Below are 115,343 nucleotides of genomic sequence, written 5' to 3'. Positions count from 1 at the left end.
GTCGCCACAGGTATCCCCGGAGGCATCTGTACAATAGCCAGCAAGGCATCCATACCTTCCATTGAAGCTTTAATCGGCACACCAATAACCGGTACCGGAGTCATCGCAGCAATAACCCCGGGCAGATGTGCTGCCATTCCGGCTCCGGCGATAATGACCTCGATACCTCTGCCTGCCGCATTCGTAGCAAAAGATTCCACTTCTGCCGGAGTCCGATGTGCAGATAAGGCATTTATTTCAAACGGAATACAAAAATCATCCAATACCTTCGCTGCCTTCTCCATGACAGGCAAATCCGAAGTACTTCCCATAATAATACTTACTTTCGGTGTCATTTTATCATATATTAAATTCAAAATTGTACTTTTGTGCAAAGTAAATAAAAATGTAACGTAAACAAAAAAGAGATCGTTAGATTCTCCGGGTCATAAACAGTAATATACAATGAAAAAAATAAAATTACACGACAAAGAATTCAGATTGCTTCTTGAAGCTTCTGTTATAGATTCGGCCATACAAGAACTTGCACAAAAATTAAATCGGGATCTGGAAGGAGAAAAACCGTTATTTCTAAGTGTACTCAACGGCTCATTTATGTTTACTTCTGACCTGATCAAACAGATTACTATTCCCGGAACTGAAATCTGTTTTATCAAAATAGCTTCTTATGCCGGCACTTGCTCTACAGGAAAAGTCCGGGAATTAATCGGCTTCAATAAAAACATCGAAGGCAGAACAATCGTTATCCTGGAAGACATGATCGATTCGGGAAATTCGATGGCTTATTTGCTGGATCTGCTGGCTGCCCGCCATCCGAAAAAAATTGTCGTAGCGACCATGTTCTATAAACCCAAAGCCCTGGTTTGCAAAATTCCGGTGGATTATTACGCATTATCTCTGGAAAATGACTTTGTTGTAGGACGGGGCCTCGACTATGACGATTTGGGACGCAATTTACCGGATTTATACATTCTGGACGACCAACCGGCAAATCACGCTTAATCTCATTTCCGTGACCGATTTCATTTTAAATTAATCACAATACCTATATGGCTTCAACGAATTTCATCGACTATGTAAAAATATTCTGCCGCGGCGGAGCGGGAGGAAAAGGTTCTGCACATTTACACCGGGATAAACTCACCGCAAAAGGCGGTCCCGACGGTGGAGACGGAGGACGCGGAGGCCATGTAATACTTCGGGGCAACCGGAACTACTGGACCCTTATCCACCTGAAATACCAACGTCACGTATTTGCCGGCGACGGAGAAAGCGGTAGTGAATCCCGCTGTACAGGAGCCGACGGAGAGGACAAGATTATCGATGTACCTCTGGGTACCGTTGCCAAAGATGCCGACACCGGAGAAGTCATATGTGAAGTCACTCAGGACCAGGAACAGGTCATCCTCGTAAAAGGAGGACGCGGCGGACTCGGTAACTGGAACTTCAAATCCGCCACCAACCAGACTCCCCGTTACGCACAACCCGGAGATCCCCGGGTAGAACGTACCGTCATCCTGGAATTAAAAGTACTGGCCGATGTCGGTTTGGTAGGACTCCCCAATGCCGGAAAATCGACCTTGTTATCTGTTGTTTCTGCCGCAAAACCGGAAATAGCCAATTACCCCTTTACCACTCTGGTTCCCAATCTGGGTATCGTATCCTACAGGGATGGTAAATCTTTTGTCATGGCCGATATTCCCGGTATCATTGAAGGGGCTCATCTCGGCAAAGGATTAGGAATCAGATTCCTTCGTCACATCGAGCGTAATTCCGTGCTTTTGTTCATGGTCGCCGTCGACTCAAATGACATTCATGCCGAATACAAAATCCTGCTGAACGAATTACGGGAATACAACCCGGAATTACTGGATAAAAAAAGAATCCTCGCAATCACCAAATGTGATTACGCAGACCAGGAACTGATCGAAGAGATTGAAAAAGACCTTCCGAAAATTCCTTATGTTTTCATATCCTCCGTTGCCGGAACCGGTATCACCGAGCTAAAAGATACATTGTGGAAAGCCCTCAATAGCTGATAAAAAATCCCCGCACCATACCATGCGGGGATTTTTCATCCGACACATCTACTTTTCTGTTTTATGCCTGCCTTTCAATACATCTATGACTTGCTCCAGACCGTATCCTTTTGCAATTAATAAAACCAAATAATGATACATCAAATCGGCGGCTTCATTCAAAAACAGATCTTCCCGGTCATCCTTCGCTTCTATCACTAACTCCACAGCCTCCTCTCCTACTTTTTGAGCGACCTTATTTATTCCTTTGGAAATTAAACGTGCCGTATAGGATTCTTCCGGAGATTCTTCTTTTCGTATCTTCAGATATTCCTGCAAATAAAAAAGGAAACCGGAGTGCCGGTTGGTTTCCCCCCAACAGGTATCCTTTCCGGTATGACATACCGGTCCTGCCGGAGCTACTTTTACCAACAACGCATCTTTGTCACAATCGGACCTTATCTCTTTTAAATACAGATAATGCCCGCTTTTTTCTCCCTTTACCCACAATCGCTGCCGGGAACGGCTGAAAAAACAAACTTTACCGGATTCTATCGTTTTTAGCAGCGAATCCCGGTTCATATAAGCCTGCATCAATACAACCTGTGTATTTATATCCTGTATGATAGCAGGAATCAATCCTTTTTCATCAAATTTCAAACTGTCTATATCCATTTTCATTCATTTAAAATACGCACTGACTCGTGAAATGACACACGGGGACGGACTCATTGTGTCATTTTTCCACGAGCTTATCTTTTAATTTAAAATCCAAAAACTACCATTAAATCACATCCTCACCGGTATTCCTTTCCCCTCCAGATACTCCTTAACTTCACCAACAGTCAATTCTCCATAATGGAATACACCTGCAGCTAAAGCGGCATCCGCTTTTCCGGTATCGAAAACCTCGTAAAAATCGGCCAGTTTTCCCGCTCCCCCCGAAGCAATAACCGGAATGCCGAGTTTTCCGGTAAGCCGGGCCAAAGTTTTACAGGCAAATCCGCGCCGGGTTCCGTCCTGACTCATTGCAGTAAACAAGATCTCACCTGCCCCCCGTTCTTCCGCTTCCTGTGCCCAACTGAAAAGTTCTTTTCCGTTTTTTTCCCGTCCTCCTTTGCCATACACCTGCCAAACCCCATCCTCTTCCCGGGCATCTATTGCCACAACGACACATTGCTTCCCAAAATTGTAAGACAACCGTCCGATTAATTCCGGACATCGCAAAGCAGCCGAATTCACCGATATTTTGTCCGCTCCCTTTTTCAATAAAAATTCGACATCTTTTTCTGTTGTAATACCTCCGCCCACCGTAAAAGGGATATTGACGGCGGCAGCAACACACCCGACCCAGACAGACTGTGTTTTCCGGACCTCACTACTTGCCGTGATATCCAAAAACACCAATTCGTCTGCACCCGCTTCCGAATAACGGGATGCCAGATCGCTAATGTCTCCGGCATCTTTCAAATCCAAAAAATTTATCCCTTTCACTGTCCTTCCGTTCAAAACATCCAGACACGGAATGATACGTTTCGCCAACATATGCTGATCTTTTAGTAATCCTCAAATAATCATTCTCAAAAATTTCACACCGACTTACAATCTGTAAAACCCGGTTGTCCGCCAACCTCCGGACATCAGACATCAATTACCGAACAATTCTTCCAATTTGATCCGGTTTTCATAGATTGCCTTTCCTACAATTGCCCCATACATCCCCAGCTCCTCCAACCCGGCCAAATCAGCCATCCGCGATACTCCACCGGAAGCGATCAGCTTCAATACCGGATATTTCTTTCTCAACTCGCGGTACAAGTCAAGCGAGGCACCTTCCAGCGTTCCGTCTTTGGTGATATCTGTGCACATCAGATACTTCAGTTGCCCTTCATAAAAATCGACCAACTGATATACTGTCGTATCCGTCACTTTTTTCCAACCGTTGATGCACACCTTTTGATTCCAGACATCCGCCCCTATTATCAGGCGCTCTCCGCCATAACGGGCCAGCCATTGACACACCTGCTCCCGTGCGGATTGTGCCAGACTGCCGATACAGACAAAAGCTGCCCCGGCATCGAAAACCTTTCTGATATCCGTATCAGACTTAACACCCCCTCCGAAATCGACAATCAATCCGGTTTGTCTACAAATTTTAGCCAAAACAGCCTCATGTATAACCCCCGACGATTTCGCCCCGTCCAGATCGACCAGATGCAAACGCTTACAGCCGGCAGCTTCAAAACGCAAAGCAACTTCCAACGGATCTTCGGCATATATCTTACACTGACTGTAGTTGCCCTTTGTCAGGCGAACACATTTTCCATTTATAATATCTATCGCAGGTATAATATCCATTTTCTATCTTTTATAAATTCAAACATTCAATATCCACAAATAAAATTCCGTAACACCATTTCACCCGTTCGTGAAGATTTTTCCGGATGAAACTGACAGCCATAAAAATTCTCTTTTCGAATGGCAGCCGCAAAACGGCATTGATAATTACAGACCGCTATCCGGTACCCATTATCCGGGACATAATAGGAATGCACGAAATACATCCATTCTTCGGATTGGCAACCGGTAAACAAACCGGACTTCAATTCATCTATAGTATTCCATCCTATATGAGGAATCTTTTGCATTCCCCTGATCTGCAAAACATCCAATGGAAAAATGTTCAATCCGGCTGTATCTCCTTCTTCCGTATATCTGCACATCAATTGCATACCTAAACAGATGCCCAGAACAGGTACTTTCAACTCCGGTATAACCTGATCCAAACTACAATCCCTCAATCGCTTCATGGCAACAGAAGCCTGTCCTACTCCCGGAAAAATCACCCGGTCAGCAGACTGTACAACCATAGGGTCCCGCGACAGAAGCACCTCGTATCCCAGGCGTTCTACAGCCCTTTGTACCGAAAATACATTCCCGGCACCATAATCGATAATCACTATTTTCATATCATACCTTTTGAGGAAGGCACCGTTATCCCCGTCTGCCGCACAGCGGCACGCACACTCCGGGCAAATGCCTTAAATATACTTTCAATCAAATGATGTGTATTCTCACCATCAGCTTTCACATGTAAATTACACATACACCCCTGACAAAATGAGGCAAAAAAATGCCGGATCATTTCCGTCGGACAATCCCCCACATATTCCCGGCTGAATTCCACCTCCCATTTCAAATACATTCGGCCTCCAAAATCCAGTAACACTTCCGTCTTCGAATCATCCATCGGCAAAGCAAAGCCATAACGCTCGATTCCTTTCTTGCTTCCTAAAGCCGTCCTAAAACATTCGCCCAAAACCAACCCCGTATCTTCTATCGTATGGTGCTCATCTACTTCCAGATCACCCCTGACCTCTATCTCCAAATCCACACCACCGTGCCGGGCAACCTGTAACAACATATGATCGAAAAAAGCGATTCCGGTATGTACCTTACCTCTCCCGCTCCCCTCCAGATTCAAACTGATCCGGACGTCTGTTTCCTCCGTTTTACGCACTCGTTCAACCCGACGGCTCCGTTGCTTCAAAAAAGCATAAATCATATTCCAATCCCGGGATACATATACGACGGGCAAATCCTTCCAATCCTGCATGCCTAAATATATTCCTTTCAACCCCATATTGGCAGCCAATTGCATATCGGTTAAACGATCCCCTATTACATAAGAATTCTCATAGTCCAGGTTCTCATTGAGATATTTTTCAACCAGTCCGATACCCGGCTTACGGCCAAAAGAATATTCTTCGGGTAAACTCGAATCGATTAATATCTCATCGAAGACAATGCCTTCTCCCTCCAGGGTTCTTTCCATCAATTGTTGTAAAGGCCAGAAAGTTTCTACGGGAAAGCGACCTGTTCCCAAACCGTCCTGATTCGTCACCAATACCAAACGATAATCGGTTTTCTCTGCTATCTTCCGCAAAGCTCCGATAACACCCGGGAAAAAACAGAATTTACTCAACTCATCTACCTGAAAATCAGTTTCCGGTTCACGGATAATCGTACCGTCCCGGTCGATAAACAAAATCTTTTTTCTCATTCCGACGGATATAATTTATTTGTCCAGCAAGCCAGCAAACCCAATAACCGGTCATTTTCCTTACGGTTTCCCACTGTAATCCGTATCCCTCCGGTCAGTAAAGGAGGTATATCCCGCAAACGGGTAACGATCCCATTCCGGAGAAGAAACCGGTATAGCTCATCTGCCTGCGGGGAAGTTACGAGTATAAAATTTGCCTCGGAAGGGTATACTTTTTCAAAAATACCCGATTGCAAAAATGCCTGTAACAGACGCTCCCTCTCCCTCCGGATACAAGCAACGTTGTTCCGGAAACCGTCCCGGTCCTTTAATGTCCGTACAGCAGTCTGCTGGGCTAAAACGCCGATATTATAAGGTGGCTTCACCCGATTCAGAACAGCGATCAGCTTTTCGTTCGCAAATCCCATTCCCAAACGTAGCCCGGCCATTCCCCAGGCTTTCGACAACGTCTGTAAAACAAACAGATTCTCATACCGTTCCAGTAAACCGATAGCCGACGGCATATCTGTAAAATCGATATAAGCCTCATCTACGACAACCATGCAGTCCGACACCTTACATAAATTTTCAATATCGGATAAAGGAATGATATTCCCGACCGGGTTATGCGGCGTACATATAAAAATAATCTTTGTGCAACAATCTCTCTGTTGCTCTACCTTCCGCCAATCCGGTAAAAAGTTCACTGTTAAATTTATTTTCCGGACCTCGACATCGTTGATTGCCGCACACACTTCATACATGGTGTAGCCCGGAGAAAAAACAATAATATTGTCTATCCCCGGCCGGCAAAGCGAACGGATCAATAAATCGATCAGCTCATCGCTTCCGTTTCCCAGAATCACATTTTCCGCCGCAACCTGCTTAAAATCGGCCAGAATAAATTTCAAACAACGCTGATAAGGGTCCGGATAACGATTGAATCCGTTTTCAAACGGACTCTCGTTCGCATCCAGAAAGACAGCATCCATATCCTCATATTCATCCCGGGCACAGCGATAAGGCTTCAGTTCCCGGATATTTTTCCGTATTAAAGACTCTATTTCCATACGATTTTCTGTTATTTATCCTCCATTCTCACTTTCACGGCATTTTTATGAGCGAGCAATTGTTCATTTTCAGCCATTGTCATAATGACAGGAGCCAGATACTTCAACCCGGCAGCCGTGATTTCCTGAAAAGTGATCTTTTTTATAAAGGCATCCAGATTTATCCCGCTATATGCCTTCGCATAAGCTGCTGTCGGTAAAGTATGATTGGTGCCGGAGGCATAGTCCCCGGCACTTTCCGGAGAATAATTACCCAAAAATACAGAACCGGCATTCTGTATATCCGGGATGTATTTTTTGTAATCGGCTACACACAAAATCAAATGCTCCGGGGCATATTCATTTACGACCCGTATACAACCGGCTATATCCGGCATAACGACAAACTTAGCGTATTGCAAAGCAGCAACAGCGACTTCCCTCCGGGGCAAAACGGCAAGTTGCCTTTCCAGTTCCCGCTCTACATCCGGAAGTATTTCCGGACAGCAAGTGACCAAAATGACCTGGCTATCCTTCCCGTGCTCTGCCTGCGAAAGCAAATCGGCAGCCACAAATCCGGGCCGGGACGACTCGTCTGCAACCACCATTACTTCGGAAGGGCCCGCCGGCATATCGATAGCCACACCATATTGCAAAGCCAGCTGTTTTGCCGCCGTCACATACTGATTACCGGGTCCGAAAATTTTATACACCTTAGGTACGGTTTGCGTTCCGAATACCATAGCGGCAATAGCCTGCATCCCTCCGATCTTATATATTTCAGTCACACCACAATAACGAGCTGCCCATAAAATCGCCGGATTAACGTTTCCTTCCCTGTCGGGGGGCGTACACATGACGATCCTACGACAACCGGCAATGCGGGCCGGAATAGCCTGCATCAATACCGACGAAAACAAAGGAGCGCTTCCTCCCGGAATATATAAACCGACACTCTCGATGCCTCTCACTTCCATCCAGCACCGGAATCCGGCTTCGTTCAAGTATTCGCATTTTTTCATCTTCTGTCCGTTATGAAAAGCTTCTATATGTCCCGCTGCCTGCCGGATAGCCTCTTTCAGTTCCTCCCGGATCATGCTCTCTGCCTTGTCCAATTCTTCCGGTGATACTCGTAAGTTTTCCAGATGCACCCGGTCGAAATACCAGGTATATTTTTTCACAGCCGCATCACCGGTCTTACCGACCTCAGTAAAGATATCCCGGCCGATTTTTTCCAGATCATCCGTTTTTATCCCCGGACGAACCAACAGATCCGCCAATTGCTCTTCAGATGGATTAATCAATGTTTTCATTTTATATGTCCGATTAAAATTAAAAAATCATTTTTTCGATAGGAATTATCAATATCCCTTCGGCACCTACCGCTTTCAACTTCCCGATCACTTCCCAAAATTCATTTTCCTGAACGACGGAATGTACCGAAACCCAACCTTTCTGACGGAGAGGCATAATTGTCGGACTCTTCATTCCCGGCAACAAAGCACACACTTCGTCCAATACTTTTTCCGGAGTATTCAATAAAATGTATTTACTATTTTTAGAAGCTAACACAGCCTTGATCCGAAACACCAACTGATCCAGTATATCCTTTTTCTCTGTTTCCAGGTTTGGATTCGCCGCTAATATGGCCTGAGATTCGAATATCTTATACACTTCTTTCAAACCGTTCTTTACCAGTGTACTGCCGGTACTGACAACATCACAAATCGCATCCGACAACCCGATATTCGGTGCAATTTCGACAGAACCGGAAATCTCGTGTATTTCGGCTTCAATAGCATGCTCCGTCAGAAAGTCTTTTAACGTATTCGGATAGGAAGTTGCTATTTTCTTGCCTTGCAAATAAGACAAATCTTTGAACTCAACAGCCCTGGGCACTGCTATCGACAATCGGCAACGGGAAAAACCCAAATCCAAAACAGGAACAATACCGGTTTTCTTTTCTTTTTCGGTATTATCTCCGATAATGGCTATATCGGCAATCCCATCCCGTACATACTGAGGTATGTCTGAATTTCTCAGATACAATACTTCCAGTTGAAAATTAGAAGCCTGAGCTATCAACTGATCCTTACCCACATTGAGAGAAATACCACACTCTTTTAATAAAGTCAGGGAGTCTTCACTTAACCGACCCGATTTCTGAACAGCGATTTTTAAATTGGTCATAACGTTAGGATGATTTTAACGCTATACCTGAACCAGAAAGGAATATAAAAAAAGCCCGCCTGATTCAGGCGAGCTTACTATACTATTTAAGATTACAGCACAGGAGCATCATCTCACCTGAAAACAGCGATGGCAATGATGATGGTTATGATGTAATACAGATTTTCTCATTTTTTCAATTTTACAGGGACAAATGTAGAAGGAAATATGGATTATCCAAAATATACAGAACAAAATGTTACATTTTTAACAATCGAACGTATAAAAGCAGCCGGAAATGAAACAAGATACCCGTAAGATTTATCAAACCTTACGGGTATCCTGAATTCCGGACATTCCTTGCACACTATAGCCGTAACAAACGGTCTACTGAATATAAAGGTTACCGCTTCTGATATCAACCAACACTTTTCCGTTGTATTTCTTATCTCCGACAAACCCGGTTTTCACAATTACATTCTTCTCTGATGTCGGCTGCTCTGTCAGCTTCAGACTGCGGGGTAAATCCATTCTCTTCAAAGCTTTATTATATCTAAGCTCCAGGTTATATCCGGCACCGTCCATAAAAGTCAGACCTACTTTTGTATAAGAACCTTTCACCTCTACGGCAGAAAAATTAAAATGGATATTCCGCACGTTAATTTCCCCATATTTCATATCCATCTTCAACTCGTCACCAATATCCTGTATCTCAAATTTCGTCGAACCGGCATTACCGTTCATACTCTCGATCTGTCCCAACTTCCACTCTCCGCCACGGGATGAAATGTTCAATCTGGTTACAGACTCCAGTGTCCCCGTACAATTATCCGGACTTATTTTTATCTCATTGGCATTATCGATCTTAATATCGCATCCCTTAAACTGCCCGTTCAGTTTATCCACATCGGTTATCCTCAAGCTCCCGTCAGATTGATTGATCTGCAATTCTCCTTCTTTCAAACTGCCTCCCTGAAAATTACCGGATTTGATATCCACAATCAAATCTCCGGAAAAATTATCGACAAATACGTTTCCTTCTTTATTAATCAAACGTAATTTTATTCCTTTCGGAATAATCACCTTATAATTTATTGCGATCTCGACTCCCGACAGCAATTGCTTAAAAGTCATGTCTTTTCCGATTGTCGTCTCCAGATTCAAAAAAGCACCGTTCACGACGTCCTTCACATCAATATACTCCATCAGCTCATCGGCTTTACTACCGGATTTTGCCGTCACAGCAATACTGGCTGAAACGGTAATCTGATCCGCCTCTTTTTGCTCGACTTCAATCTGTCCGTATTGATTGGAAATCACAACCTCTTTAATATCGCCTTTATCGAATGACTTCTGATATTCTTTTTTACTGGTTACAGCTTGTAAATTCAAGCTGATCACCATAATCCCTAAAATAATTAATATAGCCTTCATGGGTTTATTCTATTAAATACAATAATAAGCTTATTTGTTTTCTTCTTCCATTTTTTTATACCGGGCAGCCAGATAACCGATCATTTTACCAAAGGCTTCCATGGCCTGCAACGTTTGAGCCGACACCTCTTTCTTTTGCAACCGCAGCATCAAATGTCCATATAAAGCATTCAATGCCAATTCAACATCCGACACCTCATTCCCGACCCCTGCTTTTGTCCGGAATTCCACCAGATTCATGGCAGCCCCGGAGACAATCTGCTGATAACGCATATCGTGAACCTCATGCAGCAAGAAAAAATGTAATTCCGTCAACTCATTCACATCATTTCTCAAAACCTGGATATGTCCGGCTTGCTCCACTTTTTCCATCCGCATCATTTCGATCAGATTGTCATACCAGTCGTACATTTCCTGTGCCGTTTTTTCATCCACCTGAAAACGAGCGATCAATTCGTTCTTTACCCGGTTGATATCCAAGCCCAATCCCCTCAACATATCCTCCACCTGCCACATATACAATATATATTCGGCAATATTACTCTTTTTTTTCTCTCTGGCTATTAACATGATACTTGTATTTAATCCTCCTCATCACAATTTTTCATCCGGTCGATCATCCGGCGGTCACGCTTCGTAGGACGACCGCTTCCTCTTTCCCGGTATTCAAAACCCCATACCTTTGCCGCATTCAGCAAGTCCAACTGCTCCTGCGGTGTAATGTCCTCCACAAAATCTGCTGCCAGTTGGGCCGACATACGTTTATCAGCAAGCTTTTTCACCAAAAAATGACGCTCGATAGGAGACATCCTCACCCGGACAATCTCACCGGCTCTCACTTCCCTCGACGCCTTCACATGCACATCTCCTATCCTTACATGTCCTTTGGCACATTCCTCAGCAGCCAACGTCCTTGTTTTGAAAATCCGGACAGCCCACAGCCATTTGTCTATCCTTACTCGATCTCCCTCTAACATACCTCTTAAATTATAGATTCGTGTCTTTCTATCGTTACAAAAATACAACCTCTCCGGTTAAAAAAGAATTTACTCCCCTCAACAAAACTCCTGCTCCGATAAATCTAAAATTACACAATGAGTCCGTCCCAGTGTGTAATTTCCAGGCCGGCTCTGTTTCAGTTTAAAATCTGAAATTCCAGCCGGAACCGGTCGCACCCCCGGTCGTAAATCGTAAATCAAAAATCTTTAGGGTGCTACGATTCCGTTGTTATTCCGTAATTACCTTGCCGTTAAACATCGTCATCGTCTTCCCTAATCCTTGCAATACAAAGCTAACGATAATCTCTTCACACCGGTGCAACATAGCCGGTAAATGTTTTTGTTCGTCTTCATGCCAGGTCCCCAGCACATAGTCGATCTGGTGTCCTTTTGAAAATACATTCCCGATACCAAAACGCAAACGGGCATAATTATCCGTACCGAGAATCAGATTGATATTTTTCAAGCCATTATGCCCTCCGTCACTACCTTGTCCCCGCAACCGAAGGGTTCCAAACGGCAATGCCAAATCATCGACAATTACCAACACGTTTTCCAACGCTATTTTTTCCCGCTGCATCCAATAACTCACGGCTTTTCCACTCAAATTCATATAGGTGTTCGGTTTCAGTAACACCAAAGAACGTCCTTTCAATTTGACTTCGGCAACAGCTCCGTAACGCATATCTTCAAAAACAGCATTGGACGCCTCAGCAAAGGCGTCCAACACACTAAATCCGATATTATGTCGCGTATCCTGATATTCGGGGCCGATATTACCCAACCCGACAATAAGATACTTCATAATTTCACTTCAAACTATTTTTTATCTTCTGCGGCTTTTGCAGCTCTTGTCATCTTAACCTGAGCAACAACCACCTCTTTTGCATTTACAATCTCGAATTTGTCGAAAGACAATTCTTTTACCTTGATTGATTTACCCAATCCCAAAGAAGTTACGTCAACATCCAACTCTCCCGGAAGATCAGCCGGAAGTGCTTTTACCTTCAATTTACGGATAACCTGCACCAATTTACCACCGGCTTGAACACCCTCTGCAAAACCTCTCAATTTCACAGGAATTTCCATTATAACCGGTTTATCAGCAGAAATCTGGAAAAAATCAATGTGTAATACACGATCTGTCACCGGATGAAATTGGATATCTCTCATTACAGCATTATAAGAAGTTCCGTTGATATCCAATTTTATCGTATATACCACCGGAGTATACAACAATTTAGAAAGATCTTTCTCTACAACAGAAAAATGTACATTTTCTCCACCACCATAAAGCACACAGGGAACTTTTGCATCTACTCTTACAGCTTTTGTTGCTTTCTTGCCTAAATCGTTTCTCTTTTCTCCTTTTAATTCAAATACTTGCATAATAACTCATATTACGTGCTACTCAAAAACAGGCCTAAACTCCGGGGGTATAAGCCAGCCTGTTTTCCCATCACACTATTTTCCATTATTCCCCGTTTAAAATCAGGTGGCAAAATTACAAAAATTATTGGAAAACAGAAATAAGCCGATATAAAAAATGAGGCCTCCCGGACTAGCATTAGCGTGTGTGTATTGGGAAAGATACTGCGTCATCCGAAAAGCCTCAAAATTTGTCATTTATTTACGCAAAAAAAACAGAGATGTTCTACTCTTTAATAACAATTAAATACCCCTAAAGTTTTTTGCAGGAACAAATAAAACCCCGAAAACCTTTTTTCTTTCAAATAATGATTTTATTTTTGCCCATTATTAATCAATAAAACCTAAAAGAAATGGCTTACGTTATATCTGATGATTGTATCTCTTGTGGTACATGCGAAGGAGAATGCCCGGTAGGAGCAATCTCTATGGGTGCTGATCATTATCAAATTGATCCGGATGCATGTACCGATTGTGGAACTTGTGCCGGAGTTTGTCCGGTGGAAGCCATCAAACAAGCTTAAGAAAAAATAAAAAAAGCGACTTTTTCAAGTCGCTTTTTTAATGGATGACAATATCCATCCGGACATCATTCCCGTCTATCGGGACCTCATCTACAAACTGGAAATCAAAACACAATCCGGCTTTATAAGCACGGCAATATTTTAAAATCCGATCGTAATAGCCTTTGCCCCGCCCCAAACGATTTCCCCGGGCATCAAAAGCCACTCCCGGGACAATTACAAAATCTATCAGGCTCAAATCCGTAAACAAAGTCCCGACCGGCTCCGGGATAGCAAATGCTTCCCCGGGACACAAGGCTTCTTCACTATCAAAATAACGCAATTCCAATTCGTCTCCCCGGACGCAAGGCAATAAAAACGTTTTCTCTTTTGCCCATTCGATAATAAAATCATGGGTATACACTTCATCCTCCATCGACCAATATCCCAACACCACCTCAGCCTGCTGGAAACACTCGTTTTGCTCCAGTTTTTTCCACAAAGGATAAGACATTTCTCTTTTTTCTTCCGGAGTATGCCGCCTCTTCAGTTCCCGGATGTATTTTCTCAATTCTTTCTTTTCCATCTTTCAGATCAATTAAAGTTTATAGCCGGATATCCGCAATATTTTATGGTAATCCTGTTCTTTCATCAGTGCTTCCATAGAAATGTCCTGCTTCTTCATATAGGACCGGATTATCCGGTATCCGTTCCATACGACAGCCTTACCGGGAGATTCTGCCGGCATTCCCGATGTAAAAGGAGCATCAAACAAAAATTTACGCAACAGCATCTGTCCTGTTCCAAATAAATATTCATTCTCGACCAGAAAACCCCACATCTGCTTCTCATTATCCTTACACCATTGCAACTGTTCCGCCGTATAATCGAACAACCTTTCCGGAGCATAGTCCGGCAATAATTTCTCCAACAAATAAATAACCTTCCCCTGATACAACATCCCGCTTACCAAATCATTGTGCCGGGGAATAAAAGGGAGCTCGGTACACAACCAGCCGAATAAGGCATCCTTCACAATATTTTCTCTCCCCATACGTCTCTGCATATACGCCGGTATAGGAGTCGCCAACATCCGGTAAAAAACACAATTTTCTCCCAAATAATTATCCAGACTGATTCCTATAAAGCTACTGTCTACAATGACCGATTGATTAAAACCGGAAATATGAGTATACAACTGCGGAATCCGACTGTCGGGGAAATAATAGGCGTAATAAGCAAAAGCCCGGGAAAATTCCTGTTCCTGCTCATACATATCTTTATATTTTACCTGTACAGAATCATATACCTCGTTAATGACCGAATCTTTCAAAAACAATGAAAACAATCCGGGAAGTTCCGGGTCATCTGCATTTCCCAATTGCAATACACCGGCAACATACACCTCAAAAAAAGCACCGTATTTCTCCCGCATTTTCTTCACATCCGGCTGCTCCTTATCCAATGCAAATACATCCCGGTCAAAACGAAGGATTTTTCTGTCTTTTAAGAGCTTACTGACATCCGGACGCTTATCCGAATGACATCCCATAAACAAAAGAAAAAAAATTAAAAGAATATATTTAAACTTCATCTTATTTTTTATTCATTTTTAAAGGTAGAAATTGTAATTTTACGACAAAGATAAAACTTAAAATCAAAGGTAAAGACTTAAAGACAAAAGATATACCAAATATAAATTTATGCGTATAGCCATACCTCAACTCAACTATCATACTGGAGATATTCAAAAAAACCAGGAAATCATGCTGCAAGCTATCCGAAAAGCACGCAGTGAAAAAGCAGATCTGATTGTTTTTCCGGAACTTGCCGTATGCGGACCGATGGCCGGCGATTGGCTCGAACGGGAAGATTTTATTGATGCATGCAGGATGGCCGTAGACCGGCTGGCAGAAGCCTGCGGACCGATGGCCGCTATTATCGGAGCCCCGAATCTGGATATATCCAATGGGATCATGTATAATTCAGCCTACTTTATTCAAAACGGCGAAGTTTGTGACGGTGTTCATAAAACGATTTTAAGCGATTACGATATCTTCAATGAAAGCCGTTATTTTGTCGCAGGGGAAGACAACTCATCCATTCGTTTCCGCAACCAAAACATCCGCATCTTATTCGACGAATACGAAACGGAATTTATCGAAAAACAGGACAGTCTGGTTATCTTTGTCGGTACCGCCCCATTTACGACGGACAGCCTTAATTATCGCAAAACAATACTGGAGAGTATATCCCGGAAATACGGTAAACCCATTGTATCTTTAAATTATACGGGCGGGGCAACCTCTGTTTTATTCGACGGCAATTCGATGGTATACACTCCCAAAGGCACATCGGTCTGTCAAATGCGCTCTTTTACCGAAGATTTCCAAACCATCGACCTGACTAAACTGAATAGTTTACCTCCGATAAAAAACAAACCGGATACACCGATCGCATTGATCCACAATGCCCTGGTAAACGGCATACGGGATTACTTCTACAAACACGGTTTTACCCGGGCTGTGCTCGGTTTGTCGGGAGGTATCGACTCGGCCGTTGTCGCAGCATTGGCAGCGGAAGCCCTTGGAAAAGACAAGGTGATGGGACTACTGATGCCTTCCGTTTATTCTACGGATCATTCCGTAACCGATGCCATCGAACTGGCCGAGAACATAGGTATGCCCTATGAAACCCTGCCGATTAAGGAAATATACAACGGTTATCTGCAAAGTCTTAAACCCCTTTTTAAAGACCTGCCTTTCAATGTAGCGGAAGAGAATTTACAGGCGCGTATCCGGGGGACCTTGGTTATGGCTGCCTCCAATAAATTCGGCTCTATTCTGTTGAATACCTCGAATAAAAGTGAGGCCGCAGTAGGATACGGAACTCTATACGGAGATATGTGCGGTTCCCTGTCTGTTATCGGCGACCTATACAAAACCGAAGTATATAAACTGGCCGTTTACCTGAATCGTGAAAAAACGATTATCCCGGAAAATACGATCCGGAAAGCACCTTCGGCCGAGTTACGGCCGGATCAGAAAGACCAGGACAGCCTTCCGCCCTATGATATTTTAGACACGATACTGAAACTATACGTGGAAGAAAACCGGTCGGCAAGAGAAATCAAAGCCCAAGGATACAATCCGGAAACCGTGGATCACATCATTCAATTGGTTACCCGTAACGAATACAAAAGGGCTCAATGTCCGCCTATTCTCAAAATCAGTAAAAAAGCATTCGGATCCGGCCGGAGAATGCCTTTCTAAAAACAAGTGCCATGCAAATCATTACTGACAATAACCTTCACAATCAGCTATGCCGGGTATGCATTGAAAACCCTCACTCGCTGTTGTCAGAACTCGACGAAAAAGCAAAACGGCAAATCGTCGAAGCCACTGTATGCATCTCCTACAAAAAAGGAGATATCATTTATGAGGAGGGAAATATGCCGATGGGGTTATTATGCCTTCTTACCGGCAAAGTCAAGATATTCAAAGCAGGTATCGGAGGCCGGCAACAAATCGTCCGTATGGCAAAACCGGTAGGCTTTATCGGCTACCGGGCTTTCTTTGCCGAAGAAATACATATCGCTTCAGCAGAAGCGATCGAAGATTCTATCGTTTGCCGCATAAAAACAGAGTTGATTTTCAATTTGGTCCGTACCACTCCCGACTTAGCGATGGACATTATCCGGGCTTTTGCTACCGACCTCGGCTTTTCCAATCGCCGGACTGTGACTCTTACCCAAAAGCACATCCGGGGACGCCTTGCCGAAGCATTGCTGGTACTGAAAGACACCTATGGCTATGAAGAAGACAACGCAACCCTCAAAGTATGCCTTACCCGGGAAGATTTAGCCAATCTGTCCAATATGACAACGGCAAACGCAATCCGAACCCTTTCCAACTTTGCCACAGAAGGCGTTGTAGAACTTGTCGGCAAAAAAATAAAAATTATACAAAAAGAAAAACTGGAACAAATCAACGAGCAAGGATAAAATAATCTTCGAATTTACAGCTTTTAATTTACGATTTTAGAGTAAATGAATCTGATACAAAGTAAATCACCAGACCATTTTAAATTTACAAGGAGAAGCCGGATTTCAAAATTACAAACTCCCTTTCAAAGCAAATCACTTTTCGGATAACACACTCAGGTCCGAACGTTCATAGCGGTGCGTTCCGGGTAATGATTTTTTATAATTCCAGCAACAAATCGCTTCCCGGAAAGATTTCCCGGGATTATCAAGGAAAAAATCACGGATATAAGTATTGTATTCAAACTGCCTGTCAATTTCTGCCGTTTTTTGTTGTCCGCACATTTCAAACCACACGTTCACCGCTTCTGCATAAGTACTCCCGGCATGAGACTTCAGCCACTTTTGAAAAGCAACCCGGAAAGTAAAGGAAGGACCGACAATCTGCCGAAAAAAACGCCTGTGCCTTTCGGAACAAACCAGATTTTCTTCAATCCGGCTTTCAAGGGTAATCTCCCGCTGCCGGTGTCTTGCTCTATGCTGCACCACAGGCTGCAATTTCTCCCCTGTATCCAGAAAACACCGAATCCGCTCTGTCAGTTCTTCCTTGTTTCCGCAACTTGACAATCCGGATGCACGGCAAAAAGCGACCAACTCTTTCCGCAAATAATAATACTGTTTAAAAGTCGTGCTGTCTAAATCTGCACATAATAAAGGTCTCCCGGTCATTTTTTCAATTTTAAATGCAATATCGGAAAAGGATTTCCCTGTCCGTCCAATTCCGAACGACGAAAACGACGAAATCCCAAATGCTCGTAAAAACCGACAGCCTGTGGATTCTGCTCATTGACATCCACATAACGGACGCCCAATGACAAGGCCTGATTTATCATTTTTTTCCCCACCCCTCTTGCCCGGCACTGAGGATGTACAAACAACATCTCTAATTTATTCCCCTCTATTCCCATAAAAGCAACAGCCTTATCCCATTCGTCACAAATACAATAGACATTTTCCAACTGTTTTATCCCCTCTTTTACCAAAGGCCGCAAGGCTACAATATCAGATTCCGATAAAAAAAAATGTGTAGCCCGGACCGACAATTCCCACAATTTCACCAATTCATCCACTTTTTCCGGTTTAACCGGAATAATATCCTTATCCAAAACCATAAATTTTATACCTAATTATTTGCCTTCAAAAATAATTAAAAATTTAACACCCGATTCCTTGACTCGTACCTTAGGGCATAGTATATCTTTGCATCCGAAACATTTGCGCAAAAGTTTATGAGTGAGTATAAAATTAAATTTAAAATCGGTGAATTTTCCAGGCTCAACCGTGTAACAGTCAAAACCCTCCGCTATTATGAAGAAATCGGATTGCTGGTTCCTTACGAAACCGACGAATGGACAGGTTACCGTTACTATTCGGTAGAACAGTTCCAACAGGTGAATACCATCATCTATTTGAAACAGCTCGGTTTTTCTCTCGAAGAAATCCGGGACCTGTTTGCGACCGGTCGACATACACCCTCATTAGCTGCGATCGAAGCTAAAATCAGGCAATGTGAAGGCGAGCAAAAACAACTTCAACGGCGTTACAATGAACTCAACAGCTTGGCAAAATCCCTGCAAAAAGAAAAAAAAATGGAAAAAGTATTTATCAAATCGCTTCCGGCCATTATCGTAGCCAGTCATCGTCGTATCATCAACGGATACCGGGAATTATTCGATCTTTGCCCGAAAATTATCGGTCCGGAAATGGAACGACTGGGATGCACCTGTCCGGAGCCGGGTTATTGCTATACCATCGAACACAATAAAGAATACAACGAAAGCAACATCGACATCGAATACTGTGAATCTGTTAATGAAAAAAGGGAAGACTCAGAATTAATCCGCTTTAAAGAAATACCAGCCGTCCCTATAGCCGTCTGCATAAAACATCGCGGAGGGTACGAAACCTTTCCCCAAACATTTGCACAACTCTTTGAGTTTGTTGAACAAAACGGCTACAAAATCATAGATAGTCCCCGTTTCAGTTATATCGACGGCATCTGGAATAAAGAATCCGAAGAGGAATGGCTCTCCGAAATCGAAATTCCCGTAAGCATAGATTAACCCCCGAAAAACACAGAGGATCGTTCCTCTGTGTTTTACAACCCGATGCGTTCCAGATCGTCGGGAACAAACACATGGCCTGAAAAGACAGAGCAAGCCTCTCCGGTATACTTTTCTTTACGGAATACCAGGTTTTTATCTTCCGTATGGTATAAAACCAGATTTCGCACCTGCAAAGCTTCAGCCAGCTTTCCCGCATCCAATGCCGTACTGTGATGTTTTTCGTAAGGCGAAAAAATTTCCCGGTCGGCATACAGACAAAAAGCCTCTGACAACAGCCAATCAGCTCCTTCCACATATTTTCGGCAAACTTCATTGTAAGGTTCATCCCCCAAGCAAACCAATCTCTTCCCATCAGGCAATACAGCCCGGAAACCGAACTGCTTCATCTTTGTCGATGCAATATCAAAAAACTGTAACTCCATCCCCAGGGCTTCCGCCTTTTCCCCGTTCGTAACCTCATGTAAACGAATCCGGTCGCCCAAATAGCGCACAATCTTCCGAGGCAAAGTCAATTGGCAAAAAACGGTCAATGCCTTCACGACTTCATCGTGTCCGTAAATTACAAAATCACCCGTATACTTTTCTTGCGACATCAAGGTAGCGATCTTTCGGATTACCCAAATTACCCCCAATACATGGTCCGTATGTGCATGTGTCACAAACATCCGGTGTATCCCGGTAAAGGGAATACCCGCTTTTTCAAGCTGATTGAAAATTCCGTTTCCTCCGCCGGCATCCACCAAAAAATATTCGTCCTCGTTCCGGAGGGCGAAACAGGTATTGTAGCACTTCGTTACCATGGCATTCCCTGTGCCTAACATAATTAATTCCATATCCGATTGACTTTATTACACGATAAAAATAATCCGTTTTTTTCAAATTCTATTTTTCTTCCCTAAACTTCCGGTATCTGTTTTCGGCTGCTTTCAACGGTCCATTCTCCACTTTGTCCGCCGGTTCAAAAAAGGACACATCAATATTGATTTTTCCTTTTTTAGTCTCCCTGCTCCAATTACCGATAATCCGTCCTTTATAAAGCAGTACCGGATAAAAAATCCCCCATCTGTTGAACGCTTTCGGATAATGCTGAGGATCCAAAACAGCACTCCGATCTTTATAACTGATCAAATATTCGTCGTAAGAAGGCAAAAAATGTATGTGGTCCCCGATAGCTTCCCGGCAAGATTCATGAATAAAAAATTCCTGTAATTCAAACTGCATGGTAATCAATTGATTTCCAATCGCCCCTATTGCCGATTTTGCTTCTGCAACCGTCAATCCGGACCACCATACGAAATCTTTCAGCGTCGCCGGAGAATGACTCCTGAAATAATTCAATGCCAATTTAGCCAATGCCTCGTCCTTGCTCAATTCCCGTACCGGAGCAACACGCTCCTCGATAAGGGCATAAGTCGGTTTTCCATCCCGGTCGGCACCGCTACAAATAATGCCTTCCACCTCTGCCCGAAGCATATAGCGTCTTACCCGTTCATCCTCCGTCAAAATTCCGGCTCTATTGAATTCAATCGTCATTTCTTCTTTCGTCAGGCTTTTGTTCCCCGACAATATTTTTCCCAGCAAATCATTACACCGGGTATATACATCCTCCGGAATATCAATCCCACTTGCTTTTGTCCACAAGTCTACACACTTCTTTATGCGTGCTCCCGACAATTTCAACATCCACCGGATGTCCTCTCCCGCCACCCAATGCCAGGTAGGACGCATTATATGAGTACGTACAATTTCCCCCTTCTCCAAAGCTTCATTGACCATCCGAAGCGTTCCCCCTTCTATCCGCATCCCCACGGCCCATTTCGACATATCATAATCCTGTGCCTGTACAGCCCCCATCCACGCGACCAAATCACGCGGACATTTAAAAGCCGGAGTCGCCAGTTGCTGGCTTCTGAAACGCATTTGAGCAATTTTCTCCATAATCCTGGTTTTCGTTATTAAATTTTCTCTCGGCCAAAATCTGCGGCATATTGGCCATTGCCCATCCGACCAAGCCATCCAGATAAGGCATAAGACTATCCCCCCTCGGCGTCAGCCGATACTCCACACGAGGAGGCACTTCCGGATACACTTTACGACTGACCAAACCATCTGCTTCCAGAGTCCGGAGAGTAACGGCAAGCATCCGCTGTGAAATATCACCGATACTTTTCTGTATGTCACAGAAACGCATCACCTCATTCGCATGCAGCGTTGACAACACCAGCATTCCCCACTTACTACTCAAGCGACTGATTATATCCCGAACCGGGCAATCCGTTGTATGATGGAAATTTTGCATATTTTAACTTTACTTTATCCGCCTGTGCACCAACATTAGTAACACCCGTGTAAGTATCTTATCTACAGGTTTGTTCTTGTTTATCCGCCACAGACCCATTAACTTTACGATACAAAAATAATAAACTTACTAAAAATAACTATCATGACAAAGAAAATTGCTGTACTAGCTGTAAATCCTGTAAACGGCTTCGGTTTGTTTCAGTATCTCGAAACTTTCTTCGAAAAAGGTATTTCCTACAAAGTATTTGCTGTAGCCGACTCGACCTCCATCTCTACGAACTCCGGCATAAAACTGGAAGTCCATGACACAATTGCCCATCTCAAAGGACATGCTGACGAATACGATGCCTTAGTATTTGCCTGCGGAGATGCCATTCCGGTTTTTCAGAACAATGCAGACAAACCGTTCAACATCGATATGCTGGCCGTTATCAAAGAATTTGCAGAGCATAAAAAACTGATGATCGGCCATTGTGCAGCCGCATTACTGTTTGAAATAGCAGGCATCACCGAAGGCCGGAAACTGGCTGTACATCCGCTGGCTAAACCGGCAATACAGAAAGGTATTCCTACCGATGAAGCTTTCACTATCGACGGAAATTTCTATACCGCCCAATGCGAGCACAGTATTTCCTCTTTCCTACCCGAATTGCTGAAAGCTTTACAATAAGATAACGGCAGTCAACGGACATTCCTGTTTTTGATTTACGATTAAAGAAAAATACGCCTGAGAATCAGGAAGATTTACAGGCTCAATCTAAAATCGTAAATCAAAAATCATAAACCTGAAATCCATAAAGACAGTCAGTCCTCTCCCCAATATTCATAATGAATATTCCCGGGTTTCCATTTGTCTTTGATGGCAGGTGTTTCTGCGGGATAGCCAATAGGAATGACATTTAACGGAACGATATACTGAGGCAGACGGAGTATTTGTTGTACACTTTCAACCCTGTCCGGTATAGGATAAAGTCCTGTCCATACGGCTCCCAAACCTAAACCATGGGCGGCCAATAACAGATTTTCCGTAGCAGCAGAAGCATCTTGTATCCAGTAATCGGCGGCTTCACCCTCCAGAGCTTTGGTTAAATCACCGCAAACGACAATCGCCAGTGGTGCTTCAGCCGTCATTTTTGCATAAGGAAGAGTAGCGGCTAATTTTTCCAATGTTTCTTTCTCTCTCACAACAATAAAAGCCCAGGGTTGTTTGTTGACTGCGGAAGGAGCGGCCATGGCTGCCCGAAGCAATTGTTCGACTTTTTCTTCCTCGACGGCTTGTTGTTGATAAGCCCGGACACTTGTCCTGGTAGCGATGACATCCAGAATGGACGGTGAATCGCTTGGGGAAGGTGACTCATTTGTATCAAAAGCTATTTTTATGCACAGTATAACAAGTACAATAGCCAGCAATAGGTTCAGAACTTTAGACGTATTCATAATCAGAAGACTTTATTTGGTTTGTTGCGACAGTTTCAATAAGGTCCCGGTCGGACAGACGAAACGACAATACGGTCTTTGGATCACACAGGATAACAACAGAAAAACACAGGCCGCAATAATAATCGGCCAGGCAGCCTGATCAAACAGGAAAGCCGTAAAAAGCTCGTAGTCCATCAGCTGGAAACCGACCCCCAACCACATGAAAAACAAAAGTAAAAACCACAAACTTTCCCTGAAATAGGTCAGGTATATATTGATTTTTGCACTTATCGGCAATTTGTAAGGGACAGCTTTTCCGATTAATTCCTGTAAAGATCCCATAGGGCACAACCAGGAACAATAGTGGCTTTTTTTTCCCAATAACGGAAAGACAAAAGCAGCAATTAAAAGTAACAACGGAATAAGGGCGGTTCCGATACGGATACCATTGGAAAAATAGTTGGTCAGTAAAGGCAGTGATATAAAACTTCCACTCCAGAATCCCAAAATGACAACATTCAGTATCAATTGAAACAATCTGATTTTAGGAGATTTTGTCATCCAGGGAACGATCAGCCCCAACAGGACGACCAAGAGAACACAAAAAAATTTAAAATCCAGACTCGGAAGTATACTTTGACCGGATGCCGAAGGGACACTTTTCAAGTATTGCATGGCCCTTTGCACCGATAGAATAATGGCATCCGATGAAAATGTCGCCCCGGAAACGGCATCGACTTTTTTCTCCAGTGCTTCATCCGGAGACAGGTTATCCCACTGCGTAAAAAGTCCGTTATCAACGACATCTGCCAAAAATCCAGGCGTTTCGGAATTTTCCAGTACTACAATTTTAATAATACGCCCTTCTTTCAGATAAATATCAAGTGGTATATTTCCCCCATACCCGAAAATATCCTTAGCAATTTGACCGGTTGTCAGAATCTGGATTCCGTCAGCTGCCTGGCGGAGGGTAGCAATCGTATCCGATTGCCCGACAGAAATATTTTTTTTCGTCAACGGAATACCGAAAACTTTGTGTTCTTTATTTATGGCGACAGCCAGAAGTAGTAAAAGGCAAGTAAGTAACGAAACGATTTGCCGGATTTTTAAATATTTCATAAGTTGCACATACAGACCTTGGTTAATCCAATGCGAAGTTATATTTTTAATTGACAAATATTTGCAAATTCACTATTTTTTGCAATCCGATAACACTTGTTATGATTTCAATCGCATAATAAAAGTACTTCCTTTACCCAATTCACTCTGCACAGTAAGGGAGCCATTATGCGCCTCCACGAAATCCCGGGAAATGGAAAGGCCTAAACCGCTACCTTGTACCTTGGTACCCGGAACCCGGAAATAATGGTCGAAAATACTTTTATGATAGCGCGGATCGATGCCTTTGCCAAAATCCTGCACATACATTTCAATGTAACCGTCACCGACACTACGGGCTCCGATGATAACCCGGCTGTTCTCATGAGAATAACGAATTGCATTACTCAACAAATTCGTCAGTACCCAGGCGATTTTTTCACTATCGACAAACAGTTTGTTTATCTTATCTTCGGGATATTCTACTTCTATCTGAATATTGAATTTCTCCGCCTGTACCTGATTGGCTTTAATGGCATATTCTATCAATTCTATCGGTTTTGTAATCTTAGGTTTCAATTGCAACTTACCGGATTCTACCTGGGTCATATTCAGCAATTCTCCGGTAATATCAAGCAATCGGTCCGCATTTTCTTTGATACTGCCGGACAATTCTTCCTGTTCAGGATTCAAAGCTCCGACCCGTTTGTCTTCCAACAATCTTAAACTCATCAATATAGCCGAAATCGGAGTCTTCAATTCATGCGAAATTGTCGAAATAAAAGTCGTTTTAGCCGAATCGAGCTCCTTAAATTCGGTAATATTTTTCAATAAAATAACATATCCCTTCTTTTCCGGAGTCCGGTTGTCCGTCTTTGTTTGGGTAATCGTCATGTATTTGGCCTGAAAATAGCTTTCTTTATTATCAGCATAAATTTTCAACGGTTCTTTTTTTCCCTGAGGAATATCTCCGATTAATTCCCGGATCAACTTTCTCAATAAATCGTTCCGCAAAGCAATTTCCTGGGCCGAATGCCGGAGCACATCGTTCCGCTTCAAACCAAACACATTCAACGCCTCATCATTGACAAACAAAATCTCCATCTCATTATTCAAACCGATAATCGGTTCGTTAATGCTATTGATAATCGTCTCCATATACTTTTTGGCAGCCATCATTTCAGCTAATGTACTGGCATGATAATCGGCAAGACGCTGAGCCATTCTGTTAAAATTCCGGGACACTTCGGCAAATTCCGCATTATCCCGGATATCCAAACGCTTTTCATAATTGTGATTCGCAATCTCCAGAATTGCATCTGTCAGTTCCTTAATCGGTTTATTAATAGCAGAAGGCAAGCGTAATAGCATGGTAAACCCGATAGCGATACAAGCGACGCCGACCACTGAAATCCAAATCAATGCACGGTATAACCCCGGACCGGCAGCCGGACTGTCCGGATCGGTTGCCGTCAATATCTGCAAATTTACCACCGCCAGTACAACCAGCAATACAATCATGGCAACCAAAACACCAATACCGATCGTTAATTTAGCTTTTATATTCATAATCAATTTGTTTATAAACACTATCCGCAAGCTTTCATTATGCAAGTATAATCAAATCAATACTCATTTCTTTTAAAGCTCTCAAAAACTTTCGGTATTTTGAAATCTTCAACAATGAGGACGGCATCTGAAAAGCCGGTTGTCCCATACACACGGTTGTAATCTGGCGGCTACGACAGATTTCAATAATCGTGTCTATCACATGAGGCGATACTATTTGTACCACCTCCCCGCCCAGTTCCGTTGCCAGTTTAAAATGATTCAGCAAATGCCGTTGAGAGGCTAAATCAATACGGTCGGAACGCTCTCCGGGTGTCTGCACATAAAGTGTAATGAAAGTCGTGTTGTAATGCGTTGCCAGCCGGGCAGCTTTACGGATAATATGACGGGGCGTTTTTTCATTTGTACTGATACAAGCTAAAAATTTCTCGTGACGAACCCCAACATCTCCCGATACGACCTCATTTTCCACCTTTTTTTCCACCCGGAAAGCCACTTCTTTCAAAGCCAGCTCCCGCAATTGAAGAATATTTTCGGTTTTAAAAAAATTATTTAACGCCACCTGTATTTTTTCCGGTCGGTAAATTTTTCCGGCCTTTAACCGATTTATCAACTCTTCCGCTGTCAAATCGATATTCACCACCTCATCGGCATCCTGCAAAACCTTATCGGGAATACGTTCTTTCACTTCAATTCCCGCAATACTTCTCACCTCTTCATTGAGACTTTCAATATGCTGGATATTGACTGCTGAAATCACATTGATTCCTGCATCCAATAATTCCAGTACATCCTGCCAGCGCTTTTCATTACGGCTTCCTTCGACATTGGTATGGGCGAGCTCATCTACAATCACCAATTCGGGATGTAAAAGAAGAATACGATCCAGGTCCATCTCTTCCAGCTCCTTGCCTTTGTAAAATATTCCTTTACGGGGAATCAGGGGCAAACCGTCCAGTAATATTTCGGTGCCTGCCCGTCCGTGTGTTTCGATATAACCGATCTGTACATCAATGCCGTTTTCCAGTAATTCATGCGCCTCCTGCAGCATACGATACGTCTTTCCGACTCCGGCTATCATACCGATGTATATCTTAAACTTTCCCCGCCGGGAACGCCTTATCAGGTCCAGAAAGTGTTGTACGTTTTCTTCTCTGCTCATAGAACGGTTTATAAATTCAACATTCGTAAAGTTTACAAAGCAGTCCTTCAGGTAAAGCCACCCGAAGAATGTATTCAGCCCGAAAGCTCCGGTATTTAAAATCCGAGACCGACACCTCCGATCAAATAAGCCTTATCATAAACCGGCGACGCAATCGCCTGAATAAATACAGGAAATGAAAAACGATCCGTCACCTGCAGATATTTACTTGCCTTAAATGAAATATCGGTTATATTAGCTCCATCGGCATCATACATTCCTTGCCAGGGAGTAAAGCCGACAAGCGGGGTCAGTTGAATATCTGCCGGGCCATGAAAGCTGTACGATACAGAAATATAAGTGGAAAAAGCACGGTCCCCTTCATCGTTATCGTCTCCCCCGGCAAACATGGTCGCCCATCCCAGTGTCAAGGGGAACGTCTCACTGACAGAACAGCTCAAAGCTGCCTCAAAATGATGATCATGCTTATAATCACCATAGAGACTACTGATCCCGTTCCACCAATAATCGGTCACCGCAATTCCGAAACGTCCCAGGGTATAACTTAAAGTCAGATCGACCTCCTGTGCTCCGTCCGTTTTTGTCAAACTTTGACTTCCCCAGGCTGTTAAGGCAAGATCTCCATAAGATACGCCCAGAGCCGGTTGTAACGAAAAACCGGAATTCTGGTAAGCTCCGCGCCAGATATAATCACTGACAAAATCAATCTTTCCGGTTACACCGAAGGCTGATTGTGCTTTCATTTCTGTCTTTATGACAATACCCAACACACAAAACAATATTATCTTTTTCATATCGATCACAAAAATTACAATTCTCTCATTTGTTTTTCCGAGCCTCTTCCAAGGCAATATTCAACCTCAATACATTTACTTTTTCCGTTCCCAATATACCCAGCAACGGCTTCTCTACAAGCTCGTCAACAATCGCTTTTACAGAGATAACATCCATCCCGCAGGCTTTAGCCACACGTTCCATCTGTACATAAGCACTTTCGGGCGTAATGTGAGGGTCCAGGCCGGAACCGCTTGCCGTAACCATCTCGGCAGGCACATCTTTACGACTCAGATAGGGATGATAAACAAGAAAACTGTCGATACGGACATTCACCTCTGCCAGATACGCTTCATTCGCCGGGCCTTTATTACTCCCGCAAGAATTAGCAGCATCATAACCGTTGCCGGCACAGGAAGGACGTCCCCAGAAATAGCTGTCCCGGGTAAACATCTGTCCGACATTCGCAGCTCCGACAACCTTACTGTTCAACATAGCCACATCGGCATTTCCCGAATTCGGTCCGGCTACTTTGGCAAACAACCACAATATCAAAATATAAAATACCGAAAAGAAAAGACAAAAAACAACCGTAAGCCGCAATGATTTTATAAAGTTATTCATACTAAATTTCTATTAAATACGCTATAATAAACGATAACACACAAACACTTCAATACACGCTGTATTCAGCGGATTTTGAAAATAAAACCGAAATGCAACCATCGTTAAAAGAACAAACCGATCAACAAATCGATCAACTTAATCCCTATAAACGGAACAATTACACCACCCAAGCCATATATCAACAGATTACGGCGAAGTAAAGCCGAAGCCCCGACCGGTTTATACTGCACTCCCCGCAATGCCAGCGGAATCAAAATCGGGATAATGATTGCGTTGAAAATGATTGCCGATAAAATGGCACTTTCCGGACTATGCAATCCCATGATATTCAATGCTGCCAACTCAGGAATCGATAACATAAACAAAGCGGGCACGATGGCAAAATACTTCGCCACATCATTGGCAATGGAAAAAGTAGTCAACGTACCACGGGTCATCAGCAACTGTTTACCGATCTCGACAATCTCGATCAACTTCGTCGGATCATTATCCAGATCCACCATATTACCGGCTTCCTTTGCCGCCTGAGTCCCACTGTTCATTGCAACCCCCACATTTGCCTGTGCCAATGCAGGTGCATCGTTTGTGCCATCTCCCATCATGGCGACCAACTTCCCGGCAGCCTGTTCCTTTTTGATGTATTCCATCTTATCTTCCGGTTTAGCCTCCGCAATAAAATCATCGACCCCGGCTTTTTCTGCAATATATTTAGCTGTCAAGGGATTATCACCGGTTACCATAACGGTTTTGACCCCCATCTTCCGCAAGCGTTCAAAACGAGCCTGAATGCCCGGCTTTATAACATCTTGTAATTCAATCACGCCGGCCACTTTTTTATCGACACACACAACCAGTGGCGTACCTCCGTTTGCTGTGATATTCTGTATCAGATCTGCCACTTCCGCAGGGAATACATATCCGGCAGATTCGGTCAGTTTACGAATGGTATCGAAAGCCCCTTTACGAATCTCGGTTCCGTCCTTCAAATTAATACCGGAGCAACGCGTTTCAGCCGAAAATTTAATCATCCGGGCCACTTCCGTATGTAAATCACGCATACGGATTCCGGATTCATGGGCCAATTCGAGAATCGATTTCCCTTCCGGAGTCTCATCAGACACGGAAGAAAGTACACAAACCCTGACAAACGCCTGATGCTCCGCTTCGTTTACAGGATAAAACCGGGTCGCCTTACGATTACCGATTGTAATCGTTCCTGTCTTATCCAACAACAATGTATCTATGTCGCCGGCCGTTTCCACTGCTTTACCGGATTTAGTAATCACATTGGCACGCAATGCACGGTCCATTCCGGCAATACCGATAGCAGAAAGCAAACCGCCGATTGTCGTCGGAATCAGACAAACAAATAAAGACAGAAAAGAAGCGATCGTAATTACCGTTCCAGTATAATCGGCAAAAGGTTTCAGCGTCACACACACAATCACAAACACCAGCGTAAAAGCTGCCAGCAAAATGGTCAAAGCGATTTCATTCGGAGTTTTCTGCCGGGACGCTCCTTCTACAAGAGCAATCATCTTATCCAGAAAACTCTCTCCCGGTTGAGTCGTAACCAATACTTCAATACGGTCGGACAAAACTTTCGTCCCCCCGGTCACTGAACTTTTATCTCCGCCGGCTTCCCGAATGACAGGTGCCGATTCTCCCGTTATTGCGCTCTCATCTATAGAAGCCAGCCCTTCTATAATTTCGCCGTCGGCAGGTACGATATCCCCCGCTTCGCAGATGAAAATATCCCCCTTCTTCAATTCAGAGCTGGTAACCGTTACAATTCTACCGTTTACCTGCAATTTTGCCGGAGTCTCTTCACGGGTTTTACGCAAACTATCGGCCTGGGCTTTACCGCGGGCCTCTGCAATCGCCTCTGCAAAATCAGCGAACAACAAGGTAACAAACAGGATTATAAAAACCCAGGTATTATAGGCAAACGAACCTTGCGAATCGTTAACGGCAGAATACAGCATCACAAAAAACATGACGACCGTACAAACCTCCACCGTAAACATAATCGGATTCTTAATCATCAATCGCGGATTTAATTTCACGAATGATTGTTTCAAACTTTCCATCACCTGATCTTTTTGAAACAGGGAGGATGTATTATTATTTCTCATATTTTAAATTTATTATTCCAATAAATCAAACCCCTTAAACCATATCCGGAAACACTTGAAATTCCCCGGTATCACAAACTGAGATGCTCGGCTATTGTGCTCAACGCCTGTACCGGGAAGAACGACAATGCAGCTACAATAAATATGACCGCAAAAGTCATCACACTGAAAGTCACCGTATCCGTCTTGAGTGTACCGGCACTTTCAGGTATAAACTTTTTCTGGGCCAACAACCCGGCGATGGCAACTTGCCCGACGATAGGCAGAAAACGTCCCAATATCAGTACCAAACCACAGGAAAAATTCCAGAACCAGGTGTTGTCACCCAAGCCTTCAAAACCGGATCCATTATTGGCAGCCGAGGAAGTATACTCATACAGCATCTCCCCCAATCCACGATATCCGGGATTATTCAACCATCCGCCTTCACCCGTCACAAATCCGGGAGCATGGACAAAAAGCCAGGCGGCCAATCCGGTTCCGACCAATATGATAAAAGGATGGAGCAAAGCAACGATAGAGGCTATCTTCATCTCCCGCGCTTCTACTTTTTTCCCCAGAAATTCAGGCGTACGTCCCACCATCAATCCGCTGATAAATACGGCTATGATTATAAACGTAAAATAATTCATCCATCCGACACCGACACCTCCGAACCAGGTATTAATCTGCATATTCAGCATTTGAATCATACCGGAAAGCGGCATCGTAGAATCATGCATCCCGTTAACCGAACCATTAGACGTAACCGTAGTCGTTACACTCCACAAAGCCGTCGCCCCTGCTCCCAAACGCACCTCTTTCCCCTCCATCGCTCCGTTTCCCTGTGCGATACCCATCTCATCTATCCGCGGATTTCCGCCCATTTCCTGGCTAACATTAATACCGACACCGATTAAATAGGCCACCAACATCACCCCATAAATACAATATCCCAACTTTCTACGGCGTAAATAAAATCCGAATGCAAGAACCATGGCCATCGGAATAATCAATATCGCTATACATTCCACCATATTCGTCAGGTAAGTCGGATTTTCCAAAGGATGAGAAGAATTGACCCCGAAATAGCCACCGCCGTTGGTCCCCAACTGCTTGATCGGCACAATCGCCGCCGTCGGTCCCTGTGAAACCAGTTGAGTCGTTCCTTCCAGCGTAGTAACTTCCATCTTACCGTCAAATCCCATCGGCGTTCCCTGAAGTATCAAAATAAAACCGACGATTAACGAAAGCGGCAACAGAATACGGGTGCAACTCAGTACCAAATAATTCCAGAAATTCCCGATTGTTTGGGTGGTCTTTGCCGCCAGAGCTTTCATAATTCCGGCCATCGCAGCCATACCGCAGGCAGCGGTAATGAATTGAAACAACATAATTACAAACAACTGGGTAAAATAAGTCAATCCGCTTTCACCGCTATAATGCTGCAGGTTACAGTTCACCATAAAGCTGATACAGGTATTGAATGCCTGATGAGCCGTCTGTCCGGGATTACCATCCGGATTCAGCGGCAAGACACCTTGCAGGACTAACAACAGCATTCCCCAAAGAAACCAACATAAATTCACCGTCAGTAAAGCTTTCAGAAACTGTTTCCAGTTCATCTCTTTTTCCGGATGAATACCACTCAATTTAAAAATCCAGCACTCGATGGGTTTCATGAAATCCATCCACGTCTTTTCACCTTTAAAAACTTTAGCAATATATTTTCCCAACGGATAACTGATCGCTACCATCAGAACAATTTGCACAATTACCCCTAAAATTTCCGCATTCATACTACATCATTTTAAAATTCTTCGGGCTTTATCAGCACATACAACAGATACCCGAACATCACAATACTGAGAATAAATAAAACCGTATACATCCTACAATTCCTCCTTTTTATTAAATCTTTTCAAACCAATCTATGCATTTGAAGAAAAACCAAAAGCAAGCAATCCCGCTCAGTACACACACTAAAAATCCAATCGAAATGAAGTCCATAATCATTTTATTAAATAAATATTATCATTAACCGATTGACGAATATGCCAAGCTCGTGCCACAACGACGACAGCATTCAAAACATTTTGATAGATAAAGAGATACAGAGAGAAGGGTAATAATAAAAACAAAAAGACCTTTCCAAAATGAAAAGGTCCCTTACCAAAATGATACAGTTTTTAATTTATAAATCACGATTCGTGATTGTAGATTGACGATTGCAGATTCGAAAAATCCGATAACGAATCAGGCTGTCAAACAATTTACACACTGAAATACAGCGACAGCATCATGAAAGTCCGTATTCTTCAATTTTACGATATAAGGTCGTCAAACCGATTTTCAATAAACGGGACGCCTCTGTTTTATTACCGCGTGTATATTGAAGCACCCGGGCAATATGACGTTTCTCTACCGCTGCCAATTCAAATTCCGGATAATTCAGACTACCGGCATTGGCTACATGGGTATTTTGCAACTCAAAAGGTAAGTCCTCCACTGTGAGCTGACCGTCACAAACGATCATACTACGTTCGATCACATTACGCAATTCCCGGATATTCCCTTTCCATTCGTTAGTTTGCAAGACATTCAAATAACCGGGAGTGATACTCCCGATCTCTTTATTCAGTTTTTGGGAGAAAAGACGCACAAAAGAACGGGCCAATAATTCGATATCTTCCCGACGCTCACGCAACGGAGGCAAATGAATTTGAAAAACGGACAAACGATAATACAGATCCTCTCTGAAATGTCCCTCTACAACCTCTTTTTTCAAATCGCGGTTGGTAGCAGAAATAATCCGCAGATCTACCTTAGTCGGTTTCGTATCCCCGATTTTAATATACTCTCCTGTTTCAAGTACCCGCAACAGTTTGGCTTGCAAATCGTAAGCCATTTCTCCGATTTCATCGAGAAAAATTGTTCCGTTATCTGCCACTTCAAAAAGTCCTTTTTTATCTTTTACAGCCCCGGTAAAGGCACCCGCTTTATGCCCGAATAATTCACTTTCCAGTAAATCTTTGCTAAATGCAGAGCAATTGACGACCATAAACGCACGTTCACGGCGACGACTGTTATAATGAATCGCCTGTGCAAATACTTCTTTCCCCGTCCCGGTTTCGCCTGTCAGTAATACAGTGACATCCGTTGCAGCAACTTTCTGTGCCAGTTTCACCGCTTCCTGCAAACAAGCCGATTTTCCCAGAATCATATCGAACGTCCCTATAACAGACACATCCTTACTTACATTTTCTCCTATATTTTTTTTGGCCTGTTCCATAGCCCGGCTGATCAGCGGGATGATCTTATTATTATCGTCACCTTTCGTAATATAATCAAAAGCCCCGTTTTTAATAGCCTGTACCCCATCCGGAATATTTCCGTGAGCCGTTAGTAAAATCACCTCAATTTCCGGATAAAGTCGTTTTATTGTGCTCACCAACTCCACCCCGTTCCCATCCGGCAAAAATACATCACACAAGGCCACCTGCGGCCGGTGCAGCTTCAACTGTTTCAATGTCGACTGACAATCGGCAGCCTGCCACACCTCATACCCCTCCAGCTCCATAATACGCGAAAGCAGCTTGCGTATCTGCGGCTCATCATCTATAATCAATATGCTGTCCATAAAGCAAAATTTAGTATGCAAAATTATAGATTCCCCAAGACCCCTGAAATCTTAATCCTATAAAATTAATACAAGTATGAACCGACTACCGTCAATACCATTCTAAAAACACGGCCGGCAACGGTCTCCGTTCATTAAAACCGGCAATATCAATGACAGGCGAAATATACGATTTCCGAATTTTATCCGTAACTGATTCCGAGAGAGAAATCCGGACGGTAAATTTAATAAATTCCGCCATTCTTTATCACCTCATCCCCTGTAACTTCATCCGTTTGAAAAACTTACATTTAAAAATTTCATCTGTTCTGCCTGGAAATCACTTCTTTCCGCCGCAAATAAGATTTTCCTTTCTCTAAGGCTTACTTTTTAGTTTATTTTTTACCCTAACGATAACTTTTTCCGAAAAAAGGATACCTACTTTTGCACCCTGAAATTAAGCATAAAGAGGAGATGATGCAGGACAATATTGACTTCGGGACAATGAATATCCCCAGATTATTTCGTAAAATGTTCATTCCGACCCTGTTGGGGATGGTTCTTGCAGCAACAATCACCATTGCCGACGGTATCTTTGTAGGCCGGGGGATAGGAAGTGATGCCCTCGCTGCCGTAAACATCGTCGCTCCTTTTTTCATGCTATCCACCGGCATAGGCCTGATGTTCGGTGTCGGAGCTTCAATCGTCGCCTCCATCCACCTGTCACAGCACAAAATAAAAGTTGCCTGCATCAATATTACCCAGGCACTTTCCGTTTCTCTCTGCCTCACGCTACTGTTATCCGCTGTCGTTATGGCATTCAGAACCGATGTCGCCTATCTGTTGGGAAGTTCGGAGGCCCTGTTGCCTTTGGTATTGGAATACATGAACTGGATCGTCCCCTTTCTGGCATTCAACATGCTGTTAAGTATAGGATTATTTGTTATCCGACTGGACGGCTCACCGACGTTCGCCATGCTATGCAGCGCTATTCCGGCCTTAATTAACCTTGTATTAGACTATGTTTTCGTATATCCGCTGGATTACGGCCTGGCAGGAGCTGCTTTGGCATCCGTAATCTCAGTTGTTATCGGTAGCATCATGATTCTGGTTTATTTACTGAAATATGCAAATGTATTACACCTCTACCGGCCGAAATTCACCCGTAAAAGCATACGCCTGACTGTAAGAAATATCGGCTATATGGTAAAATTAGGCTTTTCCGCATTCCTTAGTGAAGCTGCCATTGCCTGTATGTTATTGGTAGGGAATTACGTTTTCATTCACTATTTAGGCGAAAACGGTGTTGCTGCATACAGTGTCGCCTGCTACTGCTTTCCCATTGTTTTTATGATAAACAATGCTATAGCCCAGTCCACACAGCCCATCATCAGTTACAATTACGGAATAAAGCAATGGAAACGGGTAAAACAGGCATTCCGCCTCTCCGTAACCTATGCCGTGATATGCGGTTCGATTGCCACATTACTTACGATTGCCTTATGCACTGCTGTCGTAGCCTTATTTTTAGGAGATACCGGGCCGGCATATACAATTGCCGTACACGGGATTCCATGGTTCTCACTCGGATTTATTTTCTTTGCACTTAATATCGTCTGCATCGGATATTATCAAAGCATCGAATCATTCCGGCCGGCAACGATTTTTACCGTATTGCGGGGCATTGTTATTTTATCCCTGAACTTTACTTGTCTTCCGCTTATTTTAGGGATTAAAGGCATCTGGTTAGCTGTCCCATTCACAGAATTATTTACCTTTGTAATCATTGTCCTCTATTATTTAAAACAAGGTAAAAAACAATGAAAGACAATACCTTCGAGAAAATAGCCGAACATTTTGCCGTCTCCGGGCAGGAAATCCGGCTGTTACTGAAAGACGCGGAAAAAATATCCTTTACCCCGAAAGATATTGTCGTCCATGAACGGGAAATAAACAGTAACCTGTATTTTATCACCCAAGGCGTATGGCGGGCATATACATTTAAAGACGGAGTCGAAGTGACGTTATGGTTTGTCTCCGAAGGAGAAATGGCTCTCTCTGTATGGGGATATACTTCGAATCTTCCTTCACACCTGACCCTGGAAGTCGTAACGGACAGCGAAGCCTATTGCCTGTCCAGATCCAAACTGGAACAACTGTTTCAGTCTTCTATTTCCCTGGCCAATTTAGGCCGGAAAATACTCGAAAATTTCATGCTTGAAATCGAGGTGGCCTGGCTGGACTCATACAATCGTACGGCCTTAGAACGCTACGTCACCCTCCTGGAAAAACAACCCGAAATCATCCGGGCTGTTCCTTTGAAATACATCGCGTCCTATCTGGGAATCACCGCTCAATCGCTCAGTCGTATCAGAAATCGTTTGGCGGGATTATCGAGGCATATTTAAGAAAGCCAGGTTTCTTCTACAATCTCCCCTTGTACACCAACAACCACTTTTTTAAGGGGTACTTTACGGCTTGCCTGTTCTGCTGCCATCCGGGCAATGCGTACCAGTCCTCCACAACAGGGAACCTCCATAATAACAACAGTCAATGTATTGATCCCGGCCGAATCGATCATACCGACGAGTTTGGCCACGTAAGATTCTTTATTACAGTCTAATTTGGGACAAGCAATTGCAAGCGTACGGTTCCGAAGGAAACGACGATGAAAATCCCCGTAGGCATAAGCCGTACAATCGGCTGCCAATACAACATCCGCACCTTGGAAATGACCGGCTTGGGGATTCAGCAGATGTAATTGCACCGGCCATTGACTAAGCTGTGACGGTAATTGAACTTCCCCATGAGTCGTCCCGGAAACTTTAGCCGGAGCGACAAAAGAACGGGACATACTACCGGGACATCCGCAAGGCAAAGATTTTTCCATGCCGGATGAGGTTTCTCTATCCTCCGGGCCAGAAGGTAAAAAATTCATCATTATCCCGGACTCTTTCAAATAGTCAAGGGCCTGACGGACATAAGCCGTCTCTCCGTGTTTTTGTAAGTGTTCCAAATGGGCTTTAACGGTTTCTTCTCCCTGGGGCACAATCCGGGCCATTACAGCCCGCTCGTCATAAGGCATCGCTTCCCGTTCTTCTATCGTTATTGCTCCGGCAGGACATTCTCCGATACAAGCCCCCAAGCCGTCACAATAAAGTTCACTCACAATCCGGGCTTTTCCATCTATCAATTGTAAAGCTCCTTCATGACATCCGGCAACACAAGCACCACATCCATTACACAACGACTCGTCTATGCTGATAATTTTTCTCTTTCCTTTCATCAATTTACTATCTTTTTTGTACAAAGATAATAGCTCCGGCCTTCAATGAACGTCACATTTGTTACACCGTCCTTTAATAATACCTAACAAACCGACATCTCTCCACCCAAATCGGCTAAGGAAACAACGATCTTTCCTCTGACTTTTCTGTTTTCTAAAGCTGCATGGGCTTCAGGCAACTGCCTGAAAGGAAAAACTTTACCAATCCTTACTTTTATGTCTTCCGTCCCAAGTAAAGAAGCTATCTTTTGCATTTCTCTTCCATTGGGATGTACAAGTATGTGATAATAATTCCGGATATACCGGTCCTGCATCGCCTTTTCCGCTTCGTCTTTTTTATCCGAAGGCAACAATACAATCACCCCTTCCGGTTTGAGCACTTTTAATGAACGCACAAAATTTTCCCCTCCGATCGTATCCAGGATCAGGTCGAATCCGGAAGTAATCTCTTCAAACCGTTGATTTTTATAATCAATCACCTCATCTGCTCCGAGTTGTTTCACGCAACCGATATCTTCACCGGAAGCTGTTCCTATTACACAGGCCCCGAAAAATTTAGCGATCTGTACGGCAAAACTTCCGACTCCTCCGGCAGCCCCATGAACAAGCACCTTATCGCCTTGCTTCACATGCCCCCTGTCTACCAACGCCTGCCAGGCTGTCAAAGCCGCCAATGTAGCCCCGGCTGCATCCGTAAAAGAAATTCCGGACGGTTTCCGGGCCAGCTGGCCGGCGGGAGCCACTACATATTCAGCATAGGCACCTCCCCGCCCCGGAAAATTTACTGTTCCGAAAACAGCGTCTCCGGCTGAAAAATTCTCGACCCCCGGCCCTACCCGATCCACGATTCCGGAAATACTCCATCCCAACACCATCGGAGCATCCCCTTCATACCCGGAAGCCACCCCGCCCCCTCTGCGGGTTTTCACATCAATCGGATCAAGACCGATCGCTATAACCCGGACCGATACCTCTCCCGCCTTTACTTGCGGCTTCGAAACATCCTCCAATACAAAGTTCTCTATCCCTCCGAATTTCTTCAATACCATTGCCTTCATATCCTTACCTGATTTTTCAATTTATACCATATAATACTTTGCTTCCCGTAAATTTTTAATTTACGATTTACAATCTCATATTGTTCCCAAAGATTCCGATCTCCCGGTCAAAGAGAATCAAACTTTAAATTAAAAAATAACAGGCTGATTTATGCCGGCTTAAAATTCATACCGATTGGGATTTTTTCCGAAAACCGGGTCCGTTTGTACATATAACCGGAAATAAACATAAAACTTTCTCTAAACAATATATCGGGAACAGCTTTACCGATAAGCTGCTCCCGATATATCAAATCATCATCGGAATATTTCTGGAATCAGAACCTGAAATCCCGTTCGCCTTTGGCAATTCTTTCCAGATTTTCCACAGCAATACAACGTACTTTCTCGTTAGGCACCCGCTGCATTTCTGCTTCAATCATCCGTTCTCCCTTCAAACGGGTCTCCGGCGAAGCATAATCTTCCAAATACTCTTTCAACGTCATCAAGGCATTCGGCTGACAGCAATTGGCTATCTGTCCTAACTTTACCAAAGACATAAAACGGTCGCCTGTACGTCCGGCACGATAACAAGCCGTACAAAAACTTGGAATATATCCTAAATCCAGCAACCACGACACCACCTCGTCCAAAGTACGGCGGTCGGAAACATCGAACTGAGAAGTCGTTTCATCAAATTCCTCCTTATTGACATATCCGCCGACACTGGTATGCGATCCGCCACTGATCTGCGACACACCGATATCCAGCACTTTTTCCCGGGAAGCTTGAGATTCCCGGGTAGAAACAATCATCCCGGTGTAAGGCACCGCAATCCGGATCACGGCTACAATTCGCCGGAAAATATCGTCGGGAACAGTATTGGCAAAATCATCCGTATCGATATCATCGGCATCACACAAACGAGGTACACTGATTGTGTGCGGTCCTACCCCGAATGTCGCTTCCAAATGTTCCGCATGCATCAGCAACCCGATAAAATCATAACGATAGGTATTCAATCCGTACAATACTCCAATACCCACGTCATCTATCCCTGCTTCCATCGCACGGTCCATCGCTTCGGTATGATAGGCGTAGTTGCTCTTAGGACCGCTGGGATGTAAAGCTTCGTAATTCTTCTTATGGTAAGTTTCCTGAAAAAGAATATAAGTACCTATTCCCGCATCCCGCAATTTCTGATAATTTTCCACCGTCGTTGCCGCAATATTGACATTCACGCGGCGGATAGCTCCGTTCTTATGCTTAATGGAATATATTGTCTTTATACTCTCCAGAATATACTCTATGGGATTCATCGCCGGATGCTCTCCGGCTTCAAGGGCAAGACGCTTATGTCCCATGTCCTGAAGGGCGATCACCTCCTGACGGATTTCCTCCTGGGTCAGTTTACGGCGTGCTATCGTCTTGTTTTTCGCATGATAGGGACAATAAACACAGCCATTCACACAGTAGTTGGATAAATACAGCGGAGCAAACATAACAATACGGTTGCCGTAAAATTTTTGCTTGATTTCTTTGGCAACCTCAAACATCTTCTCTATAAGACCGGGATCTTCGCATTCGAGCAACAAGGCTGCTTCACGATGTGTCAGTCCTTTACAATTCCGGGCCCGTTCTATCAGGCTTTCTATCAGCTGCCGGTTATTTTTATTGGCTTGGGCATATTCTATGGTAGATAAAATCTCTGCGTCGTCAATAAACTCCTCCGCTACTTTTGATTTTACATTGTACATATCTTCAGGCTTATAATCTAGTGCTAACAAAAGTACAAGATTTTACCCGATTGAAAGAATATTTTCAGAAAAAGAAGCTATAAATTCCGGAATTTACATTTCATTCCGGTCCGGCCCTCCTTTTACGCCGTTGGTCGCCTGTATCCCCAATGTGTCTCAAACATTTTATTCCTTCCGGTGACAACCTCTGGAAGCGGTGCAGAAGAAGCTGAAAGCCTGAATTCTCATGCTGTGCAGCTCAATTTTCCAGGATGACTTCCGTCTATAAATAAAGATAAAATTTTAGTATAAAATAAATTACATTTTTTATAACGGCAATTCAATTAATAATCTTACCTTTACCCCGTAATTGAGAAGAAATATTTTTGGTATTCGAAATTCTTAGACAACAGTAAATGTTTTATTGTTTTAACAGACTTTCCGTTCAATTTTTTTCAACCTCATTTATTTATTAATTATTTTTTCAAGTTTATTTACAATGAACATTTACATTTCAAATTTAAGTTTCGGCATAAGCGACGCCGATTTAAACCAGTTATTCAGCGAATACGGTGAAGTTTCTTCTGCTAAAGTCATTACAGACCGCGAAACAGGACGTTCCCGCGGCTTCGGCTTCGTAGAAATGTCTAACGACGAAGAAGCTGAAAAGGCTATTAACGAATTGAACCAAGCTGAATACGACGGTAAGGTTATCAATGTATCCGTAGCCAAACCTCGTGAAAACAGAGGCAACAATCGCGGTAACAACAGTCGCGGAGGTTACAACTCAAACCGCGGTGGAGGTTACAATTCCAATCGCAGATATTAATCTCGCATAAGGAGTGAAATACTCCGGAAATAAATAAAAATCGTACGGACGTCTGTTTGTACGATTTTTTTGATCTTACCCGCAAACCGGATGCTTGCCCTCGTAGAGCAATATCGATAAAATACCCTTCTCCTTTTGAAAAACGATATTCACCCGTTTTTTCCGGTAACTCACCATCAGAGCATAAAATACGCACCTGATCCATCGGTTCAATCCGGAAATTTTCATTACTTTGTATCTGAAAATAAAATTAAAACATGCCGGAAAACAAATACGATGATCCTGTATTTTTTGAAAAATACAGTCAGATGAGCCGCTCTAAAGAAGGACTTCACGGTGCAGGAGAATGGGAAACCTTAAAAAAGTTATTGCCTGATTTCAACGGTAAAAGGGTGCTCGATTTAGGATGCGGCTACGGCTGGCATTGTATTTATGCCATAGAGCAAGGCGCCGTTTCTGTTACAGGTATCGACATATCCCAAAAAATGTTGGCTATAGCCCAAAAAAAGACGACATATCCACAAATCGAATACCTTTGCATGCCGATAGAAGACATTGATTTTAAACCCGGTAGCTTCGACATCGTCATGAGTTCGCTGGCGTTCCACTATCTCCGGTCTTTTGAAGATATTGTCCGAAAAGTAAACGCCTGCCTGACCGATGGGGGATTTTTCGTTTTTTCGGTAGAACATCCGGTCTTCACGGCTTATGGAACACAGGATTGGTATTCCGATAAAGATGGGAAAATCTTACACTTTCCGGTCGACAATTACTTTTACGAGGGAGAACGCAAAGCACATTTTTTAGGTGAAGAAGTGACAAAATATCACAAAACGCTTACAACTTATCTGAACGGCTTGCTGACGAACGGTTTTGAACTGTTAAACATCGTAGAACCTCAACCGCCTGTACGTATGCTTTCTATTGAAGGCATGAAAGACGAAATGCGCCGTCCCATGATGCTGATTATCGCTGCGCGGAAAAAAGAAAATCACAGATTGTAGAAATACAGGTATCCGATTAAAAAAGCGAATTAGCAAACAGGAGTTTTCCGGCGATTGACTGCCGGAACTCCCGTTCGTTATAAAATCCTAGTCAGAGGCTATAGACAAAAACGAAACCTCTGAAAGACGGTAGAATCTCACACCTTACATATCGGTGTAAATTATCTTTCTTCTGTTTGCTGGCGTTTGACTTCTTCCAGAATTTTATGGATATCGATGCCTGTTTTCCGTGCCATATCTTTACCGCAATTTTCGTCGGCCTGATAGAAGCGGGCGATAGCCCGAATACGGATGTGTTCCGGGACATCGGCTGTCGCAGCCGTAAAATTAGAGGTCAGGCGGTCTTTTTCGTCAGCGGGAAGCAAACGATAAAGATCACCGGGCTGTGTGTAAAAATCGTGGTCCTGTTCGTAATGATCGGCAGCCCCCTCCAGTGAAAGCGGCGGATAGTTGTAATGTGTGTCGGAAACCGGTCCGTCGAAACTGTTGGGTTCGTAATTGACACTTCCTCCCCCATTTTCATCGACACGCATATAGCCGTCCCGGTGATAGTTGCTTACCGGACAATGGGGACGATTAACCGGAATCAAGTCTGCATTAACACCAAGCCGGTAACGATGTGCATCACCATAAGCAAAGAGGCGTCCTTGCAGCATTTTGTCGGGAGAGAATCCGATTCCCGGAACGACATCGGCCGGATTGAACGCAGCCTGTTCGACATCGGCAAAATAATTTTCGGGATTGCGGTTCAGCTCGATGATACCAACTTCAATGAGGGGATAGTCCTTGTGACTCCATACTTTCGTCAGATCGAAGGGATTGAAACGGTAAGTATGTGCTTCGTGTTCGGGCATAATCTGCACACACATTTTCCAACGCGGGAAATTACCTTTCTCGATATTCTCGAAAAGATCGCGTTGAGAGTGTTCCCGGTCTTTACCGACGATTTGCTCTGCTTCTGCATTAGTATAGTTAGCGATACCCTGCTGACTGATCATGTGAAATTTAACCCATACTCGTTCGTCCTTGTCATTGTAAAAACTGAATGTATGGCTGCCAAAACCATGTTGTTGCCGCATATTTTGAGGAATTCCGCGGTCACTCATCAATATCATTACCTGGTGAAGGGTTTCGGGAGAAAGACTCCAGAAATCCCACATTGCGGTATTGCTACGGAGGTTGGTTTTGGGGTCTCGCTTCTGGGTGTGAATAAAATCCGGAAATTTCAATGGATCACGGACAAAAAATACGGGAGTATTATTACCGACAAGATCCCAGTTACCGTCTTCGGTGTAAAATTTCAACGCAAATCCACGCACATCCCTTTCCGTATCGGCAGCACCTCTTTCTCCCGCTACAGTAGAAAAACGGGCAAACATTTCAGTTTTTTTACCGATTTCGGAAAAAATCTTTGCCCGGGTATAGCGGGTGATGTCGTGGGTGACGGTAAAAGTACCGAATGCACCGCAGCCTTTAGCATGTACAATACGTTCCGGAATACGTTCCCGGTTGAAATGGGCCAGCTTTTCAAGCAACCATACGTTTTCGAGTAATTCAGGACCTTTAGGCCCTGCCGTGCGGGAGTTCTTGTTATCGCCGACAGGAGAACCCGTTTGAGTGGTGAGTCGTTTTTTCTTTCTTTCCATAACATTTATTTTGAGGGTAAAAATATACGTGAAAGAGATCAACAGGAAGTTGATGTATAATTTCGGGTAAAACTTTCGACTAAAGGTAAAGAATATTAATTGCCTGGACCAATAATACAGATTAATTTATCACATAAAAGTATAATGTTTGTAAATTTTATTGTAAACTATTTGTTTTCTTTTGGCGATACCGGACGGATAACCCGGCAAGGATTTCCTACAGCCAATACGTTGGCCGGAATGTTTTTGGTTACGACACTTCCGGCTCCGATTGTCGTATTGTCGCCGATACTGACACCGGGTAAAAGAACGACGTGACCGCCGATCCATACGTTATTACCGATAGTTATCGGCCGGGCGTATTCCAGACCGGCATTTCTTTGTCCGATATCCAGAGGATGGCCTGCAGTGTATATGCCGACATGGGGAGCGATAAAGACATTGTCGCCGACCCGCACTTTAGCTGCATCCAGGATTACCAGATTTGTGTTGGCATAAAAATTTTCTCCGATTTCTATATTGTAGCCGTAATCACAAAAAAAAGGAGGTGTGAAAATGAAATTTTTTCCGGTTTTGCCTAATAATTTTTGCAGTATCTGCTTCTTTTCAGAAGATTGTTGAGGAGAGAGCTGATTGTATTGAAATAAAAGGGATTGACACTGTTCTCTTTCCAGTGCCAGCGCAGGATCATAATTAGCATCGTATAGTAAACCTTGTCTCGCTTTTTCTTTTTCTGTCATCGTTGCGGATTATAAATTGTTCTGTTATTGAATTATTTATTGTAATGGTCATAAACGGTCCTGGAAATTCGGGCAATAATGGAAGCATTTGTGTCGTCGTCTTCCATGGAGTCCATAATGAAGACGGCTATAACGAAATAATTACCGTTGGGGAGATAAACAAATCCCATGTCGTTATCACCGATTTTCAAGCCGGCCGCATTCCGGTCGGAACTGCCCGTTTTATGACCGACAAGAGTGCCGGACGGTAAAAGTCCTTTGAGTTTGTTCGCTCCGGTTGTTGTCTCAATTAAAATTTGCTCGAGAAAATCCTGATAAGTTGCCGACAATAATTTTTTTTGCAGGAATTGCTCGAATAACAGAACTGCCGCGGAAGGGCGGGTTCTGTTCAGGGCCTGGTTGCCTGTCTGTTGATGCATTTGTGTTTCCGTAGCAACGATTACCATATCCGGGAAACCCAGATCTGCGATATATTGCTGGAGTCTTTCGATGCCTCCGATATAACGGATCAGTATATCACAGGCATTGTTATCGCTCAGGGATACACAGTATCGGAGCAATTCTTTAATCGATATATGAAAGTCACCCTCCGGTTGTTTGTCTCTCAGAGGACTGTAAGTATCGGGGTGCAGGTCTGCTTTGGATACATAAATTTCCGTTTCGAGTGGCAATTTTTGTCGGTCGAGATAATCACATACGGCCAATGCCAAAGGGAATTTAAAAGTACTTAACATGGCATACCCCTGATCGTTGTTCACGGAAACCGTTATTTTTCCATTGTATAATACAGCAACACCGATCATCGCTTTTTTATCTTTCAGGATGGAACGGATTTGTTTTTGCAATGTACCGGCTGTGCTGACCGAAAAAAACAAAAACACAGCCGATAGAGTTGTGAGAAGTTTCGTCATCGTTATTTTTTATACGGAATTTTATTTTCCGGCGAAGATATATTTTTCCAGTCTATTTAAGTATATTTGGTAGTGAATTTATACATATAGATCGTTGATTCTAAATTTACGATTTTAGATTTTAGATTGAACACACAACCCTCCTTATGTAAAAAGAGGAATAATAAATGATGATTGCGATGTCGGAGCAGGAAACGATAGGTGTACTCGAAGTATATGAAGATGTTACCATGCGGGAAGCCCGTTTGGATGATGCAGCCCTTGTCTGGCAGGCCATATATGATCACCGGGATTATCTGAAGACCTGGCTGCCTTTTGTTTTGCGACTGCATACCGTAGAAGATGAAGAAGCTTTTCTACGTGAAGTCCTTGCCGTACCTTTTGAAGAAAGGAATTTGGTGATGGTGATTGAAAAAAAAGGGGTATTTTGCGGCTTAATCGGCTTTGTGACGACCGACCGGGTCAATCATCGGACTGAAATCGGTTATTGGCTTTTGCCTGAATTTCAGGGACAGGGAATAATGACCCGCTGTGTGCGTTGCTTATGTGAATGGGCAGTGCAATACCGTGGCATGCAACGTATTCAGATCCGTTGTGCTGTCGGGAACGTACCCAGTAATGCGATTCCGAAACGCCTGGGATTTCGTTGGGAAGGAATCGAACGGGCCGGAGAATTAATGATTTCCGGAGAATATGCAAACCTCAATGTATACAGTATATTGAAAAATGAGATATTCCCGTAAATCCCACATTTAATAGTTTAGATTAAACACACATCCGGCCCTGTAAAAAAGAAAATCGTATATCATAAATGATCAACTACAATGTATTTTCTCTCAGCCCCAGCCGGTCGATATAATTCACATACCGGAAAGCAGGCATTCCCAAAGCCATTCCGGCATGAATCTGCCCTTCAATACCCAGCATTTTCTCCAAATGGCTCTTACGGTCCTGCTGAATAGCTGAACAGACAAAGCCCGTATAAAACTGACTTACTCCCAGGCACTCCGCCATCAACGATCCATTCTGATAAGCCAGGTTCGCATCCTGACATCCGAAACGGCTGGCTCGCGGCGTATGAATCAAAAGGACCGCTTTCGCATTCCGTAAAATCATATCATGACCTTGGGCATCCTCCCGTAATAACCGCTCAAACACCGGCTCGTAACGCAATGCATCGGGCATTGCCCATTTTACCAAAGGTCGTAATAAAGGATGCTGCATTTTTTTCAGAGCCTTACCGAATACCCCTAAAGTAAATTCTGTTATCAACCGTAATTTAGCCGGATCGGTGACCAAGGTAAATCCGACCTCCTGCGCATTACTGGCGGTCGGTGCCCGATAAGCCGCCTCTACAATCTGTGACAGTAAAGCTTCCGGCACCGGTTTTTCAGCAAAAGCCCGGTTCGACCGCCTGGCGCGGCACAGCAACATCATTTGCTCAGCTGCAGGATAATCTTTATAATCAAACGCATGTACTTTTTCCGGCGGAAAATCTGCATGTACGACAGCTCCTGTCGGACAGACCGCCACACAATGTCCGCAACGGATACAATTTTCCGGGGCTAACACCCGTATCTCCCCTCCTGTCTTCTCTTGTCCCAGAATCATAGAAGGACAAATTTTCACGCATTTCCCACAACGGATACATTTCTCAATATCAATACTTAACATCAGTTCCATCGTCAATCTGTTTATCATTTCAGGTCAAAAATATCATTTCAGTTCCAAAGGCTGGCAAACCGGACAATAGTATACCGTTCCTCCCAAATAAGCCTCCCGGATAATCTCATGTCCGCAATTCGGACACGGCTCTTTGTATGTATTCTTAGATAAAATAACCTTATAACCTCCCCAATTCCCGAAAAAATCTTTTTCGGTATCCCGGCCCCCCAATTCAACCATATTTGCCAAAGTTCCTTTCATACTGTACAGCAAATCGGATTTTTCAAGATCCCCGAGAGTAGATACCTTGCGCCTGGGATGGATACCGGCATTGTATAAAATATCCTGTACAACCCCATTTCCAAGTCCCGGTATACGTTGTTCTGTCGCCAACAGAGCCTTGGCGGATACATCTTTTTTCAATCCCCGGACCATATTTTCAAAATAAACTTCATCAAAAGCTTCTGCCAAGGGATTTAACTTGTGAATACTTCCCTGGTAATAAGGATTGTCATATTCTCCCTGGAAAGCATAAATTCCCCCATACATCGCTACCGTAAACACCAAAAAACTCCCATCGTCCAATACAAGGAGTTGCTGATGCTTTACCGGATGGAGTTCCCCGGCCTGACCGTAACGCATAATCGTCCCGTCACTGATTAAAAAATGCGTATCCTTATCCATCACCAAATCGATGAATGCCCCATGCCCATCGACGGTCTCAATACTGCGTCCTTCCAATACTTCAGGATATCCGGCCGGGTCCCCGTTATACCAGGTAAACTTGTGCGGACTGGTTGCAGGTATCACTTCGGCTATTCTCCTGCCTGTAAGCACTCCGGCAGCCTGACGACTGATAATGGCAGATTCGGGAATTTCGATCATGAGTTTTCAATATTATCGTTTTTCAAATATACGGATAATTTATCCCCTTTCCATTATTGTATGACAAAAAGAAACAAATAATTGTATCTTCGTAAAGCAAGACGAGGCATAAAATCCCCTCGCTACGACACGCCTGTTTTAACCGGCTTTTACTCTCGGTTTTATTTTCTATCTTTGCTAAAATCATAAACGGCGGTAATTCCTTCCCCGCAAAACTGCAAACCGACAGCAAGGAAGACAGACAACAAACGTGATAAAAAAGCCATACCCGCCTTACGAATGGATTAATTTACAGCCAAATGAACGAAGATTTCATAAAACAAAAAATCCAAAAATGGATTGTACTTATCTCCCTATTGATTTTAGGCGGAAAATTTATCGCCTTTTATATAACCAATTCTGTCGGTATTCTTACCGATGCTATGGAAAGTATTGTCAATATCGTAGCCGGAATCATCAGCCTGTTCAGCCTGCGATGGGCGGCTAAACCCAAAGACAAAGAGCATCCGTTCGGACATGGTAAAATAGAACTGATATCAGCCTCAATAGAGGGAATACTGATCGCCCTTGCCGGAGGGTTAATTATCTATGAAGGCATACAGAGACTCTTTTCTCCGGCCTCTATCGGTAAACTCGACATCGGTATCATTGTCGTTGCTGCCGCAGGCCTGATCAATTATTTCATGGGCTGGTTCAGTATAAAAACGGGGAAAAAATACAACTCTATAGCACTGATTGCCGGCGGAAAACACTTGCAATCGGACACTTACTCCACAATCGGACTCGTCATCGGCCTCTTATTGCTTTATTACACCGGTATCGAGTGGATCGACAGCGCTCTGGCCCTCATATTCGGAAGTATCATTATCCTGTCAGGCATATCTATTCTCAAAAAAACAGTCGCCGGCTTACTGGATAAAGCCGACGACAAGACATTAAACGACATGGCAGAAAGCATCAACAAACACCGCCAACCCGACTGGATAGATATTCACAACACAAAAATCATAAAATACGGAAGTTATCTCTACATCGATTGTGACCTGACTCTACCCTTTTACTACAATCTTACCGAAGGACATCAAGCTTGTGAAAACCTCAGGAAAACACTTACAACCAATTTTTCTCCCCAAATACAAATTTCCATTCACTCCGATCCCTGCCGGATGGCACATTGCAAACATTGTGAGATAGCCGACTGTCATTTCCGGAAATCCCCGTTTTCAGAGCTGGAAAAAATAACGCTATCGAATATGACCCAAAACGACGAAGAAAAAAATGAAAATTAACCGTTCATCCGTTCCCTGATTTTCCCCCATGCATGAGTACCGAAAAGGCAACTATCACGCATCGTCCCACACATAACCCGGAACCTGGACATCGGTATGATAAAACTCAAAATGCCGGGCTCAAACCAAGGCCGCACCGAAGGATCAAAAAAACCGAGAAATGTCCGGTCGCCTCCCTTACGGTTTTCAACAACAGCCTGAGTAATTGTACTGCATCCGGAACCGAAAGCAGCCACAACGGCATCTTCCCGGTTATTATCAAAATAAGCCCAGGTTACCAAACCGGAAAGCATGTCCGGACCGGCTAAAAACAGAATGCCTTCCAGTTCGTCAAAACAATCCACACAATCGATACGGGCAAAATGAAGATATTGCCGGGAAGCAGACGGTACCTTCAAAGCCTTCACATAGTCGACAACCATTTCCGGCGTCTTTTTATACTTTTCCTTCAAAGAAACAAACTCCGGAACAAACTCCGGCATTTCCGTAAACCCGGTATAAAACTTTCCCCCGCCGCAACCGATTACTTCTGCATTCAGGCTGATCATCCGGCCGGCACGTACATCTTTCATTGCTTTGAAAAAACACCCTCCGGTCTTTTCTGTTATTCCGATACGTTCGTCAGAATACCAAAACCCAAGAGGCAACTCGGCCGCTTCTCCGAAAGCTTCCTTGTAATTTTCTATAAATGCCTTTACTTCCATCATTTTATCTCATTTGTTTATCCTATCAAATATAGGCATTTCCCCGGTCACAACAAATTATTACCTGTTCAAAGATACGGAAAGAACGGCTTAAAAAGATTTCAGTAAGTCCATGGACTTACAATTATTTATATTTACTTTGTACCGTTTTTCAGGCCTGTTTCTACACGACATGCCGTATCTAAATGAAAAAAGTAATGGACCAGGAAATTACAAACGAAGCTGAATTTTACCAAAAAGTAGAATATTTCAATACGGAAAAAACCGAAAAATTGAGTTATCATTACCGGGAAATTCTGAAACTATTGGGTGAAGATCCGGAACGCGAAGGCCTGCAAAAAACTCCGCTCCGGGTAGCTAAAGCCATGCAGTTTATGACCCAGGGATATTATCAGAACCCGGAAAAAATTTTAAGCTCCGCACTGTTCAAAGAAGATTATCAGCAAATGGTCATCGTGAAAGACATCGAGATCTATTCACTCTGTGAACACCACATGCTCCCTTTTTACGGACGGGTTCATGTCGCTTACATTCCCAACGGCTATGTCACAGGCTTAAGTAAAATAGCCCGCGTTGTAGAAACGTATGCCCGCCGTTTACAGGTACAGGAACGCCTGACACACGAAATCAAAAACTGCATTCAAAACACGTTACACCCCCTCGGTGTGGCAGTCGTTATCGAAGCAAAACATATGTGTATGGCAATCCGTGGGGTACAGAAACAAAATTCCGTAACGACTACGTCTGATTTTAGCGGAGCCTTTGAAAAACTGGCCACCCGGGAAGAATTTATCCGTCTGATCAGTTCGAATTTACATTAAAAATTAATCATCCGGTGTTGTATTGACACCATATAATTTAAAAACCAGCAATATGAAAAAAGCATTTGTATTTCCCGGACAGGGAGCACAATTTGTTGGGATGGGGAAAGAACTTTATGAAAACTCTCCCAAAGCCAAAGAATTATTTGAAAAGGCAAATGATATTTTAGGATTCCGTATCACCGATCTGATGTTCAACGGTACGGATGCCGATCTGAAACAAACCAAAGTAACACAACCTGCGATCTTTTTGCATTCCGTTATTCTGGCTGACAGCCTGACTGAAAAACCGGATATGACAGCCGGTCATTCCCTCGGTGAGTTTTCTGCTCTGGTTGCTGCCAAAGCCTTATCCTTTGAAGACGGACTTCGTTTGGTACACGCCCGGGCTCTGGCAATGCAAAAAGCATGTGAAGCCAATCCGTCAACCATGGCGGCCGTTTTAGGACTCGATGATCAGATTGTAGAAAAAATCTGTGCAGAAATAGACGAGGTTGTCGTTCCCGCCAATTATAACAGTCCGGGACAAATCGTAATCTCCGGAAGCAATAAGGGAATTGAAACCGCTTGTGCCAAGCTATCGGAAGCCGGAGCCAAAAGAGTCGTTCCCTTAAATGTCGGCGGTGCCTTCCACTCTCCGTTAATGGAGCCGGCACGTCAGGAACTGGCTGCCGCTATCGAAGCCACCCATTTCTCGACACCGATATGCCCGGTATATCAAAACGTAGACGCACATCCCTACACAGACCCGGAACAGATCAAAAAAAATCTCGTTGCCCAGTTGACATCGTCCGTAAAATGGACCCAGATCATGAAAAACATGATTGCAGACGGAGCAACTTCTTTCCTGGAAATCGGACCGGGAAAAGTGCTGCAGGGGTTGATAAAAAAGCTGGACAAGGAAATGGAAACAAACGGTATCCAATAAGCATAAAAAAAGGTTCTGGAAACGGAACCTTTTTTTGTAAAATCTTTATATCTTTAAGTCGCAAATTAAAACGTATCTTAGGATATTTATGTCGAATAAAAAGCAGAAAAAACAATTCAATATTATTTTCCGCATTGTCATTATACTGGTTATTTGCAGTATAATCGTATTTTTATTTCCCAAAGCCGGTAGTTTCCAATACGAATTTCAGAAGGGTATGCCCTGGCGGTATGAAACCCTGTATGCCCCATTCGACTTCCCGATATATAAAACAGAAGCCGAATTAGAGGCTGAAAGTGCCAAAGTTGCTAAAGAACAACCTCCGATTTTCAATTTAAACGAAAACGTCAAGCATACGCAGTTGACTAAATTTATTGCGGCTACCGACAAATACATGACACCGGGCAACAGTGCCGCCATAGAATTACTTCGCAAAAAATTAGCTGTTTTTTATGACTACGGTATATTACAACTTCCGGATGCTTTGGAGGCCGGTAATATCAAAACCATTAAAATCGTACACAACAATATCGGACGGGATGTCGATTTTCAGAACGTATACACCCTCAAAAAAGCTTATTCGGCTTTAAACGAACTGGTACAATCGCTCTCCCTGCCCAAAACCGTCAAGGAACATATCCTCAGTCTGAACCTGAACAATTACATCCAGCCCAATCTGGAATTCGACGCCTCGAAAACAAGTCTTCAACTGGCCAATCAGTTGAAGAACATCAGTTTGACACAAGGAATGGTGCGCAATGGTGAAGTCATTATTGCCAAAAGAGAATTGGTGACTCCTGAAAAAGTCAAACTGTTGAACTCTTTGAAAACAGAATACCGGCATAATGCAGGCAGTTCGTCGGGCAACCTCCGTCTCACCGGCGGACAGATCATTCTGACATTGATAGCCTTAACTATTTTTTCGATATTTTTCTACTATTCCAAAAAACGGATTTTTTATAACAACAAGGAATTCATCTTTTTATATGCTTCTTTTCTGGCAACCGTATTGCTGGGAAGTGTCGGTTATTACCAAAATATCAATATGCTGTCTCTTCCGGTGCTGTTTTTTGTCATCATCGTCAACATACTGGTCGGCAGCCGCTCTGCCTTATACCTGCTCTTAAGCTCCTCTCTGCTCATATCTTATTTCGCACCGAACAGCTATATGTACATTTTTATGCAGATAGCAGCCGGCATCGTCGCTATTTTCGGACTGGCACAATTACAACGCAGGGGGCAGTTATTTATTTCGATATTCTTTATCTTTCTGACCTATGTCGCAGTTTACATCGCATTTCTGCTTACCCAGGAAGGAGAATTTGTACTGACACATCTGTTCGGCCTGCTCTGGCTATTTGTAAACTGTTTATTGCTGAGTTTGACCTATCCGGTAATATACATATTCGAACGGATATTCGGTTTTATCTCCGAAATCACCTTAATCGAATTATCAAACCCCAATCATCCTGCATTAAGGGCATTAACCAAAAAAGCACCGGGCACCTTCCAGCATTCTCTTATGGTTGCAAACCTGGCTGAAGAAGCCATTTACCGGATCGGGGGAAATCCGCTTCTGACCCGTACCGGAGCTTTGTACCACGATATCGGCAAATCCTACGATCCGATTTATTTTATCGAAAATCAGACCGGAGGAATTAATCCGCACGACCAGTGCGAATTCGACGTCAGTGCCCAGCACATCATCAACCACGTCACCCAAGGAGAGGAACTGGCTAAAAAATACAATTTGCCCGAAGCCATTATCAACTTTATCCGCACCCATCACGGTAAAAGCAAGGTCAAATATTTCTATAATTCATTTAAAAACAAATATCCGGACAAACCCATAGACGAAACCTTATTTACCTATGCCGGTCCCGATCCGGTAAGCAAGGAATGTTCGGTTGTCATGATGGCCGATGCCGTGGAAGCCGTATCCCGTACTTTACGTGACAAAACAGAAGATAATATCACGAAATTGGTCAACGATATCATTGACGGACAGGTCGCCGACGGCCGTTTCCAGAACGCAGACATAACCTTTAAGGATATAGCTGCCGTAAAACGGGTGTTTATCGACATGCTTACCAATATTTATCATTCACGAATTGCTTATCCTCCTTTGAAAAAAACAGAAAAGCCAAAGGATAAAAATAAAGAAGACGAAAAATAAATTATAAACTTGAACAATATGACACAGAAAGCCATTACCATCAAAGATTTGGCTGCAAAGCTAAACATTTCAGTATCGACTGTCTCCCGGGCATTAAAAGATAATCCGGAAATCAGCCAGCAAACCCGTAAAACGGTTCAGGCTTTAGCTAAAGAACTGGGGTACCGTCCCAATCCGATTGCGGTTGCTCTGAAAACCCACAAAAGCCATACCATCGGAATAGTCGTACCTCAAATTGTAAACACCTTTTTCGCAACGGTAGTGAAAAAAGTAGAGGAAATTGCCGACAAATACGGATACAATGTGTTGGTGGCTTCGTCCAACGAAAGTTTCGAAAAAGAAAAGAAAAACATCGATGTTTTCTTAGCCAACCGGACAGATGGCATCATCCTTTCCATTTCCAAAGCGACGTCCTCCTTCGAGCATATCAAAAACATCCAAAACCAGGGAGTACCCTTGGTACTATTCGATCGTACAACCAAGGAATTAGACGTGTCGAAAGTTATTGCCGACGATGCTGATGCCGCTTATAAAATCGTACAGCACCTGATTCACGGCGGAGCCCGCAAAATTGCGTTGCTGACAGGCCCGGAACACATGTCCATCGGTAAAAACAGAATGAAAGGCTATCTGAAGGCTATGACAGTCAACAAACTGGAAATCAACACCGATTATATCGTAAGATGTGAAGATTTCTCTGTAAAATCGGCTAAAGAAGCAACAACACGTTTATTAAATCTGAAACATATTCCGGATGCCATTTTCGGTATTAACGACGATATGGCGATCGGAGCCATCGAAGCCATTAAAGAAAAAGGCTTAAAAATACCGGAAGATATTGCCGTTTTCGGATTCTCAAACACCAAACGTTCCCGTTACATGAACCCGTCCGTAAGCACGGTAAACCAGTTTCCGGAAAAAATCGGAGAAGTAGCCGCAGAGCTTCTTTTCGAGCAAATCCTGAATCCGAAACATGCTCAGGTCCGGGAAGAAATTGTAAACTGTGAATTAATTATACGGGAGTCCTCCGACCGTTCTTATCTGAACGATTGACCGGTCTGCCGGTAATCGGTACAGGCAAGACAAACGAAGGCTTAATAATTGTCAGGAAGTTCAAGACCCCCAAAGGATAAAAACGATACATTTTTATCTTTTGGGGTTTTATATGCTATTTTTTACTTTCCATCCTCCATTTTGTCTGGACAGACATTAATCATTACAGATCGTTTCGGTTTTATAAACCACTTTTAACCTCTTCCCTTTCCGTTTCAGGAATGCGGTTAAAGTTTGTTAAACCCTTATATTTATAAGCTTCCGTCGTTATATTTGTAAAAATCTAAAAGCAGCTATATGGATGTCGTTGTAGAAAATTTGTCGAAATCTTTCGATTCACAAAAAGCTATCGATTCGATCTCTTTCCGGGTCGGGAAAGGCGAGATTCTGGGCTTTCTGGGGCCGAACGGAGCCGGTAAAACGACAACAATGAAAATCATTACCTGTTTTCTGTTCCCCGACCAGGGAGAAGTGTTTATCGACAAATACTCTATCCGCAAACATCCTTACAAAATCAAGCAACTGATAGGTTATCTGCCGGAACACAACCCGCTCTATGAAGACATGAACATCATTGATTTTCTGATCTTCGTTGCAAAGATACACAATATTCCCCGGTATAAGATCATGGCCCGGGTATTGGATATGCTCCGGTTATGCGGTCTTGAAAATGAAAAACACAAAACAATAAACCAACTGTCCAAAGGCTATAAGCAACGGGTCGGTCTTGCACAGGCTTTGATACATGACCCGGAAATTGTGATCCTGGATGAGCCCACGACCGGACTGGACCCGAACCAGATTATCGAAATCCGGGAACTGATAAAAATGATCGGCAAAGAAAAAACCGTCATCCTTAGCTCACATATTTTGGCACAGGTCGAAGCTACCTGCGACCGGGTTCTGATCATCAACAAAGGTAAAATCGTGGCAGACGGCACCTCTGCCGAACTCCGGAAATCAAATACGAACAAAATGTTGAACATAAAGATCAGTGGTGGAGATACAGATATTATCTATGAAAATTTAAACCATCTGGATAACATCGAACAGATTGACATTACAGGAGAAGGAAAATTCAAATTACAAACCTCCCTGAATTATGAAATCGAAAAAGATATATTTCAACTGTGTGCATCCAAACAATGGTATATCAAAGAAATGACTCCTATTGAAAAGCATTTGGAAGACATTTTCCGTCAGGTAACCCAAAACTAACGAGCGTGAGAATAATAAAAATACTTATCGGTAAAGAACTGAGCACCGCTTTTGACTCCTGGATGATCTATACAGGATACCTGTTGTTTTTCTGTATATGCGGCTTTGTTTGCTGGCTGTCCCCGTCCAATGTATTTTCAATGGGACAGGCCAATATGCTGTCTTCTTTTACAGTCATCAACTGGACCATCTTCTTCCTCGTCCACGCCATGACCATGAAATCGGTTGCCGACGAAAAGAAAAGCGGTACGTTAGAATTGTTACTGACAAAACCGATACGTACATCACAGTTGATCGCTGCAAAGTTCTGGGCGCAGCTTTTTATCATTTTGATTGCATTATTATTAACGCTACCTTACTATATTACGATCGCCTTCATCGGTCATGTCGATCACGGAAGTGTCATACTAGGCTATTTCGGGCTGATAGAAATCAGCGCCTGTTATATCAGTATCGGTATTTTTGCATCCTCCTTTGCCAAAACGCCTGTTACCGCCTTTTTTGTCAGCCTGGGGATCGGCCTCTGTTTCCAATTATTATTCGGAATACTGGCACAACAATTCGGTTCCGGTTTTATAGCTGAATTATTTGCCTATCTGTCCATCAGTGAACATTTCGACCCCTTATCAAGAGGCATCCTGGACTCCAGAGATATCATATATTTTACCTCTGTCATCACTATTTTCCTGTCTTTAGCTAAATTATTTATCTGCAAAACCCGCTTTTAAAGACAATATGAAACAAGTCGTTCAAAATAATATATACATTATCATCGTCATCATTCTGGTGAATATTTTCTCTGTATTCGCATTCGTCCGGATCGACTTTACATCCAACAACCGATATTCCCTGAGTAAAGTCAGTAAGAGCACGATAAAGACAAATACAGAGCCTATCACCGTAGATTTTTACGTAACGGAAGACCTTCCGCAAGAACTGAAAAAAATAGCCAGAGAATTTATCTACATCCTGAAAGAATACAAATCACTCAGCAACGTCTATTTTAAGATCAATACGATACACCCCGATAACGAGCAGACAGAGCACAAAGCCCTGCAAGCCGGCATACAGCCGATATTGATCGAGATCAGCGAGCGGGATATGGAAAAAATCCAGAATATCTATATGGGTGCCGTTTTCAGCATCGGAGAGAAAAAGGCAGTATTGCCTTTCATCAATTACAACACCCCGTTGGAATATGAAATTACACGCTTATTAAAGCAGGCCTCGGATACCCTGAAACCCCATATCGCTTTTATCAAAGGGCATCAGGAAGCCAGTCTGGGACAAATGCCGCAATTGATCAACGAACTTTCTCAATTGACCGATATTTCGGTAATCGATCTTTTCTCCACAAACGATCTGTCACCTTATAGCGTATTGTGTATCATCGATCCGAAAGATGTATACACACCTTATGAAAAGGAACAGCTCAACAAATACCTTCGCCAGGGCGGACGGCTGTTTATAGCGCTTAACCACGCTGTCGGACAAATAAACGAAAGCCAAAACAGCGGATTTATCAACCGGACAGGTATCGAAGATTTACTGGAAGACAAAGGTCTGAAAATACGGTATGATTTTGTTGTAGACAACAATTGCAGTACCATCACGGTAAAACAGCACAATGGATTTATGAGCTACCAAAGTAGTGTCAGCTTTCCCTACTTGCCTATCATCACAAATTTCAGCAAGCATACCATCACCCACGGCTTGAATGCGATTTTATTACCTTTTGCCAGTAGTATCCAACAGGTAAAAACAAATTCTACCTATATTTTTACGCCCCTGGCAACAACATCCTCTATCTCCGGCAGACAACAGGCTCCGGTATTTTTCAATCTGCAAAAACAATGGACCCGTAACGACTTCAACCAACCGCACAGTATCGTTGCCGCTCTTCTGACCAATGACGACAACAACAGTGCTATCGTGACGATTACAGACGCAGACTTTCTGATCAATGACATCGGTATTTACGCCCATCCGTTAAGAACCGACAACATCAACTTTGCGGTCAACTCGATCGAATGGCTGGGCGATAATTCCGGACTGATCAAACTACGGAATAAATTTACCACATTTGCCTCACTGGAACCGATAGACGATTATACCAAAAGTTTTCTCAAATACTTCAACTTTCTGCTCCCGCTACTCATCACCCTGATAGCAGCAGCCATACGCTTCCACACCAAGCGCATCAAGCGTATCAACCGCTCGAGACCGGGATATATATAAAATATAACGTCTGTAAATCAAAAATAAAAATGCCGGCTGAAATTTTCAGCCGGCATTTTTTATCTCCTATGAATTATTAAATCATCGTACTGATCATAAAGGTTGCCGCAACCGCCACAATAGCATACAATTCCGGGAACACAGCCAAGATCAACGTTTTACCGAATACATCGTAACCGGAACCGATACCGATGATCCCGTTGGCACAAACCTGTCCCTGACGGATGGCAGAAAACAAACAAACCAAACCAAGACCTAAACCGGCACCGAATACGGCCGCAGCCTGTAACCAGGTTATTCCCGCTACCAAAACGTTCTTCAACAGGAAAAAGCCCAGGAAACCATAAAGTCCCTGCGTACCGGGAAGCGCACACAACACCATATAATTACCGAACGCTTCGTCATTTTTCTTCAAAGCCCCAATCGTTGCATTACCGCCAATTGTCACACCATAAGCACTACCAATACCGGATAATCCTAACATCAATCCTACTCCGATATAAGCTAAAATAATCTCATTCATAATTTTTGTGTTTTAATTGTTATTATAATTACTATTTAAATTTTTGATTCATAATCAACGGCCTGTGATTCGTTTTACATGTATTTCAATTTAGAATCACAAACCTGAAATTAATTGGTCCGCTTTTTAAAAGGTTGGTACTTCTTGCCCCCACCTTCAAAACCGGCATTTTTATAAAACTCAACAAAGGTCAAACGCATCGGATGAACAAACGATCCCAGACCGGCCATAAAAATATTTACACTATGGCCAAAAAGCAAAATAATCAACATCACCAGTTGTTTTACTCCCGGTATATCCGGACTCATATTCATTGCCAGATCATTGAACACCAAGCCCAACACGGCACTTGATATGCCCAAAGCAAACAAACGGATATACGAAAGCGTATCCCCCAGCAAACCCGTTACCATATTGTAAGAATCCCACAATCCGGCACCGATATTGATAAATACATTCCGTCGTATATTATTGAATATAAAGATCAGCAGACCGGCAATAATAACCACCGTATACAACGGAATCGTGACATCATAGCCTTTCAGCGAAAGTCCGTAGCAAACCCCGCCGCCTACGATCAATACCAGCCAGCCGATTGTCGACAATGCCCCCGCCAAACCATTCTGTTTCCATTGGTTAGCCACTTTCAGGAACATACCGAAAATAATCTGCGCCACACCGATCATCAAGGCCAGATTGAACAATTGTTGTGAATCGAGCATCAGGCTTTTTATTTTTACGACCCAGGGCACCTGTACATCCAGCAATTGTATCCCGAAGAACGTACCGCTGACAATGCCCATAATCACCGTCGATAACCCCAGCCATTGTGCCAATGATAAAATCGGTTTTATGGACGGCTTAGCCTTAAACTTATAAATGGTAATGCCCAACAAAATCAACAAGCCGTATCCGGCATCCCCCAGACAAAAGCCGAAGAACAACACGAAAAACGGAGCAAAAAACGGAGTCAGGTCAATTTCCCGGTAATTCGGTAATGAATAAAGTTCACCGATAAATTCAAACAAACGGGCAAACTTATTATTCTTCAATTGTATCGGCGGGTTATCCTGCTTCTCAGGCTCCGTCAGTTCGTAAGCGATATCCTTTCCGGATAACCATTCATCCGTAGCCTCGGCAATATTTTCCGGCACCCATCCTTCCAGAGCAATGACCTTATCTTCCAGTAATACCTGGGCGGCATCTTTCACTTTCAACACATCGACATCCTCATTGATCTGCCTCCGCAAATCCTTCAGATATTCGATTGAAACAACAGCCGTCTTCTTCAATGAGTCTGTAATGTCCGCTTTTTCCGACCGCAACTTTTCCACCTGCTCACGGATTTCAGCCGCACTCATTTGCGGAAACTGAACACTGTCGGCCTCCGGATATTCCTGGCCATCTTTAGGCAGCACGGTGATAAAATACTTCTGCCCCTTATCCTGATGAACAATAAAAGCATTGTATTTATCTTCCCATTCCGGTAAATATTTCCGGTCAGGAACCGTAAAAAAGCGCAGATCCCAGCCGGCATCCTGTAAACCGTTGATCCGCTCCGTCGGTACATCTCCCCAAGGCACATATATCGTACCGTCTTTTTCCAGGGAAGCGATCTGCTGATCCAACTGTTCCATCCGCTTAAACTGACCTTCCAAAAAAGCCAGTACATCCAGTTCTGTCACTTCCGATTCTTCAGGCAACTGCTCCTCCGGGTAGAAAATTTGCCGATAAAAAGCCAGCTTGTCTTTCGGTTCAATCGCCAGAGACCAACGCTCCAACATATCAGTAAAAGACATTTCTTTCTTCGGAACCCGTTTAGATAATTGCTTAGTGATCTCAACAATCCGCTTAATAACAGCCAATTTCTGCTTCAACTCTTCGTCCTCGGCCGATCGTTTTTTATTTTCATGGATATGAACCACACCCCTGTCCCGAAGTTCTTCGAGAAAATCCTGATAATCCTTGTAGAATACCAGCAGGGATAATTTTCGCATAGGTACTATCATAATCCTTTCATATTTATGATTGTTGATTTTTGATTGACGATTCTGTCCCTCTATTCAAAAGTATCTCAAGATTTAATCCAATCGTAAATCATAAATCGTAAATCGTAAATTAGTATTCTTCCTCCGTCGCTTTACGGGTTTTTACAATTTTCTGCGCCGATTTCGAAAGATTCTCCTCGTCTTCCAGAAAACGCTTAATCTTACGGATAGCTTCCTGAAAACCGGGTATCTGCACCTTTTCATACAGATTCACTTTCTGTGTCGTTTTTTTACGTGCCCGATCCAGTAATTCCATCTTTCGCATATAAAACTCCCGTTCAAGAGCTATATGAACGACTTCTTTCACATGCTGTATCCCGTCGAGGAACCATCCCGGCGTATTGAACAAACTGAAGTCCTGCACTTCGTACTCCACATGATCCAACACCGGCGTCCGTACACCTGCGATCTTTTTAACCGACATATCCACATCCTTCACCGTAAGAATATCGGGACGATATTCGTCGTAAAGCTGCAACATATCGTTAATGCTATTGAGGGTATCGCTCAACTTCGTATCGAACTCATCTGCAACCTCTTTCGCTTTTTTTACTTCCGACCGCAAGGCAGATTCCTTATTCTTGATGGTAGGCAAAGCCCGCACCCGCATCTTGAGTTGTTTATCAAGCCCCTGGAGCGACGTTTTATTGTATTGAAACTTTATCATCCATTCTTAATTTATTTTTGATTGACGATTGACGATTTTTGATTGACTCCATTCTCAAGCCAATCAAAAATCATTTATTTAAATTCTGGCTTTTCGTTTTTATGGAGGCTACAACCATTGACAATATCTCATTTGCTTCCCGCTTCACATCTTCAAGCACTTCTTTCTCTATTAACTGTGATTCCTCCATAATTTCAAGCCAATATACAGTTTCATCTGCTTCCTCTTCCACAATTTTCATCTTACTGATAAAATCCTTATCAGACTTAGCCCGGCAAGCAGCCCTATAATTGGCTCCGACAGACAATGAAGAACGCAAAATTTGATCACCGGTAATACGAGCCAACTGAGAATTCGGAAAATCTGCAACAAGCTTAATAATATTAAGCCCAAGTTTCTTTGTCCTATCAGCAAACTCACATCTATTCATTGTGTTCCTAATCAAAAATCGTAAATCGTAAATCCTAAATCGTAATTAATCGCTATAATTTCCAAACTCATCCACAATCTCTTTCTTAATACCCAGTTCTGAACGTGTAAAATATTTCCGGAACAGGGCCCAGGCGGTATCCAACATCTGCGTAATACCGATATTCACGTCAATGGCCAGTAATTCATTCGAATAGTCTCTGGCAAATTCCAGGGTACGTCTGTCGTAATCCGTCAGGTCGAAGCCGTTTTCCAGCTTCGTACGGGCATTGGCAGCATCGGCATACAGACGGATGGCGGCATTCATAACCTGCGGATGATCTTTCCGGGTCTTCTTACCAATTACCAACTGTTTCAAGCGGGACAGACTCCGGAACGGGTCGACAATCACCTTTCCGATTTCCGTATCCTTACGCAAAAACAACTGTCCTTCCGTAATATATCCCGTATTATCCGGAATAGCATGGGTAATATCCCCTCCGGACAATGTCGTTACCGCAATAATCGTAATAGAGCCTCCCTGCGGGAACTGTACGGCCTTTTCGTAAATCTTTGCCAGGTCGGAATACAGAGATCCGGGCATAGAATCCTTCGAAGGGATCTGGTCCATTCGGTTGGACACAATGCTCAGAGCATCGGCATACAATGTCATATCGGTGAGCAGCACCAGCACTTTTTCATTCTTCTCAACGGCAAAATACTCGGCTGCCGTCAATGCCATATCCGGCACCAGCAAACGTTCGACAGGAGGAGCTTCTGTCGTATTTACAAAACTGACAATGCGATCGAGTACTCCCGCATTATCGAACAAATTCTTAAAATACAGATAGTCATCATTGGTCAGCCCCATACCTCCCAGTATAATACGATCGGTCTGGGCACGTAAAGCCACATTCGCCATTACCTGATTATAAGGCTGGTCCGGATCCGCAAAAAACGGAATTTTCTGACCGGACACCAGGGTATTGTTCAGGTCGATACCGGCAATACCGGTAGCAATCAATTCTGACGGTTGCTTACGTCTCACCGGGTTTACCGAAGGACCGCCGATCTCTCGTTCCTCTCCGTCCACAGCAGGTCCGCCATCGATAGGATCACCGAACGCATTGAAAAAACGTCCGCATAAATCATCCCCTACTCTCAGTGTAGGAGCCTTTCCAAGAAAAGTCACTTCAGCATTGGTGGGAATACCTTCGGTACCTGAAAACACCTGCAACGTGATATCTTCCCCCCAGATTTTGACAACCTGCGCCAAACGACCGTTCACAATAGCCAACTCATCGTTTCCAACCCCCTGAGCTTTCAACGAGCAAGTCGCTTTTGTGATCTGCGTGATCTTGGTATATACTTTTTGAAAAGCAGTGTTCATACTTATTATTTTTGATTTTGGATTGACGATTTATGATTCTCTCACAATTCTCTAATACCTCAACGTATAACCCAATCGTAAATCATAAATCGTAAATCGTAAATTAATCCTTTCTTCTTTCACTAATCATATCCCGTACTTCCGACTCGAATTTTTTAAACTTATCGGATTGGAATTCGGAATAGTTCATCTGTTTAAAGCCGTTGATAATCCCTTTAAAATAAGGATTCACCTCTTCGAAGGAGTCGAAATCGAAATCCGAACGGATAATCTCGAGTACCATATTCAACATATATTGCTGACGCTCCATAGAAGTAGAACCATCGATATTATCAAATGCATCCTGCTGCAATATGACAAAGTCTATCAACTCCGATTTCCAGAAAATCACATGATAATCCAAAGGCACTCCGTCGTCACCCAAAATATCGATCTGCTCTGCCGTTTCACGCCCCCTCACCAACATATTACGGGCCTCATTCACATCGGCAATCCAGGTCGCAGAAATATTTTTCTTCGCATACTCGACAAACTCGGGATATTCCAGATATTTTGAATAAGAATCCAACGTATCAATTGCCGGATAACGTTTCGAGTCGGCCCGGGCCTGCGACAACGCATAGAAACAACGGGCCACTTTCTTGGTCGATTCCGTCACCGGCTCTTTCAGGTTACCTCCGGCCGGAGATACCGTCCCGATAAAAGTAACCGAACCGGTTTTCCCATTATTCAGATAAACCATACCGGCCCGCGCATAGAAATTAGAGATAATTGCCGACAAGTCCATCGGAAAAGCATCCTGCCCGGGCAATTCCTCCATACGGTTTGACATCTCACGCAAAGCCTGCGCCCAACGCGAAGTCGAATCCGCCAATAGCAATACCTTCATGCCCATAGCACGGTAATATTCTCCGATCGTCATGGCCGTATATACGGAAGCCTCACGGGCCGCCACCGGCATATTGGACGTATTTGCAATAATCGTCGTACGCTCATACAATGAACGTCCCGAACGCGGGTCCTGTAATTCCGGAAATTCCGTAAAGATTTCCACCACCTCATTGGCCCGCTCGCCACAAGCCGCCATGATAATGACATCGGCATCTGCAAAACGCGCCAAAGCATGCTGTAACACCGTTTTACCGGTACCGAACGGACCGGGAATAAATCCGGTACCTCCCTCCAGCATCGGATTCATCGTATCGATAACCCGCACACCGGTTTCCATCTGCCGGAAAGGACGAGGCTTATCCACATAATTACGGATAGCAACCTTCACCGGCCATTTTTGCACCATAGATACATGATACTCTTTTCCAGCATCATCCTTCAATACGGCAACCGTATCTTTAATGGTATATTCCCCTTCGGATACAATAGAAACAACCGTATATTCTCCCTCTAACTTAAAGGGAACCATAATCTTATGATCCAGCCAGTTCTCTTTTACATTCCCTAACCAATCGGCAGCTTTTACCTTATCCCCGGCTTTAGCCAAAGGAGTGAAGCTCCATTTTTTATCGTCTTCCAACGGATTGGTATATTCACCCCTTTTCAAAAAAACGCCGGTCATCTTATCCAGGTCGTTCTGCAAACCGTCGAAATTTTTCGACAACAGACCGGGTCCCAGACTTACTTCAAGCATGTGGTTCTGAAACTCCACAAGCATCCCGGGTTTTAAGCCTCGGGTACTTTCAAATACCTGTACATAAGCAAGATCTCCCACAACCTTTATCACTTCGGCCATCAAACGTTCCTCCTTCACCTCAATGAAACAAATTTCATTTTGGGAAACAGGCCCTTCGACTTTTACCAGTACAAGGTTGGAAATAATGCTATGGACTTTTCCTTGTGTTTTAGCCATAAATCCTATTCGATTTTTGATTTACGATTTACGATTTACGATTTCGCCGCTACTTCCTGGTATTATCCAATTACGCCCAAAATCGTAAATCATCAATCTTCAATCGTAAATTATTTAAACTGTTCTTCAAACTGAAAACTCTGCCGGAATTTTTCAATCATTTCCATAAATACCTTCCGGCCGGATTCGGAATTCATCTTACTCCAGCGTTCGACGATCATCAAACGCAACATATAGCTGATAACCCTTTCCAGAGAAAAATATTCGAACGTCACAGCCTCATCCAGAAAATTCCAGATGATCAAATCCAATCCCCGCTCCCGCTCGACCAAATTATCATTCTCCATCAAAGCAATCACCTTCTCGACATAAGGGTAATCCATCCCCAGCCCGAAATCCTTGGCATTCGATGTACGCAACGCCACGGCAAATTCATTACTACCGATGATTTCTCTTGCGACATTCATACCGTATTTCCGGGCATTCAACGCTGCCACCAAATTTTTCAGATTCATGGAAAATTCCGCATACTTTCTGACCAGCAGATTATCGGCTTTCATCATGTAATCGTGATACATCCAGCTCAACACATTTTCAGGCGACACCTCATAACGCAGATGCTCTTCCTTAAAATCCGTAATAAATTCCCGCAAATAAGACGGTATCATCTTATCCGGTTCCTGTATTTCATCTTCCAGCAATTTCACCGGATACACCGTCGTCAATCCCGGGTCAGCCTCCTGTTTGTTCAGTAAACGCAATACCTGCGCATTGTCGTTCGGCAAAAAAAACAAATCGACCAACTGCTCATCCCTGCCACGGATATAATCTTTCAACTGTGCCCGGAATTCTCCGACCGTCAACGATAACTTCCGGTCATCCCAGGCTATCTCCGGCAAACCTGCTATAAAAGCAATATAATCCACGTGATTAATTTTAGATTTTAAATTTTAGATTTCAGATTTATCAGAACAAGCTGCCCAATCAATTTACAATCTAAAATTTACAATTTACAATTATTTATAGAGTAAGGTCTTCGTAAAGCTTCTCATATACTGATTAAAGAAAGCTTCAAACAACTCTTCGGAAAAAGCGACCTGATAACCGCCCTCTTTCGGCTGGATGACAAAAGCACCTTCCGTATTTCCCGTTTTGATTTCCAGCCCCCGGTCTAACAAATCTTTATACTTTGCAGCCACAAACTTCTGGAAGTTTGCTTTTTCACTCTCAGAAAGAATCAGTTCCAGATTCAGGTTCCCGGAAGCTACATCCCACTTTTTCACAATTTCAACCAGTAACTCCTGCACAAAAGCCTCATCCTTAAATCCGGACTTGACAATCTCGCCGGCCACTTCTCCGGAAATCAGATTCGTAACCGACTGTTTCAATGCCGTAATAGCCTGACGCGCACTCAAAGCCATTTCCGATTCGGCTTTTTTCTTCAGATTCTCGATATCCGCTTCTGCACCGGCTTTCATTTCTTTCACTTTAGCCTCGGCGTCAGCGATCAGCTTCGCTGCCTCCTCCTTCGCTTTAGCCATAATTTTTTCAGCTTCCCGGTTCGCTTTGTCTACCCCCTCTTCATACAGCTTTTTAGTTAAAACATCTAATTTATTCTCCATATAAAATTTATTTTTTATTCCTGATTTTAAAAATACAAACAAACAGGCAAACCTTATTTTATTTTCGGGCTCAATTTACCTCTTTTTACGGGAAAAAACAATATTCAGCCCCACTCCTGCAAACATTTTCGAAAAGCTTTTTGTCAGTCGCCTGCAAATCATATTGCTTTTTCAATTTTAAGACCGTATCTTCGTTTATCCGATATATTAAAAAAAATTTACATGCTCGATCATAAATTAATCATATTCAATCACCTGGCCAAAAATCCCAATATGACCAAAGTGGCTGAAACACTTCACCTTTCCCAACCGGCCGTATCCAAAAGCATCAAAGAACTGGAAAACGAGCTTTCCATTACCCTTTTCGACCGGATAAAAGGACGTATGCAACTGACGACTGCGGGGAAATATCTGCTGCAAGCAACCGAAGATCTCATTCGGAAAGAAAGGGATATCCGGTCTGATATCGACCGGCTGAAAAATACATTTTCGGGAACACTCTGCCTGGGAGCAAGCACAACCCTTTCCCAGTATATTTTGCCGGAAATTCTGTCCGGATTTACGGCCCGTTATCCCAATATACATATTCAGGTTATCAGCGGCAATACCGCCCAAATCGAACAGGAAATCTGTAACGATAACCTGCACCTCGCTTTTATTGAAGGCACACCAAACCAACCCGACATCCATTACATCCCCTTTTTAAAAGACGAGATCGTACTCACCGGTGCCGCATCTGCCAAAATTCCGGCTACTCTGCAAAAAACAGAGCTCCCGCAATTGAAATTCGTATTCAGAGAAAAAGATTCAGGCACCCTCTCTGTTATCCGCAAAGCTTTATCCGAAATCGGCATCCCCCTGTCTTCCCTGCACGAACAACTCATATTGGGTACGACCGAAGGCATCAAAAACTACCTTCAACTGACGGATTGTTTTGCTTTCCTCTCCGTATACAGCATCCGTCATGAATTGATGGCGGGAAAATTAAAAATCATCGACATCGAGGATGTTACCATCGAACGGATGTTTCACATCATACACAAACAGGGCTACCTGGATGCGTATGCCCGCAAATTCATGGACTATGCCATCCGATACAGTCAAAAACACGACAAATGACTATTTCAAGTTTAGATTTACGATTTTAAATTAAATTCGCAATTTCCCACCCAATAAAGAAGAATTGTAAATCCTCAAGATCGGGTGAGTTTGTGCGTGCAATCTAAAAGCGTAAATCGTAAATTTAAAATTAAGAATCTGCAATTAAAAATCTCCTTTGTTTTTTGTGAAAACTACAGTATCTTCGCTGCGCAAATAAACGGGCAGGTGTAAACCCGTCATACAAACGAATAATTTCAGTATCAGGATATGAATATATTTACTTTCATCACAGCACCGGTTCCCCCCGTCAGCGACCAGCAAATGAACTTATGGGATATGATCGTAAAGGGAGGCTGGCTGATGATCCCTATCTTCATTCTTTCAATCATAGCGGTATACATCATCTGTGAAAGATTTACGGTCATCCGGAAGGCTTCCGTTTCCCCGAAAGTATTTACCGAAAAAGTATTCAGCTACCTTCAAAACGGAAACAAAACGGCAGCCTTGCAGGAGTGTGATACAGAAGATTCTCCGGTTTCCCGGATGATTAAAAAAGGAATACATTACAGCCATATCCCGACTACGGAACTTCGGATAACCATGGAGAATACCGCCAATAAAGAAATAGCTGCATTGGAAAAAGGCCTGCCTGCCTTGGCAACGATAGCCGGGATGGCTCCCATGATCGGTTTTTTAGGTACGGTTGTCGGTATGGTACAGGCATTTTACGATATGTCTCTTGCCGGAAACAACATAAACATCACCCTGCTTTCCCGGGGTATCTATACGGCCATGATTACCACGGTCGCAGGTTTGATTGTCGGGATCATTGCCTATTTAGCCTACAATGCCCTGGTAAGCCGGATCGACCGGATTGCTGCCGATATGGAAAACGCATCTGCAGAATTTATCGATTCACAATACGAAACTCAAAACCGGAAATAACATGGCGATCAAAAGAAAAAGTAAAATAAATCCGAATTTCAACATGTCGTCAATGACCGACATCGTATTTCTTTTACTTATCTTTTTTCTGGTCACTTCTACATTGGTCAATCCCAATGCCTTAAAACTATTACTACCCAAAAGTACCAACCAGCTTTCCAACCGGGAATCCGTAACCGTATCCATCGATAAAAATCTCGTCTACTATTTCAATGCCAAGGTTACCCCCTTTTCCATGCTGGAAAGTAAAATCGTAGAGGAATTGAAAAATTCCGACGATCCCTGTATCACCATCCAGGCTGAAAAATCGGTTCCCATCGAACATGTCGTACGGGTAATGAATATCGCCAAAACCCACGGTTATAAATCCATTCTCGCTACCGATCCGGAATAAATAACAATTATTCAATTTTTAATTTACGATACCTCTTTCGACAGAAGAGGATTGTACGTCTAGCCTAAAATTGTAAATCTAAAATCTACAATTAAAACACTTATTGCAACTATTTAAAATCATCAGCGTATACCTTCCTACATTAAAAATGGTTTATTAAAATCTCAAAATGCAGATTTCTAATAAAAAAATGTCAAACTAAAAACAAACTAAGTATGAGACGTTTACTTTTTTTACTACTAACCGGATTGTTTGCGCAACTGTTAGTATCCTGCTATCCGGAGGGTGCAGACAACACAGAGGACTATGATGTTGCCATGACCAGCTACGACAGGGATAAAGATGCCGCTTATTTTGCAGGCCTGAAAACTTTCTCCATGCCGGACTCTATCGTTTATTTTGTCAGTAAAAATGACGAAATTATGGGAAATCACCAATTTGACCAAGCCATCCTGACCCTGGTCGCTTCAAAATTTGAAGCTTTGGGATACCAGAGAATTGTGGGCTCGGAAACGGATAAACCCGATTTCTTCGTAACCGTATCAGCCTTTTCGAATGTAAATTACTATTTCATAGGCAACAACTGGTATGACTATTGGGGTTGGTATCCGGGTTGGAACTGGTACGGCTGGGATTGGCCTTATTTCAGACCTTACTACCCGTGGGGACCTGTCAATGTCTTCTCTTACCGTTCCGGTTCGATCGTAATCGATATGTTGGATCCGTCTAATGTTAATGAATCAAGCAATCAGGTACCGGTATTATGGAGCGGTATTGCCGACGGCATTATCGCCGGTTCTGCCAGCTCAATACAACAACGGGCAGAAAAACAAATCAACCAATGTTTTGCACAATCTCCTTATCTGGGAACCAAATAAAAACGGCAAACTTGGAAAAATGTATAAATTAACAGTGACTTAAAAACAAATGATTATGAAAAAAATATTAACCCTCGCTATAATTCTGTTCAGCCTGAGCCCGCTTGTAAAAGCTCAGATGCTTAACTTAAATTATCAGATAAGCGTACCGCTGGGAGATATTAAAGACTTTACTGACAAAGCCAGCTTCCGGGGTATGGACATCGAATACCACCAATTTTTAGGTGATCACTTCTCTATCGGTGGTGCCATCGGTTGGAACGTATTTTACAAAAACCTGGATCACGAAACCGGAGATTTCCGCTTCAGCGGCAATGATAATATATACACCATTACCGGAAACCAGTACCGCTATGTCAATACTGTGCCCATCATGGCTGTCGGCCGTTATTATTTCACCGACAATACAACCGCCGTACGCCCGTTCTTCGGATTGGGTGTAGGAACCCGCTGGACTGAAAAACGTTTGGAAATAGGCCAGTATACATCGACAATCTCCAGATGGCAATTCACATTTGCCCCGGAGGTCGGTATGTATGTACCTCTCAACGAACAATTGGCTTTGAACTTCGGAGCCAAATACAGCTACGGAACCAAAGCCTCACACGGAAGGATTCCTGAATTCCAAAGCCTCACCTTCAGTGTCGGCTTGATACTGATGGGCGGTGGTCAACAATATTGATTCCCGCAAAAATTCCTCAGAAAGGAAAAACAAATAAAAGAGGTTGCCGAAAAACGGCAACCTCTTTTTGCACGGAAGGAGGGGCTCGAACCCCCGACAGCCGGTTTTGGAGACCGGTACTCTACCAACTGAGCTACTTCCGTATTTCGCGGTGCAAAGGAAAGAAAAGTTTCCCAATAATGCAAACAATAACCGGAGAAAGTAGGCCACCCCTCTCCGGATTATATGATAATAACCTCGGGTTCAATCCAGATATTAAATTGCATAAATACACTTTTTTTAATCGCATTGGCCAACCGGGTGACTTCAATACCGGTAGCACCTCCTTTGTTTACCAACACCAAAGCCTGTTTCTCGTATACCCCGGCACGCCCCAACGTTTTCCCTTTCCATCCGCATTGCTCAATCAGCCAACCGGCAGCCAGTTTTACCATACCCTCTCCGGCCGGATATAAAGGCATAGCCGGATATTTTTCCTGCAACTGACGGCCAATGACTTCGGCTACCACCGGGTTTTTAAAAAAACTTCCGGCACTGGGGACCTCCGATACTTCCGGCAATTTAGCCTTTCGGATACGGATCACAGCCTCCCGGATCTGCTTCAACCCCAGCTGTTCTCCTGTCTTTTCCAACTCCTGCCGGATACTTCCGTATCCGAGCTTGAAAACCGGTTGTTTATCCAAACAGAATACAACATAAGTCACCACATACTTATTCTTCCATTCCTGCTTGAAAATACTGTTCCGATAAGCCAGCCGGCAATCGGCAGCCTCTATCGTCACCTTACAGGCTTTTTCCAGATCAATAACCTCAACCCGGCACAGGGTATCTTTGGCTTCAACACCGTAAGCACCGATATTTTGTACCGGTGCAGCTCCGACATGTCCCGGAATCAAAGATAAATTTTCTACACCTCCATAACCATGCTCCACCGCCCAGGCAACAAAATCATCCCATACGACACCGGCTCCGACACGTACCCACACCTTATCCTGATTTTCATCAACTATTTCAATACCGGACATCAACGGATAAAGAACCGTTCCGTCAAAATCCTCGGTAAACAAAAAATTACTCCCCCCTCCCAGAATCAATATTTCTTCGGGCTTCAATTCATATTCCGATACAAACCCGATCAACTCATCTTCCTGTTCCGTTTCTACAAAATATTTACAGCAAACATCTATATCAAAGGTGTTGTATTTCTTTAAGTTAAAATTTTCTTCAATTCTCATATTCTATTATTCCGCTTCTAATACACTCAAATAAATAATGATACGTCAAAAGACAATGAATGCCAGTCTCTATTATCTTTACACAAAACAGATGACATTTTCAGCATAACTCAAATAAATTTGATTCTGCATTCAACTTACATTATCTTTGCACCCAATATAATACAAGCAGAATGCAGTACAACGTCCATTTGAGTTCAATCCGGCAGACTTATTTGTTGCAAAGATAATGCAAGCCGGGTACAGAGCCAAATATATTTCAGTTATGCAGGACAACTTATAAAAAAAGAACGTTTTAATTGTAGATTTACGATTTCAGATCAAAAAATCTGATAACAAATCAAGTTGCCAGGCAATTTAAAATTTAAAATCTAAAATTTACAATTAATATAAAGGATATCCCGAAATGAGCAATTTACCGCCGGCTTTCGAATCACGCATGAGAAAACAACTCGGTCAGGAGGCCGATGCATTCTTCAAGGCCCTCAACCAACCGGCACCGGTCAGCATCCGCCTTAATCCGATTAAAACAACCGGTAAAATACCGGATACGCTTCAATCCATCGTAGACAAAAAGACCGAATGGTGTCCGGAAGGGTATTTCTTATCCCAACGCCCGGTATTTACCCTGGACCCCTGTTATCAGGGAGGAGCCTACTATGTTCAGGAAGCCTCATCCATGTTTATCGGATACCTCTTAAAGCAAATTATACATGAACAACCGGTAAAAGTACTGGATCTCTGTGCCGCCCCCGGAGGAAAATCAAGCCTGACCGTTTCGGCCCTTCCCGCCGACAGTCTGCTGGTTTCCAACGAAGTCATTCGCTCACGGGCAACCATCCTCAAAGAAAATATGCTCCGCTGGGGATACAGCAACGTCGTTGTCACCAACAACGACCCATCAGATTTCTCCGCATTTGAAAGTGCATTCGATATCGTCATCGTAGATGCTCCCTGCTCAGGGGAAGGGATGTTTCGCAAAGATCCGGCTTCTATCGGCGAATGGAACGAAAACAACCTGACCGTGTGCCGGGACCGGCAAAAACGGATATTGACGGATATCTGGAAAACACTGAAACCCGACGGTTACCTGATTTACAGCACCTGTACCTATAACCCCGGAGAAAACGAAGAAATACTGGAATGGATCTGCCGGCAGTTTCAGGCCGAAAGTATCCCGGTTTCACTGCCGGCCGATACAATTACACCCGGAAATTCAACTGCTTACGGTTACCATTTTTACCCGCATAAGACAACCGGGGAAGGATTTTTCTGCGGGCTTATCCGGAAAAAAGACGGAGAAAAATACCGCCCGAAGAAAAATAAAAAACAAAAAACGACGACATGCCCTATTCCTCCGGAACTAAGCCGGCTACTGATTCATCCTGAGAATCTTACAGCACAAAACGAAGACAACCGGATTACGATATTGCCGGATATGTACGGTGAATTTATCCGGCAACTCCGTTCGGAATTAAAAGTTACGGCTTACGGCTGTGAAGCAGCCGAATTATACAACCGGAAAATCAAATTATTACATCCCCTGGCACTCACAACCTGGCTCAACAAGCAAGCCTGCTCCTGTTATGAAGCCGAATTGCCGGAAGCTCTTCGCTATTTGAAAAAAGAAGACATACAGGTAAATGCAAAAACCGGGGAATGGATATTGATCACTTACCGGCATATAGCCCTCGGATGGGGCAAAAACCTCGGTAACCGATTGAACAATTATTTACCCAAAGAATGGAGAATCCGCATGGATCTGCCAACCGACCTTATTTAGAAATTTTACCTTCATCATCATGACATACACAGCAATAAATTTTACCATCACTCCTTTTTCGGAAGATATCGCCGATGCACTCATCGCAGAAATAAGTGAATTGGGATACGACGGCTTTCAATACAATGAAAACGGCTTCACCGCCTATATACCTTCTTCCCGTTATAATGAAAAAGCATTGGATAACCTGAAACTCCCGGATATTCTCCCCTCCACCTATAGAATCGGGAAAAGTTGTGAACAAATTGAAGAACGGGACTGGAATAAAGAATGGGAAGAAAACTTTACGCCCATTGTAGTCAACGACCGGATTCAGGTAAGAGCCGGATTTCACGACCCGATTCCGGGTATCGAATATGAAATCATTATCGACCCTAAAATGAGCTTCGGAACCGGACATCACGCCACAACAGCCCTGATGCTTGAAACGCTATTGGATTTTGCCCCCCGGATAAAAAACAAAAAAATACTGGATATGGGATGCGGAACCGGTATACTTTCCATTATGGCCTCCAAAACAGGAGCCCTGAAAATTGTCGGTATCGATATTGACGAATGGGCCTATAACAACGCCATGGAAAATATCCATACCAACGGTTTAAATAACATTACAATAAAAATCGGAGATGCCTCCCTACTGGAGCAGGAAGGGAAATTCGACTTTATCCTGGCTAACATCAACCGGAACATTCTTTTGAACGATATGCACCGTTACACAGCTCACCTGGCTGCAAAAGGCTTTTTAATCATGAGCGGCTTTTATTCCCAAGACCTGCCCATGATCCGGGAAAAAGCCGAACAATTGGCACTCACCTATCAGACACACAAAGAACAGGACAATTGGGTAGCTGCATCTTTCTACAAAGAATAAACAATGTGTTTATTTTTAAACAATCACTTGTTTGATTGAACACAATATATGATATTTGCACCCGCGAACAGAGATAGCTATTCCGCATATCTTTTTTGTACCCACTTCATTTTATTATAAAGTGCCGGTCCTCATTGTAACCGATGAGAAAGATAGAAAATAGCCTTTATTTTCAGTAGCAGAAAAACAATACATTGACAACACACTAAGAAATAAAATAAACATGAAAGTTTTAAAATTCGGAGGAACCTCTGTCGGCAGTGCAGACAGAATACGATCGGTAGCTGCATTAATCGACGACAACCAACCCAAAATTGTCGTGCTCTCGGCTATGTCCGGCACAACCAATAAGTTATTGGAAATTGCAGATTGCCTGTATCGCACCGACAAGCAAAAAGCGTTGGACATTATTCAGAATCTGGAACTGAATTATTATATTACCATCAGCGAATTATATGAAACAGAACCTTATATCCGAAAAGCCAAAGAGTTTGTTCAGACCGTTTTCACCTATCTGCGTTCATTCATTAACAAAGACTTCTATCCGCTTCAGGAAAAAGCGGTCGTAGCGCAAGGGGAAATCATGTCGACCACCCTGATGCATTATTACCTGGAGGAATGCGGTATCCCCTCCAGTCTGGTGTCCGCTCTGGAATATATGCGGATCGACAAAGACTGTGAACCGGATTATTTTTACATCCGGCAAAACCTGCAGCGGGAATTAGCCAAACCGGATATCAGGCCGCTTATCATTACCCAGGGATTTATCTGCCGGAATGCATACGGAGAAATAGACAACCTCAAACGAGGCGGCAGCGATTATTCTGCGGCACTGGTAGGAGCTGCTATACAGGCTAGCGAAATACAAATATGGACAGACATAGACGGAGTACACAACAACGATCCCCGTTTTGTCGAAAATACGAAAGCCATTCGTCATTTGTCTTTCGACGAAGCTGCTGAACTGGCTTATTTCGGTGCCAAAATCCTCCACCCCTCCAGTATTCAACCGGCTAAAAAAGAAAACATTCCGGTACGCCTGAAAAACACCCTCCATCCCGAGGACGAAGGTACATTAATCACCAAGGAAAGTCCGGCACAAAACGTCAAGGCTGTTGCAGCCAAAGACGGCATTACGGCCATTAAAATCAAATCAACCAATATGCTGCTGGCTTATGGCTTTCTGCGTAAAGTTTTCGAAGTTTTCGAATCCTGGAAAACCCCGATCGATATGATCGCAACCTCGGAAGTAGCCGTATCTTTAACGATCGACTGCACCGAACACCTGGAAAATATAATCAAAGACCTTGAAAAATTCGGCACGATAGAAGTCGATAGTAACCTGTCCATTATATGTATTGTCGGTGATTTTTCGGCAGCCAAAACCGGCCTGGGTGCAAAAGTATTAAATGCTCTGTCTCATGTTCCTTTGTGTATGATCTCTTACGGAGGAAGCGAACACAACATTTCCTTTCTCGTAAAACAAGAAGACAAGCAACAAGCCTTACGCGACCTGAGTGCCCAACTGCTTGAAAAAGAATAAATGAATTCATATAAATTGTAAATTTCAGATTGCAAATTTTAAATTGTTTGCCACTTGATTCGATATCAGATTTTTTAATCTAAAATTAAAACATCCACGGACTTAAGTCCGGAACTTACAATATAAACCAATGGTGTTCACAGAAAAATTAAGGGAAATACAAACCCCCTGTTATTACTATAATATCGAACTATTAAAGAAAACGCTGGAAAAAATAAATACCGAATCGGGAAAATATCCGGCTTTTCATGTCCATTATGCAGTCAAAGCCAATGCAAACCCGGTCCTGTTGCAAATCATCAGCAGCTACGGGATAGGAGCAGATTGTGTCAGCGGTAACGAAATACAACGCGCATTGGAATGCGGCTTTCCTGCGGATAAGATCGTTTATGCCGGAGTCGGGAAAAGCGATGCGGAAATCGAAATCGCTCTGCAAAACGATATCTTTTGTTTCAACAGCGAATCTCTGCCGGAAATCCGCGTCATCAATGAAATTGCCGGGCGAATGCACAAGAAAGCCCGTATCGCTTTAAGGATAAACCCGAATGTCGATGCCCATACCCACCATTACATTACAACCGGTATAGAAGAAAACAAATTCGGTATTTACCTGTATGATTTAAATCATGTGATCGAAGAAACGCTTCAACTGCCTCACACCGAACTGATCGGCCTGCATTTCCACATCGGTTCCCAAATTACCGATATGAATGTATTCCGCAGCCTGTGCCTGAAAGTTAACGAAATCCAGCAACAGTTACAAAACAGAGGTATCCGTCTTCCGCATGTCAACTTCGGCGGCGGGTTAGGTACCGAATACAATACCCCCTATGGAGAACCGATTGCCGACTTTGAAAACTATTTCGCGACTTTCGCCCGATTTTACGAACCGCTTCCTCATCAACACATTCATTTTGAATTAGGCCGTTCCGTAATTGCACATTGCGGGGATCTAATCGCCAAAGTGTTGTATGTAAAAGAAGGACGGAATAAAAAATTTGCCATTCTCGACGCCGGTATGAATGACCTGTTACGACCGGCCCTTTACCAGGCATTTCACAAAATCGAGAATATCAGTTCCGACCGGCCGGAAGAAAAATACGATGTTGTCGGTCCGATATGCGAATCTTCGGATTGTTTCGGCAAAGATGTTTCCCTGAATGAAGTATCCCGGGGCGACCTGATCGTCATTCATACGGCCGGAGCCTATGGCGAAACCATGTCCTCCCGTTACAATCTAAGGGATCTGCCGCAAACTTATTTCTCTGAGTAATAAAATCGTTTATACAAATTATAAATTTTAGATTGTAAATTGCCTGGCAAACAGATTCGTTATCAGACTCTTTTAATCGTAAATCATAAATCATAAATCGTAAATCATAAATAAAACGCCCCTAAAAAATGCGGTGCACCTGTAAAAACGCCGCATTTTTTAGGGGACAATTTCCGGCTAACTTTTACTATGTCAACTTATCCGATTTCTTCTTTTTATCTTCCGGTTTAGCAATAGATTCCCGCATTTGGGTATCTGCTTCGATATTTTTCATCCGGTAATAATCCATTACCCCCAAATTACCGGAACGGAATGCATCTGCCATAGCCAACGGCACGTGAGCCTCTGCTTCGATCACTTTGGCTTTCATCTCCTGTGCCAAAGCCTTCATTTCCTGTTCTTTGGCAACAGCCATTGCCCTTCTTTCCTCTGCTTTTGCCTGTGCAATTTTCAAATCGGCATCGGCCTGGTCAATCTGTAAACCGGCACCGATATTCTTACCGACATCAATATCGGCAATATCGATAGACAAAATTTCAAAAGCTGTTCCGGAATCCAAACCTTTTTCCAACACGACCTTGGATATAAAATCCGGATTCTCCATCACAGATTTGTGTGAATCGGACGAACCGATAGAAGAGACAATACCTTCCCCGACACGCGCCAATATCGTTTCTTCTCCGGCACCTCCGACCAAACGCTTGATATTGGCCCGTACCGTTACCCGTGCTTTAGCGATCAACTGAATACCGTCCTTGGCCACGGCCGTCACCGGCGGAGTATTGATTACCTTCGGGTTGACACTCATTTGTACGGCCTCAAAAACGTCCCGGCCGGCCAAATCCACAGCAGTTGCAATCTGAAATGTCAAATCGATATTTGCCTTCGACGCGGATACCAATGCATGCACAACCTGTGCCACATGTCCTCCGGCCAGATAATGCGCCTCGAGCATATCCCGGTATAACTCGATTCCGGCTTTCTTCCCTTCGATCATAGCCCCCACAATAACCGTCGGCGGCACTTTACGCCACCTCATCAATATCAACTGTAAAAGCGAAATTTTTACATCCGACACCAACGCCTGAAACCACAAACCCAGCGGGATAAGGTACAAAATAATCCACAAAAGGAACAGACCGCCTACGATCGCCGCAATCAAAATAATGACTGAATTATTATCCATACAAACTGTCTTTTAATTTAACAACAATTTTATCTCTATATACTTTCACAACTTCTACCTTACTATTGGCATCGACATAGCCGTCTTCAGATAAAGCCTCCACAACCGATTCTCCGATTTTCACTTTTCCCATCGGTGCCAGCCGGCCGATGCAGACACCGCAATCTCCGGGCCGTATACGCTCATCCACCGGCTCCACCGTTCCATCGATCTTACTTTCCAGACTCAATCTTTTCCAGGTTTGAGCCCGCAAAACATACCACGTCAGTACACATCCCCCCAACGCCGTTCCCAACACCACCAGGTGACCGGTTTTCGTCCCAAAAAACTCATACCCCAAATAAACACCGAAACACAAACAGGCAAAACCGATCAATCCCACGATATTTACACCGGGAAAAACCAGAAATTCCAATATCAGCAACACAAAACCGATTAAAATAAGTACGATCAAAACCAACCATTCCATAACCCTTATAATTAGTTTACGATTTTTGATCCCTAATACTCTCCCTGCCAATCCCCCTACACTCCGAAATAAAAACAACCCTCCGGCCTTTTCCGTATCTCACGACCTCATGAAGACACCGGCTTTTCCCGGCAATTTATCTCTTTTGCCGATAAAGATATAAAAAAAACGTTAATAATCAACACCCCAACAACATTCTCAACCGATCATACAGTGCCGGCGTTACAGGTATCAAGGGTAATCTGAGACTATTATTCCGGATAATTCCTTTCAGATGCAAAGCAGCTTTTATACCTGCCGGATTTCCTTCAGCGAACAAAGCCTGAAACAATTCACTCAATTGTAAATGTATCTCCGCAGCTTCCCCGAACTTGCCCACTTGTGCCAAATGCACCATAGCTGAAAATTCACGGGAGCAGGCATTGGCAATCACAGAAATAACACCTTCGACCCCGATGGCCATCAAAGGCAGGGTAATCCCATCATCCCCCGAAACAACAGTAAAATCATGCCGTTTGAATTTCAGTATCTCACTGATTTGTGCGAAATTACCGCTAGCCTCCTTGATTCCGATAATATTCGGACAATCGTTCGACAAACGAACAACCGTAGATGCTGCCAGATTGGCAACGGTACGTCCCGGTACATTATACAGGAAAACAGGTAACGGCGAACATGCTCCGATAGCTTTAAAATGCTGATACATTCCCTCCTGTGAAGGTTTATTGTAATAAGGGACAACGCTCAAAACAGCGTCACAGACATCGGCATAAGGAAATTCCTGTAATTTTTTCACAACTTCAGCCGTATTGTTTCCACCGATACCGACCATCACCGGTACCCGTTTGTTACTTTTCTCCAGAATCAAACGCAACACCTCCATGCGTTCGGCTTCCGACATTGTAGCTGCTTCCGAAGTCGTACCCAAAGCAACCAGATAATCGACACCTCCGGCAATCACATCATCCACCAAGCCTCCCAATGCCACCTCATCTATTTTTCCGTTTTCATCAAACGGAGTTACCAAAGCAACCCCTACTCCTTTAAATTTCATATCAATATTCCTTTAAATCCGATAACAATTTTGCTAACTCTCCAATAAAAACCACAGGATCAGAAATTCCTTTCAAAACAATATCCGCTTCAAAGCCTTCTTTTTCCATCCCGACTTTACATTTCGCCTGCGAATTCTTTAACACATAGTCGACGAGAACATTGGATTCACGGGTCAAGTCGATCAGTAAATCATAAGGTTTTTCCAGCACATGAAACAGCTTATCATTCATAATTTTTCCTCCGAACCCTACATCCTCCGCCTTGACATATACGACATCATCCACCTGCAATCCCTGATAATTAGCCGGCAAAAAACACACCTTATCCATTTTCACTTCCGGGAATTTCTCCCGGATCGTTTCCAAGCCCGGCTGCTCCCCACCCCCCGCAATCCAAAATACCACCCCGCTTTTAACGGTATGCATATGACTATATTCCTTTTCCCGTCGTACCTCTGTCATTTTCCTCGCCAGCGAATCTCCTTTCATACGCTGGAAAATGCTCTTTATTATTTTCATACGTCTCTTATTTGCTTTCGGCCGTCACACCGGCCTCACCCTATTATGTCTTCCGGTACCTCTACCGATACGGAATTTATAGCTTCTCTCCTCCGTGCTTACAAAAATAACAATTTAAATAGAACCCTCGTTATTTTATTACTTTTACAACAGAATTTCATAGAAAAATAAAAAAAACAACAAAACATTTGCACAATTCATGAAAGCTGTCTATATTTGCACCGCTTTAGAGAACAACGGACTCGTAGCTTAATGGATAGAGCACTTGGTTACGGCCCAAGAGGTTGTGGGTTCGACTCCCGCCGAGTTCACCAGATCAAAAAGCGAACTCCTGAAAACTTTGATTTTCAGGAGTTTTTCTTTTATCAGACTTACCGGAAACACAACAAAATCCCATGCAGCACAGAGCGATGAGCGGCAAAGTACAACTGACAATCAGATACCCTTTTATAACTTCACAGAATTTATCTTTGCCGGAAAGCAACAACTAACAGCAATATCTGTCAGCAAAATGATCCGGGACAGGATATACCGTTCCGGCAAAGTTTATCTTCCATAAGGATTGTAAATACGATACGCCCCCCGGTGGGCAGTGCTATGTATTGACTCAAACTATTTTATTTTTTCTTTGACATACCGGGTTTATCTCACAGTATTCAGCAATGAAGGCGAGCGTTATAAAGTTATCTCATACCTTTCAGTTCTTCTTTCATTTTCTCTTTTAAATAAAAGTAAGCTATCACACCGATTGAACTGACTAAAAGAGCATTCTCTTTATCACGGCCCAATGCCTTGGAAAATTTTGTAACATTACGATATGCCAAAAATACAAAGAACAAATAAACCAGTAATAATATCCCGACACTAAACACAAGTACGCCGATACCTATCAATGAATTTCTGTAATAGGCTTTATATTGTTTTACAGCTTCATCGTACTGAGGATTAGTCAAATACCCCGAAATTTTTAATTCTTCTTTAGTCCATCCTCTCGTACACAATAAGTCAATAGCATTATTGCGCAATTCCTCATCATAGCCGTAACGCTTGTAGTTTCTGACAACATCTATCAGTTTGTCATTATCGAATTTCCTGAGTATTTCAATTTTTTCCATTTTTACTTCATGTTGTGTTTATAAAGGGGATACAGCTTACCCCCGTTTGGAAGAAAAGGTGCTTGTTATCGGTTTAATCCTTATTTATATCTACAAATGAATGTTCATTTTCATTCTCAAACAGTATATGATATTTGTGAAAAATACTCAGTAACAGGTACGATTTATCTATAATTTCAAGTTTTAACAGTCTTCCTTTGTAAATTTCACGCAAACGTGTAAAATGAAATATCGGAATCTTCTTCAAATTCCTCTGCTTTGATGCCGGGGAAATCATCATACCCGCCTCCCCGATTAATCCTCTATCCTCGAAGAATAGCTGCCGGAATAAGTCCCAACAATCCCATGAGGGCGGATATACCCAAAGCAACAGGCCAGGTTTCCTTACCATAGACAGAAGCACCGTCCACCCAAACTAATCCCAACCAGCAAAGTAAACCTGTCAATACAAAAGATACCAAGTAATAATATAACCCGTTTGAATACAACGACGCAGCCAGTCCATGAAACGATCCCGCATACAGGGCGAGCAAAGGAACTGCCAGAACATAACCGATGCCGGCCAACCAACCACTCCCTGCTCCCCACATTTCCTCATATATACAATATAGCGGAAAAGGCAATACCAGCACACTTTCGGCCAGAAAAACAAGAAGCGCTTTGAACATAGACCTTTATTTAAAAATAGCTGAAAAAAGGATCATTTCCCCGAAAACCATCTTCCCAATGACGCCATCAATTTCCGGAACCATCCTTCCCGGGGAGCTTCATACTCGGCCTGCACCTCGTCCCGGAAATCTTTCCAGCTTTCGAACGAAGCTGTTTCCGGACCTTCCAAAAAACCGCCAGTGCCGGTATCCACAGCCCGGCAAGCAAACGCCTGGCACATCGCTTCAATCAAATCATAAGGAGCTTCATTCCCCCGGATAGCCAGCATAATATCGTTTTGCACCTCTTCTTCCTCCAGCATAATTTCCACCGAATAATTGTCCGTAAACACCACCGGCCAATTCGGATCCGTAAAATCTGCCTCCGGGTAATTCTGTCGCAACCAGGCGTGCACCTCGGATTTCGCAGCAATTGGCAGTGGCTTTTCAATTTCGTCCGGACTGGACTCCTGATTGGTTTCACTCTTAATCAAATATACGTCCCAACTCATATCGTTTCAATTTTAAAAACACCCAAAAAATAACATTACCGGAATAACCCAACAATACTAATGACACAGACTGTCTGCCAAACCGGATACTGTAGATTTTCCTATTGAATTATTGCATTAATCCTCCCTCTATAAAGAAAACAACCTCATTTAACCGGTTTTTATTCGCTTTTTCATCTTTAAAAATAGCCGGAAGGGAAATTACCTTATCTTGAATCAGCTTATCTACCAAATACCACATGACTTCATGGTATAACATCACCGTCGCTACTTTTTCATTCTCAATGCCGTATCGGGTTGTCAATGAACCACAATTATTCTTTAGTTCTGCACTGATGGCGTTTACCAGTTTTTCACTTATCTGATGAAAACTATCTTGCTGTTTCTTAATAATGGGAAATAATACATTTCCATTATTGTCTGCCAGTCCGTAGGGTTTTAACCGGGAAATGAGTTGGGTATCTGTTATTTTTCCGAACCTGGCTATTTCATCAGCACACTGGTCCATAATGTTGTTTCCGGGAGCAATGCCGCTGTTGATGTAAGTCAATATCAAATCCTGTTCTCCGAAACCATTCGTACCGCATGAAAGGCCATTTCTTGGCTCGTATAATACCCAGTAACAGCCACTCCAGCTTGTATAATTATTAATATCCTCAAACAATACCAGTTTTGTCCACATTCTACCGTCCAGAAGATATGAAAAGACGAGTGAGAGCGTATTATTCTTAAATCCCATATCACTGATAGTCTGGCTCAGTGATATAAAGTCTGCTTTTGTTTTTGCATAAATGGCCCCGGCCAGCTCTTTGCTCAAACTTCTTAAAGAACTGGTTTGTTCTTTGTCGAGAATAGGTATGGTGGTCTTCCATTTTCCTCTTGTTTTACTGATAAGTCCGCCAACCTCCAATAGCAGTAATTGGCTGTCAGAGCATTTGACCCCCATCTCACGAAGTTCAGCCTGGGTGTGCGGAGTCCGCAGATTGTATAGTATTTCCCAATTATTGTCCGGCATTACATAGTCTTCGGGCTGATGTCCGTTTACTGCGATAAACTGGGTTGCCTCCCATTGATTATAAGGTCTTACCGGCGTCTGTGCCTGAATCATAATGGAAACAGATAAGAAGACGAATAACAGTAGCAAGTTTGAAAAATATTTCATAATCATTTTATTTATTGTCTTTATCGCTTAAACAAATAGCCTGCGGGAACGGGTATTCCGGGCTGTGGACCGCCATTCATTTCCGCTTTGTTCCCGATTCCGCCCCAAAATAACCCGACAGTTGCGCCCCGTGAGTTATCTCTCTTTGATCGCCTTTTTTTTATCCGGCTATTCTTTTGTATACCCGAAAAAGCAACTCCACCAATGACGATGCATACGCACAACGACACAATCCTCTACGGCCTGATCACGTATATTTCAATAGTGCATATTTCTTCTCCATCCCAGCTCCTTCCTTTCCTGTCCGTCCGGCACAAAACCGGCAGCCTCTCTGAGGGAAAATATATTTTTGAACCACAGCTTCATCGTATTGTAATTTACGGATAAAATTACATTTATTTAGTAAAATTTCAAAACATATATAGCTCAATAGAAGAAATAGCCTGAATGAAATGGTCTACCGGCATCTGCGTGCCTGGGAATTTACCATATACGAACGACCATCTGTGGATCTGCTCATTTTTATATGGCCTGCTCCGGCCGATGGACCGGCATCAAGAACTACCGTTTGGAAGGTAGTGTAAAACTGCCGGATAACGATGAACGGAATATGTCCGACTTTTGAAAACCCTTATTGACGGATGTGCTGACCGAACCGGTAAAGCAGGACGATGGATGCCTTTCCGTAATCGGTGAATTCAACCTGTTAATGAAATTTTTTATTTCAAATATTGGAAAAATCTTTGCGGCAATTTATATTTTCAGGGTAAAACGGATAAAACCGGAACGGACTTCATACTCGCCGCCGAAATATTCGATAATCATCCGGTTGATTTCATTCCGGATAATCATTTCTTGCGTCGGTTCCACAGAGGCAAGTGCGCTATTGGTGACGGTCACCACGAAAAACTTTCCGCCTGACTGCTCCAGGTTTATACGTAAAAAAACAGCCCCGTCCGCCAACACCAACAAACTGTCCAATATCTGTCTCAGTTGCATACCGTCTATGTTCACTTTCCCATATTCCGGGATGGCTGAATTAAATTGAATATCTTTCACAGCCGCCCTCCCTATGACATCCTGAATAAGATACTTCACATCTATTTCACTGACACTGAATTTCATCTTACCCGCTTCCAGACGCGACAGATCGAGAATATTATTTACCAAAGCAATCAATTGGGTCGAACTATCGCTAATGATATGTACTATTTTTTCCCGTCTCGCCTCATCCATCGGCTCATCGGATGCCAACAGCAACGAATGTCTTACAACCTCCCCCAAAGGCATACGGATGGCATAACTCATATTGGTCAGAAAACGTTCTTTTACCCGGACTGCCCGATTGACATCTTCCGCTATTTTCCGTATCTTTTTTTCCGATTTATTAAGACATCGCTGGATGTAATAAAAACGAAGCGCAAAGTACAATAAAATTGCAATCAATAAAACAATCACACCTAATACAACCAACTTAAACCAGCTTTGAATACGGGACCGCATCAAAAGCGCAGAGTCAATGCTATAGCTTTCATTCAATTGCCCGATCTGCTTGTTATACACAGTTATCCGCAATGAATCCTTGGCAAGCAATAATTCTTTTTCAATCCCCAAAGCTTCTTCATATCGTCCCATTTTCCCCAATAGCTCTCCCTTCATGAATAAAGCAGCACAATAATCCTTTTTCGATCTGCCTTTAAGTATGCCAAGTACCCGGTCAAGGGCTTCCGAAGCATTCTCCAGCTCTCCCATAACCTGATAGTAAACCGCAAGTTCCATATAATAGCTGAACCTGTAAGCGACATACTCATCAATGTAATATTTATCTGCCAGTTGTTTATATTGTCCGGCCAAATCCAGTCGATTCTGCAGCGCATAATATCTCATATAGGATAAATAAATCATCAACAGATCGCCTTTCAGGGCATTTTTTCTCTGCGGATGCTTCTTTATCAATGACTTGATCCACGATTCCTTGATTTTCAAATATTTCAACCATTGAGAATTATTTTCCATATTCCGGTAATGAGCAATCAGATAACTGATGATTTCAGTCGTCGTCAATTCATTATCGATCTTTGATGAAAGTGCAAAAGCATGCTCTAAAGCTTCGGTAGCCTCTTGCCCACGAAAAGTCGTCTGATAAATACCAGCCAGACAGATATCGGCAATAATCTGTCCATACACACTATTCAGGTTTTCGGCCTCTTTCAACATCTTCTGTGTCTCCCGTTCCGCCAGTTCATATTCTTCATCAAGCACCAGCAACTCAATATAACATTGCTGTCCCTGCCACATTATATCATATAATTTTCCCCGACGCGCCAAAAGTTCCAGTTTCTGCATCCACGACTTTACCGCTCGTATATTCCGCTTGTTAAACTCTATAAATACAAAATAAAGATAAGCTTTACATTGAAATGTACTATTTTTCTGCCATTCGGCTTCCTTTAAAAGTTCCCCGGCATAATACGCCCTTGCCTCAGGTTGTTGCTTATTTATTCCGACCAATTCATCCAATATATTCAGACGCAACGTATCATGTCCTGCAACTTCCAGCTGACGGAGCAATTCACGCTGCACATCGCTAATTGTCGAAAAAGCGTAAAACATTCCGGCAAATAACAAATACAATAAAAGAATCAGCTTTTTCATAGATGCGCTATTCATTAGACGTTCGGGGCAAAGGATGCGTAAAAACAAAACGGGCTCCCTGCGTATATCCGGTATCCAGCCAGATGCGTCCCCGGATACGTTTTATCACCAGTTGGCAAATAGAAAGCCCCAATCCGCTGCCCTGTATGTCTTCGTGCAATTTCTCATAGCGATTGAATATATATTTTTGCTTTTCCGGAGGAATTCCGCACCCCGTATCTTCTACTACGAATATCGCCTCATGCTTATCAGCATCAACATCCAATACGAGCCGGATTGTACCCTCTTTTGTAAACTTCGCAGCATTGACCAGCAGATTGATAAGCACTTGCTGAAGCCGGTTACTATCGGTATAAAGCTCCAGACAAGGCAAAGGACAGGAAAATATAAGCTGCGCCGCCGTTGTCTTTACTGCATTCACCGTATGGATAACGCTGTGACAAACATCGACAGCATCGCAGACAGCAAATGTAAAGCTCATCGTATTTTCTTCTAAATCAGATAAATCCATGAGATCATTTATCAACTTCAGCAATAAATCCGAATTCTGGCGGATATTGTCCCCATACAAACGCTTTGTTTCTGCATCGATATCCCCGTAAGCGGCCAGTATCTCCGAAAAGCCCACAATACCATTCAACGGGGTTCTTATTTCATGACTCATATTCGACAGAAATAAACTTTTCGATTGAATAGACCGTACCGCTTTTTCCGTTTCCGCCTCCAGGTGTTTCTGGCAAAGCTTTAAAGTCCGGTTTTTCCGCTTGAGTATAACGACAACGACAATCACTGTCAGCAACAGTAAAAAACAGAAAAAAACGATCCAACTCAACAGACGATTGTATTCGGCTGCCGTATCCAACTGTGTCTGATCGATTCGATAAGTAAGATGCAATTCGTTGAGCTGATGCAGGTATCTGGCCACATTCACCGAATCGGAAAGGGTATTTACCCGTTGATAAATACGAAAAGCTTCTTCCGGCTGTTCCTTTTTTTCAAATATCAATGCTTTATTTTTCAAAAAGTAGATATATCCGCCCAGATTATTACTTTTCTTCAAATCCATTAATACCGAATCGGAATACAGCAACGCATTTTCATAATCTCCCCGGCCCAGACAAAATTGAGCAAACAGCAGGTGTATCCATTGATTAAATACCCGATCGGAAACATCTGCCTTTAAAACTTGTTCCAGACAAGCTACGGCTCGTTCTTCATCCTTCACCGACAGGAAATACAAAGTCTGGTAACAACGTAAGAAAAAATGATAGTTTTCTTTCTCCCGGGAATTCAATCGGATAATCAATTCCTCAGCTTGATCCATATAGCCGGGCAACCTATCTATTTTATCAGCGTGCAGGCAAACATGCATATACTGTATAAACAGGCGGATCTTAGCATCATCATCACGAATTCCTTCCAGCATTTTAAAAGCATCTGCAAAAGATTCCTCCGCCTGCTCATAACGATTGGTATACATATAAGTATCCCCCAATGCCTGAAGTGCCAAAGCGATTCCCAAACGATTGTTCTGTTTTCTGGCTTCCTTATACATTTTAGAAGCTTTGTCAAGGGCAAGCCCCCAGTCACCCTGCAAACAAAGGGAATTTACGGCAATTTGTCCTGTTTTGAAATACGTAACATAATCCTTTGCCCCCAATGCCTGCTCCCCCAACTTATTGCAAAGACAGATAAGACTGTCCTCCGGAAGTGTCGTACTGTAATTCAGGCTTTCACTGGAAAGCAGAAATAACAGTCCGTACAAACGATCGTCTACTTTCGAAACAGTATGCGCATCACATTTTCCCCAGAAAACGACCAGCAATGACAATAGGAACAAGATCCTCATTCTTCTTATATTACAAAAACACAAGAAACAGCTTCCAACATACAATCTAAAAAAACAACATAAACAAACTTCCGTTTTTATGAGCCGGAAAAAATGAACCGGAAACGACTCTGATTTTTATCGTCTCCGATAATCTCACGGATTCCGCAGACAAATCATACATAACCACCCTGCAATCTTTTAAACGGTCGGCAAATACCCCCGGCGTAAATCATCAATTACACAAATAACTGTTCAAAGTTAATTATACATTTAAATACTTCAAGTATCTGTACACAAAGAATCTGCTAAAATATAAAATAAGTCAGCGGACGTATCAAAAAACTCAAACCAGCTTGTCCTCAATGATTTCAGTCAGGATATCTTTCAGATTGCCTCCCATCGCTCTCACCATTTTGGGAATAAAGCTGTTTGCTGTCATTCCGGGAGTCGTATTTACTTCCAGCATAATGACCTCGTCTCCGCATACAAAACCATCCATACGAATAATCCCTTCACAACGCAGAATATCGTATACTTCCGAAGCCATTTCCTGAATTTTCTCCGTAATTTCATCTGAAAAACGACCGGGAATAATTTCGTCCGACATCTTCGCATCGTATTTTGCTTCAAAATCGAAAAATTCCTTTTTCGGCACCACTTCGGCGACAGGAAAGATCACTTTCTTATCCCCGGCACGATACAAACCGCAGGTAAACTCGGTTCCGTCCAGAAACGCCTCTACCAATACCTCTTTACATTTCCCGAAAGCCAAATCCAAAGCCTCATCAAAAGCTTCCGCTGTCTTTACCTTCGATACACCGAAACTGGACCCTTCTGCATTAGGCTTCACAAAGCAAGGTAATCCTACAGCCTTCAACAAAGCCTCTTTATCATAGGCTTTCCCGCGCAACAGCAAAACCGGATTTGTCGTCCGTATCCCAAATGCCTGCAAATAATTGGTACAAGTGTATTTATCGAATGTAAGTGCCTCACATAAAGTACTACAGGTCGAATAAGGTACCCCCATCATATCCAGATATCCCTGTAACATACCGTTTTCTCCGGGATTTCCATGAATGGTAATATACGCAAAATCAAAACTGACCTTTTTCCCCTCGCATTCAAAAGAGAAATCATTTCTATCGACGGCATACTCTTTGCCGTTCCATTGTACATGCCAATCACGTCCTTTCAATATCATCAGGTATTTATTGTATCGTTCCCCGTCGATCTCTGCATACACATAATTTCCCGACTGAATGGAAATTCCGTATTCGGAAGAATTACCTCCCGCAATGACTACCACATTCTTTTTCATCAATTTTAAATTTTAAATTGCTCCCGTTGATTGAATTATTCAGATTCCCCGCAGACTTCACAGATTCCGCAGACAATATTGTAAATTTGAGATTGTAAACGAAGTATATAAATCCTCCACAAAACATGCCCCCTCCAACAGATACATCCTGTCAAAAATTGCCAATCGTCAACTAAAATCATAAATCCGTACCATTAATGAGGCCAACGGACCCGTCCCCAATCGTCAATCAAAATTCTCTACGGCTCTATAATGCCAACTGCAAAAATAGAAAGAAATCGCTAAAAATTTCATTTCTGTCCTTCCATTTTCATCTCTCAATTTTTTCCTATCTTTGCACACATTTTTCAACAAATCCGTTGACTTTTTTCATATTTTCGCAGACTCTTTGTGTACAGATACTTAAAGTATTTAAATGCATAATATAATTTTGAACAATTACGTACTTTATGAAAAAAATAACAGATCTCACACAGGGGAGCATCATCCGCAATCTTTGGATCATGGCCGTGCCATTGATATCCTCTTCCTTCATACAGATGGCTTACAGCATGACCGACATGCTTTGGCTCGGACGTCTGGGAAGCGAGGCGGTGGCTGCTGTCGGTGCTGCCGGATTTTTCGTCTGGCTCAGCAACGCGCTCTCTTACATGACGAAAACCGGTGCTGAGATCACCATTTCCCAGGCGATAGGAGCACGCGATCTCCCCCGGGCCGCGACTTATGCCAACCATGCCATTATCCTGTCCTCACTCATCGGACTAGGCTATGTCGTTTTCATTTTGATTGCTGCCGGATTTCTGATCGGTTTCTTCAACTTCGACTCGCCTATAGCGCACCAATCCGTCACTTATCTCCGGATCGTCGCTCCGGGTATTTTCTTTCAATTCAACAACAATACGTTCAGCGGCTTGTATAACGGACAAGGCAACAGCAAAACACCTTTCCGAATCACAGCCGTAGGACTACTGATCAATATCGTACTCGATCCGCTATTGATTTACGGCTACGGACCGCTCCCCGGTCTGGGTACGGCAGGAGCCGCCATTGCCACGATACTGGCCCAGTTGGTTGTCTGCCTACTCTTTGCCCGCCGTATTTTCTCCGTACATTTTCCCCTCGGAAAAATGCGGCCATTCTCCGCCTTACAAAAAAAAACCTCCGGGAGAATCATACTTTTGGGACTGCCGGTCAGTTTGCAAAGTGCATTATTTTCTATGTTTTCCTTAACACTAGCAGCACTGGCAGCCCGCTGGGGAGCCGTAGGAGTTGCCGCACAAAGCGTAGGTTCACAAATAGAAGCCCTCTCCTGGATGACAGCCACCGGATTTTCAACGGCTCTGGCTGCCTTTGTCGGTCAAAATTACGGAGCCGGAAATTACGAACGCATCCGGCAAGGCTACAAACTGACCTTGTATATCGCCGGAAGTATTGGACTTACCGCAGGCATTCTGTTTTTTGTATTCGACCGGCAAATTTTCAGTTTATTTATCCCGGAACCCGAAGCCATTGACGCCGGAGGTACTTATCTGAAAATACTGGCCCTCTCCCAGGTATTTATGGTAACGGAATTAGTTACTCAAGGTGCTTTTAACGGATGCGGAAAAACGATTCCCCCTTCCCTCTCCGGCATCCTGTTCACCGGAGCCAGAATTCCTTTGGCCTGGTATTTATGCTCCCTGCCTGCACTCGGATTAACCGGTATCTGGTGGAGTATTACCATCTCCAGCATTGCCAAAGGCACAGTTCTCCCCATATGGTATCTTTACTTCCAGAAGAAGCTCCTGAAGGCCTCAAAAATTAAAGAAAAAATTCTCTAATTTTTTAGCTGATATTGAAAAAAAGGTCTAAATTTGACGTCGGTAATAGAAGCCGCCGGAATTTTGAAAAAACGAACGATCCGGGCAACTATCCGGTTTTTATTCCATTTTATAAAGAAAAACATCTTAAGTATAACACATAAAAATTATCTGAAATGAAAGTAACAGTTGTTGGAGCAGGTAACGTAGGAGCAACATGTGCAAACTGCATCGCCGAAAAAGACATTGTCAATGAAGTAATCCTTTTGGATATCAAAGAAGGTATTGCCGAAGGTAAAGCCCTGGATATGTGGGAAACCTCCCCGATCAATATGTATGACACCCGCATTAAAGGTGTTACAAACGATTACTCTGCCACTGCCGATTCGGAAGTTGTAGTCATCACTTCCGGCCTTCCCCGTAAACCGGGCATGAGCCGTGACGATTTAATCTCTACCAATGCCGGTATTGTTAAATCCGTAACTGAAAATGTAATCAAATATTCTCCGAATGCAAAAATAATCATTGTTTCCAATCCGTTGGATGTCATGTGTTATTGTGCTTATCTGGCAGCCAAAATCGATTCTTCACGTGTATTCGGTATGGCCGGAATCCTGGATACAGCCCGTTACAAATCATTTCTGGCAGAAGCGTTGAATGTTTCTCCGAAAGACATACAGGCATTATTACTCGGAGGTCACGGAGATACAATGGTGCCCCTGCCACGTTATACCACAGTTTGCGGTATTCCTGTTACCGAACTGATCGACATGGAGCAATTGAAGGCCATCATCGAAAGAACAAAAGTCGGAGGTGGTGAATTGGTTAAATTGATGGGGACTTCTGCCTGGTATGCTCCGGGTGCTGCTGCCGCCCAGATGGTGGAAGCTATCATTTGCAACTCCAGAAGAGTATTCCCGGTATGTGCTCTGTTGAACGGTGAATACGGAATGGAAAATATCTACCTGGGAGTTCCGGTTATCCTCGGTAAAAACGGAATTGAAAAGATCGTTGAAGTACAATTGAACGATGACGAAAAAGAGTTATTGAAAAACTCGGCACAAGCCGTGAAGACAGTAATGAGTGTACTGGACAACATGAAAATGTTCTGATTTTAATTGAAACGGCATAACCGAAACAACCCCGGACACTGTGTACAACAGCGGATATCCGGGGTTGTTTTTTATTCCGTTGTCTCCTCCGGTTTCTCCAGTAACAATTTCCGGCCCGGATAATCAATAACCGCCCGGTGAGCGATAAGGAAATCGGACCCCAGCAAACCCATCACCTTCCGGTGTACATGTTTTTGGTACATATCATTGACATAATCCAAATCGATCACCGCAATCCGTTTATCCCGCAATTTCAGTTCTCCGATACAAAACTGCCTTACACTTATTGTACGAACATCAGAAATCGAACCGGTAATTCCTCCGGATTGCAATTGCACGTCTGTTTCCTCCTCACATCCGTCAGGAAAAAACCGTCGGTCTGCCACAGTCACAGAAGCCCCGGTATCCACAATCATATCTCCCTGCTCCCCATTGATCACAACCGGAACGAGCAAATGAAAACTATCACTTTCCAATTCCACAATTTCCAGAGGTACCGTTATTTTATTATTTCTCTTACGCTGCATATTTACTTTATCGGATTTGACCACGGCGAAGATACATTTTTGCAATCAAAAAAGCGAAAATAACCAATAATTGAAATTTGAAGACGGAGAATTAAAAATTAGCATAGTTATTTCAAAAAAATATTATACTTTTGCGCATTAAATCTTCGTGGAAGAATTATTAAAGTTTAAATATAAATTAGTTAAAAATGCGAAACAAAGGAGCGATCACACTACTCACAATAGCGCTCGCGCTAGTGAGTGCTTACCAGTTGTTTTTCACTTTCAAGACATCCCAGGTGGAGAAAGCGGCCCGGGAATACGCCAATGGCGACCCCGTGAAAGAGAGAGCATATCTGGATTCTATTGCAAACCAGAACGTATATAATTTTCTGGGACTTGCCAAATTTACGTACAAAGAATGTAAAGAATTAGAGCTTCCGTTAGGCCTCGACTTACGTGGAGGTATGAATGTAACCATGGAGGTGGATGTGGTGGATGTTGTCAAAAGCTTAGCAAACAACAGTCAGGATCCGGCCTTCTTGCAGGCTATCAACGAAGCTGTAACCATGCGTACGAAAAGTCCCAAAGACTTCGTTACCTTGTTCGGGGAAGCTTTTGCCCGGATCGCACCGAATGCTCAATTGGCATCTCCGGACATTTTCGGTACCGTAGAGATGAAAGATAAAATCAAAGTCGGAGCCAGCAACAAAGAAGTGCTGGATGTCATCCGCAAAGAAGCAGAAGGAGCGATCGACAATACGTTCAATATTTTACGTACCCGTATCGACCGTTTCGGCGTAGCTCAACCCAACATCCGTAAAGCAGATATTTCCGGACGTATCAACATCGAACTTCCGGGTATCAAAGATGCACAACGGGTAAGAAAGCTCTTGCAAGGAACAGCTGCCCTGGAATTTTTCGAAACGTTCGAAAATTCCGAGTTCTATCCTCATTTGGCAGCTATCAACGAAAAACTGAGAGATATTGAAATTACCGGAGACATTCTCGGGTTGAGTAAAGATACGGTTCAGGTTACAACAGTAACCGAAGAAGTAGCTGCCGACTCCACCGATGAAGGTATCGATGCTTTGTTGAAAGCAGCCCAAGATTCAAGCTCACTGAGCAATGATGAAGCAGCTTTCCGGAAACAAAATCCGCTTTTCGCTCTCTTAAATCCGGCAGTTGCACAAAACGGAGCATTACGTCCCGGATCGACCGTAGGTTATGCCCGCTTGAAAGATACATCGGCAATCAATGCTATGTTAGCTTTACCACAGGTTAAATCTTTGATCCCACGTAACGCACGCTTGTATTGGGAAATGAAACCGGAAGGTGATTTTTTAGCGATGCATGCCATCAAAATCACTACCCGTGACGGTAAAGCACCGTTGGACGGCGGTGTCATTGTAGATGCCCGTAAATCTTTCGACGAGCAAAGCGGCGGTTCTCCTGTCGTATCCATGAATATGAACGGTGAAGGTGCCAAAGTATGGGCCCGGATGACCAAAGAAAACGTAGGACGTTGTGTCGCCATCGTATTGGACGGTTATGTATGCTCTTCTCCCGTTGTAAATACCGAAATCAAAGGAGGTAGCTCTCAGATTTCCGGACACTTCGGCGTAAAAGAAGCAGAAGACTTGGCCAACATTCTGAAATCCGGTAAATTACCGGCTCCGGCACGTATCATTGCCGACGAAATCGTAGGACCCTCCCTGGGACAGGAATCCATCCAGACCGGTATGTGGTCCTTTATTATTGCTTTCGCATTGGTATTGTTCTACATGCTTTTCTTCTATAGTAAAGGTGCGGGATTAGCTGCCGACATTGCATTGCTGGCGAACTTATTCTTCCTGTTCGGTATTCTGGCTTCCATCGGAGCGGTACTGACACTGCCGGGTATCGCCGGTATTGTGTTGACAATGGGTATGTCTGTCGATGCCAATGTATTGATATACGAACGCATCGAGGAAGAAAGACGTGCCGGAAAAGGCCTGAAACTCGCTATTAAAGAGGGATACAAAAATGCTTATTCTGCCATTATCGACAGTAACGTAACGACCTTACTGACCGGTTTTATCCTTTATTACTTCGGTGAAGGTCCGATCAAAGGTTTTGCTACGACATTGATCATCGGTATTTTCTCTTCTTTGTTCTGTGCTATTTTCCTTACCCGTTTGATCTTAGACCGGGCAGCCTCCAGAAGCGAAAGCGTACCTTTCACGACCAAACTGACACAAAACTGGTTGAGAGACCCGAAATTCCCGTTCCTGAAAAAACGCAAAATCTCTTATGTCCTTTCCGGGACAGTCGTAATCTTATCCCTTGTTTTCCTTTTCGGAAAAGGACTGGATAAAGGTATCGACTTCGTAGGTGGTAGAACCTATACCGTTACATTCGACCGTCCGGTTCAGGTGGAAGAAGTGGCTGGCAGTCTGGCAGAGGTATACGGTAGTGCGCCTGAGGTAAAAACTTTCGGAGGAGACAACCAGGTGAGAATCACCACCAAATACAAAATCGATGCAGAAGGCACCGAAGTGGATGACGAAGTTGAAACCTTGCTATACGAAGGCTTACAGCAATATTTGCCGGAAGGTACTTCCCGCGAGCAGTTCCTGGAAGTAAACCGTCAGATGTCTGAAAAAGTAGGACCCGCCGTAGCCGAAGACATCACCCGGGCAGCCATCTGGTCTGTAGTCTTCGCATTGATCGGTATATTCCTCTACATCATGGTCCGTTTCTCTCAATGGCAATACGGTGCCGGTGCCGTGATCGGCTTGGCTCACAACGTCATCATCGTAATGGGAGCATTCTCTGCTTTCTCCGGTATTCTGCCGTTCTCATTGGAAATCGACCAGGCATTTATCGCCGCTATCCTGACGGTTGTCGGATACTCGATCAATGATACCGTGGTTGTATTCGACCGTATCCGTGAATACCACAACCTATATCCGAAACGGGACGATATGGAAGTGACCGACGAAGCATTGAACTCGACCTTGCGCCGTACGTTCAACACCTCGTTATCTACCATTGTCGTATTGCTGGCTATCTTCATTTTCGGCGGTACTTCAATCAAAGGCTTTATATTCGCCTTGTTGATCGGTATTGTAGTCGGTACTTATTCTTCCTTGTTCGTTGCCACTCCGGTTTCTTACGACTTGAGACGGAGATTCGGCAAGAAAAAAGAAATAAAGAAATAAAAGACTGCATTGTCTTTGAAAGCCGCCGTTTTTTCGGCGGCTTTTTTTATATATTTGTAGAATATATCAACCCAAACATATCTTCTATGATGACTCAGCGTCCCATTTATACGGAACCGGACAATTGTCAGGATTGTTACAAATGCATCCGCGAATGTCCAGTAAAAGCGATTCGGATAGAGAATAACAAAGCTTATATTATCGCCGACCGTTGTATCTATTGCGGCCATTGCACGCAAATATGTCCGACCGGAGCCAAAAAAATACGTAATGGAGTACCCGTCGTAAAAGCAATCTTACAACAACACAAAAAAGTTATACTATCTCTGGCTCCTTCCTATGTGAGTGAATTCAGCGATATTCCGACACCGGTCCTCATACATGCAATCAAGCAGCTGGGATTCAGTGATGTCTCCGAGACAGCCCTCGGTGCAGAATTAGTTTCGGACACTGTAAACCGGTATTTGCTGGAATCTCCTCCCGGAATTTACATTTCTTCCGCCTGTCCGGTCGTCGTCGAATACATCCGGAAATATGCCCCGGAAATTCTTCCGTCCCTCACGCCGGTTTTATCTCCGCTGCTGGCACATGCACGCCTGCTGAAAAGCAAATACGGAGAAGACACAAAGGTCATTTTTGCAGGTCCCTGTATCGGTAAAAAGATAGAAGCCGACAATCATAAGGAATTGGTTCAGATCGCCATCACCTTTAAAGATCTGCGCCAATGGCTGGGAGAAGAAGGTATCGCCTTAGACGTACCTCCTCAAAATAAGGAGAATTCGGAATTCGTACCTTACCATTCCGGAGAAGGGGCACTTTACCCGGTGGAAGGCGGTATGCTGGCCGGCATCCACGGAGATGATAAAAAAATTATCAAAATGGCGTTTTCGGGTATGGAAAACGTAAGGGATGTACTCCGTAATCTGCATCGGGAAAACCGGAAAGACAGCGTATTCCTGGAACTTCTTTCCTGCAAGGGAGGATGCATCAACGGTCCCGGAAAACTGAGCCCGTCATCGCTGGCACTCAAACGATACGAGGTTACCCGCAAAGCGGAGAAAGAGCGCCCCGCCCCGTTGGTAGCCCCCCCGGACCTCTTTGCTTGCTATAAAGCCGATCCCCAAACTGACACCGCCGATTACAGCGAGGAACAGATTGTTCAGGCCCTCTCTGCCGTCGGCAAAACATCTGCTGCCGACGAACTGAATTGCAGCGGTTGCGGATACGACAGTTGCCGCGATTTTGCCCGGGCATTGCTGGCCGGCAGAGCAGAAGAAAACATGTGTGTATCGTATATGCGTAAAATCGCTCACGATAAAGCCACCGTATTATTGCAGAAAATCCCGGCAGGTGTTATTCTGGCCGATTCCGATTTAAAGGTAGTAGATATGAACCGGTTTGCCGCCGAGCTTCTGGGAGAAGAAACATCACTGGTATACGACGCTTCTCCGGGCTTGCAAGGTGTTGCCCTGGAAGATATATGCTCCTTCCCGGGACTATTCGGAGCGGCCCTCTCAACCGGAAAAGAAATTATCGAACGGCAAATCCGGGAAAACGACAAGATATGGATGCTCTCGATATACAACATCCAGCCTCATCGCCTGGTATTCGGCCTGCTGCAAGACATGCGCGAACCTTACGGAAAAAAACAGTGGATGCTGAATAAAACGGATGAAGTGATCCGGAAACACATGGAAACCGTCCGGCAGATCGCCTGCTTACTCGGAGAGAATGCGGCCTTCACGGATACTTCCCTGAAAGCCGTAATAGAAACCCTGAAAGGTAAAGAAGAATAAGAACAATACCGTCATCCCAAACCTCAACGCCACTATGATTGCTTCTGATATTTTCATCGAGATCGATTATTACCAAAAAAACAAAGCCGGTAACAGCGTTTGCGGCGATTGTTTTATGTCCAGACGTCTGAAAGGAGAAGGACGTATTATCGGCGTACTTTCAGACGGCCTGGGAAGCGGTATCAAAGCCAGCGTGCTTTCTTCGATGACAGCTACAATGGCCATCAATTATACGGCAATGAATGAATCCATTCTCTCGACAGCCCGTTCCATTATCGATACACTTCCCCAAGACCGGGACAAACAAATCAGTTATTCGACATTCTGTATCCTGGATATCGACTGTTTCGGCAATACCAAGGTCATCGAATATGAAACGCCGGCATTCCATCTTCTCCGGAAGGGAGAATTACAGGAAGTAAGGAAGGAAAAAATACCGGTCAAACGATTGGATTTACTGGACTCTGCCATGTGGATCTCGGAATTCAAACTGGAAAAAGAAGATCGTCTGATCTTTTTTACGGACGGCATCAGCCAATCGGGCATGGGAGGCTCCCGCTTTCCGGCAGGCTGGGATAAAGAAATCCCTGACTATCTTCGGGAAATCGTCCGTTCACATCCGACGATCTCAGCCGAAGAACTGGCCCACCGTATGGTCATCCAGGCAGAAAAAAACGACGGCTATAACTTGCTCGACGATGCCAGTTGCTTTGTCATATACAACCGGACTCCCCGCAACTTACTCATCTGTTCCGGCCCGCCTTACGATCCGAAAAACGACAACTACCTAGCCGGTAAATTCAAGGATTTCAAAGGGAAAAAAGTAATTTGCGGAGGAACAACCGCCCGGATACTCTCGCGGGAACTCCATATCCCCATCGAAATCTCAACAAATGACAACGGCGATGACCTGCCTCCGACCTCTGATATGGAAGGAGTTGATCTCGTTACTGAAGGTATCCTGACTTTGAGCCAAACCGAACGCATACTCTCCGGCAAAGAAGACGACAAAAATGCAGGAGGAGCCGGCGAGTTATTCCGCCTGCTACACAACAGCGACAAAATCACATTCCTGGTCGGCACCTGTATTAACATTGCCCACCAGGACCCGACATTGCCGGTAGAACTGGAAATCCGAAGGAACGTCATCAAAAATATCAAATTTTTATTAGAGACAAAATTCCTTAAAGACGTTGAAATTAGCTATCTTTGAGCCCTGAAATTAAAAACGAGGTCATTCAATTTACGGTTTATAATTTATGAATTAGGACTATCTCTTTACGGAACCGTTCAGAGCCTGAAACAATCGTAAATTTAAAATCTAAAATCTAAAATAAAATAAAATGTTGTACGATAACTTTGCAATGCTCACCAAACGGGAGTTGCTGATCCGGATCGTCAAATTACTGAAAGAGGATGAGTTAGTTACAAAGCTAAAATACCTGCCGGTCGAAATGCGCCCCCGCAATAAAAAACCGGTAAGATGTTGTGTCCATAAAGACCGCTACATTCTCAAACACAAAATCATTTCCATTCTCGGCTTTGAAATCAAAGACGAAGAAATCGATTTGATTCACTTGTCGGAATTTGCCCGCATGGCCATGGCCAACAAAAACACGAAAGAAAACATTTTGTCGGTTGTGCACGAGGCCTGTAGTGCCTGTATCCAATCCCAGTATGCGGTTACCAACCTCTGCCGGGGATGCGAGGGACGTCCCTGTGTTATGAACTGTCCCAAAGCCGCCATTTCTTTTAAAGGTGGTAAAGCTTCGATCAGCACCGAAGATTGTGTCAGTTGCGGACTGTGTCAGAAAGTATGTCCCTATCACGCCATTGTATACACCCCTGTACCGTGCCAGGAAGCTTGCCCGGTAAATGCAATCGACAAAGACGAAGAGGGAATCGAACACATCGACAAAAGCAAATGCATCTATTGCGGAAAATGTATGCAAGCCTGTCCTTATGGCGCCATTATGGAACGTTCGAAGATCATCGACATACATAAAACGATGACCCACCCCAATAAAAAAATCGTTGCCATTCCGGCTCCTGCCATATACGGGCAATTCAATGCTTCTCCGGGACAGATCCTATCCGCCATCAAGCAAATCGGTTTCGATGACGTCATCGAAGTTGCTTACGGAGCCGAGGTCACAGCAGCTAACGAAGCCCAAGAGCTGAAAGAACGTTTGGCTGAAGGTGTGACATTTATGACGTCCTCCTGCTGTCCGGCTTATACCGGCTGGGTAGACAAACACGCTCCCATGCTGAAACCTTATGTGTCGGATACCCGAAGCCCGATGGTCTATGCCGCACGATACGCCAAAGAAAAGTATCCGGATGCGGAAGTTGTATTTATCGGTCCCTGTCTGGCCAAACGTTATGAAGCCGAATCGGTCCCGGAAGTGGATTATGTCATGAGCTTCGAAGAGTTGGGCGCTTTTATGGTAGCCTACGACATAGATGTCGCCAACTGTGGGGAGAAAGAATTAAGCAGCGAAGTGACACGCTTCGGTCGCGGCTTTGCCCAGGCAGGAGGTGTTCGCCAGGCAATTGCCAATGCCGTCGGAGACGAAGTCACCACTACAGCCATCGAAGGACTCGATAAAAAAAATCAGGGTTTACTCAAAGCCATGATCAAAAGACCGGAAGCCAACTTTATAGAAGTCATGGCCTGTGACGGCGGATGCATCAACGGCCCCTGTTCATTAGCCCCCTTGACCCTCGCCAGACGGCAAATCAAAAAAATACTATAACTTTATTGTAAAGACAGAACAAAAAAGTAAAGCTTTAAATAAGCCGCATATCTTCTAAAGTCGGCTAGTTAAGAATTCTTTTTATATAAGAGCCCGGTGCAATGCCGGGCTCTTTTCATTCAACTCATTCCATTTATATCCTATCATTTAATTTACATAGCAAATAATTAGTACAAATACATTGTCATTTAAATAAATTGTATATATTTGTTAATATTTATATATTAATTCAAATACAATAGTATGATCATAAAAAGAACTCATTTGGCAAATAATTCCAATATCAGTTATTGGGGAATATTAATTTTAGGAATAGCACTAATGTTCTCCTGCCAGGAAAAAGAATTTAACACATTTGCACCGACCGGTTCCGGCATGCCAAATACCGGCATACTCGACATACTGCAACGCGGCTCCTTTGAAACGGATGCCTTTATTACAGAATGGACCGTACCGGCAGCAACTACGATCGTGTTGCCACTCGACAGCGCTTACTCCTATAACTTTATCGTAGACTGGGGCGACGATTCCGATTTAAGCCAGGTGGTTGCCTTCAACGATCCCAACGCCCGTCACACCTATATGAACAGCGGAATCTATACCGTCCGTATATTGGGCACTTGTGAAGCCTGGAGATGGGGTTGGTCCACACACCCTATAGAATGCCGGCAATTTCTGACAAAAATTATTCAATGGGGAAATGTCCACGCTAAAAATTTTGAGGAAAGTTTTGCTGCCTGCATTGCTTTATCTTCTATCCCAGCAGGCATTCCCAATATGGAAAATTTCAACAATACATTTTATGGCTGCGAAAGTTTAACAAACTTACCTTCTGGACTATTTAGCAAATGTGTCAATACAACCAGCTTTTCGAATACATTCAGTCACTGTACTTCTTTAAGGTCTCTACCGCAGGATTTATTTAATGCTTGTACAGCTGTTACTGAATTTAGAAGCACTTTTTATGCAGCTGGCCTAATTTATATTCCCAAAGGATTATTTGATTATTGTCCCAATGCTGTTCAATTTGTATCGACTTTTGCATCTTGCAAAAACCTAACCTCAATTCCTGCCGGATTATTTGACAAATGTGAAAATGCGACCTCATTTCTTCAGACTTTCGCTTTTTGCGACAATTTAAAAGCAATCCCTTTGAATTTATTCGATAAATGCAAAAATGCAAAAACTTTTCTTTCAACATTTCATAATTGTTTTAGTCTGACAGGAGAAACTCCAAAAACGAACGGTATCGAACTATGGGAAAGAGCCGGTCTTATCGGTTATCCGACTTCCATCATAGGTGTCAGTTGCTTTAGAGGCTGTACAAGCCTAATCGATTACAATTCTATTCCAATAAACTGGAAATAAATTACATACACAATCACCAAATATCCATCACCATGAAAAAACAATCGAATAATTTACTTCAGCATCTCTTATATACCTGTTTAGGTATACTCTTAATATATGCCTGCCAAAATGATCCAGAATTAACAAACTACGACAACTATCAGCAAGAATTGCTAAGCAGGGCAGATTACGACTCCGAATCTTTTATTACGGAATGGACCGTACCTAAGGACTCCCTGATCGCCTTTACACTGGATACCAACCGACAATACAACTGCATTATTGACTGGGGGGATAACAGCGATTTAACAATGATATTTCATAAGTCCGATTACTACCGGGCACAACATAAATATGCCGCTACAGCGACCTATCGGATAAAAATTCTGGGTATTTTCCCTCAATTAAATATTCAGGAAAATTGTAAGCCTTATTTATACCAAATTACCCAATGGGGAAATGTAAGTTTTCAAACCCTTAATTATGCATTCTTTAAATGTAAAAATCTTCATTCCATTGCTTCCGGTATTCCTAATTTAGAAAGTTATACTTCAACTTTTGGTAGTTGCACCGGATTAACAACATTGCCGGACAAATTGTTTGCTAATTGTACAAAGACTAAATCTTTTCTTCAAACCTTTGCCAATTGTACTAATCTAAAAAGTATACCTCCTCATTTATTCAAAAATAGTTACAATATCGAAAGTTTTAATCTGACTTTTCAAAACACCGGACTAACTTCTGTACCACAGGGATTATTCGAGAATTGCTCTAATGTTACAAATTTTGTCTATACATTCGGTGACTGCAAAAGCCTAGCAACTTTACCTGCTGACTTATTTGCTTACAGTCCGAACGTTATATCTTTTACCAGGGTCTTTTTTCAATGCGAACAACTCAATTCTATTCCGGTTTCCTTATTCGATAATTGTAAAAATGCTGTAAATTTTAATTATGCTTTTTACAAATGCAGTTCTTTGACCGGAACTACTCCCACAACAGGTAATCTAAAACTATGGGACAGAGCCGGGCAACCCGGTTATCCGCCGACAATCAATGGAACCAAATGTTTCGGAGGATGTCTGAATATAACGGACAATATTCCTGCTGACTGGCAATAAAATTCTAAATCCCCTGAAATAAAGATTTAAAACTCAAAAAAGAAGCCGGTAAAAATTGCAAATTTACAATTTCCGGAAAAGGGCGGATTTTTGATTTTTCGGCAAAAATAGTATTTTTGTTGACATAAATTATGCCTATGTTTTCTTCATTGTTAAAGTTTCCTTTGACAGATCCGGTGCTGATATTTTCGGTGATCCTGTTCATCATCCTCTTGGCACCGATTATCCTGCATCGCTTTAAAATACCCGATCTTATCGGCCTTATTCTTGCCGGGGCCCTTATCGGACCGAACGGTTTAGGCATCATGGCGCGGGACAGCAGCATTGAACTGTTCGGTAAAGTCGGACTTTTATATATCATGTTTATTGCCGGCTTGGAAATCGATCTGGCGGATTTAAAGAAAAATTACAGCCGGGGGGTCTATTTCGGTTTACTCACCTTCCTGATCCCAATGGGTATGGGAACGGCTGCCGGAGTATATTTATTGCAACTGTCCTGGCCCAGTTCGGTATTATTGGCCAGTATGTTTGCTTCGCACACCCTGATGACCTATCCGATTGTGAGTAAATACGGAGTAACCAAAAACCGGGCGGTTAACGTTTCAATCGGGGCTACGGTGATTACCTGCCTGCTCGCTTTATTGGTGCTGGCAGTGATTGTCGGAATGTCTACCGGAGAAATCAACGGTAATTTCTGGTGGCGGCTTTCTTTATCTACGGCGATATTCGTAGCCGGCATACTCCTCCTTTTTCCCATTCTGGGACGTTGGTTTTTCAAACGCTATGAGGACAGCATTGCCCAGTATATTTTTGTCCTGGCATTGGTATTTATGGCTTCCTTCCTCTCAAAACTTGCCGGCCTGGAAGATATTATCGGTGCATTCCTGGCAGGATTAGCGTTAAACCGGCTGATTCCGAACACTTCGGCATTAATGAGCCGGATCGAATTTGTCGGGAATGCACTTTTTATTCCTTTTTTTCTGATCGGTGTCGGTATGTTGGTCGACTACCGGGTATTTATGAACGGCTGGGCTTCCCTGTGGGTGGCTTTCATCATGTGTCTGGTAGCTACATTGTCCAAATGGCTGGCAGCCTATATTACGGAAAAGACCCTGCACTATACCCGGGACGAAGGGCGTTTACTGTTCGGCTTGTCGAATGCCCAGGCGGCAGCGACATTGGCAGCCGTACTGGTAGGCTATCAGGTCGTCCTGGGGTGGACTCCGGAGGGGGAAGCCATCCGCTTACTGGATGAGAATGTATTGAACGGTACCGTCGTGATGATATTGGTGACTTGTACCATTGCTTCTTTCGTCACCCAAAGGGGTGCACAGAATGTAGCAATCGCCGACATATCTGCAGAGGAATTGTCCGGAGAAGAAGATACCGGGGACAAAATCCTGATTCCTTTGAGCAATGCTGAAAATGTGGAAGAACTGATCACCTTAGGGACAACGGTGAAACCCCGGAAATGCAAAGCGATGATGATGGCGTTGAGCATTATTAAATCGGATAACAACGACCTTTCCGCGGAGAAAAGATCACAGGCTCTACTGGATAAAGCGGCGAAGACGGCAGCGGCTTCCGATCATGCGATTCAGGGATTGATGCGTTACGATATCAATATTGTAAACGGGATAAAAAATGTCGTTAAGGAGCATAAGATAACCGATATCGTATTGGGATTACGAAAAGAAAGTGATATCTCGGATACCTTTCTGGGAAATTTAACGGAAGGCGTCCTGACCAAGTGTGCGACAACGACGATGATATACCGTCCGGTACAGCCTTTATCGACGGTAAAACGCTACATCGTTTTAATACCTCCCGATGCGGAAAAAGAAATCGGTTTCCCGTATTGGCTGATCCGGGTGTGGAATTTGAGTAAGAACACCGGAAATAAAATTGTATTTTACGGCAATTACTCTGTATTGTCCATACTACAGGAAGTACAACGGAAACACCGTATTGTAGCCGAATTTAATGAGTTTTCCAATTGGGACGACTTTCTGGTCGTATCCCGGGCCATTCATCCCGACGACGCCTTGATTGTAGTGATGAGCCGGAAAAACTGTCCTTCTTACTTGCGACAAATGTCGCTGATACCCAATTATCTGAATAAATACTTTCAAACCAACAGTTGCCTGTTGATTTATCCGGTACAAATGGGTATAGGAGAAGAGGAAACCGACACGTTCCGCAGTATCTCCATGGTATATCACTCCGAAGGAGAGAATCTGGCCAACGTTCTCGGACGTTTGTTTAAGCGAAATAAATAGAATTATTCAGACAGACCGGACCCGCAGATTCTGTTGATCCCATAGATTGATTTTAAATTGTCTGATAAACGAATCCGTTGTCAGATTTATCGAATCTAAAATCGTAAATCCAATTGACCAAATCTGCGGGCCCGGCATGAAGTTAATCTTCGTAACGCACGATCGTCTGTTCACGATCGGCTCCGACAGATACGATTTTCACCGGTACTCCGGTCTGCTCCTCGATAAAGCTGACATAAGCATTAAATTCTTCCGGGAATTCGTCTTCGGATGTCATCCGTGTCATATCTGTTTTCCAACCGGGGAATTCTTCATAAACCGGCTTGATATCGTCATTGATCTCATAGGGAAACTCATCCGTCACTTCTCCGTTAATCTCATAGGCAACACAAGCTTTCACCGTCTCGAAGGAATCGAGCACATCACTCTTCATCATAATCAACTGAGTCACACCATTGATCATAACGGCATACTTCAAGGCCACCAGATCGAGCCATCCGCAACGACGGGCACGTCCCGTTACCGAACCGAATTCATGGCCCAACGTAGACATAGCCTTACCCAGATCATCGAATAACTCGGTCGGGAAAGGCCCGCTGCCGACACGCGTACAATAGGCTTTGAAAATACCGTATACTTCTCCGATCGCTTTCGGAGCGATACCGAGTCCCGTACAGGCTCCTGCACAAATTGTATTGGAAGAAGTCACAAAAGGATAAGAACCGAAATCAATATCCAGCATCGTTCCCTGAGCGCCTTCCGCCAGGACATTTTTACCCTCTTTCAACAGGTTATTGATAACGTGCTCACTGTCTATCAAACGGAATTGCCGCAGATAGTCGATGGCCTGAAACCATTCTTTTTCCAGTTCTGTAATATCGTAAGTATAGTTCAATGCTTTCAGCATCGTTTCGTGACGGGCTTTAGCACGGGCATATTTCGCTTCAAAATTATGCAGGATATCTCCTACCCGGACACCGTTACGGCTCACCTTGTCCGTATAAGTCGGTCCGATACCTTTACCGGTAGTACCGATTTTGGCATCTCCCTTGGCTGCTTCATTTGCAGCATCGAGCATGCGATGAGTAGGCAAAATCAAATGTGCTTTTTTAGATATACAAAGTTGCTTCCGGATATCATGTCCGCTGGCAGCCAGGCTTTCAGCTTCCTGTCTGAAAAGCACCGGATCCAACACCACTCCGTTTCCGATAATATTCATTTTTCCGCCCTGAAAGATTCCCGAAGGGATAGAACGAAGGATATATTTTTCTCCGTTAAATTCCAACGTATGACCGGCATTCGGCCCTCCCTGAAAACGGGTTATCAAATCATATTTCGGTGTCAGCACATCCACCACCTTGCCTTTTCCTTCATCACCCCATTGTAATCCAAGTAACACATCTACTTTCATCTGTATTCGTTTAGTTACGACTGCCGGAACAGTCCCGGTTTATAAAATTCCACATCGTTACACGTTTTCCTCCTGAAAAACGCAAACGTACAAAGGTAGCTTTAAAAATCGAAAATTGGAAATCAGAAACTGAAAATTAATGACTCTTTTGGCATTCTTTACAGAGTCCGTAGATATACAATAAATGATGGTGGACGGAAAATCCGCATTTGTCCTTTACACTCTCTATCGCCTCATCGATATGTATATCCGTCAGTTCTTCCACCTTCCCGCAATGCAGGCACACCAAATGCTCATGCGGGGTAATGTCGTATGTAGGTTCAAACAAAGACATATTATTCTCAAAGCGATGTTTGACGATCAGATTGCAATCCAGCAACAACTGTAATGTGTTATATACCGTTGCCAGACTGACCCGGTAATTTTTACGCAGCATCGCTTCAAACAAAGACTCTACATTAAAATGTCCCGGATGGATGTAGATTTCCTCCAATATGGCATAGCGCTCGGAAGTTTTACGCAGTCCTTTTTCCTGCATATAAGCTGTAAAAATATCTTTTACGGTCTTCACCTTTTCCATTTCGTTCGGCATATTCTCAACTTTCGATATTTTCTACCCTTACTACTTTTTCCACTCCCTTCAAAGCGGAAATTTTACTGATCAACCGATTCAAGTCCTGTGTATTATGAACATACACATGAATCATCCCCTCAAAAACGCCGTCTTTGGTCTCGAAATGCACCACCCGCATATTTACTCCGCTTTCTTTTGATATCACCGTCGTAATATCACTGACCATTCCGACCCGGTCAATCCCAGACAATTTCAGGATCGCCTGGAAAGACATCACCTTCTGGGTGACCCATTTCACCGGCACAATTTTATCCCCGTAACTGGACATCAAGCGAATCGCTTCCGGGCATTTACGCTTATGTACCGTCACCTTACCGCCGATATTCATACCCACCACATCATCCCCCGGTATCGGACTGCAACAGGGAGCGATGACGATATCCGTATTCGTATCGGTAATTCCCAACTCTTCGTTCCGCTTGATTTTTTTCCCTTCGTTATCCTTATCGCTCCACAAGAATTGGAGGGTCCAATATTTCATAAACCGGTTTTCGTTTTTCTTCTTCAGCTCCTTCAACAATTGTTCCCGGACACCGGTATCTTTCGACAATTGGATATATAAATCGTCTTTATTCGTCAACTTCAGAAAAGCCAACGCTTTTTTCAAGGGTTCCGATGTCGGCGGCAGATTTGCCTCTTTCACCATTCCCTCGAAATAAGCAATTCCCTGCCGGATGGCTTCTTTTCTCTCTTTCTTGAAAACAGCATCGATATGTGACCTTGCTTTGGCCGTGATGACAAAATCCAACCACTCTTTCTGGGGCGTCTGCTTATCACTTGTCAGGATCTCAACCTGATCGCCACTCTGTAATTTATAACTCATCGGTACCAGGCGGTGATTGACTTTCGCCCCAATACAGGTATTACCGATCTCTGTGTGTATCTCGTAAGCAAAATCCAAAGCAGTAGCTCCCTTGGGTAAGGTCTTCATATATCCTTTCGGAGTAAATACCCGGATTTCTTTCGTATACAAATTCAGCTTAAACTCGTCCAGAAATTCAAGGGCATCCGAATCAGGTTGCTCCAGCATCTCTTTTATGCTCGCCAGCCATTTGTCGAGCTCTGAATTACCTTCTCCCCCTTCCGTCTTATATTTCCAATGGGCTGCCCATCCCTTCTCTGCAATCTCGTCCATACGCTGCGAACGGATCTGCACCTCAAACCACTGCCCTTCAGGGCCCATAACCGTCAGGTGTAAAGCCTCATAGCCGTTAGCCTTAGGCGTACTTATCCAGTCGCGGATACGCTCCGGCTTCGGCCGGTATAAATCCGTAATCAGGGAATAAATATTCCAGCACTGCCACTTCTCCGGTTGCTCCGGCTTAGGAGTAAAAACAACCCTTACGGCCAATAAATCGTAAATCTCATCAAAGCTGATATTCTGTTTCTGCATCTTCAACCATACCGAATATACACTTTTCGTACGTGCTGTAAGCGTATATTCGTATCCGTTCCTATCCAGGCTTTTCCGGATCGGACCGACAAAATTTTCCAGCAGATCGGAAAACTCCCGGTGATAAACGGCTATTTTGCGGGCAATTACCTCATACTCTTCCGGGTGCTCGTACTTCATGCTCAAATCTTCTAACTCCGTTTTGATCGCATGTAATCCCATACGATGAGCCAAAGGCGCATAAATATATAGTGTTTCCCCGGCAATCTTCACCTGTTTGTGTTCCGGCATGGACTCCAGCGTCCGCATATTGTGAAGGCGGTCGGCGATCTTGATCAGAATCACCCGTACATCATCCGCCAATGTCAGTATCATTTTCCGGAAACTCTCGGCCTGTTTACTACTGTCGGCTCCCATCACCTCACTGATCTTGGTCAATCCATCGACCAGCGAAGCTATCTTCGGACTGAAAAGGCTCGCGATATCATCCACCGTATAGTCCGTATCCTCCACAACATCATGAAGCAAAGCCGCGACGACCGATTTAGTTCCCAGCCCGATTTCTTTGGCTGCGATACGGGCTACAGCTATCGGATGCAGGATATAAGGCTCTCCGGAACGTCGTTTTACACCGCTATGCGCTTCATTCGCAAAATCAAAAGCTTTTCGGATCAATTGCCGGCTTTCCTTCGACGTCCCGGGACGCAGGTTCGCCATCAAATCTTCAAAAGCATTTTTTATCAATTCCTGCTCTGTCATGCTATTCCTATTAGTCCTCAAACCAACGTTTTAATTGCAGATTTCAGATGAAACGAATCTGATAACAAACCAGATTGTCAAGCAATTTAAAATCTAAAATCTAAAATTTACAATCTACATAAACCTTTTAATTGCAGATTATAGATTGAACACACAATACAACCCCGCAAAAAGAAATCGTAAATCAAAAATCGTAAATCGTAAATCAAAAATCTACAATAAAACCCCTTTATCTCGTAAATATATAAAATATAAACCAAAAGCGGAAAACTCTGCTTCCAAATCCCGCATCCTTCTTAAATTTCTATTTGTTCGGCCCGGAGTTCTTCTCCCATAAACAAACCGGCCATCCGCTCAAACAATTCCGTCTTTTCCGTAGTCAGATAATGCCGGTTGCCCTCCGCCGACAAACGTTCTTTCATTTCCGGATGCCGCAAAAGGTAATCTTTCAGGCTATCTGCTACGATATGTCCCTGCTCCACCAATTTCACGTGAGCAGGTAAATAACGCAAAATAAGAGACCGTAACAAAGGATAATGCGTACATCCCAGAATGACGGTATCGATCTGCGGATCGGCCGTCATAAGTTCCGCAATATATTTCCGGACAAAATAAACGGCCCCTTCATCTGCCAACTCATTATTCTCGACCAAAGGCACCCACATCGGACAAGCTACCTGGGTAATCCGAAAAGCTTCTTTACCGTACAATTTTTCGATCTCCAGCGGATAGGATTCCGAGGCTACGGTTCCCTTCGTTGCCAGGATTCCGACATGCCCGTTCCGGGTAAAGGAAGCCAAAGCCTCGACACTCGGCCGGATCACACCCAACACCCGCCGCGTAGCTTCCATGCGGGGTAAATCTACCTGCTGAATCGTACGCAAGGCTTTTGCCGACGCCGTATTACAGGCAAGGATCACCAGGGGACACCCCATACCGAACAACTTGCGGACGGCCTCCAGGGTATAGCGGTAAACCACCTCGAACGAACGGGTTCCGTAAGGCGTACGGGCATTATCTCCCAGATAGATATAATCATACTCCGGCAAAACCCGTACAATCTCTTTCAATATCGTCAGGCCTCCGTAACCGGAATCAAAAACGCCGATGGAATTTCTGTCTGTCATACCGGATTTCAATATAAAAAACAGACACCCGCAGTATCTCTATTTTAAGACCTTACGGGTGTCCGACTAATTTTTAAAATTATCGTGAATTTCAAAATTCAGGATCGCATACACTTCAATTTTCTCGGCATCCGGCAGGATGGATAAATTGCAGTTATTACTGGATCCCCAATTTTTTCTTTACTAAAGGCAATATATCTTCCGATGTTTCGGATGCAAACAAAATAGCTCCGGAACTCATGTCGAAAATATAAGTAAAACCGTTCTCTTTGGCCACCTCTTTAATAGCGTTGGTTGCTTTTGTCATCACCGGTTCGAACAATTCTTCCCGTGTTTTTTGCAACTTATTCATAGCCAATTCTTCAAACTTCTGTATCCGCTGACCCAATTCATTAATTTCCTGCTCTTTAGAAGCCAGGATAATTTCTGAGTAAGTCTTTTGGTTTTGTGTATATTCCACAATCAATTTCTGATATTGATCGCGCAGATTCTGGCTTTCCTTTTGTACCTCTGCTTGCTGAGCTTCCAAATCTTTCTGGGCCTGGGCCATCTCAGGCATTGCAGCCACCAGCTTACTGCTCTCGATATGTCCCAGTTTAAGCGGTTTTTGCTGAGCAGACAAACTCATTGCAGCCACCATAAAAGCGGCCAGTAACAACCATTTCATTGTATTCTTCATTTTCTCTATTTTTAATTAACCAATTTCTAATTGCAAAGTCTCATTCCTCACTTTTCTCTGCTGTCGAATATCCTAACTTGCGCAGGACATTTTTACTTTTATCCAGTTTAGGATCGTAATAAATCACCGAATTATCGGCTGAAATATCAATAACAACCCCGAAATTCCCCTCTTTGGCCACATCCCGGATCACGTCCAGCACTTCGTCCTGAATCGGTTTGATCAATTCCTCACGTTTCAGGAAAAGCTCCCCGTTCGGTCCGAAATAATTCTGTTGCAATACGCGGGCTTTATTTTCTTTCTCCGCTATTGCCTTTTCCCGTTGTTCGCGCATCGTCGGTGTCAGAAACACCCGTTCCGAATTATATTTGTCGCGCATTTCCGTAATCTCCGCATACAAAGCGTCGATATCGGCCTGCAGCTTCCGGGAATATTCGTCCAACTCCTGCTTCGCCTTGGCGTAATCGGGAATATGCTCCAGGATGTAATCCATATTAACGAAAGCATAGCGGCTTTGTGCCATTCCCATACCCGTAATACAGGACAAAAATAGTAAAATAATTATGGTTTTCAATTGTATCATGCAAATTGAACGCTGAAAATTATTTATAATTAATGTCAAAACTCCTGACCCAATACAAAATGGAACTGCGAACCGGCTGCTCCCGGACGTCCCGGAACTTCGTCGAAACCGTATCCCCAATCGATACCGAGCAATCCGAACATCGGCAGGAATACCCGCAGGCCGACACCGGCAGAACGGTACAGATTGAACGGCTCGAACTCTTTCAGCTCATACCAGGAGTTTCCGGCTTCCAAAAATGCCAGGGCATAAATCGTTGCCGACTGTGCCAGAGAGATCGGATAACGAACCTCCATGGTCCACTTGGAATAAAGACTGGCATCCGCAGCATTCGGTGCAATAAAGTTTGATCCGGCATTTGTCAACGAACCGTTCTGATACCCCCGTAAACCGATGTATTCACGTCCGTACAGGCTATAACCGGACATTCCGTCACCTCCCATCTCGAAACCTTCGAACGGAGAACGCTTGTGTTTGTTGTAATAACCCAGATAACCGTACTGAACGCCGGCATACAATACCAGTTTCTCGTTTCTGTCCAAAGGCATAAACGTTTTACCGATAAATTTCCATTTGTGGTATTCAATCCATCTGTAACGGTTTTTCTCCTCCAGGTTCGATTTGTCGTAATCGATACCGTCAAACCAGGAATAAGGCAAAGTAAAGGATAACCCGAAAGTAAAATCACTTCCCTTACGGGTATACAACGGATTATCGATAGAACTCCGCTTCAGCTGGAAAGCAAACGACAAATTGTTGGAATTACCGTTACTGAAAATATAGTACGGCCAGTTCTTCAAATGATAACGCTGATAGGATACCTCCGTATACATTGTGAAAAAGTCATCCGGCCACTTGATTCGCCGTCCCAATCCGACACTCACACCGAAAGTCGTCATCAACTGACTGTCGTCATACATGTCTTTTGAATTGTTGACATAATAGGAATGGTTATAATAGCTGGAAGAGTAACCGGTCTGACGGGAATAATAAGCAGACACACTCAACGAATTGGGTTTCCGTCCTCCCAGCCAGGGCTCCCGGAAAGAAGCACTGAACGAGGTATAATATTTACCGTTCGTTTGAGCTTTCAGGCTCAATGTCTGTCCGTCCCCTTGCGGCAAAGGCCGGTAAGATTCCCAGTTAAAGATATTCCGGATAGAGAAATTCGTAAAAGTCAACCCCAGCGAACCGATGATCATACCGGCACCCCAACCACCGGACAATTCCACCCGGTCATTGGCTTTTTCCACAACACTGAAAATTACATCTGCCGTACCGGCTTCCGGATCGGGTTTTACATCCGGTTTGATCTGCTCCGGATCGAAATGTCCCAGATTCGCCAATTCCCGGTAACTACGCATGACGTCTTCCCGGCTGAACAATTCCCCCGGATAGACATACAACTCACGACGGGCTACATGCTCGTGCGTACGGTCGTTACCTTTGATGATTACCCGGTTGATCGTAGCCTGCGGACCTTCAAAAATACGGATTTCCACATTGATCGAATCATTGCCGACAACTGTCTCTACCGGTATTGCCCGGAAAAACAGATAACCGTTGTTCACATACAATTTATTAACCGCCGTATTTTCATCGTCGTTCAGACGTTCGTTGAAATATTTCTTATTATAGACATCCCCTTTCTGGATATTCAGAATACGGGAAAGACGCTCCGAATCATATACCGTATTACCTACCCACGTGATATTGTTGTAATAATATTTCTTACCTTCCTCCACATTGATATAAATCTTCACCCGTTTGGGAGAAACCTGTACCACACTGTCTGACAATATCATGGCATCCCGGTATCCCTTCTCATTATACTTATCCAGCAAGTTGTATTTATCGTCCTCGTAACTTGCTTCAATGTATTTCGACGATTTGAAAAAATTCACCAAAGATTTCTCCCGGGTTTTCTTCATGGCCCGTTTCAACACCGAAGCCTTTATCTCCTTATTACCGTTAATGACAATATCCTGAATTTTAATCTTGTTATTCCTTTCTACGATGACATCCAGAATCACAAAGTTGTCCTTTTCCGGATCGTCGCGCTGGAGAGCTTTGATACTGATATTGTAAAATCCTTTTTCCTTGAAATGCTTTTCAACGATATGCTTCAAATTGGTGATCATATTATCGGTCACCTGCGTACCGGGAAGCGGATTGATCTTTTCTTTGATCTTATTTTCTTCCGACTTTTTCAAGCCGATATAATTGATTTTCGACAATTTCTGCCTTTCCTGCAAATGTAAAATCAAATAAGCTTTACCATCGACCACTCTATCGATAAAAAAACCGACGTCCGAGAAAAGACCGTTACTATACAAGCGTTTAATGGCTTTCGTGATCTCGTCTCCGGGCAATTTAATCTCCTGACCGACCTTCAATCCGGCCAATTGAACCAAAGTTTCCGGATCATAGTGATCGGCAATACCCGTTACTTCTATGCCTCCGATTTCATACGTTTTAGGTGAAGAATAGTAAACTTCCGGCTGCACAATGGAATCGGTTGTTTGCGCCATTATTCCACTA

The 115,343-nt window shown here is 43.5% G+C and carries 107 protein-coding genes and 2 tRNA genes (2 of these 109 cut by a window edge); 39 read left to right on the top strand and 70 right to left on the bottom strand.

Translation table 11 applies throughout. The features are described from left to right. Positions 1 to 335: the 5' portion of a 5-(carboxyamino)imidazole ribonucleotide mutase gene (purE, locus tag DD657_RS14565; RefSeq protein WP_021988202.1), read on the bottom strand. 172 nt of this gene lie to the left of the window's left edge; only the first 335 of its 507 coding nucleotides appear in the window; it begins with the start codon at positions 333 to 335; its stop codon lies beyond the left edge, outside the window. A 109-nt stretch (positions 336 to 444) separates the two neighbouring features. On the opposite strand from purE, the gene DD657_RS14560 reads away from it, so the two are divergent. Together DD657_RS14560 and obgE are read left to right on the top strand one after the other, a co-directional pair. After that, entirely contained in the window at positions 445 to 1,002 is a 558-nt protein-coding gene (locus DD657_RS14560; protein ID WP_287050617.1) for a phosphoribosyltransferase, read from the top strand. A 47-nt stretch (positions 1,003 to 1,049) separates the two neighbouring features. Beyond that, positions 1,050 to 2,039, top strand: a complete 990-nt coding sequence (gene obgE, locus DD657_RS14555; protein WP_021988200.1) for a GTPase ObgE — start codon at positions 1,050 to 1,052, stop codon at positions 2,037 to 2,039. A gap of 48 nt (positions 2,040 to 2,087) precedes the next feature. On the opposite strand, the gene hisIE is transcribed toward obgE, so the two are convergent. From hisIE to DD657_RS14490, 13 genes are all read right to left on the bottom strand, one after another. After that, on the bottom strand, positions 2,088 to 2,693 hold the full coding sequence (hisIE, locus tag DD657_RS14550) for a bifunctional phosphoribosyl-AMP cyclohydrolase/phosphoribosyl-ATP diphosphatase HisIE (RefSeq protein WP_068692251.1): 606 nt from the start codon (positions 2,691 to 2,693) through the stop codon (positions 2,088 to 2,090). A gap of 114 nt (positions 2,694 to 2,807) precedes the next feature. Further along, a complete protein-coding gene (gene hisF, locus DD657_RS14545; RefSeq protein WP_287050612.1) occupies positions 2,808 to 3,563 on the bottom strand; it encodes an imidazole glycerol phosphate synthase subunit HisF in 756 nt (251 codons plus the stop codon). 102 nt (positions 3,564 to 3,665) lie between these two features. After that, the gene (locus DD657_RS14540; RefSeq protein WP_287050610.1) at positions 3,666 to 4,376 is read right to left on the bottom strand and encodes a 1-(5-phosphoribosyl)-5-[(5-phosphoribosylamino)methylideneamino]imidazole-4-carboxamide isomerase; all 711 of its coding nucleotides are present in this window, start codon (positions 4,374 to 4,376) and stop codon (positions 3,666 to 3,668) included. A gap of 26 nt (positions 4,377 to 4,402) precedes the next feature. Further along, a complete protein-coding gene (gene hisH, locus DD657_RS14535; RefSeq protein WP_287050608.1) occupies positions 4,403 to 4,987 on the bottom strand; it encodes an imidazole glycerol phosphate synthase subunit HisH in 585 nt (194 codons plus the stop codon). Then, positions 4,984 to 6,081 (bottom strand): bifunctional histidinol-phosphatase/imidazoleglycerol-phosphate dehydratase HisB, encoded by a 1,098-nt coding sequence (gene hisB, locus DD657_RS14530; protein WP_287050606.1) that lies wholly within the window; start codon positions 6,079 to 6,081, stop codon positions 4,984 to 4,986. Before hisB ends, hisH begins: the two co-directional genes overlap by 4 nt. Beyond that, on the bottom strand, positions 6,078 to 7,130 hold the full coding sequence (hisC, locus tag DD657_RS14525) for a histidinol-phosphate transaminase (RefSeq protein ID WP_287050605.1): 1,053 nt from the start codon (positions 7,128 to 7,130) through the stop codon (positions 6,078 to 6,080). The genes hisB and hisC overlap by 4 nt, the downstream gene beginning before the upstream one ends. A gap of 11 nt (positions 7,131 to 7,141) precedes the next feature. Next, complete coding sequence (gene hisD / locus DD657_RS14520) at positions 7,142 to 8,422, bottom strand: histidinol dehydrogenase (protein ID WP_287050603.1); 1,281 nt, start codon at positions 8,420 to 8,422, stop codon at positions 7,142 to 7,144. A gap of 19 nt (positions 8,423 to 8,441) precedes the next feature. Then, a complete protein-coding gene (gene hisG / locus DD657_RS14515) occupies positions 8,442 to 9,299 on the bottom strand; it encodes an ATP phosphoribosyltransferase (RefSeq protein ID WP_287050602.1) in 858 nt (285 codons plus the stop codon). Positions 9,300 to 9,665: 366 nt separating this feature from the next. Beyond that, the gene (locus DD657_RS14510; RefSeq protein ID WP_287050601.1) at positions 9,666 to 10,712 is read right to left on the bottom strand and encodes a hypothetical protein; all 1,047 of its coding nucleotides are present in this window, start codon (positions 10,710 to 10,712) and stop codon (positions 9,666 to 9,668) included. Between the two features lie 30 nt (positions 10,713 to 10,742). After that, positions 10,743 to 11,282 (bottom strand): DUF4924 family protein, encoded by a 540-nt coding sequence (locus DD657_RS14505; protein WP_021988190.1) that lies wholly within the window; start codon positions 11,280 to 11,282, stop codon positions 10,743 to 10,745. A gap of 11 nt (positions 11,283 to 11,293) precedes the next feature. Further along, complete coding sequence (locus tag DD657_RS14500; protein WP_021988189.1) at positions 11,294 to 11,689, bottom strand: RNA-binding S4 domain-containing protein; 396 nt, start codon at positions 11,687 to 11,689, stop codon at positions 11,294 to 11,296. Between the two features lie 250 nt (positions 11,690 to 11,939). Continuing rightward, positions 11,940 to 12,515, bottom strand: coding sequence for an aminoacyl-tRNA hydrolase (gene pth, locus DD657_RS14495; RefSeq protein ID WP_021988188.1), 576 nt, complete (start codon positions 12,513 to 12,515; stop codon positions 11,940 to 11,942). Between the two features lie 14 nt (positions 12,516 to 12,529). Next, positions 12,530 to 13,099 (bottom strand): 50S ribosomal protein L25/general stress protein Ctc, encoded by a 570-nt coding sequence (locus DD657_RS14490; RefSeq protein WP_021988187.1) that lies wholly within the window; start codon positions 13,097 to 13,099, stop codon positions 12,530 to 12,532. A 392-nt stretch (positions 13,100 to 13,491) separates the two neighbouring features. On the opposite strand from DD657_RS14490, the gene fdxA reads away from it, so the two are divergent. Then, positions 13,492 to 13,662, top strand: a complete 171-nt coding sequence (fdxA, locus tag DD657_RS14485; protein ID WP_021988186.1) for a 4Fe-4S ferredoxin — start codon at positions 13,492 to 13,494, stop codon at positions 13,660 to 13,662. Positions 13,663 to 13,699: 37 nt separating this feature from the next. Here fdxA and DD657_RS14480 read toward each other — a convergent pair whose 3' ends face one another. Further along, positions 13,700 to 14,227, bottom strand: coding sequence for a 5-formyltetrahydrofolate cyclo-ligase (locus DD657_RS14480; RefSeq protein ID WP_287050599.1), 528 nt, complete (start codon positions 14,225 to 14,227; stop codon positions 13,700 to 13,702). A gap of 12 nt (positions 14,228 to 14,239) precedes the next feature. Then, on the bottom strand, positions 14,240 to 15,235 hold the full coding sequence (gene gldB, locus DD657_RS14475) for a gliding motility lipoprotein GldB (RefSeq protein ID WP_287050597.1): 996 nt from the start codon (positions 15,233 to 15,235) through the stop codon (positions 14,240 to 14,242). Between the two features lie 109 nt (positions 15,236 to 15,344). On the opposite strand from gldB, the gene DD657_RS14470 reads away from it, so the two are divergent. Next, positions 15,345 to 16,913 (top strand): NAD+ synthase, encoded by a 1,569-nt coding sequence (locus tag DD657_RS14470; protein ID WP_021988183.1) that lies wholly within the window; start codon positions 15,345 to 15,347, stop codon positions 16,911 to 16,913. Positions 16,914 to 16,924: 11 nt separating this feature from the next. Next, positions 16,925 to 17,644 (top strand): Crp/Fnr family transcriptional regulator, encoded by a 720-nt coding sequence (locus DD657_RS14465; RefSeq protein ID WP_021988182.1) that lies wholly within the window; start codon positions 16,925 to 16,927, stop codon positions 17,642 to 17,644. 135 nt (positions 17,645 to 17,779) lie between these two features. On the opposite strand, the gene DD657_RS14460 is transcribed toward DD657_RS14465, so the two are convergent. Next, positions 17,780 to 18,352, bottom strand: a complete 573-nt coding sequence (locus DD657_RS14460) for a DUF6434 domain-containing protein (protein ID WP_118773217.1) — start codon at positions 18,350 to 18,352, stop codon at positions 17,780 to 17,782. After that, positions 18,349 to 18,795, bottom strand: coding sequence for a GNAT family N-acetyltransferase (locus DD657_RS14455; RefSeq protein ID WP_068690659.1), 447 nt, complete (start codon positions 18,793 to 18,795; stop codon positions 18,349 to 18,351). The genes DD657_RS14460 and DD657_RS14455 overlap by 4 nt, the downstream gene beginning before the upstream one ends. 117 nt (positions 18,796 to 18,912) lie before the next feature. Here DD657_RS14455 and DD657_RS14450 point away from each other — a divergent pair, with 117 nt between their 5' ends. Next, positions 18,913 to 19,746: a MerR family transcriptional regulator gene (locus tag DD657_RS14450; protein ID WP_021988179.1), complete on the top strand. Its 834-nt coding sequence runs from the start codon at positions 18,913 to 18,915 to the stop codon at positions 19,744 to 19,746. 35 nt (positions 19,747 to 19,781) lie between these two features. Here DD657_RS14450 and DD657_RS14445 read toward each other — a convergent pair whose 3' ends face one another. Genes DD657_RS14445 through DD657_RS14435 form a run of 3 tightly spaced genes read right to left on the bottom strand, consistent with a single transcriptional unit; the run spans position 19,782 to position 22,048 of the window. Beyond that, a complete protein-coding gene (locus DD657_RS14445; protein ID WP_021988178.1) occupies positions 19,782 to 20,582 on the bottom strand; it encodes an MBL fold metallo-hydrolase in 801 nt (266 codons plus the stop codon). A gap of 49 nt (positions 20,583 to 20,631) precedes the next feature. Further along, positions 20,632 to 21,687 (bottom strand): winged helix DNA-binding domain-containing protein, encoded by a 1,056-nt coding sequence (locus DD657_RS14440; protein WP_068690661.1) that lies wholly within the window; start codon positions 21,685 to 21,687, stop codon positions 20,632 to 20,634. Next, positions 21,629 to 22,048 (bottom strand): winged helix-turn-helix transcriptional regulator, encoded by a 420-nt coding sequence (locus tag DD657_RS14435; RefSeq protein WP_021988176.1) that lies wholly within the window; start codon positions 22,046 to 22,048, stop codon positions 21,629 to 21,631. Before DD657_RS14435 ends, DD657_RS14440 begins: the two co-directional genes overlap by 59 nt. Positions 22,049 to 22,192: 144 nt before the next feature. Between DD657_RS14435 and DD657_RS14430 the strand changes: the two genes are divergently transcribed. Beyond that, positions 22,193 to 22,720, top strand: a complete 528-nt coding sequence (locus DD657_RS14430; protein ID WP_068690663.1) for a DJ-1/PfpI family protein — start codon at positions 22,193 to 22,195, stop codon at positions 22,718 to 22,720. Between the two features lie 134 nt (positions 22,721 to 22,854). On the opposite strand, the gene DD657_RS14425 is transcribed toward DD657_RS14430, so the two are convergent. The 10 genes from DD657_RS14425 to DD657_RS14385 all read right to left on the bottom strand — a co-directional run bounded on the left by DD657_RS14425 (position 22,855) and on the right by DD657_RS14385 (position 34,453). Beyond that, positions 22,855 to 23,487, bottom strand: a complete 633-nt coding sequence (locus tag DD657_RS14425; protein ID WP_021988174.1) for a nitroreductase family protein — start codon at positions 23,485 to 23,487, stop codon at positions 22,855 to 22,857. A 12-nt stretch (positions 23,488 to 23,499) separates the two neighbouring features. Continuing rightward, positions 23,500 to 24,588 carry an FMN-binding protein gene (locus tag DD657_RS14420; RefSeq protein ID WP_287050593.1) on the bottom strand — a complete coding sequence of 363 codons (1,089 nt, stop codon included), beginning with the start codon at positions 24,586 to 24,588 and terminating at the stop codon, positions 23,500 to 23,502. 99 nt (positions 24,589 to 24,687) lie between these two features. Further along, positions 24,688 to 26,136 carry a sensor histidine kinase gene (locus DD657_RS14415; RefSeq protein WP_068690669.1) on the bottom strand — a complete coding sequence of 483 codons (1,449 nt, stop codon included), beginning with the start codon at positions 26,134 to 26,136 and terminating at the stop codon, positions 24,688 to 24,690. 37 nt (positions 26,137 to 26,173) lie between these two features. Then, positions 26,174 to 27,298: a sensor protein KdpD gene (locus tag DD657_RS14410; RefSeq protein WP_287050592.1), complete on the bottom strand. Its 1,125-nt coding sequence runs from the start codon at positions 27,296 to 27,298 to the stop codon at positions 26,174 to 26,176. Between the two features lie 95 nt (positions 27,299 to 27,393). Further along, on the bottom strand, positions 27,394 to 28,092 hold the full coding sequence (locus DD657_RS14405) for a hypothetical protein (RefSeq protein WP_287050591.1): 699 nt from the start codon (positions 28,090 to 28,092) through the stop codon (positions 27,394 to 27,396). A gap of 25 nt (positions 28,093 to 28,117) precedes the next feature. Next, on the bottom strand, positions 28,118 to 28,696 hold the full coding sequence (locus tag DD657_RS14400; protein WP_287050588.1) for a K(+)-transporting ATPase subunit C: 579 nt from the start codon (positions 28,694 to 28,696) through the stop codon (positions 28,118 to 28,120). Between the two features lie 104 nt (positions 28,697 to 28,800). Further along, positions 28,801 to 30,834, bottom strand: a complete 2,034-nt coding sequence (gene kdpB / locus DD657_RS14395) for a potassium-transporting ATPase subunit KdpB (protein ID WP_287050586.1) — start codon at positions 30,832 to 30,834, stop codon at positions 28,801 to 28,803. A gap of 71 nt (positions 30,835 to 30,905) precedes the next feature. After that, positions 30,906 to 32,612, bottom strand: a complete 1,707-nt coding sequence (kdpA, locus tag DD657_RS14390; RefSeq protein ID WP_287050583.1) for a potassium-transporting ATPase subunit KdpA — start codon at positions 32,610 to 32,612, stop codon at positions 30,906 to 30,908. Positions 32,613 to 32,623: 11 nt separating this feature from the next. Next, a complete protein-coding gene (locus DD657_RS15195; protein ID WP_353745302.1) occupies positions 32,624 to 32,671 on the bottom strand; it encodes a potassium-transporting ATPase subunit F in 48 nt (15 codons plus the stop codon). 441 nt (positions 32,672 to 33,112) lie between these two features. Continuing rightward, positions 33,113 to 34,453: a sigma-54-dependent transcriptional regulator gene (locus DD657_RS14385; RefSeq protein WP_287050581.1), complete on the bottom strand. Its 1,341-nt coding sequence runs from the start codon at positions 34,451 to 34,453 to the stop codon at positions 33,113 to 33,115. A 453-nt stretch (positions 34,454 to 34,906) separates the two neighbouring features. Between DD657_RS14385 and DD657_RS14380 the strand changes: the two genes are divergently transcribed. After that, positions 34,907 to 36,256: an MATE family efflux transporter gene (locus DD657_RS14380; RefSeq protein WP_118773262.1), complete on the top strand. Its 1,350-nt coding sequence runs from the start codon at positions 34,907 to 34,909 to the stop codon at positions 36,254 to 36,256. Beyond that, complete coding sequence (locus DD657_RS14375) at positions 36,253 to 36,840, top strand: Crp/Fnr family transcriptional regulator (RefSeq protein ID WP_021988164.1); 588 nt, start codon at positions 36,253 to 36,255, stop codon at positions 36,838 to 36,840. The genes DD657_RS14380 and DD657_RS14375 overlap by 4 nt, the downstream gene beginning before the upstream one ends. Here the strand turns inward: DD657_RS14375 and DD657_RS14370 are convergent. The 3 genes from DD657_RS14370 to hydG form a co-directional block, all read right to left on the bottom strand. Continuing rightward, positions 36,837 to 37,718, bottom strand: coding sequence for an ATP-binding protein (locus DD657_RS14370; protein ID WP_287050578.1), 882 nt, complete (start codon positions 37,716 to 37,718; stop codon positions 36,837 to 36,839). The two genes, DD657_RS14375 and DD657_RS14370, sit on opposite strands and share 4 nt — an antisense overlap. Before the next feature lie 83 nt (positions 37,719 to 37,801). Further along, entirely contained in the window at positions 37,802 to 38,776 is a 975-nt protein-coding gene (locus tag DD657_RS14365; RefSeq protein WP_287050577.1) for an NADP-dependent oxidoreductase, read from the bottom strand. Positions 38,777 to 39,093: 317 nt separating this feature from the next. Continuing rightward, the gene (hydG, locus tag DD657_RS14360; RefSeq protein WP_287050683.1) at positions 39,094 to 40,512 is read right to left on the bottom strand and encodes a [FeFe] hydrogenase H-cluster radical SAM maturase HydG; all 1,419 of its coding nucleotides are present in this window, start codon (positions 40,510 to 40,512) and stop codon (positions 39,094 to 39,096) included. Between the two features lie 478 nt (positions 40,513 to 40,990). On the opposite strand from hydG, the gene rbp reads away from it, so the two are divergent. Continuing rightward, a complete protein-coding gene (rbp, locus tag DD657_RS14355) occupies positions 40,991 to 41,320 on the top strand; it encodes an RNA-binding regulator (protein WP_021988160.1) in 330 nt (109 codons plus the stop codon). A 75-nt stretch (positions 41,321 to 41,395) separates the two neighbouring features. On the opposite strand, the gene DD657_RS14350 is transcribed toward rbp, so the two are convergent. Further along, a complete protein-coding gene (locus tag DD657_RS14350; RefSeq protein WP_287050574.1) occupies positions 41,396 to 41,533 on the bottom strand; it encodes a hypothetical protein in 138 nt (45 codons plus the stop codon). Between the two features lie 44 nt (positions 41,534 to 41,577). On the opposite strand from DD657_RS14350, the gene DD657_RS14345 reads away from it, so the two are divergent. Continuing rightward, a complete protein-coding gene (locus DD657_RS14345) occupies positions 41,578 to 42,324 on the top strand; it encodes a class I SAM-dependent methyltransferase (protein ID WP_068690700.1) in 747 nt (248 codons plus the stop codon). Positions 42,325 to 42,485: 161 nt separating this feature from the next. Here DD657_RS14345 and DD657_RS14340 read toward each other — a convergent pair whose 3' ends face one another. The 3 genes from DD657_RS14340 to bla form a co-directional block, all read right to left on the bottom strand. Further along, a complete protein-coding gene (locus DD657_RS14340; RefSeq protein WP_068690703.1) occupies positions 42,486 to 43,970 on the bottom strand; it encodes a catalase in 1,485 nt (494 codons plus the stop codon). A 167-nt stretch (positions 43,971 to 44,137) separates the two neighbouring features. Next, positions 44,138 to 44,710: a sugar O-acetyltransferase gene (locus tag DD657_RS14335; RefSeq protein WP_021988156.1), complete on the bottom strand. Its 573-nt coding sequence runs from the start codon at positions 44,708 to 44,710 to the stop codon at positions 44,138 to 44,140. Positions 44,711 to 44,742: 32 nt separating this feature from the next. Further along, complete coding sequence (gene bla, locus DD657_RS14330) at positions 44,743 to 45,621, bottom strand: class A beta-lactamase, subclass A2 (RefSeq protein ID WP_287050571.1); 879 nt, start codon at positions 45,619 to 45,621, stop codon at positions 44,743 to 44,745. Between the two features lie 167 nt (positions 45,622 to 45,788). On the opposite strand from bla, the gene DD657_RS14325 reads away from it, so the two are divergent. Then, the gene (locus DD657_RS14325) at positions 45,789 to 46,364 is read left to right on the top strand and encodes a GNAT family N-acetyltransferase (RefSeq protein WP_227461764.1); all 576 of its coding nucleotides are present in this window, start codon (positions 45,789 to 45,791) and stop codon (positions 46,362 to 46,364) included. Positions 46,365 to 46,440: 76 nt separating this feature from the next. On the opposite strand, the gene DD657_RS14320 is transcribed toward DD657_RS14325, so the two are convergent. Continuing rightward, the gene (locus DD657_RS14320) at positions 46,441 to 47,304 is read right to left on the bottom strand and encodes a nitroreductase family protein (RefSeq protein WP_287050570.1); all 864 of its coding nucleotides are present in this window, start codon (positions 47,302 to 47,304) and stop codon (positions 46,441 to 46,443) included. 33 nt (positions 47,305 to 47,337) lie between these two features. After that, positions 47,338 to 48,171 (bottom strand): endonuclease VIII, encoded by an 834-nt coding sequence (locus DD657_RS14315; RefSeq protein ID WP_287050568.1) that lies wholly within the window; start codon positions 48,169 to 48,171, stop codon positions 47,338 to 47,340. 299 nt (positions 48,172 to 48,470) lie between these two features. On the opposite strand from DD657_RS14315, the gene DD657_RS14310 reads away from it, so the two are divergent. Next, positions 48,471 to 49,460: a cation diffusion facilitator family transporter gene (locus DD657_RS14310; RefSeq protein ID WP_287050565.1), complete on the top strand. Its 990-nt coding sequence runs from the start codon at positions 48,471 to 48,473 to the stop codon at positions 49,458 to 49,460. Here DD657_RS14310 and DD657_RS14305 read toward each other — a convergent pair. After that, entirely contained in the window at positions 49,457 to 50,164 is a 708-nt protein-coding gene (locus tag DD657_RS14305) for a DUF169 domain-containing protein (protein WP_068692257.1), read from the bottom strand. The two genes, DD657_RS14310 and DD657_RS14305, sit on opposite strands and share 4 nt — an antisense overlap. Positions 50,165 to 50,361: 197 nt before the next feature. On the opposite strand from DD657_RS14305, the gene folE reads away from it, so the two are divergent. The 7 genes from folE (at position 50,362) to DD657_RS14270 (ending at position 58,598) form a co-directional block, all read left to right on the top strand. Next, positions 50,362 to 50,985 carry a GTP cyclohydrolase I FolE gene (gene folE, locus DD657_RS14300; protein WP_021988149.1) on the top strand — a complete coding sequence of 208 codons (624 nt, stop codon included), beginning with the start codon at positions 50,362 to 50,364 and terminating at the stop codon, positions 50,983 to 50,985. Positions 50,986 to 51,037: 52 nt separating this feature from the next. Continuing rightward, the gene (gene fabD / locus DD657_RS14295) at positions 51,038 to 51,913 is read left to right on the top strand and encodes an ACP S-malonyltransferase (RefSeq protein ID WP_021988148.1); all 876 of its coding nucleotides are present in this window, start codon (positions 51,038 to 51,040) and stop codon (positions 51,911 to 51,913) included. 88 nt (positions 51,914 to 52,001) lie between these two features. Next, a complete protein-coding gene (locus tag DD657_RS14290) occupies positions 52,002 to 54,089 on the top strand; it encodes an HD family phosphohydrolase (RefSeq protein ID WP_068690713.1) in 2,088 nt (695 codons plus the stop codon). An 18-nt stretch (positions 54,090 to 54,107) separates the two neighbouring features. Then, complete coding sequence (locus tag DD657_RS14285) at positions 54,108 to 55,142, top strand: LacI family DNA-binding transcriptional regulator (RefSeq protein ID WP_021988146.1); 1,035 nt, start codon at positions 54,108 to 54,110, stop codon at positions 55,140 to 55,142. A 297-nt stretch (positions 55,143 to 55,439) separates the two neighbouring features. Then, complete coding sequence (locus DD657_RS14280) at positions 55,440 to 56,360, top strand: ATP-binding cassette domain-containing protein (RefSeq protein WP_021988145.1); 921 nt, start codon at positions 55,440 to 55,442, stop codon at positions 56,358 to 56,360. Between the two features lie 5 nt (positions 56,361 to 56,365). After that, positions 56,366 to 57,088 (top strand): ABC transporter permease, encoded by a 723-nt coding sequence (locus tag DD657_RS14275; RefSeq protein WP_021988144.1) that lies wholly within the window; start codon positions 56,366 to 56,368, stop codon positions 57,086 to 57,088. A gap of 7 nt (positions 57,089 to 57,095) precedes the next feature. Next, positions 57,096 to 58,598 (top strand): GldG family protein, encoded by a 1,503-nt coding sequence (locus DD657_RS14270; protein WP_068690715.1) that lies wholly within the window; start codon positions 57,096 to 57,098, stop codon positions 58,596 to 58,598. A gap of 76 nt (positions 58,599 to 58,674) precedes the next feature. On the opposite strand, the gene DD657_RS14265 is transcribed toward DD657_RS14270, so the two are convergent. The 8 genes from DD657_RS14265 to DD657_RS14230 form a co-directional block, all read right to left on the bottom strand. Next, complete coding sequence (locus DD657_RS14265) at positions 58,675 to 59,124, bottom strand: ATP synthase subunit C-like protein (protein ID WP_161945899.1); 450 nt, start codon at positions 59,122 to 59,124, stop codon at positions 58,675 to 58,677. Between the two features lie 107 nt (positions 59,125 to 59,231). Continuing rightward, the gene (locus tag DD657_RS14260; protein WP_287050560.1) at positions 59,232 to 61,130 is read right to left on the bottom strand and encodes a V-type ATP synthase subunit I; all 1,899 of its coding nucleotides are present in this window, start codon (positions 61,128 to 61,130) and stop codon (positions 59,232 to 59,234) included. 109 nt (positions 61,131 to 61,239) lie between these two features. Continuing rightward, positions 61,240 to 61,836 carry a V-type ATP synthase subunit D gene (locus tag DD657_RS14255; protein ID WP_021988140.1) on the bottom strand — a complete coding sequence of 199 codons (597 nt, stop codon included), beginning with the start codon at positions 61,834 to 61,836 and terminating at the stop codon, positions 61,240 to 61,242. A 70-nt stretch (positions 61,837 to 61,906) separates the two neighbouring features. Further along, a complete protein-coding gene (locus DD657_RS14250; RefSeq protein WP_021988139.1) occupies positions 61,907 to 62,266 on the bottom strand; it encodes a four helix bundle protein in 360 nt (119 codons plus the stop codon). A gap of 45 nt (positions 62,267 to 62,311) precedes the next feature. Next, positions 62,312 to 63,634, bottom strand: a complete 1,323-nt coding sequence (locus DD657_RS14245; RefSeq protein WP_021988138.1) for a V-type ATP synthase subunit B — start codon at positions 63,632 to 63,634, stop codon at positions 62,312 to 62,314. A 103-nt stretch (positions 63,635 to 63,737) separates the two neighbouring features. Continuing rightward, positions 63,738 to 65,498 (bottom strand): V-type ATP synthase subunit A, encoded by a 1,761-nt coding sequence (locus tag DD657_RS14240; protein WP_021988137.1) that lies wholly within the window; start codon positions 65,496 to 65,498, stop codon positions 63,738 to 63,740. Positions 65,499 to 65,608: 110 nt separating this feature from the next. Then, complete coding sequence (locus tag DD657_RS14235; RefSeq protein WP_021988136.1) at positions 65,609 to 66,424, bottom strand: DUF2764 family protein; 816 nt, start codon at positions 66,422 to 66,424, stop codon at positions 65,609 to 65,611. Positions 66,425 to 66,514: 90 nt separating this feature from the next. Then, on the bottom strand, positions 66,515 to 67,120 hold the full coding sequence (locus tag DD657_RS14230; RefSeq protein ID WP_021988135.1) for a V-type ATP synthase subunit E: 606 nt from the start codon (positions 67,118 to 67,120) through the stop codon (positions 66,515 to 66,517). 222 nt (positions 67,121 to 67,342) lie between these two features. Here DD657_RS14230 and DD657_RS14225 point away from each other — a divergent pair, with 222 nt between their 5' ends. The 5 genes from DD657_RS14225 (at position 67,343) to DD657_RS14205 (ending at position 71,120) form a co-directional block, all read left to right on the top strand. Beyond that, positions 67,343 to 68,239: a LysR substrate-binding domain-containing protein gene (locus tag DD657_RS14225; RefSeq protein ID WP_021988134.1), complete on the top strand. Its 897-nt coding sequence runs from the start codon at positions 67,343 to 67,345 to the stop codon at positions 68,237 to 68,239. A gap of 249 nt (positions 68,240 to 68,488) precedes the next feature. Then, positions 68,489 to 69,166: a MotA/TolQ/ExbB proton channel family protein gene (locus tag DD657_RS14220; RefSeq protein ID WP_021988133.1), complete on the top strand. Its 678-nt coding sequence runs from the start codon at positions 68,489 to 68,491 to the stop codon at positions 69,164 to 69,166. A 1-nt stretch (position 69,167) separates the two neighbouring features. Next, entirely contained in the window at positions 69,168 to 69,560 is a 393-nt protein-coding gene (locus DD657_RS14215) for an ExbD/TolR family protein (RefSeq protein WP_021988132.1), read from the top strand. Positions 69,561 to 69,775: 215 nt separating this feature from the next. Further along, positions 69,776 to 70,438 carry a DUF4136 domain-containing protein gene (locus tag DD657_RS14210; protein ID WP_287050556.1) on the top strand — a complete coding sequence of 221 codons (663 nt, stop codon included), beginning with the start codon at positions 69,776 to 69,778 and terminating at the stop codon, positions 70,436 to 70,438. A gap of 55 nt (positions 70,439 to 70,493) precedes the next feature. Beyond that, on the top strand, positions 70,494 to 71,120 hold the full coding sequence (locus DD657_RS14205; RefSeq protein ID WP_021988130.1) for an outer membrane beta-barrel protein: 627 nt from the start codon (positions 70,494 to 70,496) through the stop codon (positions 71,118 to 71,120). Positions 71,121 to 71,190: 70 nt separating this feature from the next. On the opposite strand, the gene DD657_RS14200 is transcribed toward DD657_RS14205, so the two are convergent. Together DD657_RS14200 and murB are read right to left on the bottom strand one after the other, a co-directional pair. Continuing rightward, positions 71,191 to 71,263, bottom strand: a tRNA-Trp gene (locus tag DD657_RS14200). A gap of 78 nt (positions 71,264 to 71,341) precedes the next feature. Then, complete coding sequence (murB, locus tag DD657_RS14195) at positions 71,342 to 72,355, bottom strand: UDP-N-acetylmuramate dehydrogenase (protein ID WP_021988129.1); 1,014 nt, start codon at positions 72,353 to 72,355, stop codon at positions 71,342 to 71,344. 406 nt (positions 72,356 to 72,761) lie between these two features. Here murB and DD657_RS14190 point away from each other — a divergent pair, with 406 nt between their 5' ends. From DD657_RS14190 to lysA, 4 genes are all read left to right on the top strand, one after another. Next, the gene (locus DD657_RS14190; protein WP_287050555.1) at positions 72,762 to 74,138 is read left to right on the top strand and encodes a methyltransferase RsmF C-terminal domain-like protein; all 1,377 of its coding nucleotides are present in this window, start codon (positions 72,762 to 72,764) and stop codon (positions 74,136 to 74,138) included. Between the two features lie 19 nt (positions 74,139 to 74,157). Further along, the gene (gene prmA / locus DD657_RS14185) at positions 74,158 to 75,009 is read left to right on the top strand and encodes a 50S ribosomal protein L11 methyltransferase (protein ID WP_021988127.1); all 852 of its coding nucleotides are present in this window, start codon (positions 74,158 to 74,160) and stop codon (positions 75,007 to 75,009) included. Positions 75,010 to 75,232: 223 nt separating this feature from the next. After that, positions 75,233 to 76,552, top strand: coding sequence for an aspartate kinase (locus DD657_RS14180; RefSeq protein ID WP_068690724.1), 1,320 nt, complete (start codon positions 75,233 to 75,235; stop codon positions 76,550 to 76,552). 130 nt (positions 76,553 to 76,682) lie between these two features. Further along, positions 76,683 to 77,825 (top strand): diaminopimelate decarboxylase, encoded by a 1,143-nt coding sequence (gene lysA, locus DD657_RS14175; RefSeq protein WP_118773200.1) that lies wholly within the window; start codon positions 76,683 to 76,685, stop codon positions 77,823 to 77,825. A gap of 187 nt (positions 77,826 to 78,012) precedes the next feature. On the opposite strand, the gene floA is transcribed toward lysA, so the two are convergent. From floA to DD657_RS14155, 4 genes are all read right to left on the bottom strand, one after another. Further along, positions 78,013 to 79,011, bottom strand: coding sequence for a flotillin-like protein FloA (gene floA / locus DD657_RS14170; RefSeq protein ID WP_021988124.1), 999 nt, complete (start codon positions 79,009 to 79,011; stop codon positions 78,013 to 78,015). Then, positions 79,004 to 79,480 (bottom strand): NfeD family protein, encoded by a 477-nt coding sequence (locus DD657_RS14165; protein WP_021988123.1) that lies wholly within the window; start codon positions 79,478 to 79,480, stop codon positions 79,004 to 79,006. Before DD657_RS14165 ends, floA begins: the two co-directional genes overlap by 8 nt. 178 nt (positions 79,481 to 79,658) lie before the next feature. After that, positions 79,659 to 80,534, bottom strand: a complete 876-nt coding sequence (dapA, locus tag DD657_RS14160) for a 4-hydroxy-tetrahydrodipicolinate synthase (protein ID WP_287050547.1) — start codon at positions 80,532 to 80,534, stop codon at positions 79,659 to 79,661. Position 80,535: 1 nt separating this feature from the next. Beyond that, entirely contained in the window at positions 80,536 to 81,054 is a 519-nt protein-coding gene (locus tag DD657_RS14155; protein WP_287050545.1) for a DUF6913 domain-containing protein, read from the bottom strand. Positions 81,055 to 81,292: 238 nt separating this feature from the next. Between DD657_RS14155 and DD657_RS14150 the strand changes: the two genes are divergently transcribed. Beyond that, positions 81,293 to 81,368: transfer RNA gene (locus DD657_RS14150), tRNA-Arg, on the top strand. 369 nt (positions 81,369 to 81,737) lie between these two features. Here DD657_RS14150 and DD657_RS14145 read toward each other — a convergent pair. The 7 genes from DD657_RS14145 to DD657_RS14115 form a co-directional block, all read right to left on the bottom strand. Continuing rightward, positions 81,738 to 82,169 (bottom strand): hypothetical protein, encoded by a 432-nt coding sequence (locus tag DD657_RS14145; protein ID WP_287050542.1) that lies wholly within the window; start codon positions 82,167 to 82,169, stop codon positions 81,738 to 81,740. A 302-nt stretch (positions 82,170 to 82,471) separates the two neighbouring features. Further along, positions 82,472 to 82,837, bottom strand: coding sequence for a hypothetical protein (locus tag DD657_RS14140; protein ID WP_118773355.1), 366 nt, complete (start codon positions 82,835 to 82,837; stop codon positions 82,472 to 82,474). Between the two features lie 32 nt (positions 82,838 to 82,869). Beyond that, positions 82,870 to 83,328 carry a hypothetical protein gene (locus DD657_RS14135; RefSeq protein ID WP_021988119.1) on the bottom strand — a complete coding sequence of 153 codons (459 nt, stop codon included), beginning with the start codon at positions 83,326 to 83,328 and terminating at the stop codon, positions 82,870 to 82,872. Between the two features lie 109 nt (positions 83,329 to 83,437). Then, the gene (locus DD657_RS14130; RefSeq protein WP_287050538.1) at positions 83,438 to 84,490 is read right to left on the bottom strand and encodes a hypothetical protein; all 1,053 of its coding nucleotides are present in this window, start codon (positions 84,488 to 84,490) and stop codon (positions 83,438 to 83,440) included. A 753-nt stretch (positions 84,491 to 85,243) separates the two neighbouring features. Continuing rightward, entirely contained in the window at positions 85,244 to 87,145 is a 1,902-nt protein-coding gene (locus DD657_RS14125; protein ID WP_287050536.1) for a tetratricopeptide repeat-containing sensor histidine kinase, read from the bottom strand. A 7-nt stretch (positions 87,146 to 87,152) separates the two neighbouring features. Continuing rightward, the gene (locus tag DD657_RS14120) at positions 87,153 to 88,994 is read right to left on the bottom strand and encodes a sensor histidine kinase (RefSeq protein WP_287050534.1); all 1,842 of its coding nucleotides are present in this window, start codon (positions 88,992 to 88,994) and stop codon (positions 87,153 to 87,155) included. A gap of 325 nt (positions 88,995 to 89,319) precedes the next feature. Further along, positions 89,320 to 90,294: a D-alanine--D-alanine ligase gene (locus DD657_RS14115; RefSeq protein WP_021988114.1), complete on the bottom strand. Its 975-nt coding sequence runs from the start codon at positions 90,292 to 90,294 to the stop codon at positions 89,320 to 89,322. Positions 90,295 to 90,743: 449 nt separating this feature from the next. Between DD657_RS14115 and DD657_RS14110 the strand changes: the two genes are divergently transcribed. Together DD657_RS14110 and mdh are read left to right on the top strand one after the other, a co-directional pair. Next, a complete protein-coding gene (locus DD657_RS14110; RefSeq protein WP_068690730.1) occupies positions 90,744 to 92,114 on the top strand; it encodes an MATE family efflux transporter in 1,371 nt (456 codons plus the stop codon). Positions 92,115 to 92,269: 155 nt separating this feature from the next. After that, positions 92,270 to 93,205, top strand: a complete 936-nt coding sequence (gene mdh / locus DD657_RS14105; protein ID WP_021988112.1) for a malate dehydrogenase — start codon at positions 92,270 to 92,272, stop codon at positions 93,203 to 93,205. Between the two features lie 71 nt (positions 93,206 to 93,276). Here mdh and DD657_RS14100 read toward each other — a convergent pair whose 3' ends face one another. Continuing rightward, positions 93,277 to 93,732, bottom strand: coding sequence for a retropepsin-like aspartic protease (locus DD657_RS14100; RefSeq protein ID WP_021988111.1), 456 nt, complete (start codon positions 93,730 to 93,732; stop codon positions 93,277 to 93,279). 188 nt (positions 93,733 to 93,920) lie between these two features. Here DD657_RS14100 and secDF point away from each other — a divergent pair, with 188 nt between their 5' ends. From secDF to DD657_RS14065, 7 genes are all read left to right on the top strand, one after another. Continuing rightward, entirely contained in the window at positions 93,921 to 96,914 is a 2,994-nt protein-coding gene (gene secDF, locus DD657_RS14095) for a protein translocase subunit SecDF (RefSeq protein WP_021988110.1), read from the top strand. Positions 96,915 to 97,000: 86 nt separating this feature from the next. Beyond that, positions 97,001 to 98,710 (top strand): [Fe-Fe] hydrogenase large subunit C-terminal domain-containing protein, encoded by a 1,710-nt coding sequence (locus DD657_RS14090; protein WP_227461785.1) that lies wholly within the window; start codon positions 97,001 to 97,003, stop codon positions 98,708 to 98,710. A gap of 34 nt (positions 98,711 to 98,744) precedes the next feature. Further along, entirely contained in the window at positions 98,745 to 99,923 is a 1,179-nt protein-coding gene (locus DD657_RS14085; protein WP_021988108.1) for a SpoIIE family protein phosphatase, read from the top strand. A 130-nt stretch (positions 99,924 to 100,053) separates the two neighbouring features. Then, a complete protein-coding gene (locus DD657_RS14080; RefSeq protein ID WP_021988107.1) occupies positions 100,054 to 101,466 on the top strand; it encodes a monomeric [FeFe] hydrogenase in 1,413 nt (470 codons plus the stop codon). Between the two features lie 243 nt (positions 101,467 to 101,709). Continuing rightward, positions 101,710 to 102,834 (top strand): leucine-rich repeat domain-containing protein, encoded by a 1,125-nt coding sequence (locus DD657_RS14075; protein WP_287050527.1) that lies wholly within the window; start codon positions 101,710 to 101,712, stop codon positions 102,832 to 102,834. A gap of 32 nt (positions 102,835 to 102,866) precedes the next feature. After that, positions 102,867 to 103,937 carry a leucine-rich repeat domain-containing protein gene (locus DD657_RS14070; RefSeq protein ID WP_287050526.1) on the top strand — a complete coding sequence of 357 codons (1,071 nt, stop codon included), beginning with the start codon at positions 102,867 to 102,869 and terminating at the stop codon, positions 103,935 to 103,937. A gap of 137 nt (positions 103,938 to 104,074) precedes the next feature. Beyond that, positions 104,075 to 106,216: a cation:proton antiporter domain-containing protein gene (locus tag DD657_RS14065; protein ID WP_502696232.1), complete on the top strand. Its 2,142-nt coding sequence runs from the start codon at positions 104,075 to 104,077 to the stop codon at positions 106,214 to 106,216. 142 nt (positions 106,217 to 106,358) lie between these two features. Here the strand turns inward: DD657_RS14065 and DD657_RS14060 are convergent, their stop codons facing one another. The 7 genes from DD657_RS14060 to DD657_RS14030 all read right to left on the bottom strand — a co-directional run. Beyond that, positions 106,359 to 107,627, bottom strand: a complete 1,269-nt coding sequence (locus tag DD657_RS14060; protein WP_021988055.1) for an adenylosuccinate synthase — start codon at positions 107,625 to 107,627, stop codon at positions 106,359 to 106,361. Positions 107,628 to 107,763: 136 nt separating this feature from the next. Continuing rightward, positions 107,764 to 108,219 carry a Fur family transcriptional regulator gene (locus tag DD657_RS14055; RefSeq protein WP_021988054.1) on the bottom strand — a complete coding sequence of 152 codons (456 nt, stop codon included), beginning with the start codon at positions 108,217 to 108,219 and terminating at the stop codon, positions 107,764 to 107,766. 4 nt (positions 108,220 to 108,223) lie between these two features. Beyond that, positions 108,224 to 110,413, bottom strand: coding sequence for a RelA/SpoT family protein (locus DD657_RS14050; protein WP_287050524.1), 2,190 nt, complete (start codon positions 110,411 to 110,413; stop codon positions 108,224 to 108,226). 296 nt (positions 110,414 to 110,709) lie between these two features. Then, positions 110,710 to 111,540: a glutamate racemase gene (gene murI, locus DD657_RS14045; RefSeq protein ID WP_021988052.1), complete on the bottom strand. Its 831-nt coding sequence runs from the start codon at positions 111,538 to 111,540 to the stop codon at positions 110,710 to 110,712. Positions 111,541 to 111,697: 157 nt separating this feature from the next. Next, complete coding sequence (locus DD657_RS14040; protein ID WP_021988051.1) at positions 111,698 to 112,219, bottom strand: OmpH/Skp family outer membrane protein; 522 nt, start codon at positions 112,217 to 112,219, stop codon at positions 111,698 to 111,700. Between the two features lie 40 nt (positions 112,220 to 112,259). Further along, the gene (locus DD657_RS14035) at positions 112,260 to 112,802 is read right to left on the bottom strand and encodes an OmpH/Skp family outer membrane protein (protein ID WP_021988050.1); all 543 of its coding nucleotides are present in this window, start codon (positions 112,800 to 112,802) and stop codon (positions 112,260 to 112,262) included. Between the two features lie 35 nt (positions 112,803 to 112,837). Further along, positions 112,838 to 115,343, bottom strand: partial view of a BamA/OMP85 family outer membrane protein gene (locus DD657_RS14030; RefSeq protein WP_068690739.1) — the 3' portion only. The gene runs 47 nt beyond the window's last position; the window shows 2,506 of its 2,553 coding nt (coding positions 48-2,553); its start codon lies off the right edge, out of view — the gene reads right to left on this strand; its stop codon occupies positions 112,838 to 112,840.

The organism is Culturomica sp., assembly GCF_003524185.1.
GTDB classification, from domain to species: domain Bacteria; phylum Bacteroidota; class Bacteroidia; order Bacteroidales; family Marinifilaceae; genus Culturomica; species Culturomica massiliensis.
Note: the sequence above shows the minus strand (reverse complement) of the source record. Positions and strands in the feature narration are given on the sequence as shown.

Coding starts and splice junctions, on each gene's coding strand:
- DD657_RS14290 (WP_068690713.1), top strand. CDS start 52,002: ATGTCGAATAAAAAGCAGAAAAAACAATTCAATATTATTTTCCGCATT.
- hisB (WP_287050606.1), bottom strand. CDS start 6,081: ATGAGAAAAAAGATTTTGTTTATCGACCGGGACGGTACGATTATCCGT.
- DD657_RS14365 (WP_287050577.1), bottom strand. CDS start 38,776: ATGAAGGCAATGGTATTGAAGAAATTCGGAGGGATAGAGAACTTTGTA.
- DD657_RS14375 (WP_021988164.1), top strand. CDS start 36,253: ATGAAAGACAATACCTTCGAGAAAATAGCCGAACATTTTGCCGTCTCC.
- DD657_RS14120 (WP_287050534.1), bottom strand. CDS start 88,994: ATGAGGATCTTGTTCCTATTGTCATTGCTGGTCGTTTTCTGGGGAAAA.
- DD657_RS14240 (WP_021988137.1), bottom strand. CDS start 65,498: ATGGCTAAAACACAAGGAAAAGTCCATAGCATTATTTCCAACCTTGTA.
- DD657_RS14430 (WP_068690663.1), top strand. CDS start 22,193: ATGACAAAGAAAATTGCTGTACTAGCTGTAAATCCTGTAAACGGCTTC.
- DD657_RS14280 (WP_021988145.1), top strand. CDS start 55,440: ATGGATGTCGTTGTAGAAAATTTGTCGAAATCTTTCGATTCACAAAAA.
- DD657_RS14345 (WP_068690700.1), top strand. CDS start 41,578: ATGCCGGAAAACAAATACGATGATCCTGTATTTTTTGAAAAATACAGT.
- DD657_RS14490 (WP_021988187.1), bottom strand. CDS start 13,099: ATGCAAGTATTTGAATTAAAAGGAGAAAAGAGAAACGATTTAGGCAAG.
- kdpA (WP_287050583.1), bottom strand. CDS start 32,612: ATGAATGCGGAAATTTTAGGGGTAATTGTGCAAATTGTTCTGATGGTA.
- DD657_RS14335 (WP_021988156.1), bottom strand. CDS start 44,710: ATGACAGAAAAAGAAAAAGCGAGACAAGGTTTACTATACGATGCTAAT.
- DD657_RS14320 (WP_287050570.1), bottom strand. CDS start 47,304: ATGGAACTGATGTTAAGTATTGATATTGAGAAATGTATCCGTTGTGGG.
- DD657_RS14400 (WP_287050588.1), bottom strand. CDS start 28,696: ATGAATAACTTTATAAAATCATTGCGGCTTACGGTTGTTTTTTGTCTT.
- DD657_RS14115 (WP_021988114.1), bottom strand. CDS start 90,294: ATGAAAAAGAATGTGGTAGTCATTGCGGGAGGTAATTCTTCCGAATAC.
- DD657_RS14110 (WP_068690730.1), top strand. CDS start 90,744: ATGAAAAAAATAACAGATCTCACACAGGGGAGCATCATCCGCAATCTT.
- DD657_RS14505 (WP_021988190.1), bottom strand. CDS start 11,282: ATGTTAATAGCCAGAGAGAAAAAAAAGAGTAATATTGCCGAATATATA.
- DD657_RS14090 (WP_227461785.1), top strand. CDS start 97,001: ATGATGACTCAGCGTCCCATTTATACGGAACCGGACAATTGTCAGGAT.
- folE (WP_021988149.1), top strand. CDS start 50,362: ATGGACCAGGAAATTACAAACGAAGCTGAATTTTACCAAAAAGTAGAA.
- DD657_RS14325 (WP_227461764.1), top strand. CDS start 45,789: ATGATGATTGCGATGTCGGAGCAGGAAACGATAGGTGTACTCGAAGTA.
- DD657_RS14465 (WP_021988182.1), top strand. CDS start 16,925: ATGCAAATCATTACTGACAATAACCTTCACAATCAGCTATGCCGGGTA.
- hydG (WP_287050683.1), bottom strand. CDS start 40,512: ATGTACAATGTAAAATCAAAAGTAGCGGAGGAGTTTATTGACGACGCA.
- DD657_RS14470 (WP_021988183.1), top strand. CDS start 15,345: ATGCGTATAGCCATACCTCAACTCAACTATCATACTGGAGATATTCAA.
- hisIE (WP_068692251.1), bottom strand. CDS start 2,693: ATGGATATAGACAGTTTGAAATTTGATGAAAAAGGATTGATTCCTGCT.
- kdpB (WP_287050586.1), bottom strand. CDS start 30,834: ATGAGAAATAATAATACATCCTCCCTGTTTCAAAAAGATCAGGTGATG.
- DD657_RS14135 (WP_021988119.1), bottom strand. CDS start 83,328: ATGAGTTGGGACGTATATTTGATTAAGAGTGAAACCAATCAGGAGTCC.
- DD657_RS14540 (WP_287050610.1), bottom strand. CDS start 4,376: ATGGATATTATACCTGCGATAGATATTATAAATGGAAAATGTGTTCGC.
- obgE (WP_021988200.1), top strand. CDS start 1,050: ATGGCTTCAACGAATTTCATCGACTATGTAAAAATATTCTGCCGCGGC.
- hisF (WP_287050612.1), bottom strand. CDS start 3,563: ATGTTGGCGAAACGTATCATTCCGTGTCTGGATGTTTTGAACGGAAGG.
- rbp (WP_021988160.1), top strand. CDS start 40,991: ATGAACATTTACATTTCAAATTTAAGTTTCGGCATAAGCGACGCCGAT.
- DD657_RS14305 (WP_068692257.1), bottom strand. CDS start 50,164: ATGGAAGTAAAGGCATTTATAGAAAATTACAAGGAAGCTTTCGGAGAA.
- DD657_RS14100 (WP_021988111.1), bottom strand. CDS start 93,732: ATGCAGCGTAAGAGAAATAATAAAATAACGGTACCTCTGGAAATTGTG.
- DD657_RS14250 (WP_021988139.1), bottom strand. CDS start 62,266: ATGAATAGATGTGAGTTTGCTGATAGGACAAAGAAACTTGGGCTTAAT.
- DD657_RS14445 (WP_021988178.1), bottom strand. CDS start 20,582: ATGGAATTAATTATGTTAGGCACAGGGAATGCCATGGTAACGAAGTGC.
- DD657_RS14125 (WP_287050536.1), bottom strand. CDS start 87,145: ATGAAAAAGCTGATTCTTTTATTGTATTTGTTATTTGCCGGAATGTTT.
- DD657_RS14060 (WP_021988055.1), bottom strand. CDS start 107,627: ATGAAAGTAGATGTGTTACTTGGATTACAATGGGGTGATGAAGGAAAA.
- DD657_RS14225 (WP_021988134.1), top strand. CDS start 67,343: ATGCTCGATCATAAATTAATCATATTCAATCACCTGGCCAAAAATCCC.
- secDF (WP_021988110.1), top strand. CDS start 93,921: ATGCGAAACAAAGGAGCGATCACACTACTCACAATAGCGCTCGCGCTA.
- DD657_RS14155 (WP_287050545.1), bottom strand. CDS start 81,054: ATGAAAATAATAAAGAGCATTTTCCAGCGTATGAAAGGAGATTCGCTG.
- DD657_RS14230 (WP_021988135.1), bottom strand. CDS start 67,120: ATGGAGAATAAATTAGATGTTTTAACTAAAAAGCTGTATGAAGAGGGG.
- DD657_RS14415 (WP_068690669.1), bottom strand. CDS start 26,136: ATGAATATAAAAGCTAAATTAACGATCGGTATTGGTGTTTTGGTTGCC.
- DD657_RS14425 (WP_021988174.1), bottom strand. CDS start 23,487: ATGAATACGTCTAAAGTTCTGAACCTATTGCTGGCTATTGTACTTGTT.
- hisG (WP_287050602.1), bottom strand. CDS start 9,299: ATGACCAATTTAAAAATCGCTGTTCAGAAATCGGGTCGGTTAAGTGAA.
- DD657_RS14435 (WP_021988176.1), bottom strand. CDS start 22,048: ATGCAAAATTTCCATCATACAACGGATTGCCCGGTTCGGGATATAATC.
- DD657_RS14050 (WP_287050524.1), bottom strand. CDS start 110,413: ATGACAGAGCAGGAATTGATAAAAAATGCTTTTGAAGATTTGATGGCG.
- DD657_RS14510 (WP_287050601.1), bottom strand. CDS start 10,712: ATGAAGGCTATATTAATTATTTTAGGGATTATGGTGATCAGCTTGAAT.
- DD657_RS14180 (WP_068690724.1), top strand. CDS start 75,233: ATGAAAGTTTTAAAATTCGGAGGAACCTCTGTCGGCAGTGCAGACAGA.
- DD657_RS14255 (WP_021988140.1), bottom strand. CDS start 61,836: ATGATAAAGTTTCAATACAATAAAACGTCGCTCCAGGGGCTTGATAAA.
- DD657_RS14145 (WP_287050542.1), bottom strand. CDS start 82,169: ATGGAAAAAATTGAAATACTCAGGAAATTCGATAATGACAAACTGATA.
- DD657_RS14460 (WP_118773217.1), bottom strand. CDS start 18,352: ATGACCGGGAGACCTTTATTATGTGCAGATTTAGACAGCACGACTTTT.
- DD657_RS14310 (WP_287050565.1), top strand. CDS start 48,471: ATGAACGAAGATTTCATAAAACAAAAAATCCAAAAATGGATTGTACTT.
- fabD (WP_021988148.1), top strand. CDS start 51,038: ATGAAAAAAGCATTTGTATTTCCCGGACAGGGAGCACAATTTGTTGGG.
- DD657_RS14055 (WP_021988054.1), bottom strand. CDS start 108,219: ATGCCGAACGAAATGGAAAAGGTGAAGACCGTAAAAGATATTTTTACA.
- DD657_RS14190 (WP_287050555.1), top strand. CDS start 72,762: ATGAGCAATTTACCGCCGGCTTTCGAATCACGCATGAGAAAACAACTC.
- DD657_RS14245 (WP_021988138.1), bottom strand. CDS start 63,634: ATGAACACTGCTTTTCAAAAAGTATATACCAAGATCACGCAGATCACA.
- murB (WP_021988129.1), bottom strand. CDS start 72,355: ATGAGAATTGAAGAAAATTTTAACTTAAAGAAATACAACACCTTTGAT.
- hisD (WP_287050603.1), bottom strand. CDS start 8,422: ATGAAAACATTGATTAATCCATCTGAAGAGCAATTGGCGGATCTGTTG.
- fdxA (WP_021988186.1), top strand. CDS start 13,492: ATGGCTTACGTTATATCTGATGATTGTATCTCTTGTGGTACATGCGAA.
- DD657_RS14140 (WP_118773355.1), bottom strand. CDS start 82,837: ATGTTCAAAGCGCTTCTTGTTTTTCTGGCCGAAAGTGTGCTGGTATTG.
- DD657_RS14560 (WP_287050617.1), top strand. CDS start 445: ATGAAAAAAATAAAATTACACGACAAAGAATTCAGATTGCTTCTTGAA.
- DD657_RS14370 (WP_287050578.1), bottom strand. CDS start 37,718: ATGAAAGGAAAGAGAAAAATTATCAGCATAGACGAGTCGTTGTGTAAT.
- DD657_RS14480 (WP_287050599.1), bottom strand. CDS start 14,227: ATGGAAAAGAAAGAATTGAGAAAATACATCCGGGAACTGAAGAGGCGG.
- DD657_RS14205 (WP_021988130.1), top strand. CDS start 70,494: ATGAAAAAAATATTAACCCTCGCTATAATTCTGTTCAGCCTGAGCCCG.
- DD657_RS14080 (WP_021988107.1), top strand. CDS start 100,054: ATGTTGTACGATAACTTTGCAATGCTCACCAAACGGGAGTTGCTGATC.
- DD657_RS14165 (WP_021988123.1), bottom strand. CDS start 79,480: ATGGAATGGTTGGTTTTGATCGTACTTATTTTAATCGGTTTTGTGTTG.
- DD657_RS14270 (WP_068690715.1), top strand. CDS start 57,096: ATGAAACAAGTCGTTCAAAATAATATATACATTATCATCGTCATCATT.
- DD657_RS14210 (WP_287050556.1), top strand. CDS start 69,776: ATGAGACGTTTACTTTTTTTACTACTAACCGGATTGTTTGCGCAACTG.
- DD657_RS14340 (WP_068690703.1), bottom strand. CDS start 43,970: ATGGAAAGAAAGAAAAAACGACTCACCACTCAAACGGGTTCTCCTGTC.
- DD657_RS14500 (WP_021988189.1), bottom strand. CDS start 11,689: ATGTTAGAGGGAGATCGAGTAAGGATAGACAAATGGCTGTGGGCTGTC.
- DD657_RS14450 (WP_021988179.1), top strand. CDS start 18,913: ATGAGTGAGTATAAAATTAAATTTAAAATCGGTGAATTTTCCAGGCTC.
- hisC (WP_287050605.1), bottom strand. CDS start 7,130: ATGGAAATAGAGTCTTTAATACGGAAAAATATCCGGGAACTGAAGCCT.
- DD657_RS14410 (WP_287050592.1), bottom strand. CDS start 27,298: ATGAGCAGAGAAGAAAACGTACAACACTTTCTGGACCTGATAAGGCGT.
- dapA (WP_287050547.1), bottom strand. CDS start 80,534: ATGAAATTTAAAGGAGTAGGGGTTGCTTTGGTAACTCCGTTTGATGAA.
- DD657_RS14440 (WP_068690661.1), bottom strand. CDS start 21,687: ATGGAGAAAATTGCTCAAATGCGTTTCAGAAGCCAGCAACTGGCGACT.
- hisH (WP_287050608.1), bottom strand. CDS start 4,987: ATGAAAATAGTGATTATCGATTATGGTGCCGGGAATGTATTTTCGGTA.
- DD657_RS14405 (WP_287050591.1), bottom strand. CDS start 28,092: ATGAAAAAGATAATATTGTTTTGTGTGTTGGGTATTGTCATAAAGACA.
- mdh (WP_021988112.1), top strand. CDS start 92,270: ATGAAAGTAACAGTTGTTGGAGCAGGTAACGTAGGAGCAACATGTGCA.
- DD657_RS14385 (WP_287050581.1), bottom strand. CDS start 34,453: ATGGACAGCATATTGATTATAGATGATGAGCCGCAGATACGCAAGCTG.
- bla (WP_287050571.1), bottom strand. CDS start 45,621: ATGACGAAACTTCTCACAACTCTATCGGCTGTGTTTTTGTTTTTTTCG.
- floA (WP_021988124.1), bottom strand. CDS start 79,011: ATGGATAATAATTCAGTCATTATTTTGATTGCGGCGATCGTAGGCGGT.
- DD657_RS14075 (WP_287050527.1), top strand. CDS start 101,710: ATGATCATAAAAAGAACTCATTTGGCAAATAATTCCAATATCAGTTAT.
- DD657_RS14420 (WP_287050593.1), bottom strand. CDS start 24,588: ATGAAATATTTAAAAATCCGGCAAATCGTTTCGTTACTTACTTGCCTT.
- DD657_RS14040 (WP_021988051.1), bottom strand. CDS start 112,219: ATGAAGAATACAATGAAATGGTTGTTACTGGCCGCTTTTATGGTGGCT.
- DD657_RS14260 (WP_287050560.1), bottom strand. CDS start 61,130: ATGATAGTACCTATGCGAAAATTATCCCTGCTGGTATTCTACAAGGAT.
- DD657_RS14220 (WP_021988133.1), top strand. CDS start 68,489: ATGAATATATTTACTTTCATCACAGCACCGGTTCCCCCCGTCAGCGAC.
- DD657_RS14380 (WP_118773262.1), top strand. CDS start 34,907: ATGATGCAGGACAATATTGACTTCGGGACAATGAATATCCCCAGATTA.
- DD657_RS14065 (WP_502696232.1), top strand. CDS start 104,075: ATGTTTTCTTCATTGTTAAAGTTTCCTTTGACAGATCCGGTGCTGATA.
- DD657_RS14085 (WP_021988108.1), top strand. CDS start 98,745: ATGATTGCTTCTGATATTTTCATCGAGATCGATTATTACCAAAAAAAC.
- pth (WP_021988188.1), bottom strand. CDS start 12,515: ATGAAGTATCTTATTGTCGGGTTGGGTAATATCGGCCCCGAATATCAG.
- DD657_RS14070 (WP_287050526.1), top strand. CDS start 102,867: ATGAAAAAACAATCGAATAATTTACTTCAGCATCTCTTATATACCTGT.
- DD657_RS14130 (WP_287050538.1), bottom strand. CDS start 84,490: ATGAAATATTTTTCAAACTTGCTACTGTTATTCGTCTTCTTATCTGTT.
- DD657_RS14285 (WP_021988146.1), top strand. CDS start 54,108: ATGACACAGAAAGCCATTACCATCAAAGATTTGGCTGCAAAGCTAAAC.
- DD657_RS14035 (WP_021988050.1), bottom strand. CDS start 112,802: ATGATACAATTGAAAACCATAATTATTTTACTATTTTTGTCCTGTATT.
- DD657_RS14455 (WP_068690659.1), bottom strand. CDS start 18,795: ATGGTTTTGGATAAGGATATTATTCCGGTTAAACCGGAAAAAGTGGAT.
- DD657_RS14315 (WP_287050568.1), bottom strand. CDS start 48,171: ATGATCGAAATTCCCGAATCTGCCATTATCAGTCGTCAGGCTGCCGGA.
- murI (WP_021988052.1), bottom strand. CDS start 111,540: ATGACAGACAGAAATTCCATCGGCGTTTTTGATTCCGGTTACGGAGGC.
- lysA (WP_118773200.1), top strand. CDS start 76,683: ATGGTGTTCACAGAAAAATTAAGGGAAATACAAACCCCCTGTTATTAC.
- DD657_RS14215 (WP_021988132.1), top strand. CDS start 69,168: ATGGCGATCAAAAGAAAAAGTAAAATAAATCCGAATTTCAACATGTCG.
- gldB (WP_287050597.1), bottom strand. CDS start 15,235: ATGAAGTTTAAATATATTCTTTTAATTTTTTTTCTTTTGTTTATGGGA.
- prmA (WP_021988127.1), top strand. CDS start 74,158: ATGACATACACAGCAATAAATTTTACCATCACTCCTTTTTCGGAAGAT.